118 protein-coding genes, 3 pseudogenes and 1 riboswitch (2 of these 122 only partly in view) are annotated in these 115,343 nt (G+C 36.8%); of the genes and pseudogenes, 35 read left to right on the top strand and 86 right to left on the bottom strand.

The annotated features are described in order from the left end of the window. The 3 genes from JEM45_RS10495 to JEM45_RS10485 form a co-directional block, all read left to right on the top strand. On the top strand, positions 1-874 hold the 3' portion of the coding sequence (locus JEM45_RS10495; protein WP_166627066.1) for an ABC transporter ATP-binding protein. The gene continues 26 nt to the left of window position 1, outside the view; only the last 874 of its 900 coding nucleotides appear in the window; its start codon lies off the left edge, out of view; its stop codon occupies positions 872-874. Then, entirely contained in the window at positions 867-2,063 is a 1,197-nt protein-coding gene (locus JEM45_RS10490; RefSeq protein WP_198687453.1) for an ABC transporter permease, read from the top strand. The genes JEM45_RS10495 and JEM45_RS10490 overlap by 8 nt, the downstream gene beginning before the upstream one ends. 164 nt (positions 2,064-2,227) lie before the next feature. Then, a complete protein-coding gene (locus JEM45_RS10485; protein ID WP_198687452.1) occupies positions 2,228-2,596 on the top strand; it encodes a DUF6176 family protein in 369 nt (122 codons plus the stop codon). Between the two features lie 67 nt (positions 2,597-2,663). Here JEM45_RS10485 and JEM45_RS10480 read toward each other — a convergent pair whose 3' ends face one another. The 4 genes from JEM45_RS10480 to JEM45_RS10465 form a co-directional block, all read right to left on the bottom strand. After that, positions 2,664-2,849 (bottom strand): hypothetical protein, encoded by a 186-nt coding sequence (locus JEM45_RS10480; RefSeq protein ID WP_026866811.1) that lies wholly within the window; start codon positions 2,847-2,849, stop codon positions 2,664-2,666. Positions 2,850-2,899: 50 nt separating this feature from the next. Next, positions 2,900-3,619: a glucosamine-6-phosphate deaminase gene (nagB, locus tag JEM45_RS10475; protein WP_198687451.1), complete on the bottom strand. Its 720-nt coding sequence runs from the start codon at positions 3,617-3,619 to the stop codon at positions 2,900-2,902. Between the two features lie 9 nt (positions 3,620-3,628). Continuing rightward, positions 3,629-4,234: a pyroglutamyl-peptidase I gene (locus JEM45_RS10470; RefSeq protein ID WP_026866809.1), complete on the bottom strand. Its 606-nt coding sequence runs from the start codon at positions 4,232-4,234 to the stop codon at positions 3,629-3,631. Between the two features lie 93 nt (positions 4,235-4,327). After that, positions 4,328-5,527 (bottom strand): DUF418 domain-containing protein, encoded by a 1,200-nt coding sequence (locus tag JEM45_RS10465; RefSeq protein WP_026866808.1) that lies wholly within the window; start codon positions 5,525-5,527, stop codon positions 4,328-4,330. A gap of 136 nt (positions 5,528-5,663) precedes the next feature. Between JEM45_RS10465 and JEM45_RS10460 the strand changes: the two genes are divergently transcribed. Both JEM45_RS10460 and JEM45_RS10455 read left to right on the top strand, forming a co-directional pair. Then, entirely contained in the window at positions 5,664-6,335 is a 672-nt protein-coding gene (locus tag JEM45_RS10460) for a response regulator transcription factor (RefSeq protein WP_026866807.1), read from the top strand. After that, positions 6,328-7,797: a sensor histidine kinase gene (locus JEM45_RS10455; RefSeq protein WP_026866806.1), complete on the top strand. Its 1,470-nt coding sequence runs from the start codon at positions 6,328-6,330 to the stop codon at positions 7,795-7,797. The genes JEM45_RS10460 and JEM45_RS10455 overlap by 8 nt, the downstream gene beginning before the upstream one ends. 407 nt (positions 7,798-8,204) lie before the next feature. Here the strand turns inward: JEM45_RS10455 and JEM45_RS10450 are convergent, their stop codons facing one another. From JEM45_RS10450 to JEM45_RS10345, 22 genes are all read right to left on the bottom strand, one after another. Further along, positions 8,205-8,696 (bottom strand): FAD-dependent oxidoreductase, encoded by a 492-nt coding sequence (locus tag JEM45_RS10450; protein ID WP_026866805.1) that lies wholly within the window; start codon positions 8,694-8,696, stop codon positions 8,205-8,207. 247 nt (positions 8,697-8,943) lie between these two features. Continuing rightward, a complete protein-coding gene (locus tag JEM45_RS10445; protein WP_026866804.1) occupies positions 8,944-9,444 on the bottom strand; it encodes a GNAT family N-acetyltransferase in 501 nt (166 codons plus the stop codon). A 130-nt stretch (positions 9,445-9,574) separates the two neighbouring features. After that, positions 9,575-11,152: a glutathione ABC transporter substrate-binding protein gene (locus tag JEM45_RS10440; protein ID WP_166627067.1), complete on the bottom strand. Its 1,578-nt coding sequence runs from the start codon at positions 11,150-11,152 to the stop codon at positions 9,575-9,577. Between the two features lie 110 nt (positions 11,153-11,262). Further along, a complete protein-coding gene (gene purD, locus JEM45_RS10435; protein WP_026866802.1) occupies positions 11,263-12,513 on the bottom strand; it encodes a phosphoribosylamine--glycine ligase in 1,251 nt (416 codons plus the stop codon). A gap of 11 nt (positions 12,514-12,524) precedes the next feature. Beyond that, positions 12,525-14,000 (bottom strand): bifunctional phosphoribosylaminoimidazolecarboxamide formyltransferase/IMP cyclohydrolase, encoded by a 1,476-nt coding sequence (purH, locus tag JEM45_RS10430; RefSeq protein ID WP_198687450.1) that lies wholly within the window; start codon positions 13,998-14,000, stop codon positions 12,525-12,527. A 2-nt stretch (positions 14,001-14,002) separates the two neighbouring features. After that, positions 14,003-14,572, bottom strand: a complete 570-nt coding sequence (purN, locus tag JEM45_RS10425; protein WP_026866800.1) for a phosphoribosylglycinamide formyltransferase — start codon at positions 14,570-14,572, stop codon at positions 14,003-14,005. Then, complete coding sequence (gene purM / locus JEM45_RS10420) at positions 14,565-15,584, bottom strand: phosphoribosylformylglycinamidine cyclo-ligase (protein ID WP_026866799.1); 1,020 nt, start codon at positions 15,582-15,584, stop codon at positions 14,565-14,567. The genes purN and purM overlap by 8 nt, the downstream gene beginning before the upstream one ends. 2 nt (positions 15,585-15,586) lie before the next feature. Further along, on the bottom strand, positions 15,587-17,005 hold the full coding sequence (purF, locus tag JEM45_RS10415) for an amidophosphoribosyltransferase (RefSeq protein WP_026866798.1): 1,419 nt from the start codon (positions 17,003-17,005) through the stop codon (positions 15,587-15,589). After that, the gene (gene purL, locus JEM45_RS10410) at positions 16,984-19,161 is read right to left on the bottom strand and encodes a phosphoribosylformylglycinamidine synthase subunit PurL (RefSeq protein ID WP_035856246.1); all 2,178 of its coding nucleotides are present in this window, start codon (positions 19,159-19,161) and stop codon (positions 16,984-16,986) included. The genes purF and purL overlap by 22 nt, the downstream gene beginning before the upstream one ends. Before the next feature lies 1 nt (position 19,162). Then, a complete protein-coding gene (gene purQ, locus JEM45_RS10405; RefSeq protein ID WP_198687449.1) occupies positions 19,163-19,825 on the bottom strand; it encodes a phosphoribosylformylglycinamidine synthase subunit PurQ in 663 nt (220 codons plus the stop codon). Then, positions 19,826-20,083 carry a phosphoribosylformylglycinamidine synthase subunit PurS gene (gene purS / locus JEM45_RS10400; RefSeq protein ID WP_026866795.1) on the bottom strand — a complete coding sequence of 86 codons (258 nt, stop codon included), beginning with the start codon at positions 20,081-20,083 and terminating at the stop codon, positions 19,826-19,828. Continuing rightward, positions 20,070-20,786 carry a phosphoribosylaminoimidazolesuccinocarboxamide synthase gene (purC, locus tag JEM45_RS10395; RefSeq protein WP_198687448.1) on the bottom strand — a complete coding sequence of 239 codons (717 nt, stop codon included), beginning with the start codon at positions 20,784-20,786 and terminating at the stop codon, positions 20,070-20,072. Before purC ends, purS begins: the two co-directional genes overlap by 14 nt. Positions 20,787-20,790: 4 nt before the next feature. Further along, positions 20,791-21,912, bottom strand: coding sequence for a 5-(carboxyamino)imidazole ribonucleotide synthase (purK, locus tag JEM45_RS10390; protein WP_026866793.1), 1,122 nt, complete (start codon positions 21,910-21,912; stop codon positions 20,791-20,793). Next, positions 21,899-22,381, bottom strand: coding sequence for a 5-(carboxyamino)imidazole ribonucleotide mutase (gene purE, locus JEM45_RS10385; protein WP_026866792.1), 483 nt, complete (start codon positions 22,379-22,381; stop codon positions 21,899-21,901). The genes purK and purE overlap by 14 nt, the downstream gene beginning before the upstream one ends. A 224-nt stretch (positions 22,382-22,605) precedes the next feature. After that, positions 22,606-23,373, bottom strand: coding sequence for a putative hydro-lyase (locus JEM45_RS10380; protein ID WP_198687447.1), 768 nt, complete (start codon positions 23,371-23,373; stop codon positions 22,606-22,608). Positions 23,374-23,381: 8 nt separating this feature from the next. Further along, on the bottom strand, positions 23,382-24,593 hold the full coding sequence (locus JEM45_RS10375) for an NRAMP family divalent metal transporter (RefSeq protein ID WP_198687446.1): 1,212 nt from the start codon (positions 24,591-24,593) through the stop codon (positions 23,382-23,384). Between the two features lie 14 nt (positions 24,594-24,607). Continuing rightward, positions 24,608-25,372 carry a LamB/YcsF family protein gene (locus JEM45_RS10370; protein ID WP_198687445.1) on the bottom strand — a complete coding sequence of 255 codons (765 nt, stop codon included), beginning with the start codon at positions 25,370-25,372 and terminating at the stop codon, positions 24,608-24,610. 11 nt (positions 25,373-25,383) lie between these two features. Next, positions 25,384-26,730: an acetyl-CoA carboxylase biotin carboxylase subunit gene (locus JEM45_RS10365; protein WP_198687444.1), complete on the bottom strand. Its 1,347-nt coding sequence runs from the start codon at positions 26,728-26,730 to the stop codon at positions 25,384-25,386. A gap of 3 nt (positions 26,731-26,733) precedes the next feature. Further along, on the bottom strand, positions 26,734-27,162 hold the full coding sequence (locus tag JEM45_RS10360) for an acetyl-CoA carboxylase biotin carboxyl carrier protein (RefSeq protein ID WP_198687443.1): 429 nt from the start codon (positions 27,160-27,162) through the stop codon (positions 26,734-26,736). 3 nt (positions 27,163-27,165) lie between these two features. After that, a complete protein-coding gene (locus tag JEM45_RS10355; RefSeq protein WP_198687442.1) occupies positions 27,166-28,197 on the bottom strand; it encodes a 5-oxoprolinase subunit C family protein in 1,032 nt (343 codons plus the stop codon). Beyond that, positions 28,151-28,882 carry a 5-oxoprolinase subunit PxpB gene (gene pxpB, locus JEM45_RS10350; protein ID WP_198687441.1) on the bottom strand — a complete coding sequence of 244 codons (732 nt, stop codon included), beginning with the start codon at positions 28,880-28,882 and terminating at the stop codon, positions 28,151-28,153. Before pxpB ends, JEM45_RS10355 begins: the two co-directional genes overlap by 47 nt. A 7-nt stretch (positions 28,883-28,889) precedes the next feature. Continuing rightward, entirely contained in the window at positions 28,890-29,324 is a 435-nt protein-coding gene (locus JEM45_RS10345; protein ID WP_198687440.1) for a hypothetical protein, read from the bottom strand. Between the two features lie 143 nt (positions 29,325-29,467). Here JEM45_RS10345 and JEM45_RS10340 point away from each other — a divergent pair, with 143 nt between their 5' ends. Further along, positions 29,468-29,896: a hypothetical protein gene (locus JEM45_RS10340; RefSeq protein WP_198687439.1), complete on the top strand. Its 429-nt coding sequence runs from the start codon at positions 29,468-29,470 to the stop codon at positions 29,894-29,896. A gap of 69 nt (positions 29,897-29,965) precedes the next feature. Here JEM45_RS10340 and JEM45_RS10335 read toward each other — a convergent pair whose 3' ends face one another. The 7 genes from JEM45_RS10335 to JEM45_RS10305 all read right to left on the bottom strand — a co-directional run bounded on the left by JEM45_RS10335 (position 29,966) and on the right by JEM45_RS10305 (position 36,602). Continuing rightward, on the bottom strand, positions 29,966-30,859 hold the full coding sequence (locus tag JEM45_RS10335) for a YitT family protein (RefSeq protein ID WP_198687438.1): 894 nt from the start codon (positions 30,857-30,859) through the stop codon (positions 29,966-29,968). A 100-nt stretch (positions 30,860-30,959) separates the two neighbouring features. Further along, positions 30,960-32,186 (bottom strand): metal-dependent hydrolase family protein, encoded by a 1,227-nt coding sequence (locus tag JEM45_RS10330; RefSeq protein WP_198687437.1) that lies wholly within the window; start codon positions 32,184-32,186, stop codon positions 30,960-30,962. A 16-nt stretch (positions 32,187-32,202) separates the two neighbouring features. Beyond that, the gene (locus JEM45_RS10325; protein WP_026866780.1) at positions 32,203-33,354 is read right to left on the bottom strand and encodes a hypothetical protein; all 1,152 of its coding nucleotides are present in this window, start codon (positions 33,352-33,354) and stop codon (positions 32,203-32,205) included. Between the two features lie 155 nt (positions 33,355-33,509). Continuing rightward, entirely contained in the window at positions 33,510-34,337 is an 828-nt protein-coding gene (locus JEM45_RS10320) for a MetQ/NlpA family ABC transporter substrate-binding protein (RefSeq protein WP_026866779.1), read from the bottom strand. Position 34,338: 1 nt separating this feature from the next. Further along, a complete protein-coding gene (locus JEM45_RS10315) occupies positions 34,339-35,172 on the bottom strand; it encodes a MetQ/NlpA family ABC transporter substrate-binding protein (protein ID WP_198687436.1) in 834 nt (277 codons plus the stop codon). Between the two features lie 13 nt (positions 35,173-35,185). Next, positions 35,186-35,872: a methionine ABC transporter permease gene (locus JEM45_RS10310; RefSeq protein ID WP_026866777.1), complete on the bottom strand. Its 687-nt coding sequence runs from the start codon at positions 35,870-35,872 to the stop codon at positions 35,186-35,188. Beyond that, entirely contained in the window at positions 35,865-36,602 is a 738-nt protein-coding gene (locus JEM45_RS10305; RefSeq protein WP_026866776.1) for a methionine ABC transporter ATP-binding protein, read from the bottom strand. The genes JEM45_RS10310 and JEM45_RS10305 overlap by 8 nt, the downstream gene beginning before the upstream one ends. 125 nt (positions 36,603-36,727) lie before the next feature. Here JEM45_RS10305 and JEM45_RS10300 point away from each other — a divergent pair, with 125 nt between their 5' ends. After that, on the top strand, positions 36,728-37,105 hold the full coding sequence (locus tag JEM45_RS10300; RefSeq protein WP_198687435.1) for a VOC family protein: 378 nt from the start codon (positions 36,728-36,730) through the stop codon (positions 37,103-37,105). Positions 37,106-37,159: 54 nt separating this feature from the next. On the opposite strand, the gene JEM45_RS10295 is transcribed toward JEM45_RS10300, so the two are convergent. Beyond that, entirely contained in the window at positions 37,160-37,309 is a 150-nt protein-coding gene (locus JEM45_RS10295; protein WP_156889151.1) for a hypothetical protein, read from the bottom strand. 319 nt (positions 37,310-37,628) lie between these two features. Beyond that, complete coding sequence (locus JEM45_RS10290; protein WP_198687434.1) at positions 37,629-38,420, bottom strand: class I SAM-dependent methyltransferase; 792 nt, start codon at positions 38,418-38,420, stop codon at positions 37,629-37,631. Between the two features lie 116 nt (positions 38,421-38,536). Here JEM45_RS10290 and JEM45_RS10285 point away from each other — a divergent pair, with 116 nt between their 5' ends. Then, positions 38,537-38,713 carry a hypothetical protein gene (locus JEM45_RS10285; protein WP_166627069.1) on the top strand — a complete coding sequence of 59 codons (177 nt, stop codon included), beginning with the start codon at positions 38,537-38,539 and terminating at the stop codon, positions 38,711-38,713. 70 nt (positions 38,714-38,783) lie between these two features. Next, positions 38,784-40,262, top strand: coding sequence for an MDR family MFS transporter (locus tag JEM45_RS10280; protein WP_198687433.1), 1,479 nt, complete (start codon positions 38,784-38,786; stop codon positions 40,260-40,262). Between the two features lie 51 nt (positions 40,263-40,313). On the opposite strand, the gene pepT is transcribed toward JEM45_RS10280, so the two are convergent. The 3 genes from pepT to JEM45_RS10265 are packed head-to-tail and all read right to left on the bottom strand — an operon-like array spanning position 40,314 to position 43,129. Continuing rightward, on the bottom strand, positions 40,314-41,534 hold the full coding sequence (pepT, locus tag JEM45_RS10275) for a peptidase T (RefSeq protein ID WP_198687432.1): 1,221 nt from the start codon (positions 41,532-41,534) through the stop codon (positions 40,314-40,316). An 18-nt stretch (positions 41,535-41,552) separates the two neighbouring features. After that, positions 41,553-42,059: a GNAT family N-acetyltransferase gene (locus tag JEM45_RS10270; RefSeq protein WP_026866771.1), complete on the bottom strand. Its 507-nt coding sequence runs from the start codon at positions 42,057-42,059 to the stop codon at positions 41,553-41,555. A gap of 11 nt (positions 42,060-42,070) precedes the next feature. Then, the gene (locus JEM45_RS10265; RefSeq protein ID WP_198687431.1) at positions 42,071-43,129 is read right to left on the bottom strand and encodes a D-alanine--D-alanine ligase family protein; all 1,059 of its coding nucleotides are present in this window, start codon (positions 43,127-43,129) and stop codon (positions 42,071-42,073) included. Positions 43,130-43,309: 180 nt separating this feature from the next. Between JEM45_RS10265 and JEM45_RS10260 the strand changes: the two are divergent. From JEM45_RS10260 to JEM45_RS11025, 3 genes and pseudogenes are all read left to right on the top strand, one after another. Further along, positions 43,310-45,026, top strand: a pseudogene (locus tag JEM45_RS10260) (ABC transporter ATP-binding protein). 302 nt (positions 45,027-45,328) lie between these two features. Next, a complete protein-coding gene (locus tag JEM45_RS10255; RefSeq protein ID WP_198687430.1) occupies positions 45,329-46,195 on the top strand; it encodes a prephenate dehydratase in 867 nt (288 codons plus the stop codon). After that, a pseudogene (locus tag JEM45_RS11025) lies at positions 46,173-47,364 on the top strand (dicarboxylate/amino acid:cation symporter). Before JEM45_RS10255 ends, JEM45_RS11025 begins: the two are co-directional and overlap by 23 nt. A 104-nt stretch (positions 47,365-47,468) precedes the next feature. Here JEM45_RS11025 and JEM45_RS10240 read toward each other — a convergent pair. From JEM45_RS10240 to JEM45_RS10140, 21 genes are all read right to left on the bottom strand, one after another. Then, positions 47,469-48,875: a purine-cytosine permease family protein gene (locus JEM45_RS10240; RefSeq protein ID WP_198687427.1), complete on the bottom strand. Its 1,407-nt coding sequence runs from the start codon at positions 48,873-48,875 to the stop codon at positions 47,469-47,471. A 266-nt stretch (positions 48,876-49,141) separates the two neighbouring features. Next, positions 49,142-50,458: a putative glycoside hydrolase gene (locus tag JEM45_RS10235; protein ID WP_051220499.1), complete on the bottom strand. Its 1,317-nt coding sequence runs from the start codon at positions 50,456-50,458 to the stop codon at positions 49,142-49,144. Then, entirely contained in the window at positions 50,455-51,750 is a 1,296-nt protein-coding gene (locus JEM45_RS10955) for a polysaccharide deacetylase family protein (RefSeq protein ID WP_235678863.1), read from the bottom strand. Before JEM45_RS10955 ends, JEM45_RS10235 begins: the two co-directional genes overlap by 4 nt. Before the next feature lie 85 nt (positions 51,751-51,835). After that, positions 51,836-52,000, bottom strand: a complete 165-nt coding sequence (locus JEM45_RS10225; protein WP_156889150.1) for a hypothetical protein — start codon at positions 51,998-52,000, stop codon at positions 51,836-51,838. Then, entirely contained in the window at positions 52,001-52,588 is a 588-nt protein-coding gene (locus JEM45_RS10220) for a nitroreductase family protein (RefSeq protein ID WP_166627073.1), read from the bottom strand. A gap of 20 nt (positions 52,589-52,608) precedes the next feature. After that, complete coding sequence (locus JEM45_RS10215) at positions 52,609-53,427, bottom strand: alpha/beta hydrolase (protein ID WP_166627074.1); 819 nt, start codon at positions 53,425-53,427, stop codon at positions 52,609-52,611. A 433-nt stretch (positions 53,428-53,860) separates the two neighbouring features. Beyond that, complete coding sequence (locus JEM45_RS10210; protein ID WP_026866763.1) at positions 53,861-54,130, bottom strand: Txe/YoeB family addiction module toxin; 270 nt, start codon at positions 54,128-54,130, stop codon at positions 53,861-53,863. Further along, positions 54,130-54,378, bottom strand: a complete 249-nt coding sequence (locus JEM45_RS10205; protein ID WP_026866762.1) for a type II toxin-antitoxin system Phd/YefM family antitoxin — start codon at positions 54,376-54,378, stop codon at positions 54,130-54,132. Before JEM45_RS10205 ends, JEM45_RS10210 begins: the two co-directional genes overlap by 1 nt. Positions 54,379-54,517: 139 nt before the next feature. After that, positions 54,518-55,339 carry a PhnE/PtxC family ABC transporter permease gene (locus tag JEM45_RS10200; RefSeq protein WP_026866761.1) on the bottom strand — a complete coding sequence of 274 codons (822 nt, stop codon included), beginning with the start codon at positions 55,337-55,339 and terminating at the stop codon, positions 54,518-54,520. Then, positions 55,339-56,151, bottom strand: coding sequence for a PhnE/PtxC family ABC transporter permease (locus tag JEM45_RS10195; RefSeq protein ID WP_084145743.1), 813 nt, complete (start codon positions 56,149-56,151; stop codon positions 55,339-55,341). The genes JEM45_RS10200 and JEM45_RS10195 overlap by 1 nt, the downstream gene beginning before the upstream one ends. A gap of 10 nt (positions 56,152-56,161) precedes the next feature. After that, the gene (phnC, locus tag JEM45_RS10190) at positions 56,162-56,929 is read right to left on the bottom strand and encodes a phosphonate ABC transporter ATP-binding protein (protein WP_026866759.1); all 768 of its coding nucleotides are present in this window, start codon (positions 56,927-56,929) and stop codon (positions 56,162-56,164) included. Positions 56,930-57,148: 219 nt separating this feature from the next. Next, entirely contained in the window at positions 57,149-58,216 is a 1,068-nt protein-coding gene (locus JEM45_RS10185) for a PhnD/SsuA/transferrin family substrate-binding protein (RefSeq protein ID WP_035856236.1), read from the bottom strand. A 97-nt stretch (positions 58,217-58,313) separates the two neighbouring features. Further along, on the bottom strand, positions 58,314-59,129 hold the full coding sequence (locus tag JEM45_RS10180; protein WP_035856234.1) for a PHP domain-containing protein: 816 nt from the start codon (positions 59,127-59,129) through the stop codon (positions 58,314-58,316). Further along, on the bottom strand, positions 59,129-59,827 hold the full coding sequence (locus JEM45_RS10175; protein ID WP_026866757.1) for a phosphonate C-P lyase system protein PhnL: 699 nt from the start codon (positions 59,825-59,827) through the stop codon (positions 59,129-59,131). The genes JEM45_RS10180 and JEM45_RS10175 overlap by 1 nt, the downstream gene beginning before the upstream one ends. Positions 59,828-59,837: 10 nt before the next feature. Further along, positions 59,838-61,013 (bottom strand): phosphonate metabolism protein PhnM, encoded by a 1,176-nt coding sequence (gene phnM, locus JEM45_RS10170; protein WP_198687426.1) that lies wholly within the window; start codon positions 61,011-61,013, stop codon positions 59,838-59,840. A gap of 12 nt (positions 61,014-61,025) precedes the next feature. Then, positions 61,026-61,868 carry an ATP-binding cassette domain-containing protein gene (locus tag JEM45_RS10165; RefSeq protein WP_026866755.1) on the bottom strand — a complete coding sequence of 281 codons (843 nt, stop codon included), beginning with the start codon at positions 61,866-61,868 and terminating at the stop codon, positions 61,026-61,028. Continuing rightward, positions 61,861-62,706 carry an alpha-D-ribose 1-methylphosphonate 5-phosphate C-P-lyase PhnJ gene (locus JEM45_RS10160; protein ID WP_026866754.1) on the bottom strand — a complete coding sequence of 282 codons (846 nt, stop codon included), beginning with the start codon at positions 62,704-62,706 and terminating at the stop codon, positions 61,861-61,863. Before JEM45_RS10160 ends, JEM45_RS10165 begins: the two co-directional genes overlap by 8 nt. After that, a complete protein-coding gene (locus JEM45_RS10155) occupies positions 62,703-63,779 on the bottom strand; it encodes a carbon-phosphorus lyase complex subunit PhnI (RefSeq protein WP_198687425.1) in 1,077 nt (358 codons plus the stop codon). Before JEM45_RS10155 ends, JEM45_RS10160 begins: the two co-directional genes overlap by 4 nt. After that, complete coding sequence (gene phnH, locus JEM45_RS10150) at positions 63,780-64,340, bottom strand: phosphonate C-P lyase system protein PhnH (RefSeq protein WP_026866752.1); 561 nt, start codon at positions 64,338-64,340, stop codon at positions 63,780-63,782. A gap of 10 nt (positions 64,341-64,350) precedes the next feature. Continuing rightward, the gene (locus JEM45_RS10145) at positions 64,351-64,770 is read right to left on the bottom strand and encodes a phosphonate C-P lyase system protein PhnG (RefSeq protein ID WP_026866751.1); all 420 of its coding nucleotides are present in this window, start codon (positions 64,768-64,770) and stop codon (positions 64,351-64,353) included. Between the two features lie 152 nt (positions 64,771-64,922). Beyond that, entirely contained in the window at positions 64,923-65,618 is a 696-nt protein-coding gene (locus tag JEM45_RS10140) for a GntR family transcriptional regulator (RefSeq protein WP_026866750.1), read from the bottom strand. Positions 65,619-65,819: 201 nt separating this feature from the next. Here JEM45_RS10140 and JEM45_RS10135 point away from each other — a divergent pair, with 201 nt between their 5' ends. Both JEM45_RS10135 and JEM45_RS10130 read left to right on the top strand, forming a co-directional pair. Next, on the top strand, positions 65,820-66,401 hold the full coding sequence (locus tag JEM45_RS10135) for a xanthine phosphoribosyltransferase (RefSeq protein WP_026866749.1): 582 nt from the start codon (positions 65,820-65,822) through the stop codon (positions 66,399-66,401). Beyond that, the gene (locus JEM45_RS10130) at positions 66,401-67,693 is read left to right on the top strand and encodes a nucleobase:cation symporter-2 family protein (protein WP_198687424.1); all 1,293 of its coding nucleotides are present in this window, start codon (positions 66,401-66,403) and stop codon (positions 67,691-67,693) included. The genes JEM45_RS10135 and JEM45_RS10130 overlap by 1 nt, the downstream gene beginning before the upstream one ends. Before the next feature lie 53 nt (positions 67,694-67,746). Here the strand turns inward: JEM45_RS10130 and JEM45_RS10125 are convergent, their stop codons facing one another. Continuing rightward, positions 67,747-68,745 carry an ABC transporter ATP-binding protein gene (locus JEM45_RS10125; RefSeq protein WP_051220498.1) on the bottom strand — a complete coding sequence of 333 codons (999 nt, stop codon included), beginning with the start codon at positions 68,743-68,745 and terminating at the stop codon, positions 67,747-67,749. Between the two features lie 112 nt (positions 68,746-68,857). Here JEM45_RS10125 and JEM45_RS10120 point away from each other — a divergent pair, with 112 nt between their 5' ends. Both JEM45_RS10120 and JEM45_RS10115 read left to right on the top strand, forming a co-directional pair. Next, complete coding sequence (locus JEM45_RS10120; protein ID WP_026866747.1) at positions 68,858-69,322, top strand: S-ribosylhomocysteine lyase; 465 nt, start codon at positions 68,858-68,860, stop codon at positions 69,320-69,322. A gap of 105 nt (positions 69,323-69,427) precedes the next feature. Next, positions 69,428-69,952, top strand: coding sequence for a hypothetical protein (locus JEM45_RS10115; protein ID WP_198687423.1), 525 nt, complete (start codon positions 69,428-69,430; stop codon positions 69,950-69,952). A gap of 100 nt (positions 69,953-70,052) precedes the next feature. Here the strand turns inward: JEM45_RS10115 and rbsK are convergent, their stop codons facing one another. Genes rbsK through JEM45_RS10090 form a run of 5 tightly spaced genes read right to left on the bottom strand, consistent with a single transcriptional unit; the run spans position 70,053 to position 74,521 of the window. After that, entirely contained in the window at positions 70,053-70,946 is an 894-nt protein-coding gene (gene rbsK, locus JEM45_RS10110; RefSeq protein ID WP_026866745.1) for a ribokinase, read from the bottom strand. Between the two features lie 21 nt (positions 70,947-70,967). After that, positions 70,968-71,903, bottom strand: coding sequence for a nucleoside hydrolase (locus JEM45_RS10105; RefSeq protein WP_166627080.1), 936 nt, complete (start codon positions 71,901-71,903; stop codon positions 70,968-70,970). A 2-nt stretch (positions 71,904-71,905) separates the two neighbouring features. Continuing rightward, positions 71,906-72,838, bottom strand: a complete 933-nt coding sequence (locus JEM45_RS10100; RefSeq protein ID WP_198687422.1) for a nucleoside hydrolase — start codon at positions 72,836-72,838, stop codon at positions 71,906-71,908. Positions 72,839-72,880: 42 nt separating this feature from the next. Beyond that, the gene (locus tag JEM45_RS10095; protein ID WP_026866742.1) at positions 72,881-73,480 is read right to left on the bottom strand and encodes a response regulator transcription factor; all 600 of its coding nucleotides are present in this window, start codon (positions 73,478-73,480) and stop codon (positions 72,881-72,883) included. Then, the gene (locus JEM45_RS10090) at positions 73,481-74,521 is read right to left on the bottom strand and encodes a sensor histidine kinase (RefSeq protein WP_166627081.1); all 1,041 of its coding nucleotides are present in this window, start codon (positions 74,519-74,521) and stop codon (positions 73,481-73,483) included. It abuts the gene before it with no gap. Positions 74,522-74,636: 115 nt separating this feature from the next. Between JEM45_RS10090 and JEM45_RS10085 the strand changes: the two genes are divergently transcribed. The 3 genes from JEM45_RS10085 to JEM45_RS10075 are packed head-to-tail and all read left to right on the top strand — an operon-like array spanning position 74,637 to position 77,735. Next, positions 74,637-75,566 carry an ABC transporter ATP-binding protein gene (locus JEM45_RS10085; protein ID WP_156889148.1) on the top strand — a complete coding sequence of 310 codons (930 nt, stop codon included), beginning with the start codon at positions 74,637-74,639 and terminating at the stop codon, positions 75,564-75,566. Further along, positions 75,566-76,618, top strand: a complete 1,053-nt coding sequence (locus JEM45_RS10080; protein ID WP_026866739.1) for an ABC transporter permease — start codon at positions 75,566-75,568, stop codon at positions 76,616-76,618. The genes JEM45_RS10085 and JEM45_RS10080 overlap by 1 nt, the downstream gene beginning before the upstream one ends. Then, positions 76,605-77,735: an ABC transporter permease gene (locus tag JEM45_RS10075; protein WP_026866738.1), complete on the top strand. Its 1,131-nt coding sequence runs from the start codon at positions 76,605-76,607 to the stop codon at positions 77,733-77,735. The genes JEM45_RS10080 and JEM45_RS10075 overlap by 14 nt, the downstream gene beginning before the upstream one ends. Positions 77,736-78,067: 332 nt before the next feature. Here JEM45_RS10075 and JEM45_RS10070 read toward each other — a convergent pair whose 3' ends face one another. Next, positions 78,068-79,003: an aldo/keto reductase gene (locus JEM45_RS10070; protein ID WP_026866737.1), complete on the bottom strand. Its 936-nt coding sequence runs from the start codon at positions 79,001-79,003 to the stop codon at positions 78,068-78,070. Positions 79,004-79,152: 149 nt separating this feature from the next. Here JEM45_RS10070 and JEM45_RS10065 point away from each other — a divergent pair, with 149 nt between their 5' ends. Both JEM45_RS10065 and JEM45_RS10060 read left to right on the top strand, forming a co-directional pair. Then, on the top strand, positions 79,153-80,043 hold the full coding sequence (locus JEM45_RS10065; protein ID WP_166627083.1) for a fructose bisphosphate aldolase: 891 nt from the start codon (positions 79,153-79,155) through the stop codon (positions 80,041-80,043). Positions 80,044-80,097: 54 nt separating this feature from the next. After that, the gene (locus tag JEM45_RS10060) at positions 80,098-80,646 is read left to right on the top strand and encodes a cysteine hydrolase family protein (RefSeq protein WP_026866735.1); all 549 of its coding nucleotides are present in this window, start codon (positions 80,098-80,100) and stop codon (positions 80,644-80,646) included. 192 nt (positions 80,647-80,838) lie between these two features. Here the strand turns inward: JEM45_RS10060 and JEM45_RS10055 are convergent, their stop codons facing one another. Beyond that, the gene (locus tag JEM45_RS10055) at positions 80,839-82,275 is read right to left on the bottom strand and encodes a phospholipase D family protein (RefSeq protein WP_198687421.1); all 1,437 of its coding nucleotides are present in this window, start codon (positions 82,273-82,275) and stop codon (positions 80,839-80,841) included. A gap of 85 nt (positions 82,276-82,360) precedes the next feature. On the opposite strand from JEM45_RS10055, the pseudogene JEM45_RS10050 reads away from it, so the two are divergent. From JEM45_RS10050 to JEM45_RS10040, 3 genes and pseudogenes are all read left to right on the top strand, one after another. Further along, positions 82,361-83,039 (top strand): annotated as a pseudogene (locus JEM45_RS10050) (RluA family pseudouridine synthase). Beyond that, on the top strand, positions 83,026-83,799 hold the full coding sequence (locus JEM45_RS10045; RefSeq protein ID WP_026866731.1) for an NRDE family protein: 774 nt from the start codon (positions 83,026-83,028) through the stop codon (positions 83,797-83,799). The pseudogene JEM45_RS10050 and the gene JEM45_RS10045 overlap by 14 nt, the downstream one beginning before the upstream one ends. Beyond that, positions 83,798-83,841: riboswitch (PreQ1 riboswitch) on the top strand. It overlaps the preceding gene by 2 nt. A gap of 8 nt (positions 83,842-83,849) precedes the next feature. Then, entirely contained in the window at positions 83,850-84,299 is a 450-nt protein-coding gene (locus tag JEM45_RS10040) for a QueT transporter family protein (protein WP_026866730.1), read from the top strand. Positions 84,300-84,503: 204 nt separating this feature from the next. On the opposite strand, the gene groL is transcribed toward JEM45_RS10040, so the two are convergent. After that, on the bottom strand, positions 84,504-86,129 hold the full coding sequence (gene groL / locus JEM45_RS10035; protein WP_026866729.1) for a chaperonin GroEL: 1,626 nt from the start codon (positions 86,127-86,129) through the stop codon (positions 84,504-84,506). Between the two features lie 39 nt (positions 86,130-86,168). Beyond that, on the bottom strand, positions 86,169-86,453 hold the full coding sequence (groES, locus tag JEM45_RS10030) for a co-chaperone GroES (RefSeq protein WP_026866728.1): 285 nt from the start codon (positions 86,451-86,453) through the stop codon (positions 86,169-86,171). Between the two features lie 187 nt (positions 86,454-86,640). Between groES and JEM45_RS10025 the strand changes: the two genes are divergently transcribed. Continuing rightward, a complete protein-coding gene (locus JEM45_RS10025; protein ID WP_198687420.1) occupies positions 86,641-87,408 on the top strand; it encodes a CPBP family intramembrane glutamic endopeptidase in 768 nt (255 codons plus the stop codon). Between the two features lie 53 nt (positions 87,409-87,461). On the opposite strand, the gene JEM45_RS10975 is transcribed toward JEM45_RS10025, so the two are convergent. Both JEM45_RS10975 and JEM45_RS10015 read right to left on the bottom strand, forming a co-directional pair. Next, the gene (locus tag JEM45_RS10975; protein ID WP_026866726.1) at positions 87,462-88,301 is read right to left on the bottom strand and encodes a TPM domain-containing protein; all 840 of its coding nucleotides are present in this window, start codon (positions 88,299-88,301) and stop codon (positions 87,462-87,464) included. Next, on the bottom strand, positions 88,301-88,900 hold the full coding sequence (locus JEM45_RS10015; protein ID WP_026866725.1) for a LemA family protein: 600 nt from the start codon (positions 88,898-88,900) through the stop codon (positions 88,301-88,303). Before JEM45_RS10015 ends, JEM45_RS10975 begins: the two co-directional genes overlap by 1 nt. A 163-nt stretch (positions 88,901-89,063) precedes the next feature. On the opposite strand from JEM45_RS10015, the gene JEM45_RS10010 reads away from it, so the two are divergent. Next, positions 89,064-90,764 (top strand): M3 family oligoendopeptidase, encoded by a 1,701-nt coding sequence (locus JEM45_RS10010; protein WP_198687419.1) that lies wholly within the window; start codon positions 89,064-89,066, stop codon positions 90,762-90,764. A 45-nt stretch (positions 90,765-90,809) separates the two neighbouring features. Here the strand turns inward: JEM45_RS10010 and JEM45_RS10005 are convergent, their stop codons facing one another. After that, on the bottom strand, positions 90,810-91,787 hold the full coding sequence (locus JEM45_RS10005) for a sensor histidine kinase (RefSeq protein ID WP_198687418.1): 978 nt from the start codon (positions 91,785-91,787) through the stop codon (positions 90,810-90,812). Then, a complete protein-coding gene (locus JEM45_RS10000; RefSeq protein ID WP_198687417.1) occupies positions 91,784-92,461 on the bottom strand; it encodes a response regulator transcription factor in 678 nt (225 codons plus the stop codon). Before JEM45_RS10000 ends, JEM45_RS10005 begins: the two co-directional genes overlap by 4 nt. A gap of 146 nt (positions 92,462-92,607) precedes the next feature. Between JEM45_RS10000 and JEM45_RS09995 the strand changes: the two genes are divergently transcribed. Genes JEM45_RS09995 through JEM45_RS09985 form a run of 3 tightly spaced genes read left to right on the top strand, consistent with a single transcriptional unit; the run spans position 92,608 to position 94,947 of the window. Further along, entirely contained in the window at positions 92,608-93,528 is a 921-nt protein-coding gene (locus tag JEM45_RS09995; protein WP_198687416.1) for an ABC transporter ATP-binding protein, read from the top strand. Then, a complete protein-coding gene (locus tag JEM45_RS09990; protein ID WP_026866721.1) occupies positions 93,518-94,222 on the top strand; it encodes an ABC transporter permease in 705 nt (234 codons plus the stop codon). Before JEM45_RS09995 ends, JEM45_RS09990 begins: the two co-directional genes overlap by 11 nt. A 2-nt stretch (positions 94,223-94,224) precedes the next feature. Further along, positions 94,225-94,947, top strand: coding sequence for an ABC transporter permease (locus JEM45_RS09985; protein ID WP_026866720.1), 723 nt, complete (start codon positions 94,225-94,227; stop codon positions 94,945-94,947). Positions 94,948-95,183: 236 nt separating this feature from the next. On the opposite strand, the gene JEM45_RS09980 is transcribed toward JEM45_RS09985, so the two are convergent. From JEM45_RS09980 to JEM45_RS09950, 7 genes are all read right to left on the bottom strand, one after another. Then, positions 95,184-96,239 carry a tartrate dehydrogenase gene (locus JEM45_RS09980; protein ID WP_198687415.1) on the bottom strand — a complete coding sequence of 352 codons (1,056 nt, stop codon included), beginning with the start codon at positions 96,237-96,239 and terminating at the stop codon, positions 95,184-95,186. Positions 96,240-96,325: 86 nt separating this feature from the next. Continuing rightward, on the bottom strand, positions 96,326-97,294 hold the full coding sequence (locus JEM45_RS09975; RefSeq protein WP_051220496.1) for an asparaginase: 969 nt from the start codon (positions 97,292-97,294) through the stop codon (positions 96,326-96,328). Between the two features lie 45 nt (positions 97,295-97,339). Further along, positions 97,340-97,807, bottom strand: a complete 468-nt coding sequence (locus JEM45_RS09970; protein WP_198687414.1) for a GNAT family N-acetyltransferase — start codon at positions 97,805-97,807, stop codon at positions 97,340-97,342. A 56-nt stretch (positions 97,808-97,863) separates the two neighbouring features. Continuing rightward, positions 97,864-99,288, bottom strand: coding sequence for a Na+/H+ antiporter NhaC (nhaC, locus tag JEM45_RS09965; protein WP_026866716.1), 1,425 nt, complete (start codon positions 99,286-99,288; stop codon positions 97,864-97,866). 15 nt (positions 99,289-99,303) lie between these two features. Further along, the gene (gene iadA / locus JEM45_RS09960) at positions 99,304-100,452 is read right to left on the bottom strand and encodes a beta-aspartyl-peptidase (protein WP_198687413.1); all 1,149 of its coding nucleotides are present in this window, start codon (positions 100,450-100,452) and stop codon (positions 99,304-99,306) included. A gap of 861 nt (positions 100,453-101,313) precedes the next feature. Continuing rightward, a complete protein-coding gene (locus tag JEM45_RS09955) occupies positions 101,314-102,570 on the bottom strand; it encodes a S41 family peptidase (protein WP_198687412.1) in 1,257 nt (418 codons plus the stop codon). A gap of 21 nt (positions 102,571-102,591) precedes the next feature. Beyond that, positions 102,592-102,912 (bottom strand): MFS transporter, encoded by a 321-nt coding sequence (locus tag JEM45_RS09950; protein ID WP_198687411.1) that lies wholly within the window; start codon positions 102,910-102,912, stop codon positions 102,592-102,594. Positions 102,913-103,169: 257 nt separating this feature from the next. Between JEM45_RS09950 and JEM45_RS09945 the strand changes: the two genes are divergently transcribed. The 5 genes from JEM45_RS09945 (at position 103,170) to JEM45_RS09925 (ending at position 107,966) form a co-directional block, all read left to right on the top strand. Further along, positions 103,170-103,847 carry a response regulator transcription factor gene (locus JEM45_RS09945; RefSeq protein WP_198687410.1) on the top strand — a complete coding sequence of 226 codons (678 nt, stop codon included), beginning with the start codon at positions 103,170-103,172 and terminating at the stop codon, positions 103,845-103,847. Positions 103,848-104,091: 244 nt separating this feature from the next. Continuing rightward, positions 104,092-105,135 (top strand): siderophore ABC transporter substrate-binding protein, encoded by a 1,044-nt coding sequence (locus JEM45_RS09940; protein WP_026866710.1) that lies wholly within the window; start codon positions 104,092-104,094, stop codon positions 105,133-105,135. Between the two features lie 33 nt (positions 105,136-105,168). After that, positions 105,169-106,170 carry an ABC transporter permease gene (locus tag JEM45_RS09935; RefSeq protein WP_166627101.1) on the top strand — a complete coding sequence of 334 codons (1,002 nt, stop codon included), beginning with the start codon at positions 105,169-105,171 and terminating at the stop codon, positions 106,168-106,170. Beyond that, positions 106,171-107,217 (top strand): iron chelate uptake ABC transporter family permease subunit, encoded by a 1,047-nt coding sequence (locus tag JEM45_RS09930; protein WP_198687409.1) that lies wholly within the window; start codon positions 106,171-106,173, stop codon positions 107,215-107,217. Beyond that, positions 107,214-107,966 carry an iron ABC transporter ATP-binding protein gene (locus JEM45_RS09925; RefSeq protein WP_198687408.1) on the top strand — a complete coding sequence of 251 codons (753 nt, stop codon included), beginning with the start codon at positions 107,214-107,216 and terminating at the stop codon, positions 107,964-107,966. Before JEM45_RS09930 ends, JEM45_RS09925 begins: the two co-directional genes overlap by 4 nt. Positions 107,967-108,144: 178 nt before the next feature. Here JEM45_RS09925 and JEM45_RS09920 read toward each other — a convergent pair whose 3' ends face one another. The 6 genes from JEM45_RS09920 to JEM45_RS09895 all read right to left on the bottom strand — a co-directional run bounded on the left by JEM45_RS09920 (position 108,145) and on the right by JEM45_RS09895 (position 113,655). Then, positions 108,145-109,344, bottom strand: a complete 1,200-nt coding sequence (locus JEM45_RS09920; protein WP_198687407.1) for an LPXTG cell wall anchor domain-containing protein — start codon at positions 109,342-109,344, stop codon at positions 108,145-108,147. 150 nt (positions 109,345-109,494) lie between these two features. Next, positions 109,495-110,331 carry a MurR/RpiR family transcriptional regulator gene (locus JEM45_RS09915; RefSeq protein ID WP_026867284.1) on the bottom strand — a complete coding sequence of 279 codons (837 nt, stop codon included), beginning with the start codon at positions 110,329-110,331 and terminating at the stop codon, positions 109,495-109,497. Positions 110,332-110,466: 135 nt separating this feature from the next. Next, the gene (locus JEM45_RS09910) at positions 110,467-111,930 is read right to left on the bottom strand and encodes a glycoside hydrolase family 32 protein (RefSeq protein WP_026867283.1); all 1,464 of its coding nucleotides are present in this window, start codon (positions 111,928-111,930) and stop codon (positions 110,467-110,469) included. Between the two features lie 22 nt (positions 111,931-111,952). Further along, complete coding sequence (gene tatC / locus JEM45_RS09905; RefSeq protein ID WP_198687406.1) at positions 111,953-112,705, bottom strand: twin-arginine translocase subunit TatC; 753 nt, start codon at positions 112,703-112,705, stop codon at positions 111,953-111,955. 47 nt (positions 112,706-112,752) lie between these two features. Further along, positions 112,753-112,980 carry a twin-arginine translocase TatA/TatE family subunit gene (locus JEM45_RS09900; protein WP_166627103.1) on the bottom strand — a complete coding sequence of 76 codons (228 nt, stop codon included), beginning with the start codon at positions 112,978-112,980 and terminating at the stop codon, positions 112,753-112,755. Between the two features lie 42 nt (positions 112,981-113,022). Continuing rightward, entirely contained in the window at positions 113,023-113,655 is a 633-nt protein-coding gene (locus tag JEM45_RS09895; protein ID WP_026867280.1) for a redox-sensing transcriptional repressor Rex, read from the bottom strand. Between the two features lie 124 nt (positions 113,656-113,779). On the opposite strand from JEM45_RS09895, the gene JEM45_RS09890 reads away from it, so the two are divergent. Next, a protein-coding gene (locus JEM45_RS09890) for an ABC-F family ATP-binding cassette domain-containing protein (protein WP_198687405.1) crosses the window boundary here: on the top strand, positions 113,780-115,343 show its 5' portion. 350 nt of this gene lie beyond the right edge of the window; the window shows 1,564 of its 1,914 coding nt (coding positions 1-1,564); the start codon lies at positions 113,780-113,782; its stop codon lies off the right edge, out of view.

Raw genomic sequence — 115,343 nt, 5'->3', positions numbered from 1 at the left:
GAAAACCTTCGGTGACCACAAAGCAGTAGATTCTATCAACATCAATGTGCCAAGTGGTAGCATGTATGGCTTTCTTGGCGGTAATGGTGCGGGAAAGACAACGACCTTTAGAATGATTTTGCAGTTGCTCACACCATCAGAAGGCACCATTTTATATGACGGAGATAAAATCGGCTATCACATGACGAACAAGATTGGCTATCTACCGGAAGAACGCGGCTTACATCCAAAACTAACGGTTAAAGAACAAGTCATCTACCTAGCAGAGCTTAAAGGCATGTCCAAAAAAGAAGCCAATGAGGCTTTAGATTATTGGTTAGACCGATTTAAAGTAACGGAGAACAAGGTTAAGAAAATCGAGAAACTCTCCAAAGGAAATCAACAAAAAATACAACTTATCGCTTCAATAATCCATAATCCAGAACTCATCATTCTAGATGAACCTTTCAGTGGGCTTGACCCGATTAATGTTGAACTTCTTAAAAATGCAGTTAAGGATTTAAATAGAAATGGTTCAACGATTATTTTTAGTTCTCACCGTATGGAACACGTCGAAGAACTGTGTGAGGAGCTATGTATATTAGACCGTGGTAAACAAGTAGTCAGCGGTAATATTGATCAAATTAAAAAAGACTTTGGACAAAAAGAAATTATTATTGAAGGCGATCATGATGTGTCCTTCTTAAAAGATTTTCCTGGTGTACTTGATATCAAACAAGTACGTAAGAAGACTACCTTAAAAATTGAAGAGGAAAAGTATGCTGAAGAAATCTATAACAAAGTGACTGAACTCGGTTTCTTTAAACGTTTCCAAGTTAACGAACCTTCACTAACCGATATCTTCATTTCGAAAGTAGGTCGAGACTATGAATAAATTTATGACGACTTTCAACCTAACATTTTTCTCAAAATTAAAAGCAAAATCATTTATTATCACAACCTTGATTATTATCGCAGGAATGTTTTTAGCATTTAACCTGGATAAAATTATCAGTCTATTTGATTCAGATGAGTCCTCTACGCTTCAGATTGAAGCAGATCAGTCCTTTATAGAAGTGTTTGAACCGATTATTCAAACCTATGACGAAGAGATAGAGATTGTAGAAGAAGATGGCGATACGGTTCTAGAGGTTACAAGTACAGATCCACTAGAAGCAGAAATTAGAAGTGATGAAGCCCTATCTTCTACAGAAGAACAAAACATTCAACTTGCTTTAAATGATACCAACCGCGCCTACGTACTGCAGACTTTAGATTTAAGTGAAGAAGAGCTAGCGTTAATGTACAAAGAAGTGCCTGTTAACTTCTTAGTCCAAGCTGAAGATTCAGGAGAATTTGAAGCAGCAAGTGAAGATGATACCAATACATTAAATATGGTTATATTCTACTTCTCAGTCATTTTGATGTTTATCATCATACTGAACTATGCATCACAGATTGCTATGGAGATTGCAAATGAGAAATCTTCAAGAGTGATTGAAATGATTGTTTCAAGTATACGACCCGTTCAACACTTGATGGCAAAAATTTTAGCAATGATGGCAGTGAGTATCATTCAAGTTGCGGCCATAACGATCGGTGGGCTTATTGCTTTTTACACATCAGATCACACAGCCTTACTTGAAAGATTTGGTTTAGAGCCAAACGACCAAACACCACTATTAATCGTTTATTGCGTCATCTTTGTTGTCCTTGGTTTAATACTTTACCTTTCGATTGCAGCTATGCTCGGTTCATTCATCAACCGTATGGAAGATATACAACAAGGCTTAATGCCAGTCACCTTTATTACGATGATTGGTTACTTTATTGCATTGGCAGGTATCAGTTTTGCAGATCATTTCTTAATCACAGTAGCGAGCTACATCCCGTTCTTCACACCATTCGTTATGCCACTCAGATTACTCACTAATGATACAGGTCACCTTGAGATGATTATAGGCGTTGTAATTCTCATCGCTCTGATTATCGTAACACTTATGGTTGCTGCTTATGTTTATAAAAGAAGTGTATTGTCGACTGAAAGTGGTATTATGAAAAACATTAGAAGGCTTAGAAAATAAGCAATTTGAGACTACTTTTAATGAATAATATACAGTAAAAATTTATTTCTATAACTTTCTCAAAATTCTTAAGATACTTTCTTAAAAAGATTCTTTGATAAGGTCATTGACATTGCCCAAAAAAGGTGTAATATGATGTTGACTAAAACAAAGGAGTCCTGAATATGCAAGTAGAATTAACAAGATTTAGGGTGAAAAAAGGTAAGGAAGAATTAGTCGATCAATGGATGGAATTCCTCAATGAGCATATGAATGATGCGCTCCTCACACTCGATGATGAAAAGATGTTTGTCGAGACGATTATGCGTGACCATATGGGCGAATTCGATTATCTTTACTGGTATTCTATTCAGGCAGATGATGGAGACTCCAGTACAGAATCTGAGAAATGTATTGATCAAAAACACTTAGAATACTTCGAGAAATGTATCGATAAGACTTATCGTCCTAAAAACCTAAAAACTGAAATTGTTATGATACCGAAAAGAATTAAGAACCAAATAGAAGCTGCTGCAGAAGAGCAGTTCTCGTAAAATTAAAAGGCATGCTTCCTGAAACAAAACATCAGGAAGCATGCCTTTTTATGTACCATCTCGATGGTTAATCTGGTTCGTTTTTATCTTTGTTTTTCTTGATCTCTCTATACGCCATATAAATATAATAAGCTGCAAACAGCACTGCTAATACTTGTAAGGCCCAGTTTACTTCTACCATAGTATTTGCGATAACTAAAAATATGAAAAGCATCGCTAATGTGTATATGATTTTTTGTTTGTTTTCATTCATAAAAATACTCCTAACACGATGTATTAGGAGTATTATCTCATATGTTAGCCTTATTCACCAATTGCTGCACTGTCTGCAATTATCGTTACATCAGGATGATTATTTAGAATAGAAGCCGGATTTTCTTCTGAAACTTCACCACTAAGTAGTGCTGATAAGGCTTCTTTCTTATTCTCACCATTGATTAAAATAAGAATTTTTCTCGCTTTCATAATTGACGCTAAGCCCATAGAAAATGCAGCCTTAGGTACATCATCAATATCATCAAAGAACCTCGAATTATCTTCAATCGTTTCTGGTGTTAATTCAACTTTATGTGTTAATGAATCAAATGAAGTGCCTGGTTCATTAAAAGCAATGTGACCATTACGTCCGATACCGAGTAGTTGAATGTCGATACCTTTCTCGCCAATCTTTCTCTCGTAACTTTCAACTTCTGCTGTTTCACTTTCTGCCATACCATTTAATAGATTAATATTTTCTTCCTTAATAGAAACATGATCAAAAAAGTTTTTATGCATATAATATGAATAACTTTGATCATGTGAGGCGTCTAGTCCAACATACTCATCTAAATTAAATGTTGTGATCTGATCTTGATCGACATCACTATCATTAAGTTTTTTAACAAGTGCTTGATACGTACCTTCTGGTGTTGAACCGGTTGCTAAACCGATAACTGGTGCTGACTTAGATTGGATTACATCCATCAAAATACCCGCAGCCTTATCGCTCATTTCTTCATATGAATTTACTTTTAAAACGTCCATAATGCCCTCCTAAGTATCTTGAAGATTTTCTATTAAGATATGAATTGCTTTTGTGATATCTTCTTGAGACCAACTTGCAGACCCAACTGCAATTCCAATTTCATGACTCGGTGGAACATGTACAAAACCTGCTGGAATGTCTAAGCCTTTCTGATTTAAATAATAAAGACTACTATACATTAAATTATTACAGAGATATGTCCCTGCTGAATTAGAAATTGTTGTTGGAATATTTGCATCTAAAAGTGCTTGTTCTAATCGCTTTAAAGGCAATTTAGAGAATAGCCCATCCGCACCATCTTTATAGATTCTTTCTCCGCTTGGTTTAAAACCTGAATTATCCTCACGACCATCTCTCGTATTGATTGCAATACGTTCAAGGTGGATGCTTTTAATACCATTAGCCAGTCCAAGTGAAACAATAGCATCAGGTTCTACATCTTCAATGTCTTTTTCGATTAAACTATTAATCTCACCAAAAACAACAGGATAAATTCTACCGACAATCTTATAACCACCAATTGTTTTACCTTCAAGGCTTTCAACAACAGACTGTGTTGGATTGGTTTTAAACTTTAAAAATGGTTCGTATCCTGTGAGAAGCAAAGTCTTCATAACATCATCCTTACCTAACTAGATTAAAGTCGTAATTAATTAAATTTTAGCATAAAAGCATTTAAACTGTCAGATTTTATTATAAAAACAGATCTATTTTGAAGTCTTATTCTGCCATTTCCTACTACGGATACGTAGGTAAGTGACCATTCTAAGTAGATATTCTAAAGGACCATATCTAAAGTGTTTCATATACCAAGTCGCAAGGATCAACTGAAGTACGTAGAAGAGTGTAAACAAGATAACCGTAAAGATTACAGTATTAGTACCAAACATGCCAATCCCATAGCCGTACATCACGAATGTGCCAAAGATACTTTGTAAGATATACATAGTTAGCGACAGTTTACCGATATTTTTCATACCGGTCATAATGATGTTATTCTCATATCTCTGGTATAAAAGTTTCATTAAGCTCATTAAACCAAACGCTAAAAATAGGCCAAAAACTAGGTTTAAGTTACTTGCTAATGTCTCATCATTTAGCCAGTAAATACTTGATTTCATTATGATACTTACTGGAATAAGCCAAATATATAGTGCACTATTCCAAAATTTTGCGCCATCCTTTTGGAACCAATCAGAACGGGACAGGTTGATACCAAACATAAAGCCAAGTGCTGGCATAAAAAGTCCTAAAATCATGAATAACCCTTTTGAATCCTTGAATTCACTCATCATTTCATTGTAAAAAGGATCTTCCATATTCTCTCTAGCATCGACAATTTCACCGTAAGTTCCAGTCTGATAGACCGTTAGTAATTCAGTCATATATTCATTTGTCTCCGCTTCACTAACCGTTGATGCTTCATCAATTTCACTAGATAGAAAACCACTCCCAAGCATTAACAATAGAATGACGATGATGATGCCGGATATAATTTTATAAAACCAAGAAGGTAAACCTATAAAAATAATGGATACTAACATGGCGAGTCCATATGCTAAAAGAATGTCCCCTTCCCAAATATATGTAGCATGAAGAAAACCAATTACTAAAATGCCAATTGCTCGACATAGAAGTTTAAACCTTTTCCATTTCATTTCCTTATTCTTCATGGATTCAAATAATTTATCCATGGAAAAACCAAACAGTATGGCAAAAATAGGCATGAAACTACCTTCAAATATCACCTTTACAGCCTTAAATAGAAACTCATTAATCGTGTTCAATTCATAAAATTCCATGTGGTCTTTTCCACTTAAACCAAATTGAAAAATAAGTAGATTAGCCATTAAGATTCCATACAAACTGAATCCTCTTATAACATCTGCACTTTCGATTCTTTTCACTTTATAATTCACCTCAAAACCATTGTATCCTTCAGACTTTAAGAGAAATTTAAACTTACCTTAAATGTGTCTTAATTTATTCTATAAAGGTGGTCAAGTAGAGCTTTTATTTTTACAATATAATTGAGGTGTCACTATGACTAATAAAATTTTAATCGTTGAAGACGATAATGATATTTTACAATTGATAACTTTAAGTTTATCGTCTCAAAATATAAATAATGTATACACTGCTAGCCACTTAGAAGAGGCAAAAGACTTAATCTTAAGACACAATTTTCAAGTCTTACTATTAGATTTAAATTTAAAATCAGAAAGTGGCTACCAGTTAATGAAATTCATCAATTTAAATATGACAAAAGTCATTATTGTCACTGCTAAAGATTCTGAAATTGATGTCTATAAAGGCTTTCAACAAGGTGCGATAGATTATGTCAAAAAACCATTTGACCCTATCGAACTTGCCTATAGAGTAAAAGTGCACTTAGAGCCAGTACATCATATGAAATATAAAGACCTAACAGTGGACACGTCGACAGCAGAGGTATTCAAGGCAGACATAAAAATTCATCTAACAACAAGAGAATACGATCTCTTAACCTGTTTTATGACAAACAATAATCAAATACTTACGAAAGAGCAACTCTACCTAAATGTTTGGGGTTATGACAAAGGTGTGGATGATAATACATTGATGGTGCACATTAGAACCTTGCGTAAAAAAATTGAAGATAGTCCAGAACAACCTGAATTAATTCAAACCGTTAGAGGGAAAGGATATATCTTCCGTGGTGATGTTAATGAATAGGCGTTTTGCTTTAATATTTTTAAAGTACATCATTACTTTTCTGATCTTGAGTTTACTTGTTGTGATCATAAGTCTTTTTCTTTTTGGTATAAACGTGAACTCATTGTTCTCTAATAACTCACCGGCTAAGATTGATAACTATGAATTAATTACTGAAATCAATGATGACGATGAAGATGGTTATATACTGTCTGATAATCTTAAATCATCTCTTAAAGAAGAAGGCTATACAGCTTTCATTATCGATGATGAAGCAAATACGATATATCCGAAGAGTAACCGTAATTTAAAATCGCTGATCATCGATAATATTACAACAACAATTGCCATCCCCTATAAAGAAAATGCACACTTTCTAATGATCAATGAGAATGATGACACAAATATCGATATCTCAAATGAAGATGAGGTCGATACTCTAATGCTGATTGATAGTCTGTATACGAAAAACTATAACGATTATAACTATCATATCATTGGTGATGAGCTACAGTTTTTTGAATCAGCAACGACTATGGACTATGCCTATGTTGATGAATTTACAGATACGGATATTACTGTCTTCAAATTAATAGGTATCCTGTTAATCGTTGTGCCTATTTTTATAATTCTCTTGGCAATTATCTTATCCATCATTATGACTCGAAGACTAAGTAAACCTTTGTTCTTCTATGTCGATTGGCTGACCCAACTATCTAATGGATTGTTATATAAACCGAGTGCTTCATATAACAGGAAAAAATCTAAGAAAATCTACAAGGAGCTTGATGAAGCTGTTGATTCTCTAAATGCTCAACTATTAGAAGATCGATTGTACCAAAATCAAATTGATTACTATAGAACGAAGTGGCTAAACCAAATTTCTCATGACTTAAAATCACCCTTAACTTCCATCTATGGCTATTCTAAAGTAATGCCTTATTTTCCAGATGACCAAAAGGAATATATCACTTTAATTTCTGATAAAGCCTTATATATGGAACAGCTGATTGATAGTTTAAATAGCACTTTTAAAGTCGAAACAAGTCAGATGGAACTAGACAAGGAATCCTTTTCACTAGCCCGTGCGCTTAAGGAAATCATTAAAACTGTCGGCTACAAAGATATCAATATAGATAACAATTTAGACGATGATGAATTCTATGGAAATAAGTTGTATGTAGAGCGTATGTTTATCAACCTGATTGAGAACAGCCTGGATCATAATGAAAAAAATCCGATCATTAACATTATTCTAGAAGATAATGAAGAAGGTATCGTCATCACTTATGAAGATAATGGTCAAGGTATAGACCAAAAAGATCTCAGTAAACTGATACAGAGTAAACAAACGACTAAGGAAGATAAAGACCAGCACGGTCTTGGCTTTTCAATTATTATGGATGCTGTAAATTTCCATAATGGCAGCTTTACAGCAGATCCAACTGAACATGGTGTAAAATTCATCATTAATTTCCGCTAAAAGTTTATACACGATAACACACAGTTAAATAGTCACTTTAATTGGCACAAAAATAACTTTTATATTATATACGAGAAACGGCATGTACATACTAAAAATATCTGTGCATGCCGTTTCAAATTTTATTTAGGTAAGAATCAGTCTACTTTTAGTATGGTCATCGTTCCAATATTATTTTCCTAAAAAGTAATAACATTTTAAGGTTTAGGCTGATTTTCTATTAGTTTCAATATTGATTTAAGACCTCTTTCAATTGTCATAAATCTCAATACCTCATCTCTGACAAAAGCAAAAATACTACTCTCATTAAACATCAACTTCGCAAGATTCCTAGAAGCAGATTGAGCTTTTTCAACCCGCGGTCGTTATATTTTTTCATAATTATTTAAGATGTTTTTAAATTATTATTAGATCAAAATCAAATAAATCTTCATATCCTTCAAAAGAAACAGATACTTTATTATTTTTTGATGTAAATCGCTCACTTTCGTATCGTACGTTAACATGCAACCATCATCAGTAAGTACCTCTATCAAGCGTCCACGAGAAATACCTCTGTAGGTACCGTATTTACTCATTAATTCATGTATGGAATTTTTGCGTAAAAGACTGCCTTGATGACTGTAAAAATTAAAGTTATTAATAGAAACACTTTTATTTAAATATGTTTCAGTTACTTTGAGTTCTGAAATTGCATTATCTACCATGGGCATCAAAGCTAACATATAACCAGAACTTTTATTACTTTTATTTCGTTCTATTAATACTGGGTTATTTCCTTGCTTTCTAAGCATTTGTGCCGCAGTTAATCCCGCTATACCTGCACCGACGATTAAGATTTTAAGTTCATCTTTTTTTGCTAACTGATATTGTTGATGGACAGATACATCATGTATCAAAAACTCTCCTCTTTTTATTTAAAATACTGTTACCTGACATATACAAATCTGTACCTACCTATCACTTAATTTCCTTTTTGTTAACATATGTAAACTTGAAAGTGCCACTTAAGTAGACGCTCTTGTACACTTGCCTGAATAATGCCTCAATTGAGAATTAAAAAAGTAAAACATCATATTAAAAAACCACTCACTTCAACCTTCTTTTGTTGAAGTGGGTGGTGTCTATCTATGGAAAAAGTTTTATCTATTCACTTCTCCAGTTTTTCTTTAAAAGTCCCATAATGTGAGAATTTTGGTATTCCCCTTTAGTATAAAAATGTTCTTGTAAGGTGCCTTCAATTTCAAAATTTTGATTTTTATATATGTGGATGGCTTTTTCATTTTCAACATCGACATATAAATATATTTTATGCAAATTTAAAATGTTAAATGCATAGTCTATTGCTTGTTTCATTGCCCTTTTGGCATATCCATTTCCAGCAAATTGTTCATCCACTATAATCTGAATTTCACAATTCCTATGAATAAAGTTTATTTCTACTAATTCTACAATGCCTACCTTCTCATTCTCATCTTCTATGATAAATCTCCTCTCGGATTCATCTAAGATATGCTTCTGGTAAAGCGATTTTAATTCGCCTAATGATTCATATGGTTCTTCAAACCAATATGCCATAGTAGAGTATCTGTTATTCAATGTATGAATAAAGTTTAAGTCAGTTTCTTCTAGTGCTCTTATTTTCATTTTTATTCTCCTTATATAGTCTTAATACTTATTCGTTCTTTGTTAATTAAAGTATAAAATTTGCTTAGTTACTTGTAAATACATGCAAAAAGCTTCTACTCAAAATGTAATTTTTGAGTAGAAGCTTTTTTTAATGCAAGTCTTTTAAATAAGGGAAACTACTTGGGTATTGATAATAGCCATCTAAATCAGAGTTAATTCCTGTTAACAATTTAGTATGGAAGATCGGAATTAATGGTTCTTCATCGATAATAATTTGTTGAGCGTCTTCATACATTTGTAGACGTGTTTCTTCATCTAGCTCAACACGGGCATTATCAAGCAGTTCATCAACTTCTGAGTTAGAGTAACGTGTTCTATTTCCTGCAGCTCCGATATTATCAGAGTGGAACATAGGATATAGACCATAGTCTGCATCTAAGGTTACTGTTCCCCAGCCACCCATGAACATTTCATGGTCACCGTTGGCAGTATATTCCTGATATGCTCCCGCTTCCATCAAGGAAATTTCTAGGTCTATATTTAATTCTTTTAGTACTTCTTGAATATACGTTGCAACATCTTGATGCGTTCTTGAGTTTAGTACAACTTCTGCTGAAAAACCATCTGGATAATCACTTTCTGCAAGATATTCTTTCGCCTGGTCAAGATCATATTCAATTGGGTCTAAGTTTTCACTATAGCCAAAAACAGTTGGGTTTAACGGTGTTTCTGCCACCTCGTGAATACCGACAAGAATATTTTCAATGATTGAGTTTTTATCAATAGCTGAAGCAATCGCAAGTCTCACATTTTCATCATTAAATGGTTCTTTTTCAGTATTAAATCCTAAGTAAGTCATATTCGCACTTGGACGTTGTTGCACTTCACTACCTTCATTAGAATCCACTTGTTCAACATCATTCGGGTCCATCGGATAGATGATGTCTGCTGTACCTGAAGTTAATTCAGCGATTCTTGACTGATCTTCTGGAACTGCTCTAAAAGTGATAGATTCAGGCTTAGCTAAATCTCCCCAATATTCTTCGTTACGAACTAAAGTAATTTCTTCGCCTTCTTTAATATCTTCAAATTTAAAGAAACCTGTGCCTACTGGTGTACGGTTTACTTCTGTTAAAGGATTACCGCCCTCTTCCATTTGAGCATAATCCGCATCAATAACTTCTTTACTAATCATGTGTCCACCTGGATGTGCTAAGTGAGCAGGTAAGGCAGCAAATGGTTGTTTCGTGTGAATTTGAACAGTGTAGTCATCTACAACTTCAACTTCATCAATTTCTGTAAACAAGAAAGATAATGGTGATGCAACTTCCTCATCACGTACACGGTCTAAGTTCGCTTTAACGACTTCTGCATTAAAATCACTACTATCATGGAATTTGATCCCTTCTCTGAGCTTAAATTCCCAAGTTGTATCTGAAATTTGCTCATAACTTTCAGCAAGTCCTGGTTCTAATTCCAAGTCTTGATTCAGTTTTACTAAAGTTTCATAAATGTTTGTCATAACATATAATGAATAGCCATCATTAGCAGCATGTGGGTCTAGAGAGTTTGGTAGCGACATGATACTGAAATCAATCGCTTCTCCAGTAGTCTCTTCACCTTCTCCCTCACCTTCTGTTAATTCCTCGTCAACCTCGCTATCAGATGTACAAGCAGCAAGTACGAGAACAAATAGAGCAATAATTGGTAATATGTACTTTTTCATTCTGACGCCTCCTAATATTAATCCCTATTATTATACTATGATTTTAAAATTTTTGCTATATCAATTTAACGATAAAAACCTTTCACATCTTTTTTGATGTGAAAGGTTTTTTATAATCCCCTAGTCCCAATATCCGTTCTATAGAATAGATCATCACCATGAAAGTCTACTTTTTTGAGATTATCGTAAGCTAAGTTTTTAGCTACTTCTAAATTCTCACCTCTAGCAGTGACCAACAAGACACGTCCACCGTTAGTTTCAAAAATATCATCATCGACTTGTTTTAGACCACTATTAAACACCTGATCATTAAGTTCAGTTGGTATCTTCACCTTTAATCCTTTAGTAGATGATTCAGGATAGCCTTTAGACGCTAAGATAACTCCAAGCATATAATCCTTAGAGAAGTTTAACTGATATTTCTCTTTCGCTTTAACCGCTTCTAGCACTTCAATTAAGTCTGAATCTAATAATGATAAAAGAATTTGAGCCTCTGGATCACCAAAACGTGCATTAAATTCAATGACCTTAATACCATCTTTAGTAATGATAGCGCCAAGGTACATAACACCAAAATACTTCAAACCTTCTTTAACCATCGCATCTGCCATAGGCTGAACAATAGTCTCTACCGCTTCTTCAATCACTGAATCACCCAAGTGATGGACTGGCGCATAGGCACCCATACCGCCTGTGTTAGGACCTTGATCATTATCATAGGCACGTTTATGATCTTGAGCAATAATATCAAAAGGTATAATATAATCTTCGTTGACTAGCACCATCAAACTAAATTCTTCACCTTCTAAAAATTCTTCAATTACGAGTCCTTCTTCTGAAGATTCATCAGAAATGTAGTCAAGCGCTTGAAGTGCCTCATCCATAGTCATAGCAACAAAGACACCTTTACCCGCAGCAAGGCCATCTTTTTTAAGTACTATAGGTGCTCCTTTATGTTCAATGTATGCCCTAGCTTCATCTTTATTATAGAAAACTTGGTAGTCTGCGGTTGGAATATCATATTTCTGCATAATCTTCTTAGCAAATTCCTTAGATGATTCAAGTTGAGCTTCTAATTTTCTTGGTCCAAAAACCTTAACTCCAGCTTCTTCTAAAACATCACTAAGACCAATATTAAGCGGAGCCTCTGGCCCGATAATTGCCCAAGTAATTTCAAGTGCTCTACATTTTTCTGAGATTTTTTCTGTATCAACGTCTGAGATTTCAGGGTAAATTTCAGCATACTGTTTCATACTATCATTCCCTGGGACGGCATGAATTTCATCAACATATTTTGACTCACTTAGCTTTTTTACAAGCGCATGTTCTCTACCGCCACTACCTACTACTAAGACCTTCATAAGACATCTCCTTAATGTTTGAAATGACGCATGCCTGTAAACACCATTGCCATACCATGCTCGTTGCAGAAATCTATGGACTCCTGGTCACGCTTAGAGCCACCTGGTTGTATAATTGCCTTAATCCCATGTTCATAGGCAAGTTCTACTGTATCTGGCATTGGCAAGAAGCCATCACTTGCGAGTACAACTTCTTCATCAGAATCAATTGAACGTTCTGCAGCAATCTTTAAGGCACCTACTCTATTCATCTGGCCTGCACCAATACCGGTTGTTTGTTTAGAATTCGCTAAGACAATTGCATTGGATTTCACATGTTTTGATACTTCCCAAGCAAGTGCCAGAGTTTTTAATTCAGCATTACTCGGTTGTTTTTCAGTCACAAACTCCAACTGACTCATGTCAAGTTTGCCTCGGTCTTTTGATTGCACTAAATATCCACCTGATACACTCACCATTTCTTCGCTTTGAACCTCATCTGTAAAATCCATTTTTAACAATCGAATATTCTTTTTGACTGTTAGTATTTCCATGGCTTCATGAGTATAGTTAGGTGCAATAATCACTTCTAAAAAGACCTTACTTAATTTTTCAGCAGTCTCTTGATCTACAGTTTTGTTCAAGGCAACTATGCCACCAAAGATAGACTGACTATCCGCATCAAAGGCATTTTGAAAGGCCTCCGCTAGATTTTTTCCAGTACCCACCCCACAAGGGTTCATATGCTTGACAGCAACTGCAGCAGGGTCATCAAATTTTCTTACCAAGCTAAGTGCACTATCAGCATCTCTTAAATTGTTATAGCTCAGAGCCTTACCATGTAAAATTTCAGCATTTAACAGTGTATTCTTATCATCACTTGTTTTAACTGAACGTGCAGTTTGATGTGGATTTTCACCATATCTTAAGATGTCTTCATTTTGAGAAAAATGGTTCACAATCGCTTGATCATAGTCATTGGTATGACGAAACACCTTAATCATAAGCGACTTTCTATAAGCTTCATCTAAATTATTATTTTGGATACGTTCAATGACTTCGTCATAATCAAACGGATCAACAACCGTCGTCACATGCTTAAAGTTTTTCGCTGCTGCTCTAAGCATAGTCGGTCCACCAATATCGATATTTTCAATTGCTTCGTCTTCAGTCACGTTAGCTTTCCTAACAGTTTCTTTAAACGGATATAAATTAACAACTACAAGGTCAATTGTCTCGATGTTATTTTCTTTTAGTTCTTCTAGATGCTTCGGATTATCTCGATCTGCCAAGATTCCACCATGAACTGCAGGATGTAAAGTTTTGACACGTCCATCCATGATTTCACTAAAATTAGTTAAGTCACTCACTGATTTAACTTCAATATTAGCATCCAATAAAGTCTGGTAAGTACCACCCGTGGAGTATAATTCATAGCCTTCTTTAACAAGTGATTTGGCAAAATCCTCTATACCTGTTTTATTTGAAACACTAAGTAAGGCTTTCATTCTTAAACGTCTCCTTTAAATAACTTTTTTAAAGTACTCGGATACAAGTCGTATTCAAGCAGATGTATTTTTTCTTCAAATATATCTAAACTGTCATTATCATCTATAATTATTGGCTCTTGAGCAATAATCTCACCAGTATCGACGCCACTATCTACATAATGAATCGTCACACCACTTACTTTCACTCCATAATTATAGGCATCATGAATTGCATTAGCACCCTTGAAAGCCGGCAGTAATGATGGATGAATATTGATTATTTTTCTATCATATTGTTCAACAAATGCTTCCGATAAAATTCTCATGAAACCGGCTAAAATTAAATAATCTGGTTCTTCAACAGTTATGGTTCCTTTTATTTTGTCCTCAAATTCTTCTTTTGATTGGTAGTCTTTTCTATTAATCACATGATATGGAACGTTTAGAAGTTTCGCTCTTTCAATCGCATAAGCATTAGCTTGATCAACAATTAGGCTTGAGACTTCCATGCCAATATCTTTTGATTTCAGGACAAGATTCTCAAAATTTGAACCGCCACCAGAGGCAAATATTACGACGCTTTTAGTCATTGATGACAAGTCCTTCTTGAGACGTAATTTCACCAATCATAGTAGCTTCATAATTTACTTCTTTTAATAAGCTAAGTGTCTCATCAACATCATCTTTATCCACAATCATAATAAAGCCAATGCCCATATTAAATACATTATATGCTTCCTTCTTATCTAAACCAGATATTTCAATTAACCAAGAGATAATTTTTGGTGTTTGAATATCTTTTGTATTAATATCAACACCTAGATGGTCTGGGATTGCTCTTGGGATATTTTCATAGAAGCCGCCACCAGTGATATGGCTCATTGCTTTAATGTTAATTTTATCCTTAACTTTTTTGACTGCTTTCGTGTAAATTCTTGTTGGCTCAATTAATAGGTCCAGCAGCTTATCTCCATCAAGTTCATCATTAACATCAATATTATGATCTACTAAAATCTTTCTGACTAAACTGTAGCCATTCGAATGAATACCGCTTGAAGTTAAACCAATAACCTTATCGCCACTTTTAACAGTCGAACCATCAATATACTGCTCTTTTTCAACAGCACCAACGGCAAAGCCAGCTAAATCATACTCTCCTTTTGCATACATTTCACCCATTTCAGCGGTTTCCCCACCAATCAAGGCGCAATCTGATTGTTTACAGCCTTCTGAAATCCCCTTTACAACTTCAGCAACATGTTCCGGAACCACCTTATTGACGGCAATATAGTCTAGAAAGTAAAGTGGTTCTGCACCAGTCGTAATAATATCGTTGACACACATGGCCACGGCATCTATTCCTATCGTGTCATGACGATTATGATCGATCGCAAGCTTTAATTTCGTGCCTACTCCATCTGTACCTGAAACCAAGACAGGCTGTTGTAAATTCAACGTCGACAAATCAAAGACAGCACCAAAGCCACCGATTCCACCAATGACTTCGGGTCTTAGTGTCTTTCTAACATGTCTTTTCATTTGTTCAACCGCTTCATAACCAGCTTCAATATCTACACCAGCATTTTTATATTGTTTCGACATGATTAAACCCCTTTCTTTTTAGCATCTTTTTCTTGAGGCATTAAACCATCTAAGTTTTCAATCGGGTATTGTCCTGTAAAACAAGCATCACATTGTCCTCTAGATCCGAATTTATAATAGACCTCGTGCATTTTATCGACAGATAAGTAGGTCAGTGAATCAGCACCAATTTCTTCACATACTTCAGTTGTTGACTTCGATGAAGCAATTATTTCCGCATGTGTAGAGACATCAATACCGTAAAAACAAGGATTCTTTAATGGTGGTGATGACACACCCATATGCACCTCTTTTGCACCAGCATCTTTTAAAGCCTTCACAATATACTTACTCGTTGTACCCCGGACAATGGAATCATCGATAACAATGACACGTTTCCCTTCCACAATATCCCTCACTGGTGAAAGCTTCATTCTGACCGCTCGTTCTCGAGCCTCTTGACCTGATGCAATAAAAGTACGACCAACATAACGATTCTTCAAGAGTCCCTGCTCACTCGGTATAGCACTGTAATCACTGAATCCTTTTGCAGCGGCCAAGCTTGAGTCCGGCACACCGATGACGATATCGGCATCCACTGTCATCTCTTTTGCTAAGGCTTCACCGAGTGCTTTACGAATTGTATAGGTTGACGTGCCTCTAAACTCAGAATCTGCACGGGCAAAATAAATATATTCCATGGAACATAAATTCGGATTTTCGTAATCTGAATAACGATCAAAGTCGATGCCCTTATCATTAATAGTAATCAGTTCACCAGGCTCGATATCTCTGATGTAAGTTGCCCCGATTGCACTAAAGGCACAGGTCTCACTCGCAACACAGTATGCCCCGTCGACCTCACCTAACATCAGCGGTCTCACCCCGTGATCATCTAAGGCAACTGTGAGTTCATCCTCATGTAAAATCACGTAGGCAAAGGCCCCTTTTAATTGCTGTAATGCTGTCTTAATTCTCGCCTTTCTAGAAGGACCTTTAGCACGTCTTAAGAGATGGGCGAAAACTTCAGAATCTGAAGATGTCTGAAAGATTGCCCCTTCGTCTTCTAATGCTTTTCTTAGTTGAATAGCATTCACTAGATTTCCGTTATGTGCAAGCCCGAGATCCCCGATATGACTTTTAAAAAGAAAGGGTTGGACGTTGGAAAGTTCACTACCCCCTGTTGTTGCGTAACGGACGTGACCAATAGCACAAGGAAAGTTTCTTAAAGATTCTAATTGGGTCTTAGACAAGGCTTCAGTTAAGAGGCCCATGCCACGAGCACCAAATAGATATTCTTTATTTGAAGCAACGATTCCTGCCCCTTCTTGCCCACGATGCTGAAGACTGTGTAAGGCAATATAAGTCAATTCCGTTGCTTCTTTATGGCCCCAAATTCCAAACACTCCACATTCTTCATTTAGTCCACGGAGTTCATACATGTCGGGATTGCCCCTTCCCATTCAGCTTTTATTTCTTTTACTTTTTTCTTTATTTCAAAATCTTGTGCGGTAACTTTAAATGTTTCACCCACTAGCCTACCGATTTCAACAGCATCTTCTATATCTAGACCACCTTTAGCAACAACCAGGTAGTTTGATCCACCTTCACTAAAAAGTAAGTCTGGAGGAATATCCATATTCACATCTACACCAAGTTGATAAAAACTTGAAAGTTGTGCGATTTTAGTAATCAAGCCGCCTCGGCCGAGTGGTGCAATTTTGTTTATTTCACCTTTTACAAGTTTTTCTTTTAGGTACATTCCTCTTTTATATTCCACACCTAAATCAATATATCTTGTAGTTTTACGAATTGTATTCTCTAATATTTTTTCTATTTGGCTTCCTGCAAAAGAAGGAGTGAGTTCTCCAACAAGATAAAGCACATCTCCTTCACTCACTTTTAAATCTTTCATGAAGTTTACATCTTCTATTAAGCCGACCATTCCAACCACTGGTGTTGGTAAAATCGATCCTTGGCTATTCTCGTTATAGAGGCTAACATTTCCTGATACAACAGGCGTTGATAATGCTTTACAAGCCTCTGCCATACCTTTGGTTGATTCACTTAATTGATTGTAGATTAATGGTTTGACAGGTGAACCGTAGTTCAGACAATCCGTCATCGCAAGTGGTGTTGCACCAGTAGCTATAATATTTCTAAAGGTTTGTGCGACGACTTCCTTACCACCGTTGTAAGGGTCGCTATAAACATAGCGGCTCTTTCCATCGATTGCCATAGAGATTGCTTTGTTGGTCCCTTCAACACGGACTACCCCAGGTCCGAAGCCAGATTGTTGTACCGTATTCGCACCTACTTGACTGTCGTACTGATCAAAGATAAACGACTTATCGCCGTGAGTTGGATGGCTAATCAACTTCATAAATACATCTTCTAGATCTTCATTTGAGTAGTCTTCACGCGCTTCATCCTGTTCACTTTCTTGACCTTCTAAAATATACTCTGGTGCTTCTTCTGAAAGTGGTAAGACTGGAATGTCCGCGTAGAGTTCATCAAGAAAGTAAAGTAGTAAACGTTTTGAATCCGTCACTTCCCCTATAACAGCTGAGTCTAGCTCATGTTCATCAAACAATTTAAGGAACTTATCTTCTGAACCATCTTCCACAACAAGAAGCATTCGTTCTTGAGTTTCTGAAAGCATCATTTCGTATGGTGAAATACCTGCTTCACGAACAGGGACCCTATCTAAATATAGCGTCATGCCTGATTGACCTTTAGCGGCCATTTCAGAGCTTGAAGAAGTTAATCCTGCTGCACCCATATCTTGAATACCGACGAGTTCTGGCATTTCAATTGCAGCTAATGTTGCTTCCATTAACTTCTTCCCTGTAAATGGATCACCAATTTGAACAGATGGTCGTTTTGCATCCGCTTCTTCATCTAGTTCTTCAGATGCAAATGTCGCACCGTGAATGCCATCGCGTCCTGTCTTTAGTCCAACATAGATGACTTTATTTCCCTTGCCTGTTGCAGTGCCTTTTTGGATTTTATCGTGTTCAATAATACCGACACACATAGCGTTCACAAGTGGATTGCCGTCATATGACGGATCGAATTCAACCTCCCCTGAAACTGTCGGAATCCCAATGCAGTTACCGTAACCTCCAATTCCTTTAACGACACCTCTTAATAGACGGCGATTATTGGCTTTAGTTAGTTCACCGAATCTAAGTGAATTCAATAGCCCAATCGGACGTGCACCGATGGATACGATGTCACGAATGATACCACCGACACCCGTAGCAGCCCCTTGATAAGGCTCAACAGCTGATGGGTGATTGTGTGATTCTACTTTAAATACGACAGCTTGGTTGTCACCGATATCGACAACTCCTGCACCCTCACCAGGCCCCATTAAAACGTGTTCGCCTGTTGTTGGGAACTGTTTTAAAAATGGTTTCGAATGCTTATAAGAGCAATGTTCACTCCACATGACAGAAAAAATTCCGATTTCAGTATAGTTAGGCTCTCTCGATAAAATTTCAACAACTTTCTTGTATTCATCATCAGTCAGACCCATTTCCTGATACAGTTTTTGTTCTCTGATATCCTTACTAGTCGGCTCAATAAATCTCATATTAATTGCCCTCCCAATTTGTTAGACTCTCAAAAACTCTAAAACCATCTTTACTACCGAGTAAAAGATCAATGGCACGTTCTGGGTGCGGCATCATACCACACACATTTCCATCTTCATTAACAAGGCCAGCAATGTCGTTTCTTGAGCCATTCGGGTTGTCATTGTAAGTTAAGATAATTTGCTTATTTTTAACGAGTTGATCGTATATGTCATCTGAGCAATAGTAGTGGCCTTCACCATGTGCGATTGGAAAGATAACATCTTCTCCATCGTTATAAAGTTCTGTATATTTCGTTTGATTGTTAACGATTTTTAAAGATTCATTTCTAGAGACAAAACTATGGTTGTCGTTATGTATAAGTGCACCGGGTAAAAGCCCAATCTCAGTTAAAATTTGGAAGCCATTACAGATGCCAAGAACAGGCTTACCTCTTGCAGCTAGTTTTTTAATCTCAACAGTCACTGGGGCCACACTTGCCATAGCTCCAGACCGTAAGTAATCCCCAAATGAAAATCCACCAGGTATTAAAACGCCATCATAGTTAGTTAAATCAGTTTCTCTATAATCCACGTAATCTGCTTTAGCACCACTTTTTACAATGGCATTGTATAAATCACGGTCACAGTTTGACCCTGGAAAACGAATAACTGCAAACTTCATTTATACTGTCTCCTCGTCTAAGATTTTATATTCGTAAGTTTCAATGACTGTATTGGTAAATAATTTTTCAGAGAGTTGACGGACGATCTCTTCAATCTTCTTATGATCAGTTTCATCAATATCAAAGTACAATACTTTACCTACTCTAATATTCTCAACCTGACCCGTACCGAGTTCCTTAACCGCTCTATCTAAAGCTTCGCCTTGAGTATCTAACACTTGGGGTTGTAAAGTTATAATAAGTTCAATTTTTTTCATTTTTAATTTCCTCCAACTTGTTATAAAAAATATTATATGTCTCAATTAATGATCCGGTATTATTTCTGTAAACATCCTTATCTAAGTTTTTATTAGTGGTTTTATCCCATAATCTACAGGTGTCTGGTGAAATCTCATCCGCTAATAGAATGTTACCTTGGTCGTCTCGACCGAACTCAATTTTAAAATCGACAAGCTTTAAATTCATTTCATCCATAAGATGTGTCAGTGCTGAATTAATTTTAAGTGCTTGATTCTTCAGTTCTGATAATTCATCTGATGTCGCAATTTTAAGATGATGAATATGATCTTCTGTAACGAGTGGATCTTTTAAATCGTCTTCTTTTAAGTAAAACTCAACTAGAGGTGTGTCAAAAACATGACCTTCTTTAAATCCCAGTCTTTTAACAATATTGCCAGCAACAATATTTCTAACAACGACTTCTAGTGGAATAATCGTGACCTTTTTTACAAGCTGACTAGTTTCTCCAGTCTCTTCTATAAAATGAGACTTAATATCGTGTGCTTTCAGATGTTTGAAAATACTGGCTGAAATTAAGTTATTTAAGCGCCCTTTACCTGGTACAAAATCATGTTTTTCGCCATTACCCGCTGTAACCTCATCTTTATACTCTATTAAAAGAACTTCCGACTCAGCTGTTGTGTATACTGATTTTGCCTTACCTTCATACAATAACGACATATTTTCACTCCTTTTCAAAGTCTGTTTTTAAAGTCTTAAGTGATGCTTCGATATCGTTTGTTAATAGAGTGACATGTCCCATTTTACGAGCTGGCAGACTTTTACTTTTTCCGTACAAATGAACATTCCAATGTGGATAATAAAATAAATCACCTTCTAAGCGATCTAAATCTTGACCAAGTAAGTTCATCATAATTGCATCTTGATGCTGATAAACTTCAGGCATCGGTGCACCAGTAATGGCTAAGATATGGGCATCAAATTGTGAGATATTACAAGATTCAATTGAATGATGTCCAGAATTATGTGGTCTTGGCGCAATTTCATTGACATAAAGTTCACCGTCTTTAGAAATGAAATACTCAATCGTAAAGACACCAACAAAATGGAGATGTGTCATTATTTTTTCCGCTTCGCTTTTAGCCTGTTCAAAGTAATCAAATCTAGACGGTGCAATGGTTCTGTACAAAATTTGATCTCTATGTAAATTCTCCTGCAGTGGGAAATAGATACATTTGGAGTCTGTATTTCTTGCGATGGTGAGCGAGACTTCCGCTTCTAGGTCAATGTATTTCTCTGCAATAAAATCAACTTGGTCAAAAGGAATCTCTTCACTTTCTAAGGCTGCTTGACTGTTTAAGTAATACTGACCTTTACCGTCGTAACCGCCCGTTTTTGTTTTAACGATTAAGGGATATCCATGTGTATTTGCAAAAGCTTCAATTTCCGATTTACTCTGAACATTTTCAAAAGGTACAACCTTAGCACCCGTTGCTTTAATAGCATCTTTTTCAGAACTTCTATTCTGAAGCGTGAGTACTGTTTCAGCACCTTGTGGAACATAAAAGTTATCTGTTAGTGAGTGAAGAATATGAGCATCAATATTTTCAAATTCATAAGTCACCACATCAGACAAACTCGCTAATTTTTCCATCGCTTCTTGATCACTAAAATCTGCCTGTATAAAGGTGTGGCATGTTGAGCTTGCAGGGGCATCTGGAGAGGGATCTAGAACAATTACCTTATAGCCCATTCTTAAAGCACTTTGTGCAAGCATCTTACCAAGTTGACCGCCACCTATAATACCGATGGAGCTGCCAGGATATAGACGTTTACTTAAGGTCATTTTGCATAGCCTCCACTTTTTCTTCCAAGGATTTTTGATAAGCTTCTAACTTTTCGTATATTTCTTTAGAATTTACAGCTAAAATTCGTGCAGCAAGAATCGCAGCATTTTTAGCCCCTGCATCACCAATCGCTTGTGTGGCAACAGGTATGCCCGCCGGCATCTGCACTATAGATAATAGAGAATCCATACCGCTTAGTGCCTTAGATTGAATAGGCACCCCGATTACAGGTACGTGAGTCGAAGATGCAACCATGCCAGGGAGATGTGCAGCACCCCCAGCACCCGCAATGATGATATCAATACCATTAGACTTTGCTTCCTTAGCATAATCCAACATCATTTCTGGAGTACGATGCGCGCTAACTACTTTCTTCTCATACTTAATTCCAAAGTAATCAAGCAAGTCAGCACTATGTTTCATCGTTTCCCAGTCTGATGAACTTCCCATAATTATTCCGACAGTCATTTCAATAACACTCCTAATTTAACGAACATTATTTATATTTATAATTATAATGTGCGTATTTTAAATGTCAACAGTTGATTATTTTATTTTAATGTACGTTTTTTTAAGTGATTTTTACTGAGATTGCTGCTATGATGAGCTTAGTTTATTTTTGAAACCCATCCATTCAAAACAAAAAAAGACTCAAAAACCTCGATTAAGAGATTCTTGAGTCTGTATGAAACTTAGTTTTTGTATTCTTCATTATTAATATCTGTAATGAACATGTGACCTGGTGCATGTGAAATCAAAATCTCAGGTTTTGCATTTAACACCACATTCTGAGGTGTCACACCACACGCCCAAAATACGGGCACTTCGTCTTCGGCAATATCAATCGGATCACCGTAGTCAGGCTGATTGATATCTTTAATACCAATCATTTCTGGATCTCCTGCATGTACGGGTCCGCCGTGCATGCTAGGGAATTCGTTCGTGATTCTGATGACATCATCTACGACTGACTGTTTAAATGGTCTCATAGATACCACTGTTTCCCCGTGGAAAATTCCAGCAGGTTCTGTATTTATATTTGTCTTATACATAGCAACGTTAACACCTTGGTCTATATGTTTAATCGGAATACCTTCATCTAAAATTGCCTGTTCGAAAGTAAAACTACAACCGATCAAAAATGTGACAAGATCGTCTGACCAGTAAGGTCTAATATCATCTACTGTATCTACAAGCTCACCGTCTCTATAAATATTATAGAGCGGGACATCTGTTCGAATGTCTGAGTTTTTAGCGTAGCGACTGACAAACTCACCTGCTTCTAACACTTCAATAATCGGTACAGGTTTATGGTTTCTCATAGCAAATAAGAGAAAATCAAAGGCATATTTTTTAGGTAAGATAGCCAAGTTTGCTTGGACTTTATCACCAGAAATTCCTGAAGTCGGCCCTGTATGTTCACCAGTTCTAATACGCTGTCTAATTTCTTCTGTATTCATTTAATCACCTATCTATTCCAAAGATCCGCGAGTCCTTGTAGCGACATAAATCCTGCAATCAAGGTTACAATGACTGCAATGATACCGAATATGATCATCCAAGTCGGGTGATGATAGTTACCGACAATGCTCTTCTTACGTGAAGCCAATAGAATCGCACCCAGTGTTATTGGTAAAATTAAACCGTTAAATGAACCTGCAAGAGTAAGTAATGTGACTGGTCTTCCGACGAATAGGAAAATAAGTGTCGATGTAAGGATGAAGACCACAATTACAATATTATTATACTTATCGAAAACCTTATTAAACGAGCGCATGAAGCTTGCACTTGTATAAGCCGCTCCAATAACTGAAGATAATGCTGCTGCTAGGAGCACAACACCAAAGATCTTCATACCGATATCACCTAAAGCAAATTGGAAAACGGATGCTGGAGGGTTTTCAGAATCTAATACTGCACCTTGAGCTAAGACACCAAGTACTGCTAAGAATAACAGCACGCGCATTAAACCTGTTGTTAAAATACCCCAGTTTGCTGCGTGACTCACAAAGCGTAGGTTTCTCTCACCAGTCATTCCCGCTTCGATTAAACGGTGGGCACCAGCGAAAGTGATATAACCACCAACTGTTCCCCCAACCAGCGTGATAATTGGTAAGAGCATCGCAATAGGCTCTTCTGGTAAAATTACGCGTTTCGCTGCTTCTGCAACAGGCGGTTCTGAAATAATCATGACGTAAGCAATGATACCTATCATGAGCACCCCGAGTATTTGTGTCACGATATCCATGACCGCACGTCCATTTTTTACTAAGAAAATAATAATTGCAAAAATACCTGTAATTGCTGATCCAATTCTAACATCCCATCCAAAAATGGCATTAAAACCGAGCCCTGCTCCTGCGACGTTACCAATATTAAATGCTAAGCCACCGATAACTATTAATACGGCAACAACCGAACCAAGTCCTGGTAATACCTCATTGGCGACATCTTGTCCACGTTTTCCACTAACTGATAAAACTCTCCAAATATTTAACTGTGCACCAATATCAATCACAATTGACGCAACAATTGCAAATGCGAAACTTGCCATAAATTGTTGGGTAAACACTGTTGTTTGCGTTAAAAATGCAGGCCCAATTGATGATGTTGCCATCAAGAACACTGCACCAAATAATAACCTGCGCTGAGCAGCAGTTATCTTAGGTTTATTCTCCATAATTTCACCTCTTCTTACATCGTATCGATAGTAACACCTTTCTCCTGTAATTGTTTTCTTATCTCTTTAACAAATTCTAATGCTTTGGCACCATCACCATGGACACAGATACTATCTGCTTTAATATCTATGTCTTTGCCATTGATGCTTTCAACCTTACCTTCAGTAATCATGCGTAGCACCCTAGAGACTGCGATTTCACTATCTGTAATCATTGCACCTTCTTTTGAACGTGACACTAATGTACCGTCATCCTCGTAGGCTCTGTCTGCAAATACCTCATGCACAACATTTAAACCAAGCTTTTCTCCACTTTTCACTAGGTTATTATTCGCTAAGCCCATTAATTTTAAATTAGGATTAAAGTCATTAACTGCACCAGCAATCACATCAGCGAGGTGTGCATCTGTAAACGTTGCATTGTAAAGCGCGCCGTGGGGTTTCACATGATTTAGTTCCATGCCATAAGTCTTCGCTAAACCATCCAGTGCAGATAATTGATAAAGTACCAAGGCATGCACTTCATCGTCAGATAATTTCATAAATCGACGACCAAAGCCCATCAAATCTAAATAACCAGGATGGGCTCCAATTCCAGTTGTCCCAGATTCTTTAATGCGTTTAATTGTCTCAATCATCACACTCGGATCTCCTGCATGAAAGCCACAAGCGACGTTAGCAGATGAAATCAAAGGAATAATTTCAGCGTCATTGCCGATCTTGTAATTACCATAACTTTCACCTAAATCAGCATTTAAATCTATTGTTAACTCAGACATGTGAATCCTCCTTAATCAATGATGTTCTCATTATGAATAAATTTAATATCGTAGTCGTTGGCATGCACTTTCGGATGTCCAGCCAAGAAATACTGTAAATTCAAATTTGTTTTAATTGGTTCAATTACTGTTTCACCTAAGACTAACTTCAACTTATCTAGAGCATCAGTACGATTATTTGCAGTTACAATTATTTTTGCAATCATCGAATCGTAAAAAGGTGGAATCACATAACCCGAATAGATGTGACTGTCCACTCTGACATTCCGACCCATGCCATAGTGAAGTTTTTCGATTTTACCAGGCGAAGGCAAGAAATTGTTAGCCGGGTCTTCTGCATTAATTCGTGCTTCAATAGCGTGACCAGACAACTGCACTTCATCTTGAGTAAAACCAATTTCTCCATCGAATGCCACGTTAATCTGTGACTTAATGATATCGATGCCTGTCACCGCTTCAGATACGGTATGTTCCACTTGAACTCTCGTATTCATCTCAATGAAGTAAAAACGCTTCTCTTCTGGTACATATAAGTATTCAATCGTTCCAGCTCCACGGTATTTCAGTTTTGCGATTGCTTGACGTGTGGTTTCCGTAATGTCAGCTCGCTCTTTTTCACTTAATATTGTCGCTGGCGCCTCTTCTAGAAGCTTCTGATTATTTCTTTGAATCGAGCAATCTCTTTCAAATAAATGCACCGCTTCACCTTTACCATCACCGATAACCTGAATTTCAATGTGTCTCGCTTTTGGAATATATTTTTCAACATATAGCCGGTCATCATTAAAAGAACTTTTAGCTTCCTTCTTCGCTTGACTGTACAATTTATCGACATCATCATCATTAAAAGCAAAACGCATGCCTTTACCGCCACCGCCGGATACGGCCTTGATTACAATTGGGTATGTCACTTCGTTAGCAATAGCTTTTACCGACTCAATCGAATCTGCGACACCCTCACTACCCGGTATGACAGGTACTCCAGCCTCATCCATTGTCTGACGAGCCATCGCCTTATCACCCATTTTTTCCATCGTCGACGCATCAGGCCCAATGAAAATGAACCCCGCTTCCTCAGCACGTTTTGCGAATTCAGGTGTTTCCGATAAAAACCCGTAACCAGGATGAATCGCATCTGATTCACTGACCGTCGCAGCTTGTAAAATACGGTCAATGTTCAAGTAGCTATCAGCACTCTTTGGTCCACCGATGCAATATGCTTCGTCTGCCAAGGCAACATGCAAGCTATCTCGGTCACCGTCTGAGTAAATCGCGACACTCTTAATATTCATTTCTTTTAAAGTTCTTATAATACGAACTGCAATTTCTCCGCGGTTAGAAATTAACACTTTTCTCATAACTTATGCTCCTTCTGGACGTAAGCGAATCAACACATCACCAAATTCAACAGTATCTCCATTGGATACTAAAATTTCTTCAACGGTACCAGCAACATCACTTTTCACGTCATTAAATACTTTCATTGCTTCTATAAAGCCAACTTGATCACCTTTTTGTACTGGATCACCAACAGCAACAAATGTTTCCTCGCTGTTCTCATCTTTGTTAATGAAAAATGTGCCAAGTTGCGACGCTTTGATTTCTAGTAAATCAGAACTTTCTTCATTTGCACTCGTGTCAGTTGAAGCAGATGTGCTAGTTGCACTAACCACACCATTACTCATAGTTCTTTCTAGATGAATAGATGTACTTTCATCTGAAAAACTTAAAACTGATAAATCTTCCTCTTTTAAGAGTTTCACTAATTTCTTTATATCTTTATAATTCATGACTTATCCTCCAATTAATTTCGACACGCTATTGGCATCTGCTCTTCTTACTGCTTCAAAATCTTTTGATGGTACTAAATCGACCTTGTTTTGTAACTGCTCTAAACTTTCCTTGTAGAGCGCACTTGCACTTTCGACGCTAATCTCTTTAAAACGAATTTTATCCCCAGGTTGCTTCTGAGCAATTTTGGGTAGGTCGACTTTAGCAACGGTGGCAATTTTAGTGTATCCACCTGCTGTTTGTCTGTCTGCTAGAAGAATGATCGGCTGTCCATTTTTAGGGATTTGAATGCTACCAAATTGGGTCGGTGCACTTAAAATATCATGTCCATTATCCGATTTGATTGCTGGACCTTCTAACCTCGCACCCATACGGTCCGTATCTTTAGAAACCGTATACTCAGATGACTTAAACAAATTTTGGTATTCGGTATTAAAGCGTTCACTTTCTTGGCCGAGTATGACACGTATTTCTTCAACTTCATGCGTCTCTATTGCTTCATCTACTTCTAACAAAGGAATGTCAGCATGACCGCCAATAGTTTTTAGGATATCACCTGATTGAAGGACTCGTCCCTTGTAACCACCAATTCCACTTCTCGTATGTGTCGCATAACTACCAAGTTCACTAGGTAAATCTAATCCACCTGTAAAAGCGACATAAGTTCTAACGCCACTTTCCACACTACCAAAAACGACTTGGTCTCCTTTATCCAAGTCGATAATCGTACCAATTCTGTACGGCTGATTATTTACTGTTAGGTTCATCGAGGCGCCGGCAGTTGCGATTGTTGTTTTCTTAAGTACAGTAAATTGTATACCTTGGAAGGTCATCTCTATAGTCGCTTTTGTAAAATCGTTACCAACTAAAGCATTTGCTAGACAGTAACTTCTATAATCCATAGCGCCTGCTGGAGAAAAACCATAAGACTCATAGCCTCTTCTACCTAAATCTTGCACTGTTGTAAACAGTCCTGGCTCAGTAATCTTAATCGTCATTTGCTTCACCTCTGTCGTCGATAACTTTAACTTCATACGCCCCATCATAATAGGCCTGTTCTAACCGATAATATTCGTCTTCATCAATCGCCTTATAGACAATACGATCCCCTGCTCCATACAATATAGCGTGATCTCGGTTTTTATCGTAGAGGGGAATTGGGGTACGTCCCAATAAGTTCCAGCCTCCTGGTGAAGTAAATGGATACATTCCTGTCTGTTGCCCACCAATACCAACAGAACCTGCTGGAATACGTGTTCTAGGTGAATCCAATCGATCTTTATAAAGCCTTTCGTCTAGGCCACCTAAATAAGGAAAGCCCGGCATAAAACCGAGCATATATACTAAATACTCTTTGTTGCTATGTAGTTCTATGACGTCAGTTTCAGACAATCCAGATTTTTCAAATTTTTTGATATCAGGACCAAATTCACCACCATAACACACAGGTATCTCAACGACCTTATAACTTGATGGTGTGGTCGATAATTCTTCTTGCTTCATTTCTTCTAAGGCTGATTTCATTGCCTTAACATCCGCTCGTAAAACATCAAAATAAATAATTAAACTGGTATAGGATATAACAATATCCAGAACCCCTTCAAAATCTAGCTCAACAAATTTTTCTTTTAGCTGCACAAGCTGAGTATTGATGGTCTCGTCAATATTTTGACCAAGCGTAACTGTTAAAGCATCCTCTGCATACTGCTGAACTCTCATAGTACAGTTATTCCCCCGCTTCTAAACGTCCTACAATGTCATTGAATTGTTTCTTAACTCTAGGAATCTTTAAGGCATAAAGTGCAAAACTTACTGGAGAATCCGTAATAAGTTTCGTCGAAATGGTTAACTCAGAGCGACCTTCAACCGGTACAATATTAACCATTGTCCATAATCTACCCGCTGGGACGTATGATTCAAACTCAAGTCGACGATTATCTGTGTAAAATATTACTTCTGTATTAATATTAGCCTCATTGTATACTAATATTCCCTCTGTTCCGACTGATCTTTGATTTGTAACGTCTGAATTATAAGTAATTGCTGTTAGTTTTTGTACTCTGTCAATGATTTTTTGATCGTCGTTTAGAACGTTAAACACATACTCTGGAGATTGCTCAATTTCTTTATGGTAAAAATACAACTGTAGCTGAAGTTCCAAATCGCTCACCTTTTTCTGAATAATTTAATTTTTCTTTTAAATGTAACCGTATACAGTTATGATTATAAACAACCAGCTGATATCTTTCAATATTAGAACATTCTCAAATCAGCTGTATTATTGATAATTTAGAGGTGAAAAATATGGATACAATATCAACTGACAAACTAATCACACTAGATGATGTGAGGGAACTGTATACTTCTGGTGGTGGTGATTTATATAGTGATTATAATAAACTCAGAGCAGACATTATCAACTCAGATTTTGTCATTACACTACGACAAAAAGGTAAACTTGTTGCCCTTATGAGGTCGAATGGCGATGGTACAAATAATCAATACATATCCGAAATCATTCTCCATGCCGCATTACCTAACCAAGGATTTGGTTCAAAGCTAATTGATAAATACTTAGAATGTACCCATGAAGTCAGTAAGATTTATATACTTTCCAACGTCTACTATCGCACAACATTTTCGAAAACTTGGTTACAGTATAAAGGCTTCAACATCATTGCTGAAAATGAGAACGTCATTGTCTATTTGTACGATCGTCATTTAAAGTACTAAATGACATAAAAATCGTCCGCAAACATTTGCGGACGATTTTTTATACATTTATTTTAAAATAATATGCGTCTAAATTAAGTAGTTACCTAATACACTGTTTACATCATGCACCACAACGAAGGCTTGATCATCATTCGCTTTAATTAGACGTTTTAGTCTATTGAGCTGTGATTTGTTGATGACTACAAACAGAATGTCTTTATCTTCTTTAGAATAGTATCCACGACCATCTAAAATCGTCACTCCACGGTTGATTTTTGTATTGATTAAGTTCGCCACAGCATCCGGTTTTTGAGAAATAATCGTAACTGCTTTTTTCGGATTCATACCTTCTATAATGAAGTCCATCACTTTTGTTGCTACATATAAAGCGATTACTGTTAACAAGACTTGCTCAATGCTCATCACAGTTAAACCAATCGTGATAACAATTAAATCAAAGAACAGTAAGGCATAAGATACGTTGACATCTAAAAACTTATTCGCCATCTTGGCTAAGATTGTCGTACCTGCCGTTGTAGACCCGACACGAATAATCAACCCAATTCCTGTCCCTATAAAGAGCCCACCAAAGACAGTATTGATCAGTATTTCATCAGTTTGAATTTGCCAGGTTTCTGTTATCCAAAGTGCGAGGGAGGTCATTGGTATGGTAAAAATCGTGTAATACATGGCACGTTTACCTAAAAACTTAAAACCAACAATCAAAATCACAAAGTTCATAATTAAGTTTGTTAAGGCTGTCGGTAGACCAAATGCGTAGTATAAAATAATAGAAATACCAATAAATCCACCTTCACCTAAATTACCGGCAATCATAAAACTATTTACACCTATGGAAAATAAAAACGAACCGACAATAATGGTTAAGACATTAATTAAAGTTTGCACGGTGAACTTTGAATTCAATGATAAACGAATTTTTTCAAACTGAATATTTTTCAAAGTGTTTCTAAGTTTCATACCTTCTCCCCCTTCTGCTACTATACTTTTACTATGTTATAGCAACTCACCCGACTTTTCAACGCAACAAAAAAGCCGCCAAGGGCGGATATTTGAATCTTTATACAATTTCTTTAAGGATTTTCCCATCCTTGGCAACAACTTTAATTCGGTCATTATCTTTAAGGAGTCCAATATCTTCAAGTGGATTACCGTCTGTCAGAATAAAGTCAGCAATGTATCCTTCTTGAACAAGTCCAAGATTTTCTATTTCCATACATTCTGCTGCATTTTTTGTCGAAATAACAATTGCGTCCATCGGAGTGGCTCCAGCTTCAACCATCAGCTCAAGCTCTCTTAAGTTCGTACCATGTTTGAACACACCTGCGTCTGTACCCATAGCAATATTCACCCCTGCATCATAAGCTTTTTTAAAGCTTGCTCTATGGGCATCCATTACTTCCTTAGACTTTTTAAGTCCAACTTCTGAAATACCTAACTCATCTGCGAACTCAATAACTGATACTGGTGCAAGTAATGTTGGTACGAGATACGTGCCTTTTTCTTTCATCTTTTCAATCACTTCATCATCTAAATAAATACCGTGTTCAATAGAATGAATACCTGCTTCAACACAGTTTTTAATTCCTTCTAAACCTTGAGCATGCGCCATAACTTTGACACCATTTCTAAACTTTGCTTCTTCAACTATGACCTTTAGTTCTTCTAGAGAATACTGAGTAAATTTAGGGTGATCTGTTGGACTTGATACGCCTCCAGTTGCCATGACTTTGATGACATCTGCTCCAGCTCTTAGCATTTCTCTTGTACGTTTTCTTACTTCTTCCACTCCATCTGCGATACCGTCCGGCATACCTTCATAAGGTCTTACCAAACTTAAATCAATACCAGAATAGTTTAATCCATCACCATGACCACCTGTAATAGATAAGGCATTAATAGACACTTGCATGCGTGGCCCACGAATCAGCCCATCATTGATTGCTTGTTTAAAACCAAGCGGACTGCCTAGGGCGTCTCTAACTGTTGTCACACCCGCATCAATTGTTCTTTCAGCATATTGTATCGCTTCATAGAAGCTATAAGAAAATGGTGTAGCGACACGTTCTGCTAATGGTTTAAATTCAGTAGATAAATGCACATGAGCATCGATCATTCCAGGCAACATATACTTTCCTTGACCGTCGATAACCGTCGCATCAGTTTCTGTGTATTCTTTTGTAATGTGTGTGAATTTCCCATCTTCTATCACAACGTTTACGTTTTTTTGTACATCTGAACCCGATCCATCAATTAGATTAATATTTTTTACGATAGTTTTTGACATTAATAAAATCTCCTTTTTATAGCATTCCCATTACAAATGTTGCAATAACAACAGATGCGATAGTGACCGTGACAAACCCACCGATTAACATTGGGGTTACAATTTCCGAAAACACGCGTTGTTGATCCACTGTGTTATCTGTAGTACTTCTAGACACTTCTTCACAAATGATATAGTCTCCAGGAAATCCAACAAGAGCTGTTAAAGCAACAGGCATACCCTTAAATGGGTGCCAACCAACAGCCTTAGATGCAATAAATCCACCAAGCGCAAGTCCACCGACACCGGTTACTAAGATTAATAATACGGGTGGTATATTATTTACGACATCTTGTGGGGTGATTCCACCCATTGTACCAATTACCACAAAAATCAGAGCAACCATCATGAAACTAAATGAATTTGATTTTTGTAGGACAGCTTGTGGAAATAACTTTGCATTCAACATCAATATACCAAAGATTAAACTGAACAAGGTGTAATGAATACCTGTGTATTCACTTAATATTGTTGCAATCGCAGCTAAGAGGAATATTGTGAATAAAAGAATGATATTGTTCTTAAAGATATTAAATCTTACAGGCTGATCTTCTTCTTCAAGACTATCTATTTCAGCTTTTGTTGCTGTTGTATTTTTAACAAAATTTCCAGCATAACGTTTTAAAAAGAACGAAATTAATGGCATACCAATTGGAGTTTGTATGGCTGCAATTAAGACAGGAATAACAATGATAGCCGTCATGCCAATTTCATTAAGTTTTTCTGTTGTAATTAGAAGTGCAACCACCCCACCTGAAATCGGCCCAATACCACTCGCCGCTGTTTCAAAGTCAAATACTAAAGGTACGATAGTCAAAACGAGTATGAGCGCACCCAGTACACCACTTATGGAGATTACAACCGCTCGCCATTGCTTTTTTAAAGTACTGATTGGCATTAAAGTTCCCATATGTATAATTAATGGCCCAATTAAAATGGCACCTAGTGCTGGTAATGTTGAAAGTTCTAAAATATTTTCAGGAAAAACACCTATCCATGTTAATACTAAATAACCGACCATGGCTGTCATTAACATCGGTATTCTTGCTCTAGTGTAAATTGAAATTAATTCACCGACTGCAAGTAGTGCAAACAACATAACAGTGGCAACTATAGGCTGTTCAATCATAAAATATCCTCCAAGCTTGAGTAGTAGCTTATTGTTCGAATTATACGACAATTCAAATAATATGCAATATGATTACGTTTTCATTGGAAAAATACTCTTAAAATGAAAAAAAAGCACCTTGGCAAGGGAGGTTGAGCCAAGGTGCTGCTATTAAATTATTCTGCAGGTTGTCCCGGTTCAAAGGCCGGATCTAGATGTGCTTTATCTTCTAGTTCTTTTAAAAATTCATAGACTTCTGGCGACGTAAACGCCTTGTTTAAAGCTTGAATTTTATCAGAATCTAACTGCCCTTCTCTGACAACGACTTGACTTGCATATGTGTTATCACTATCTTCTTCTAAGAAAACCGCATCATCAGGCGTTAGGCCAAGCGGCTCAATATAGGCGGGATAAGAAAATACAAGTGGTACGCCGTCTTCATAGGATTCTTTGAGGTTGAGTACTTCAACTTGTGTAAATTCCAGTTCATAAGGGTTCTCAACTACATCTTCAACTGTTGCCTCTAATCCTGCTTCTTCATCAAGTTTGATTAGGTCTTGATCTGCCAACATTAATAGTGCTCGTGTGGCATTGGTTGGGTCACTTGGGATCGCAACCTCGTCACCTTCCTGAACTTCTTCAACTGACTCATAGACAGGTGAATAGAAGCCAACAATTGCATTGTAAATTTCTTCAGTAGCGACTAAGTCTGCCCCATTCTCTCTATTGAACTGTTCCATATATAGTTCATGTTGAGCAAAACTCGCATCCGCTTCATCATTAAACACTGCCTCATTAAACTGAATATTATCCGCAACTTCCATTAACTCAATTGTGTAAGGTTCTTCTACAGCTTCGGCTGCAACTTCAACAATATCTGTCATAGGAGGTGTTTGGGAAGCAACTACAATATGCGTGTCTTCGGTGTCCGCCGTGTCCTCATCATTGCCACAGCCTGCTATTAAGAACATAGATGATAAGAACATTATAGAGAGTTTCTTCACTTTACTCGTCTCCTTCAAATGTCGGTTCTAGGTGAGCCTTATCTTTTAAATCATCTAAGAAATCATAGACTTCTTGTGAAGTGAATGCTTCATTTAAAGCTTTAATCTTTTCTGAATCCGCTTGACCTTCACGTGCAACGACTTGGATTGCAAATGTATTGTCACTGTCATCTTCTAATAACACTGCATCCTCAGGTGTAAGACCCAGTGGCTCTATGTATGTCGGATAGTTAAATACGAGTGGAATACCGTCTTCATATGACGCGGATAAGTTTAACAAATCAACATGAGTAAATTTTAAATTCTTCGGGTTTTCTGTAATATCATCAACTGTCGCTTCAAAATCCACCCCATCTTCTAAGGTGATTAACCCCTCACTGTCTAAGATTATCAAAGCTCTCGCTTCATTTGTTGGATCACTCGGAATCGCTACTTCATCGCCTGCTTTCACTTCATCAATGGAACTGTATACAGGTGAGTAAAATCCAACAATCGCGTTGTATATTTCCTCCATCGCAACTAAGTCTGCATCGTTTTCATTGTTAAACTGTTCCATAAAAGGTTTGTGCTGTGCAAAACTCGCATCCGCTTCATCATTAAACACTGCTTCGTTATACTGTATGTTATCTGATACTTCCATCAACTCAACTGTATACGGTTCTTCAATGACATCAGCAACAATCTCTACAACATCTGTCATCGGTGGTGTCTGTGATGCAACAACAATATGTGTATCTTCCGCTTCTGATGTTTCATTCGCTGTTTCTTCATCACTACATGCACTCAAGACCAGCAAGGTTGATGCGAAAACTGTAAACCACTTTAACTTCTTCATTTACAAAACCCCTTTATCTTTTATCTAATTTTTTAGCAAGTTTAAGACCTAACCACTGCGCAATTTGTACAAATATAATAATTATAACAATGGCTGTATACATAATATCTGTTTCATAACGCTGATATCCATAACGTATTGCAAAGTCTCCAATACCTCCACCACCGACAACACCCATGATTGTCGAATAAGAGATAAAACTCACAAATGCTGTGGTAAATCCTACAACGAGTGAACTTCTCGCTTCTACAAACAGAAATCTGTAGACTAGTTGAGGTATCGACGCACCCATAGCTTCTGCAGTTTCAAGCACACCTTTAGGGACGTCTAATAAGGACTGCTGAACAAACCTTGCGTATAAGGCAATTGCCACCACCATTAACGGAAATGACGCTGCAACAGGATCTCCAGTCGCCCTACCATAGACTTCTCTTATGAGTGGTTGCATGGCGATGACCAATAAGAGAAACGGAAATGAACGAATGATATTCACTAGTGCATTGGTAACCCAATAAATCACCTTATTTTCTAAGGGTTGTTTCTCATCTGTTAGAAACAACAAAGTACCCAAAGGTAAGCCGAGCAAAATTGCAGCGATCATTGCAAAAGCCATCATAATCCCTGTTTCATTTAAACTAGTAATCATATTAGGGAAATACTCAACAACACGCTCAAAATACAAGATGAATGCATCAACCATGGCTGAGCACCTCCAAAATTCTGTCGTAGTATGACAGTTTTGATACAGTATGTTTTGATGATTCAATGTCCAGTGTGTTTAGTACTTTTCCGTCTTCTAGGACAACTGTACGATCACAAAGCTGTTTAATGACATTTAATTCATGTGTAACTATAACTATTGTCATGCCATAGACCTTGTGCGCTTGTTTTAAAACCTCCACAATTTCATCTGTGGTCTTATCATCTAAGGCACTAGTCGGTTCATCGCATAGTAAAAGTTTTGGTTTGGTAATTAATGCTCTCGCTATACCAACTCTTTGTTTTTGTCCCCCTGATAACTGTCCAGGGTAGTTATCTTTCTTGTCTAGTAAGCCTGTAAACTTCAATACCTCTTCGACATCTAGAGCATCTTTATATGTATGTAACTTGAGTGGTAATGTGATGTTTTCTAGTACTGTCTTATTGTTTAATAGATTAAATTGCTGAAAGACCATACTGATGTCTTTTTTATACATACGAAGCTGCTCGCCCTTTAATTTTGATGGATTTTCCCCCTGAACTGTTACAGTCCCATCGTCAGGTGTCTCTAGCGCATTAATCATTCTAAGTAGCGTCGATTTACCTGAACCACTCGCGCCAATAATGCCAAACTTTTCTTGCTCATTTATGGAAATAGAAACATCCTCCAAGGCCTTGAACATACCATTTTGGCCATGAAATGACTTAGTAATATTGTGTAATTCAATCATCTTTACACTCCTTGATAAACTAGCGATACGAACTGTTATAATATAAGTGGAACAGAATCTATCTGTTCTAATCTGTTTAATTAGGATTGTAAACAATACTATATCAGTTGTAAAGGGGTATTTTAATGAAAGCTGCCATGCCGCTTATATCATTTAATGGAACAGCATTTTCAGCCATAGAATATTATAAGGAAATATTTAGAGATTTAGAGATTTTACAGTTTTTAAACTATGAAAATTCATCTAAAGTGCAACAGGCTGTCATAAGTATAGGAGATTTAAATATTGTAGTTAGAGATGCAGAGATGCCAACAGGTACAAGCTTTAATCCTGAAGTTTCTTTATATTTAGAGTGTGAAAGTTTGGAGGAGATCGAACTTTTATATAGAAAGTTAAAAAAGAATGGTGCCATACACGTACCACTTGATGATTATAATTTGAGTAAACGCTATGCAATAGTACAAGATCAGTTCGGCTTGTACTGGCAATTAAATTTAAGCTAAAAAAAGCCATTCCTCTCTCTACAGGAATGGCTAAAATTTATTTAATTAACTGAATTATAGTGATAAAGCACTGATTAATTTGTTTAAGAAAGGACGCTTAACTTCTTTATCTGATTTGTTGTCTTTTAAAATTGCATTATTATACGCCATCTCTTTAAATTCTTTCATACGAACTTCTGCAGTAATCTTATCTGAGATTATCATTTCTTTCCCTCCCTATTTATAAAAATTTCATTAGAGTATTTTTCTGTACCTCTTTATGTATCTTTATAATACTATATATACCAAGGGATTTCAAAGATTATGTGATGTTATATGCAAAGTAAATATATTGACAATTATTAGTTAATTCAGGAATGTAAGTATTAATTTAAAGTGAAATTTCACCATATTACACACATACAATAAAACATACAATAAAATGTATTTTTATACTAATTGTTTTCGCTTTCATACATTAAATAATTATTACACCGCTTACATAAAAAAATACAAAAATAAGAGGAAGCGAAATTTTCGCTTCCTATTTCCTCATATTTTTTAATATAGCTACGTTTAAAACATGGGGTGCTTTATGTTTTTTTGATTCATCTAAATGATCTAATAGACCGGCAATCTCTTCAAGTACTTTATCCTTTTGTTTTTTCTTAAATCTCACTAGCCAAGATGATGTACCTAAACGTGCAATCCATTCTTGATCTGTGAATTTCACCTTATACTCTTTTTTGAAAAATTCTTCAATTGAAAACTTACCGTGCTTCCAGTCGCTAAACCACTCTACTGGAAACCCATTAATCATCTGTAGAGAATCTTCTTTTGAACCCGCAGGGTGTAGTTCCTCATTTTTAGAATGTTTTTTTACAATCTTCATTGAGTCTTTCATCATTTTATTTGAAACTGTAAAGCCAATGTCACCGACAATTAATAGGCCACCTGGTTTCAGTATGCGGCTGATTTCTGCTGTTGCCTTATCACTATCAAACCAATGCCAGGCTCTCATGACAAATACCAAATCATAAGTATCTGACTTCAAATTTGTTTCTTCTGCTGTCCCTTGAGTAAAATTAATACGGTCATTATTACCAACGTATTCCTTACCTAGTTCAATAAAGGCGTCCGAAGGTTCTACTGCATCCACGATTGCACCGTAATCACTTAAAACCTTACTTACAAAACCAGGACCTGCACCAATATCAGCGACAATTGCACCGGATAATTCAATGCCACGACGTTCTAACTCTTCATAAAACATGTTCGGAATATCATTTCGATGCTGCAAGTATTCCTCAGCGTAATTATGAAAATTCGTCTTCATTATAAGGATTCTCCTCCCAATAAACTACTTTATTTATATTATCAAGCTATTTTACTCCCATGTCCACCTTGAGGTTTGTTAGAATTTAAGAATAACAGTTTTATAGGAGGAAATCTATGACACGTTTACTGTCTTCATTAGTCTTAATGGCAATAGCTGTCTTCGGCATAAATTGGATTATTGAAACATTCTTACCTTCGATACCAGACAATTATGCTTTACCAATAAGTGTTTTACTTGGTATAACGATTGGATTCTTTATCTATATTCAAATTGATAATAGAATTGGGTAGTTTTTAATGAAATTTTATTTAAAGTAGTGTATAATATATAAATTGATTTTTTATATAAAGGGGAGACAACATGTCAGAAACCGTACAATCTAAACCGGATTATAGACTTATTATTATCTTGTTATCCGGTGCATTTATTTCGTTTTTATCGAACACATTTCTTAACGTCGCCCTACCCGCTATCAAAAATGATTTCGGCGTATCCACTTCTGCAGTCCAATGGGTATCTACCGCTTACATGCTCGTTTCTGGAATCATTATTCCTACAACAGCTTACTTAATGCAAAAATTTAGTGCGAAATCCTTATTTTTAGCTGCTATGGGCTTATTCTTAATCGGAACGATTGTTTCTGGCTTCGCACCTGCTTTTATCGTCTTAATTATTGGTCGTATGATTCAAGCGTCAGGTTCAGCGATGCTGATGCCACTCTTGATGAACATTATGATCGTAAGCTTCCCGCCTAACCAACGCGGGACAGCTATGGGGCTTTTCAGTCTCGTTATGTTCTTTGCCCCAGCAATTGGGCCAACCGTATCAGGTATAGTCGTAGAACGTTACAGCTGGCATATGTTGTTCTTTATGATGATTCCAATTTTAGTGATTGTGTTAGGGGTTGGATTCTGGAAGTTACCGAAGATTAAACAGCATAAAGAAGCACATATTGATATACCTTCTATTGTTCTATCTACAATTGGTTTTGGCGGCGTGCTTTACGGACTAAGTTCTGCTGGTGAATATGGACTTGCAGATACAAGAGTCCTCATTCCATTGTTCATCGGGCTTGCTGGTGTAACAACCTACGTACTTCGTCAGATGAAACTCGAACACCCAATGTTAGACTTTAGAGTCTATAAATACCCGATGTACACGATTGCATCGATCATTATCGGAGCAGCAAACATGGCACTTTTTGCGGGTATGATTCTCATTCCAATTTTCATGCAAGATATACAAGGCTTAAGTCCTTTAGATACAGGATTATTGATGCTTCCTGGTGCTTTAATTATGGGCTTCATGAGCCCTGTTTCAGGTAAGCTATTTGATATGTATGGTCCAAAAAATATGGCGGTTGTTGGCTTAACCATTGCGGTAGTCACAACCTTCTTCTTAAGTCGACTAGAAATTGATACACCATTCTCTTATCTATTAACAATTTACATGGTTCGTGCACTCGGGATGACACTCGTAAACACTCCAGTTATGACGAATGGCATGAATTCACTACCGCCTCACTTAACACCACATGGGTCATCATTAAATAGTATGTTGAACCAGGTGAGTGGTTCGATTGGTATAGCCCTACTCATTACAGTCATGCAAACCTATACCAACTTACAGTTAAGAGGAATGGACAATCCAACTGAGACAATGATTAATCAAGCAACCTTAGATGGTATTAACTTAGCCTTCTTAGTCGGCACAGGCTTCTTATTCATTGGTTTAGTTTCAGCTTTCTTCTTAAAACGTATCGTCCCAGACGATGTCATTGGCCAATCCTTTAATAAGGCAAGACCAATCGATGATGAAGTTAAAAAATTGAATAAGTAATGTAAAAGGATTACTGTGAATTCACAGTAATCCTTTTTCTTATGTTCTTCCTTATTTTGCATTTAATTCTATAATCTTAATAATAGTCTGTGTCGCCTTTTCCATATCGTCTATGGATGCAAATTCGAATTTACCATGGAAGTTCTCTCCACCGGTGAAGAGGTTCGGTGTTGGCAGTCCTTTATATGATAATTGAGAACCGTCTGTACCGCCTCTAACAGGTTCTATAACCGCTTCAATACCTAAGTCTGCCATAGCTTGTTTAGCAAGTTCAACTGGTGTCATATCTTTTTCAATAATTTCTTTCATGTTGTAATACTGATCATTTAATTCTAATTGAATATCTGCTTCTGGGTATTTATCGATAAATGAATCGACTACTTTTTGAACATGTGATTTACGTTCTTTAAAGGCGCCTTGATCAAAGTCTCTAATAATCATATTGAATTCAGCATTTTCAACATCACCTACTAAGTTTGTCACATGGGAAAAACCTTCATAACCTGATGTATGTTCAGGTGTGTCATGCACATCAAATGATGCAACGATTTCTGACATAATACGTGCGGCATTCACCATTGTGTCCTTAGCCGTACCCGGATGGACGCTGTTACCCGTAACCTTAACTTTTGCGCCTGCTGCATTGAAGCTTTCATACTGCAGCTCACCTAAAGGACCACCGTCCACCGTATAGGCAAAATCAGCCTTAAATTTATCTACATCAAAGTCATGGGGTCCACGCCCAATTTCTTCGTCAGGTGTGAAGCCAATCCTCACATCACCGTGTTTAATTTCAGGGTGCTCAATTAGATACTCAATGGCAGTCATAATTTCCGTTACACCCGCTTTGTTATCTGCACCAAGTAAGGTCGTGCCATCTGTTGTCATCAATGTATGACCCTTATAGCCGTTTAAATTTGGAAACTGTTCTGGTGTTAAGACGACATTTAAATCTTTATTTAAGACAATATTTCCACCGTCATAGTCGATAACTTGTGGTTTTACATTTGTTCCTGTAAAATCCGTCGCAGTATCTACATGTGCTAAAAATCCAAGCGTTCTTAAGCCCTCTGTATTTTTCGGTAAGGTCGCAAACAAATAACCTTTGCCATCTAAGTCAACATCAGTAAGTCCAAGTTCTTTTAGCTCTTTTGCTAAGACTTTTAATAAGTCCCACTGTTTACTTGTCGATGGTACTGTCTCACTGTTGGCATCAGATTGAGTATCAATTTTTACATATCTAGTTAATCTTTCTATTAATGCATTTTTCACTATAAAACCCCCAAAATTTTATAATTTACTTATATCACTATAGCCATAGATCGATTCGTTAATGTCTACTCCGTCTATAGTAATGATTTCTTCACCGAGTATTTCTCCACCCATATGTTTATAAAAACCTACAGTCGGGTTTTCAGTCAATACTGCAACCGTCATCTTTTTAAATCCACGTTCAGATAGATTCCGAGCAGCAGTTTCAAAAAGTTCACGTCCAATACCTTGACCTTGGACATGTTGATAGGAGTAAATCGCGTAAAGTTCTCCGTCATAATCGGGATAGGTATCCTTATCACGGTTCTCTCCAGCGATTACAAAACCGACAACTTCACCGTCTAACTCAGCTACAAACATCGGCTGAGTATCTGCTGCCGATTGCCAAACCTTTTCTCTTTTTTTCACATCTAGACTGTTAAGGTATGAATCCGGCACAATACCTTTATAGGTAGTATGCCAACTTTCAACTTGAACTTTCGCAATGGCCATGGCATCCTCTACTTTGGCTAAACGTATTTCCACGGTGCGTCCTCCTATGAAAAATCTGTTTTTAAGGCTTTATTTCTTTGGCTTCTATCAATCGATAAGCGGACTAATTCATCAAGTAAGTTGCTATATGGAATACCTGAGACTTCCAACAATTTAGGATACATAGAAATACTCGTGAATCCTGGTAAGGTATTTACTTCGTTGACAATGATTTCACCATCGTTGGTTAAAAAGACATCCACTCTTGCCATACCTTCACAGTCAAGCGCTCTAAAAGTCTCTTTAGCGATTGTCTGAATTTGTTTACTCTGGCCTTCAGTGAGTTCACTCGGAATGTTCAACACTGCACCGTCATCATCTAAGTACTTTGATTCATAAGAATAAAATTCAGTCTGTGACACGATTTCACCAGGTACTGAGACGAATAAGTCTTCTGCACCAAGGACTGATACTTCGATTTCTCTACCATCAATGCCTTTTTCGATCATCACTTTAGTATCGAACAAGAATGCTAAATCCAAGGCAGTTGTAAATTCTTCTTTACTCGTGACCTTAGATACACCAACTGAAGACCCCTGATTCACAGGTTTGATAAACATCGGTAATCCAAGAATTTCATAAGTAGACTCGAAACTTACTTGGTCCTTATCGAAATAGTTTACCGTTATTCCTTTAGCAGTCTGGATATTTGCAAGATTTAAAAGACGCTTTGTCATATCCTTGTCCATGCATACCGCAGAACTTCTAATACCACATCCTGCATAAGGCACACCCGCTAACTCTAAGAGCCCTTGGATGCTTCCGTCTTCACCAGCTGTACCGTGTAAAATCGGTAAAACTGAATCAAATTCGATTAATTCACTCGCTGTTCTTAAACCGGTTGCAGGTGAGACAAATACTTCTTCTGCCTCTTTGTCACTTACCATTTTAATTTCCTGATTATCATTTAACAGGCGCCATTGTCCATCTTTACTTATATAGATTAAACTGATGTTATATTTATTTTTATCTAGCGCATCTAACACACTCTTAGCTGAGCGCATTGATACCTCGTGTTCTGTCGACTTACCACCGTAAATAATTCCTAAATTAATTTTTGACATGCTAATTCCTCAAATCTCTTAAGACTTTTAATTAAATTTTTTATACTACGATACTTAATTTTACACTAAGAATCTCCATAAGTTAATCATAAGCCAGTACCTTGTATATTTACTCTATTACAGAAATTTTTTAGTGGTATAATCAAGTTGCTTTAACTATTTTATAAGGATGGGAACAGGATGAAGAAATTCTTTTCATACTATGCACCTTACAAAGTCTTGTTCACTGTAGATTTTCTCTCCGCGGTTATTGTCGGCCTTTTGGAGCTATTATTTCCACTTATCGTTAGCACCTTTATTGACGAACTCCTACCGACCGGTAACTGGCAATGGATCCTACTCGCTGCAGCTGGACTTGTAGTGGTGTATTTATTTAATACATTTATGCAATTTATTGTTACATATTGGGGTCATATGCTCGGGACAAATATCGAAAGAGATATTCGTAATGACCTATACGTACATATACAACGCTTATCGTTTCGCTTTTTTGACAATACTAAGACTGGAAAATTACTAACCCGCCTCACTAATGACCTCATGAATATTGGTGAGATGGCTCACCATGGGCCTGAGGACTTATTTATTGCCGTAATGACGCTACTCGGTGCTTTTGGTATTATGTATTACATTCATCCAGAGCTTGCTATAATTTCATTTATCATTGTGCCACTCATACTTGTTATAGCTATTTACTTTAACAAGAAAATGACAGTCGCATTTAGAGAACTATTTGGACGTGTCTCAGATTTCAACCATATGATTGGTGATAAAATCGGTGGTATTCGACTTGTTCAAGCCTTCGCTAAAGAAGATGAAGCGTTAAAAGAATTCAAAAAGATTAATGACCGTTTTAGGGAGACTAAACTTAAGGCCTATAAAATTATGTCTTTTAATAACTCAAGCACCTATATGTTAATGCGTCTCGTTAATGTGTTTATCTTAATTGCTGGTGCTTATTATGTAACAATTGGGGAATTATCTTACGGTGATTTCGCAGCATTTATCTTAATATCCAATGTCCTCTTTAAACCGCTTGAAAAAATTAATGCAGTTATCGAGCTTTACCCGAACGGTATCGCAGGTTTTAAGCATTTCTTAGATACTATGAATGAGAAAAGTGATGTTACTGAGAGGGAAGATGCTATAACACTGACAGATGTTAAAGGAAATATTTCATATGAAAATGTCAGTTTTAAATACGAAGAGAAAAATGTCTTAACAGATATTACTTTTGATATAAAAGCAGGTGAAACCATCGCTTTTGTCGGACCATCTGGTGCGGGTAAAACAACTTTAAGTTCACTCTTACCCCCGCTTCTACGATGTGACTGCAGGAAAGATTACTATCGATGGTCACGATATTAGAGATCTAACCCTGTCTTCTTTAAGAGAAAATATCGGCACAGTGCAACAAGATGTGTTCTTATTCGCAGGTACTCTAAGAGAAAACGTGGCTTACGGTAAGGAAAACGCGACTGACGATGAAATCTATGATGCTCTAGCAAAGGCACAATTAAAAGAACTCATTGATTCCTACCCTCAAGGTTTGAATACGGTTGTCGGTGAACGTGGTGTGAAACTGTCGGGTGGACAAAAACAAAGAATTGCCATTGCACGCATGTTCTTAAAGAACCCACCTATTCTCGTCTTAGATGAAGCCACAAGTGCCTTAGATACTGCAACTGAGTTATACATCCAAGAAGCATTGAACCGTCTAGCCGTCGGCCGAACGACCTTAGTCATTGCCCATAGACTGGCAACAATTAAAAATGCTGACCGGATCATGGTCGTGACCAAAGATGGTATTTCTGAGACTGGTACTCATGAAGAGTTATTAAATTTAGAAGGTGGAATATATAAATCGCTGCACCAGGCACAATTTAGTACAATTTAAATTGACAATAATTTTTTAAATTGTTAGAATAATGAACATATAAATTGAGATGAGTGGTTTTATGTTAAATCAAGTAAATATCAGTCAATCAAATACGTACTTTTTCAGCCGTTTTAGATAGGCCTGTATCCACCCCATTACGGATATAGGCATACCTAATCTGTAATGGCTGATTTAATGTCGTGTTAAAAACCAGCCATTAGTACATCTAATCGGTTGGTCATATATGAAGTTACAATTTCAACCGGTTGGATTCTAGATGAATTCAGCCGGTTTTTTATTATTATTAAGGAGTGTTTCTCATGAAGATTGGTTATCAAGGTGTGCCCGGAAGTTATAGTACTTTAGCTTGTAAGAAATTTGCCGTTGATGCGGAGTATGAGGCAGTCGGATATATGACATTTAAAGTACTCGTTGAAGCTTTATTAAACGACGAAGTCGACTACATCGCCTTGCCTGTTGAAAATTCAACAAGTGGTCCCATTACCCGCACCATTGATTTAATGAAATATTTAGATGTAAAAGCTGTCGAGGAAATTTATATTAAAATTGACCATGCTTTAATATCTAAAAATCCAATTACTCTCGATGAAGTGACAGAAGTATATTCTCATCCAGAGGCTTTAGAACAATGTTATACCTACTTAAGTCAATATCCTAAAATAAAGGTTAAGGAATTTAGTGATACAGCAGGTGCTGTACATATGGTAAAAGAATCAGAGAAGGAAACTATTGCCAGCATCGCAGGTCGTCATGCTGCAGAACTCTATAATATGAATGTCATCCGTGAAAATATTAGTGATAACCCATTAAATACAACCCGGTTTTTAATCTTTACTAAAGCCCTACCTAAAAAAGTATTACATGGTAAAACATCGCTCTATGTAGAATCTGACCACAGTACAGGTTCTCTGAGTCATATTCTTGAAATTTTCACAGCACATGATATCAATCTGGTCTATTTGATGAGTCGACCCATTCAAAACAAACCATTCTCCTATGGGTTTTTTATCGATATAGAAAATGGTTTGAATCGAGAAAATTTTGATAGAGCTTTAGAAGCTTTAAAACTTAAAACATCATATGTAAATATATTGGGATCCTATAATAAAGGTGAGATTCCAGAATATAAAGGAGTGATTCAAAATGAAGAAGATACTAACGAGTAGTAAGCACCTATTTACAAGAATCGCCATTGGTTTCGTTATCGGAATCTTACTCGGCTTATTTTTACCACAGTTTTCATTAGATATTAAATTTATTGGTGATATTTACTTAAATATTATTAAAGTCATGATTATCCCGATTATTTTTGTTGCTGTTTCAACAGGGATTATTAATATCGGAAGTGGCAAAGACTTAGGAAGAATTGGTTTTAAAAGCATCATAGTCTTTGTCTGTATGTTTGTCTTCACAGCCGGTATCGGTCTTGTGATTTCATACCTTGTTCGACCAGGTCTAAGAATCGATATCGAAGCGACGGGTTATGACGGTGAGGTGACTTCACCTAGTGCTGAGGATTTCTTCATGAATATCATTCCTGAAAATTTATTTATGGCACTAAGTGAAGGTGACATTCTAGCAACAATTCTATTTACAGTTATTTTTTCAGTTGCCATTGTCGCTGTTGGTAAAGAAGCAGAACCTGTTAAAAACTTCATCAAAAGTAATATTTAAAGTCTTAAACTATATTATGGAACTGACACCCATTGGGGTTATTTCTCTGATGGCCTATGCTGTTGCAGAATACGGTCCCGGAATTTTCTCAGCTCTAGGATTATATATTGTGACTGCTTACGTTGCATGTATCATTGCATTTATTATTGTTATGTTAATTCCAGTTTGGTTATATACAGGACTCACTCCAATTGCCTTTCTTAAAGGTATTTACAAAGTATGGTTAGTTTCATTAGCAACAACAAGTTCAGCAGTGACCCTGCCAACGACAATTCGAGTGACCTCAAATGATTTTAAGGTGAGTGATTCGATTACAAACTTTGTTGTACCACTCGGTACGACGATTAATATGGCGGGCGGTGCCATATCCTTTAGTTTACTCGCTGTATTCGTTTCTGACTTTTACGATATCTCTTTAGGCGTCGGTCAAATTATTTACCTAATTTTCATCGCGACTTTAATTAATATGGCTGCTCCAGGTATCCCAGGTGGCGGTATCGTACTAGGCGCATCCTTCCTATCTCTACTTGGTCTGCCTATAGAATTAATGGGTCCAATCGCTGCAATCTATAGAATATTAGATATGGCTTATACTACTATGAATATTACAGGAGACTCTGCTGCAGCTGTTCTTATTGGGGAGTCTGAAAAACGTAGGTAATGAAAAAAGCGTGAACTCGAATCTAAATCGACTTCGCGATAAATGATGAAAAAAATCGACGTAAAACCTTAACCCCAAGGTCTTTACGTCGATTTTTTAAAGATTTACTTAGATTTTACGATGATATCTCTTTCATCGATATCATGAACTTCGCTTTTTAGGTAGTACTTACCTTTAGTCACATAGGCAATAATAATCGTTAGAACTGCTGCGAGCGCAGCTGCGAAAAATGCTGCTGTACTTTGTAAAAATCCACCCATATAGCCAAGTGCTGCGATTGTACCTAATAAACTAGAAATCAAGAGCGCACCTACACCAACAGGGTTCCATTTAAACAAGTATTCCTGACATTCTTCATAGTAATTCGGCCCGATCTTCATCAGCCATTTGACAGCAACAAAGTCCGTTACAAGGATCGCTGCCCAAGACATTAAGAATACACCTTGGAATGTTAAAGCTGTATCTAAGTGGTCTACAATAACTGCGAGCATAAGAAACATAGCAGTCAGACCCGCTACAACTACCCAGAATCTTCTACCTGGAGTAAATTTAACAACATTTTCAAAGAAGTTAGATAGTGATAACGAACTACTATAAATGTTCGTCACATTAATACGCACCTGAGTCAGAATTGTAAATAATGCACCACCGATACCGAGTAAGTGAACGATATAAACGCCTGGATTTGGTTCGCTTAAACGGACACCAAACCAGATACCGAGTCCACCCATCACACCGTAACAGAATATTTGCGGGATAAAACCAATTGCAATTGATCCACCTTTAATGTGCCCAGGTTTTAAGAATCTTGCGTAGTCTGAGGCAATTAAGGCTGTTAAGCCAATAATACCATGCTGCATACCAATACATAATAAGAGTGCTGTTCCACCAATTTGAACGCCTTCAGGCATATATGTCCAGAATGCACCGTCATATTGTGATGGTGTAAAGAATGACACAACAATGGCTGTAATTAAAAATATAAAGAATATAGGTAAAGACCATTTTTGGAGTTTATCCAGTTGTTTGATACCAAACCAGTTTAGAGGTATAACGAGTAATCCAAAAAATACAATGAGAATCCAAACAGGGATTACAGGAAAGAATTCATGTACTGCGTAAACAAGAATCATGCCTTCTAAGGCACAGTACATAATAAAGTTAGAAGCGTAAATTAAAGATGTCAGTGAAGCACCTATGTATCCAAATCCTCCACCACGTGACATTAAGTTGACGTTCATACCAGAACGTGCGGATAGGTATGCGATAACTGAACCCATAACACCTGCAACAATAATTGCATATAAGGCAGAAATCATCGCGTTGATTGCGCCGAACTGTAGTGCCATAACACTACCTATTTGAAAATAGAAGATTGCTGTTGCGATACCAAATGTAATATTGGTAATACTCAACCAGCCCATTTTTCTTTCATTGAAAGGTACCTTTGATAAGGAGTGATCGCTTTCTTCTGTTTGTACATTCTGATCTGTTGTATTCACAGACCCCATACTTACCATCTCCATTCATCTGAAATTTTAGTTTATCACTTTTCAGAAACTTATATAATGTACCTTAAAAATGCCAATAAATCAACTCCGGATGTGAAATAAGTAACTTCTCTGTGAAATTTCATTCATATTTACTATGAAATAATCCTTAAACTTTATAGAAATAATATTTCATTTATTTGTGAAAAGTTAATAAATAAAGGCGTTTTTGACATTAAAAAAACGTAAGACCCTTATATAAAAGGCTCTCACGTCTTATCACTTTCTTAATAATTCGTATCTGTTGAATAATCGTTTGAGGAATTCCAAATTAAGTATTCCTCCACTCCATTGTCGTTTAGAGCTTGAATTTGTGCTTCGACTTCTGCTGGTCCATATTCAAGATAATTTCCAAGTCCTAAATAAGATGCTGTAAAGTCTTGAATCCAAGGTCTTGATTTTGGTGGATCATCTAAGGCACCTAAGACCTCGTTTTCAACCTTCATATAATCATCAATGACGCCATAAGGTTCGGTATCAGGAGTATCATAGCCAAATGCACCTGCACCCCAGTGAGAAGGGTAAATCATCGATGAAATTACATCAACATTATTAGATATTTGCGAGAAGTTTTGACCGATACCAGGTGCTTCTCTTTGTGTCGCTGCATAACCAAACACATCTACTGATACTTCAACTCCATAGGGTTCTAAGCGTTCTTTTGCATAGGCAACAAAGTCTGTTACAGCACTGACACGTTGCTGGACTTCATCCTCTTCTGAGTCCGCATAATCACCAAAACTATACTGCAGTTCTGATGACATCGTTTCAAATGCTTCTGGGAATCTCACATAGTCAAATTGTATCTCTTTAAAGCCTAGCTTAGCAGCTTCAATGGCAATATCAACATTATAATCCCATACTTCTTTTAAGAATGGATTTACAAAGCTTTCTCCACTTCCGTTTTGCCAAACTGAGCCCTCGGAATTTACAAATGATAAGTCTGGTCTATCTTGAGCGAGACGTGAATCCTTAAATACAACAATTCGACCAATAGGATATATATCATTCTCTTCCATTTGTTGCATTAAGTTTTCACCATCTACATAGTTCTGCATAAAGCGTTTGCTTTCTTCACCCTCAGTGTCTAATTCCATCATGATATCTCCAATATCTTCTTTTACATCAAGTACCATAGAATTAAGTTCTGTATTGTTAATAAGATCAATAAGTGATTGCATACGATCTCCACCTGCAGAATATGCAGTAACATAGACGCCTTTAACCCCATCTTCTGGGTATGGAATATCAACGCCCGATTCAAAACCGAAAGCAGAAGTACTTCCCTCTTTTAGTGAGTATAAGGGCCCCTCATTTATATTCATAGTTGGTGATTCACTGTCTGTTTGCTCAGTTTCTTCACCTTCTGAATCTGCTTCTTCCTCTTGATCATTGCTTTCTTCTGTATTTTGATCTTCTGTATTTTCCTCATTCGTTGCAACATCTTCTTCAGAAGCATTTTCAGCATTAATCGCTATTCCTAAAAGTATAAATAAGACGACGAGTATACTACCAACTAAAATTAAGAAATTCCGAGTACTCATTGATCCACCCCACCTTCAACTTGAATTGTTTTCGGATCAACTAAAGTATAGCCTTTATCTCTTAGACCCGTAACGATGTCAGGCAGTGCTTCTTTAGTCCACTGTCTGTCATGCATAAGTAAATTGGCACCATCATTAAGCACTTCTGTGTTTGTCATAATCTCCGCTAATGCAGAAGGTTCTTGATATTCAGGTTCCCAGTCATAACCATAGGTCCAGTTCATTACCGTCATCCCTTCATCCTTAGCAACCTCTATTGAAGTGTCATTGTTTACTCCAAATGGTGCTCTGAAGAATTTTGGACGCTCACCAATTACCGCTTCAACTAAGTCATTTGTGTCCACAATCTCTAACTCAGTATTCTCTGGAGACATTTCACCTAAATTCGGGTGGTTATAAGTATGATTCCCAATGGCAAATCCTAAATCATAAATCTCTTTTAGAGCTGCCTTACCTTCTTCAGATTCTAAATACATTCCGTTTACAAAGAATATAGCCGGTGCATCTAGCTCTTTTAATGTATGTGCCATTTCTACAGCATGATGATTTGGTGCGTCATCAATCGTAATCAATGCTACATTGGCATCTGTCGCCTCTTCAATTGGGGTAATCTCTGATGTATCTGGGTTTACTTGGTAAAGTGGTTCTACTTCTTCCTCTGAATCTTCAGCCTGTTCTGTGCTATAGTTACTTTCATTATTGCCATTCACTGCGGAGATTTGTGTATTAACAGACTCATATTGTGATTTTACATCCTCATACGTACTGTTAATGGATGACATCCCTTCAGTCATCGTCGTATAGTCTGCATCATCTTGAATAAGCGCATCATAATACGATCTTTCTTCATCTAATAAATTGTTGTAAGCTTCTTGAAACCCTTGAACCTCATTTGTTAGGGCTGAAACTGCATCTTTTGTTTGATTTAATTCCGTCTCATCAATCTCTGAATCTTCTTCAACATTTATGCTTTCCAGGTCCTCATTTATACCTGTTAATTCATCAGCAATTTCAGTAAGATTATCGACCGCTTCTTGCCTCTGATTTAACTTTTCAAATAGATTAGATTCTTCATTTTTAAAAGCTTCTAAGGATTCGTCGGTTAAAGCCTCAGCTGTTAATTCAGTAGTTTCACTTTCATATTGACTCAGCTGGTTCAAAATCTCAACAAGTTGAACAGAAACATCCTCATTAAAAGACTGTTTACTTGCTTCATATTTATCTTCTGGGCTTGAACAAGCTGTTAATATCAATATTAGTGATAGTAAAACGCTAAATATGTATTTTTGCATTAAATCACCTCATATAAAATAAAAAAAGTAATCCCTTATAATAAGAGATTACCCTATTCTATGCATTTCAATACATATTTCTTCATCATTCTGAATCAGAATTTATACTGACACTACAATAGACGCCGCCGACAAAAAAGATCAATACAAAAAGATACACAATGAAGTTATATTCAATTGGTATGACCGTGCCAACGCTAAACATCAGCAAGGTTGCGATTAAAAATAATACAATTGCTAATTTTTTCATCTACTGATTGTCCTCTGTTATCCACACTGTTTTTTCAGTGAATGGTTGACGTTTTGCAACAGGTTCTTTTTTCAAATCCGCTTCACCTATAAATATTGCACCTAATATCTCTTCATGGTCGCCGAGGTTGAAATATGATTTTACTGGCTCACACTCATAGGCTGGCCCACTCTTCCATGTGGCCCCATACCCCATTCCATGTGCTTCTAACAAGATGTTTTGTATAGCTGCAGCAACGGCAGAATGATCTTCTGAATAAATACCTTTCCCTGTTTCATCATGGCTTAGAGCCACGAGAATAATAGTTGGTGCAATCAAGGGTTTGTTCATCATCTTATTGATGCGTTTTTGTCCACTCTCACTGTTTGGGTCATCGACAAGCGTCTTTGCCCATTCACCCATAACCCGTGATAATGGTAGGCGGCCATCACCTTGGAGCACAAAAAACTTCCATGGCTCAGTACGATGATGATTAGGCGCCATTATTGCTGCTTGAAGCAGCTGTTCAACATCAATTTTAGATATTGGTTCTATATCCTTAAATATTTTTATGCTTCGCCTGGATTGAATTGCTTCACTTACGTCCATTATTAAAACTCCTTTTCTAGTTATAACCGCGCGTCTATCCATGACATGATCGTATCAAATATTTCATTTTTCTTAGTGAACTCATTAAATATCTCATGCTCTAGTTCAGGGTAAATAATCAGTTCTTTATCAGAACTTGAGATTTCATCATGCAGTTGCTCTGAATCTTTAACAGACACAAGCCCGTCATTTTCACCGTGTAAGATTAAAATAGGGTCCTTGAAATCACTAGCCTCTAGCTTAAGATATTCAACACCTTTTTGGATTGTACGAATTAAACCAACAGAAATTCGCTTCTTGTTCAAGGCATCCTCTACATAGTGTTTACGGACAATCTCAGTTGAACAAATACCGTCACCGAGCTCATTTTTTACATAATCGTTCGTATCAAGTCCGACTGGTATTTCTTCAAAAATATCATTGTTAAAGCGTGTTAGGGCACCAGAAGTGACATAACCGTCAATCTTTTGTGGATATTTCGTACCGTATAAAGCTGCGGTGTAGCCACCCATGCTGTGGCCGATAATGAATAGCTTCTGATTCTCGAATTGTTTTCTAGCGTATAAAACAATAGCCCCTAGATCATCCGTAATTTCGTCGACTTCAGAGTAAAAAGTTTCCTCACCTGAAGAATGACCATGTCCCCTTTGATCGTAACGAATGACGTTAAAACCATTTCGAATTAGAGTTCCAGCAAAATCATCGTAACGTCCCAAATGTTCAGCTAAACCATGTACAATGACGATTGTCGCTTTAGCATTTTCCGGTTGCTCCTGAGTTTGAATTTTGGTATATAGGAGCGTACCATCCTTAGATTCAATGTATTTTACAAATGACATATAATCACTCCAATCTATCTTACATGAAATTATAACCTTATTTCGCTTAAATTGCATAAAGAAACACGTTTAGCTATCATAGAAATAAATACAATTTGAAAGGTAATATATGTCTACTCTAACAAAATACATACTGTCATTTATAAGCGGTCTATCGCTTTACCTCATCATGTTTGTCGCTTTGGTCTACTTCAATTTCATCTACTATACAACAGGTTTTTTCGCATTTATTATATTTGTGTTTATTGTATCTGTAGTATTTAGATCACTCGCATACAAATTCGCAACAAAAAATGAACGTCCAGATCTTTTCTATATGATATTCATTGGTAGTTTTGTTATTCCTACCCTCATACATGTATTGATTTTTCTATAATTTACACAAAAAAGAGACAATATCGAGGGTTAATCCTTAATATTGTCTTTATTATCATTATTTATAATGATATCTACAAGACGCAACTAATATCGCATATTCATTTACTGTGTACACTAATCTATGTTCATGATTAATTCGTCGACTGTAATAACCAGAATAATTACCAACTAATTTCTCAGGCTTCCCTATTCCTTCTAAAAAACCGTCTCTAGAAATGCTTTTTAATAATTGGTTAATTCTTTTAACCAACCGTCGATCTTTGACTTGAAAATATTCATAATCCTCAAAAGCTTGAGGTGAAAATGTAATATTGAGTTTCGTCATTAAATCGAGATATCCTTATTTCTAACATTCCCACGCTCTAGGTTTTCAATAGATTCCGATAAACGTTTTGCATTAGAAGGACTTTGTTGTAAATAAAGAGTTTCCATGATTTCGTTATAACTTTCCTCTGACATCATGACCGCATTACGGTCTTTAGTTGTAATGATAATCGCATCACTATCATCGTTCACTTTGTTTATCATGTCTTTAAAATTTTCGCGTACGTAAGAATAAGATTTAACTGTCATAGCATTCACTCCTCACAATTAAATTGTACAATAAGTTGTACAATACTACAATTATTCTATTTCTTAAAAAAATCGCCAATAACATATATTAGAAAACTCCCGTTAAGTCAGTTTAATCCAACTTAAGAGGAGTATATTTTTACGCTGATACTTTTAATCGATTCGCTATTAATTCTAAGATAATCGCTACGACTAGGATAATTAATGTAATGGCACCGACTTCTTGCATATCATAGTAGAATGAACTTGACATGAAGAGCTCGTATCCTATTCCACCAGCACCTGCTGCAGCACCCATGGCAACTGCAACACCGAAGTTAATTTCAAATCGTAGGAAGGTCCATGAAATCAAGTAACTTTTTGTCTGTGGAACAATTACCTGAAATAGGATGTGTCCATAGCTTGCACCAGATGCTCTAAGCGCCTCGATTTTACCTTCATCGACTTCTTCGAATGCTTCACTATATGCTTTTACTAGATAAGCAACTGAGTGGAAGATCATTCCGATTACCGCTGCAACTGATCCAAGCCCTGCTGCAATCGCAAAGATAAGCACCCATAATACTGTCGGTACAGCACGAATAACTGTAATGAAAGCTTTTATAGTATTGCTCAACCAAGGTTTTGACAGGTTAACTGCTGTTCCAAAGGCTAGGAACAGTGAAATGATTGCACCGAGTATCGTTGCTAAAAAGCCAAGTGATAAGGTAACAGCGACTTGCCATAGTGCATTTGACCAAGTTGTATTGTTTAAACTCGGGGACAGGAACATTTGACCTAAGTTATCTATGGTCATTGGTATTGCCTGTGTTAAATCAAGCCCTGTGTAGTCCATTAAGAAGAATCCAACTACTGTGAATATAGCAGACCCGATTATGAGCCATTTTAAAATAGTCTGTCCACGGTTTGGCTTGGAGACTTTTATAGAGCCGTTAGAATCATATTCTACTGTTGACTGCATTATAAAATCTCCCTTCTAATGATATTTGATATTGCTTCAATGATTAATACAGCAAGGACGATTGCCAGTGTGATCAATGTCACCATCTCGTAGTTTAGTTGTTTATAGTATAGGTCAAATAAGTAACCAATACCTGTACCCGTCAAGAGACCAACTAGTGTTGCACTGCGAATGTTCGTTTCAATCATAAAGAGAATCCAACTGAACATCTGTGGCATGCTCCCTGGTAACACTGCCTTGAATATTGTGTGCCAATAAGTTGCGCCAGTCGCATTTAAAGCTTCTACTGAATCGCGGCTACCTTCATCAATCGTTTCAATAAATGCTCTCACTAAGAAACCGAATGATCCAAAGAATAGAGCGAGAAAACCTGTCATTGAGTTTGTACCAAAACTAATAACTAAGATTAGGGCCCAGGCAACAACGGGAATATTACGTGAAATTGATGCAATAATTTTTGCTAAGTACATCAGTGGTTTGTTTAGGTAAGTTAAGCTTGAGCCCATCAAGGCAAATACTATAGCAAATACTGATGCTGTCGTAGTCGCAACAATTGATATCAACACTGTCTCCCAAAGTAATCGGAGTACACTACCTAAGTTCGCTAAAGTTGATTGTGAGAACATCAAGTTACTCGCCATCCAAGAGATCGCAGCCGGAATCGATAAAATTCCGTCAACATGGTTGTATTCAGTAATGTAGCTTGCGAGCATTATCAAACCGACAATAATCACAACAGTCAGTAGAAGCATTAGATTTTTCTTTTGAATGATATTGATATCCTTAGCGTTAATCGTTTGTGTTTGTCTCATCAATTATCACCTACTCCATAATTAAGTCATCGAAATCTGTTCCATAAATCTTCTGAATGACTTCCTTATTTATTTCGTTTGGATGACCGTTAAAGACCACTTCACCACTATTTAAGCCAATAATTCTGTCAGAGTAATTCTTAGCTACATCCACTTGGTGAAGGTTAACGATTACTGTGATACCTTTTTCATTACAGATTTTTCTTAAGTGTTCCATAATGATTCTAGAAGAGCTCGGATCTAGTGAAGCAATCGGCTCATCACAAAGAATAATTTTCGGCTTTTGAACAAGCGCACGAGCAATTCCCACTCTTTGCTTTTGTCCACCTGATAATTCGTCACAGCGCTTATATATATGATCTTGAATACCAAGCTCCGTAATAATATCTAGTGCTTCTTCTTTTTCCGACTCTGTATACATTGAAAAAATACCTTGAATGGAGTTTTTATAACCCAATGTACCGTGTAAGACATTTTCAAAAACTGACAGGCGATCCACTAGATTATAGTGTTGGAATATCATACCGATGTTCGTTCTCATCTTACGCAGTTCTTTACCTTTGATTTTAGTAATATTTTTATTATCAAAATCAATCTTTCCTGAAGTCGGTTCAATCATGCGGTTGATAGATCTAAGAAGTGTAGACTTACCAGCTCCTGATGGCCCTATAATCGATAACAATTCACCTTTTTTGATATCAAAGTTTACATCCTTTAGAACTGTTTTACCTTTAGAATATTCCTTATTTAAGTTTTCGATAGACATGATGACAGGCATTTGTTTGACTTCTTCTTTACTTGCTACCTCTACTGTCTCTCCTGTTACTTCTGGATCCTCGTCAAATGAAATGAGCACATCGTCAGTTGCCTTCTTATTGAAATCTGTTTTTGTCTTTTGTTCTTCTTTTAATTTATTATCCACCGCCATGGATGACGTCCTCCTATGTAAAAAGAGGGGGAATCCCCTCTTTAAATAAATATTATCTTTTCGATTAGATTATTCTGCGCTTAATTCTCTGATTGGGTCGAACCACTCATCTTCAACAACTACGAAACGCTCGTCAGCTGATTTTGTGAATAGACCGCCTTCTTCTGAATCTTCAGGAACGAAAATGTTTTCATTGTTTGCAACTTCATCAGATGCGAATACTTCACGTAATTCTTCAACTGTTTCAGAACCTAATGTACTTTCATTAGCAATAAATGGTGCATTAAGTACTGGTGTAGCTGAAATGATTCCGAACTGCTCTCCAACTAAGTTAGAGAATGGATCTGCAGCACCTTCAGATACTTCATAGATTGCACCAGGTGTATTTTCTTCACCTTCAGCAAGTTCTACATAGTTTTCAACACAAGTGTCACAGAACGCTGCAATTTCAGCTCTGTCGTTAATCAAGTTAACTGCTGAACCTTGGTGAGTATTACCGAACATTACTTGGTCAAAGAAACGACCGCTTTCTGCAAGGTCTTCCTCAGTTAAGTCTGCATACTCATCAGTTTCTGAGAAATGATTTAGAATTGTAGAAGTAGGTACTCTAAATCCTGATGTAGATGAAGTTGATACGAATGAGAAGTTTTTACCTGGGAACTCATCGATTGAGTATTCTCCTTCACCAGTTTCGAACTGTTCCATGTTGTCGACCTTAGTTGCAAACCAGCTGTAGTATAAAGCATCTTCTTCAGTACCAGATGGACCAGATGGTACAACTAATGGAGTAATATTGTCGTTACGTTCTTTTGCTTGTATGTATCCTTCTGCACCAGTAAATGCAAGGTCAGCATTGTCGTTTACAATACTTTCAATTGCAATTGCATAGTCAGTTGTAAGTTCATGTTCAACAGTTCTGCCTGTTGCTTCCTCAATAATGCTTCCAATCTCGTCACGAGCATCAGCAAGTTCGTTACCTGATTCATTTGGATACCAAACTAAGTTGATTGGCTCATCACTGTTTTCACTAGCATCTGCTGTATCCTCTTCTGTTGATTCTTCTTCGTTGCCACTACCACATGCTGCTAAAATTAATACCAAAGTTAAACCGAGAAATAGATTGAGAAACTTCTTCATTTTCAAACTCCTTTAGTGAATTTAATTACATAATTTATTAAATGATATTTCGCTTGGTAAGTAAATGTGATTTACAGCTATTTAACAGATGTTTATATTATCTAAATAATGCCTCTGTTTTACTTAATAATTCATCGTCTAAGCCAATGTCTACAGTGGCTCCAAAGTCACCATGGTAGTCAGATCCACCTGTAATAAAGAAGTCATATTGTTCAACCAGAGCATCAACTTTTTCATAATCCATCTGATCATGGTCAGGATGATATTTTTCAACACCATCGATTAGTTCTGCGTTCTCTTCAATCAAATCATAACTATTTAATTGTCCTGGGTGCGCAATGACTGCATAACCATCGTCCGCTCTAATCGCTTTTAAGGCTTCAATAGCATCGACATATTCAATGTCTCCACTAGCTGGTCCCTTGTTCTTAAACAAGGTACGGTACTTCGTTGTGTAGCGTGCATTGGTATAATGTTCATCACAAATTGCATGCATAATATGCTGTTTATAGATGACACCAACAGGTCCAACTGTTGCCATAACCTTGTCCATATCCACATCAATACCGTAATTTTTAATCTGTTCAATCTGCCAGAGTGAATGTTGATGACGTCTGTTAAGTAAAGGAACTGTTAATTTTTTAATATTTGGAGCATCTAAATTGTAGTTATAGCCTAAAATATGCACTTTTCTGTCTCTCTTAAAGTCATAGGCAGAGATTTCTATACCAGGAATTAAGTCGATACCTATGCTTTTTGCAAATGGTAGCGCTTCATAATATGTCATATTTGTGTCATGATCGACGAAGCTTAACATTGACACGTCCTCTGCTTTAGCAAGATCTAACACTTTATTTACATTGTCTTTACCATCGGAAAAGTTACTATGCACATGCAGATCTATTTTAGACACTATACAGCACGCTCCTCTATTGTTTTTGTATTCATGTCATACACCTTTGTACATAAACCGTCCATAAATTCAAGGTCATGGAAGATACCAATTAAGGTCGTTCCACCATCGATTAACTTAGAAATAGTCTCTCTCACCTTTAACTTCGATTTTTCATCCAGTGATGCCGTCGGCTCATCGAGTAATAATAGTCTTGGTTTTTTTACGATGGCACAAGCAATGTTCAATCTTAGTTTTTCTCCACCAGAAAACGTATTTGGATAGTTGTGCCACAAAGCTTCAGGAATATCAAAGTGTCTAAGGGCTTCTTTTGCCTCTGTTTCAGCCGCTTCCTTATCGACCCCCATCTCTAGCATTGAGTTAATAACAAGTTCTAGCGTTGTTGTTCTAGGCATAACTTTTAAAAACTGAGACACGTAACCTATTTCATTTGTGCGAAGACTGATTAAGGCGCGGTCAGTAATACCGTGTAAGTCGACTTCACCAAAGGCTTTTGAGTCGTAAGTGACCGTCCCGGAAGAGGGTTTATAGGTCCCGTAGATGCTTTTTAGAATCGTTGATTTCCCGCTACCACTCTCTCCGACGATACCTAGAAATTCACCTTTTTTTACATCGAATGACACACCCTCGATCGCTGTTCTCGTTTGATCTAAATGATGAATGGTGAAAGATTTACTGAAATCTTTAATGCAGATCATATTGTCCCTCCTAATCTATTCTGTAATGGTATTGGCTGACGATTTTACCATTGACGATACATTCTGTAATCGTCGGATAGTCATCGTGTAATCTAATGATGTTAATGTCTGCTTTTTTCCCTGTTTCTAATGAACCAATTTCTTCATCCATCTGGACTGCTTTTGCTGGATTAATAGTAATTAATTTAAAGGCATCAACAAGTGGATAATCCGCTTCGTTGTGAAGCTTAAATACTGAATGCAACATGGCTGCAGGATAATAATCACTACATAAGATTGAAATGCAGTTTTCTAAGATGGCATCTTTAGCATTTAAATTTCCTGAATGCGATCCACCTAGCATGATATTTGGTGCACCAGCAAGCGTGTACAGTCCCTTGTTATTTGCATACTTAGCCACTTCCATCTTTATAGGGAATTCACTGATTGTCGTATCTAGACATTCATTAAAATCAATCTTTTCAATCGTATCGTCATCATGAGACGCAACCGCAACATTTTTTGACTTTGCAAGTGCTGCAAGCTCCTTCATATCCTCTATAGAGAGGCGGTCCATCTGACGCTTTTCATCTATTTGGCGATCGATTTCTTCATCCGTTATGTTTTGATAACCCTTCATTGTATGACGGTAAGTCTCAATGTCTCTGTACTGACCTTGCCCTGGCGTATGATCCATGATACTCAACAAGTGAACACGCTCATTTTCAAGGTGGTCCATGATCGTGTCTTTCATTTCGACTGCATCAAGTTCAAAGCGAGCATGCATGCGATGCCTAATCAAACGCTCTTCATTGTGCGTTCTATGAATAGCATGAATGAGTTTATTCACATTTTCCGGCTGACGCACTGGCTTATGACCAAAGAGATCTTCCTTATAGATTGATAATGAATGAAACATCGTCGTAATCCCGTGTGAACTTAAAATACGTTCTGATTCTTTGATACCAATGTTAAAGTCCATGACTGTCGTCGGTCTTGGTGCGATAATGCCTTCAATATAATCTGAATGAATATCGATAAAGCCCGGGCTCACATAGCCCCCTTCAGCATCGATGACCTCTTCATCTGAAGTCAGCTCTAATTCTGACATTGGGATGATGTTTTGGATTTTATCCTGTTCAATAATGACTGCATGATTTTCTAAAACTTCGCTTTCAGTAATGACACTACCGTTTGTAATGATCAACTGTTTCACCTCTTATAAGATTGAGTAGACGAGCTGTTGTGTATATTCGTGTTGTGGATCCTCTAGAATTTGATCGGTAATACCGTGTTCAATCACTTGGCCATCGAGCATGACCATGGTGCGGTCACATAACATGCGAATGATTGCAAGATCATGGGAAACGACAATCATGCTCACACCCATATCTCTTTGAATTTCCTTAATTAACTCGAGTACATCTGCTTGGACAGATAAGTCTAGACCTGTTGTCACTTCATCTAGTAAAAGAATCGGTGGATAGTTAGATAAGGCTTTGGCGATTTGAACACGCTGCTGCATCCCACCTGAGAAATTTTTAGGTGCTTCGTATTTACGACGGAGCGGAATATTTACCTTGTTTAAAAAGTGATCCGCGCGGTCTGTCATTTGACCGACGTTACGGTTACCACTGGCAATTAATTTTTCTGCAATGTTCGTCACAGATGAGAAATCCATCTTTAGACCGAGCATAGGATTCTGGTAGACCATACCGAGCTGTTCATTTCTAATCTGTCTTTTTCTTTGACTACTTACTAAAAAAACATTGTCTTCAGCATTTGGATCTTCTGGTAAGACATAAGTCCCAGTTGAAGCTTCCTGGTCAAAATACAACATTTTCATCAAGGTACTTTTACCGCTTCCACTTTCACCAACAACACCGAGGATTTCTCCTTCGTACAAGTCAAAAGAAACATTTTTAACTGCATGTACAGTATTACAATGTGGGCACATATTCTTTTGTAGTTCAGCGCTGTCATCTTTACAGTAGTCGCAGCCGTTGCCAAACTGTTTTGATAAATCTTTTATGGATAAAACAACATCATCAGTTTTATGCATTGACGCTATCCTCCTCGTTCAATTTCTCAAGCATATAAGACGTATCATTCGTCACATAGTAAGTTTCACCAGTCTCTTCATCGACTAATTCATCCATGAATACACCAGTTAAACCTGACTCGCGACAAATTTTGTCAGAGAAGTCTTCGACTTCAAATGGATAGTCTTCAAAAGCTAATGATTCAACATCTGTATACGGTGGAACGGCGTGAATTTTCTTCTCACGACCTGCACCGAGTAGAATCAAACCATCGTTTTGATGCATCTTCGGATTATCGAAACGTGGAATCGGACTTGGTGCCATGACATATCTGCCGTTGACCATCACTGGATAGTCTGCATCATCTGTAATGTGGCCGTGTCTCATAATCTGCTCAAATAATTTAATGTAAGCACCGCTGTATTCCTTATCGCCGTGAAGTAATTTTGTCTTTCTTTCACTTGGCTCAACCGGTCTTAATGGTTCTGGCATCGGCACTTGTAGCACTAAAATTTGAAAAGGCTTTAAAGGTACTTCAGGAATACGGTGACGTGACTGAATTAAAGTAGCTTCTGCTGTATGAATCGTTTCTTTGACACTTGTTGTATTCTGCACAAGATTTCTAATATTGACTGCATTGACAGATTCATCTGAACCTTGGTCAATCACTTTAAGGACATCTTCCTGTCCAATAAGTGATAATGTGAGCTGAAGGCCGCCCGTTCCCCATCCTCTGGCAATCGGTAATTCACGAGAGGCAAATGGCACTTGGTAACCTGGAATGGCAATTGCTTTTAAAGTCTTTCTTCTAATTTCTTTTTTTGAATGTTCATCTAAGAATGCGAAATTTTGACTCATTTTTGGTCCTCCCTACCTTGACGCATGCGGTCTAGTTTCGATTGGAACGTCACATAGTGTGGTAGCTTCAAGTGAGAAATGAAACCGGTAGATTCAACAGAATCGATATGGAACATAATGAATTCATCATCTGACGTTGGTACACCGTCTATTGGGTGTTCTAGGCTATAATCAAGCACACTCATAGCAATTGCCTTTGTTTCATTTTGTCCAAATACTAGGCCGTATCCAATTTTAATTAGCATGTCTTCGTCAGCAGTTGTTTGATCATCAGCAACGTCTGGCATAAAGCCATCAATCTCTGTCATTTCAAAGTCTCCGATAAAGTACTCACCGTACTCATCATCAATATCGACAAATACTGGCTGCTGACCGACTCGACATTCTCCGATGTTAGGGTGAGATGTAAAACCATAGCCACGAATTTCAGCATAACCTAGAGAAGTCACAGCACCTGTCTGACCACGTGTGAGTGCCTGTAGTTTTTGACTTCTTGTACTTGGAAACTCGATAGATTTTTTAGTGATGTCATCTGGTTCATCATTGTTTTCTTCATCTCTTACAAATAAACCTTCTTTTTCTAAATAATCGATGACCTTAGGTAATTTATATAATTTATAGTTGTATCCCACTTCTTTATAGCTGATGTCTTCAAGTGGACCTTCTGATAATTCCTTTAAAGAATCGTCAAGTAGTCGATGCGTAAAGTCTGGTGATGCACCGAGTATCTGACCCCCTGGAATGTCTTTAAAGCTTGCCGAAATTCTACGTTCAACAAACATATCTCTCGTATCTGTAATGGTTGAATAGTATAACCTTGGTAGTGTTGAACGATGCGCTCTCATTAGGAAGACAGCTTCCTCCATATTGCCTTCAGCTTGCTTGATGGCAAGTGCAGCTGTATCTCTATCATAGAAACTTGCTTCACTCATGACTTGGTTGATGAGCTGACGCATGTTTGTTTTAATTTTTTCAACTTCTATATCAATGCCTTCTTCTAGGCGTCTGTTCTTATATAAAAGTACAGAATTGTTAATCGCATGTGCGCCACCCTTTACAGCAACGTAACCCATCTATGCCACCTCCACTTTCGTCGTTCTAGGAATCATCATTGCCCGATTTTCCTTATCGGTAAGAATGATATCCAATCCTAAAGGAAACTCTTTACACGCTTCGTTTCTTAATGATATCCATTCATGCTCTATAGCGATGTTAACTTTTGTCTCGTCTTTAATACCTGGACCACTAAAGATATATGATTCTCCTGAAGTAACGCTGTCTACTTCAATGATTAAAGTTACCGACTTTTCAGGTGAAATTAATACACCGTGAGCAGTTTCTGTGAAATATTCTTCCTTTAAATCTGCTGCTTGCAAGACAATAAAATCAGTCTCTTTTAATGAATCAATTGACTTCGCACCAGTTAGCACCTTAATTTCCTTATCCATTGCCTCATCTGGTGTTATAAAGGAAATTTCATTATCAAAAAGCGTCATCGTAGTCAGTAAAGTGGCATTGGAAAAATCTGAGTAATTCTTTACTTCTTCTTCAATAAGTTCAATATGTCCTGGTCGACTTGTAATATTCACAAGTTGACGGTAAACAGCTTGGGTCGTATGTACTATAGTCTTCACTGATATCCTCCTAATCGTTCATCATGTCGAAGCTGACTTTAGTTTGTAAAATACGTTCTGTACGTTCTTTTACATTCTCGTCTTCAATAGCGCTTAGTTTTTCGATCATCATGTTAAATTCTTCTGTAAATTCACTGCATTTATTTACTAAATCGATGAAACTTAAGGCAAGAGAAAATGTTTCATCTTCACCTTTGATCAAACCAACACCGACTGTTTGTCCACTTCTTATCTTTGTTTCAGTGATCAATACTTCACCTATGTAGAACAAAGAATTTTGAGCGTGCTCTCTCATCTTCACCATTGTGAGTCCAAGCTCGGGACCACTGATCACTTCAAAGTCTAAGTCGTTTTTATGAGTTTCAAAAAATTCAATTGCTTCATCTCTTCCGTATCTTGCTATAAGTGCTGACCATTCTTTTCTTTTCATGTCACACCCTCCTATGTCATTAACAATAACTTGTTGCCAAGTTACAAAAGTTTAGACTTAGTAAAGTAATGTAAAGCTTATGTTTAGGATTGTAGATATAAGATAAAAAAGCCGATATAAACTCATCAATAGAGTTTATATCGGCTTTAGGCTTAACCTTCATCAGATAACTTATGCTTGAATAAATCACTTCTATATAATATTTTCACTTTTTCTAAGCATTGGTTTGTTGAAGTATCATAGGTTGAAGTTTCAAATACAATAAGTGGTACAAGTTCACTGCATTTTAGCATTTCCATCACTTCAAGTGTCGCAAACTGAGCAGATACTGTGCGGTCGCGACTTGTCAGATTCGTATGCCCCTTACTTTCGAAAAAGGTATACACAGATTGCAACTGGTTTTTCTCTTCATATATATTAGGAAATATATCCGTTCTAATGTAAGAAATATGGATGGCACATGGCACATTATCAACAATTCTTAAACGTGAAACCTTAAACGCTTTTTTTCCTTCGAAGGTCATCTCATCCGTATAATCTGCATGTATAACTTTACTTTCATATGGAATGTTTTGAGCTTCCATCTTCTTTGAAAAACTACTTGCACCGGTCACTGTAAAATCAATGACAGGTAAGGGTCGATTCACAAACCTTCCTACGCCCTGTCGACTATGGACACTACCCATCTTCTCAAGTTGAACTAGCGCATTCCTTGCATCAATTCTCTTAGACTTAAACTGATCAGCAAGCTGATTTTCACTTGGTAGCTTATCTCCGGGTGCGAGCTGTCCATTTAAAATCATTTCTTGGACTGAAGTACGTATTAAAGTTTCTTTAGAAATATCCACGCTTTAAGACCGCTCCTTTTTTCATCTAGATTAATTATACATTGTTCAAATCTATCAATCTAACAATAACAATTCACGAATGTTTATAATTTTTATTTTAAAATAAACATAAATATAGGAACTATTTTAAATTTAACTATTGTAAAGTTCGTGATTTCTGTTAATATATATACATTCATAGAAATAAAGGAGACTTCACTAATGGATTTACTTAAACAACAGATTTTAGAGCAAGGTACTGCCTTATCGGATAATGTACTCAAGGTAGATAGATTTCTAAATCATCAAATCGATCCAAAACTTATGGTCGAAATCGGTAAGGAATTTTATCGTATATTTAAAGATGAAGGTATTACTAAGGTTTTAACACTTGAATCTTCAGGTATTGCGCCTTCTGTTATGACGGCTTTAAATTTTGATGTACCTGTTGTATTTGCTAGAAAGAGAAAGTCATTAACCCTATCTGATAATCTCTTAAGTGCTCAAGTATTCTCTTATACTAAGCAGGAAACAAACATGATTAGTGTGTCAGATCAGTTCATTACAGCTGATGATAAGGTATTAATCATTGATGACTTCTTAGCAAATGGTGAGGCTGCCAATGCTCTGATTAGTTTAGTCGACCAGGCAAATGCAAAAGTTGTCGGTATTGGAATCGTTATTGAAAAATCATTCCAAAGTGGTGCAACAATTTTAAAAGAAAAAAATTATAGAGTAGAATCATTAGCAAGAATTGAATCATTAACAGATGGCACAATCACTTTTAAAGAGGATAAAAACTAATGGCATCTAATATTAAATCTCATGCAAAAGATTTTTCACTTGGACTTCAGCATGTACTTGCCATGTATGCAGGTGCAGTCATTGTGCCCCTTATTGTTGGTAATGCGATTGGCTTAACGCCAGTACAATTGACGTATTTAATTGCCATAGACATTATGATGTGCGGGGTCGCAACGATTCTGCAAGTTTGGAAGAATAAGTTCTCAGGTATCGGATTACCTGTTGTACTTGGTTGTACCTTTACCGCTGTAGGACCAATTATCAACATTGCCAATACATATAGTGTACAATCTGTTTATGGGGCAATATTAGTTTCAGGTTTACTTGTTGTCATTATTGCACCGATTTTTAGTAAACTTATACGCTTCTTCCCACCTGTTGTTACGGGGACTGTTGTTACAATTATAGGAATTACATTGATGCCAGTTGCTTTTAATGACCTAGCTGGTGGTCAAGGCGCCGAAGACTTCGGCGCTCCAATCAACTTATTTTTAGGTTTCTCAACTTTAATTATTATTTTAATCATTTTAAAATTTGCTAAAGGATTCTTTGGTTCTATCGCAATCTTAAGTGGGATTATTGCGGGTACTGTACTAAGTACTTTCTTTGGTCTTGTTGATTTTAAACCTATACTTGATGCATCTTGGTTACATTTACCTCATGTCTTTTACTTTGGTACACCAGAATTTCATATACTACCGATATTAACGATGACCTTAGTTGCGATGGTCAGTTTAGTGGAATCGACTGGTGTTTATTTTGCCCTTGGAGAAATTACAAAGATAGAAATTAAAGGAGAAGACTTAAAACGTGGTTACCGTGCAGAAGGTATTGCGATTGTCTTAGGTGGTTTAGTGAATGCTTTTCCTTATACAACCTTCTCTCAAAATGTCGGCTTGATACAAATATCCGGTGTTCGTAGAAACAAAATCATCTACATTGCGGGTTTGATGCTCATCATTTTAGGTCTCGTTCCAAAAATTGCGGCACTTACACTGACCATTCCGGGTCCAGTTCTCGGTGGTGCTATGATCGCAATGTTCGGTATGGTTATCAGTGCAGGCATTAAGATGTTGTCACGTATTGACCTTAACCAACAATCTAATATGCTAATCGTTGCAGTTTCAGTCGGTATGGGGCTCGGTGTTACAGTTGTTCCTGATTTATTCTCTGCCCTACCTGAAAACCTGTCTGTCATTACTTCTAGTGGTATTGTCATGGGGAGCTCAACCGCTATTCTCCTAAACGCAGTATTTAACTTCAGGTCGATCGTTAATGCAAGAGATTTCTAGATATATAGTAAATGGAGAGGTTCCGATTACAGTCGGAACCTCTCCTTTTTGACTTAATATAGAGCAATACCATTTTCATCAAAATGATGAAAGTTTCCAACATCAAAACCGATAGTGATTTCTTGCCCCCTATTGATATCATGCTGACCTAGCCATTTAGCATAAAGAATTCGATCCTTAAATTTAAAGGTTAATAAGGTGTCCACCCCGAGCTGCTCAACACTGTCGACTCTAACCGTATAAGTACCACCTTGTCTTACATTCTCAGGTCGAATGCCAACTTCGTAACCAGTCGTCATCCCTAAATCTTCAGCTTTAATAATATTCATCTTAGGTATGCCGATAAACTCCGCAGTGAACCGGTTAGCGGGTTGATTATACAAATTAATCGGTGTATCAACTTGTTGAATCTGACCATCGTGTAGGACACATATTCTATCACCCATTGTCATGGCTTCTGTCTGATCATGCGTCACATAGATCATCGTTAGGTTCAGTTCTTGTTGTAGTAATTTAATCTCTCGACGCATATGTGTTCTGAGCTGCATGTCTAAGTTTGACAACGGTTCATCCATCAAGCACAAGGGCATACGACTGACCGCCATTCGAGCTAAGGCGACTCTTTGTTTCTGTCCGCCCGAAAGCTGTTTGGGTTTTCTTCTTAATAGACCATCTATACCTAATATGTTAACCGTGCGTTTTAATCTATCCTTTTGTTCATCTTTACTAATCTTTCTCGTCTTTAAGCCAAACAAAATATTTTCTTCAACTGTCATATGCGGATACAGGGCATAGTTTTGGAATACCATGGATATATTTCGGTCTTGCACAGCAATATCATTGATTTCTTTTCCATCCATTAGAATGCTGCCTGCTGTAATTTCTTCAAGGCCAGCAAGCATACGAAGGAGTGTTGTTTTACCTGAGCCAGAAGGCCCAACTAAAACGAAGAATTCTCCACTATTGATGGTTAAGTTTATATTCTTTAACACATGGTTTTCTTTTGTCCCATAACGTTTTGATATATTTTTAAACTCTATATTTACACTCATACCAACCGCTCCTCATCATTACTTTAATTATACAGAAGGTCATGGATTGTTGCGACTTGTCTTCATGCTATAATAAAATTATATTATGTAATTTTAAAGGAGCTGACTCATTATGAAAAAAATGAACGTTGAGAGTTTCAATTTAGATCATACAAAAGTTGCTGCACCTTATATTAGACTTGCAGGTACAAGTGAAGGTGAACACGGTGATGTAATCTACAAGTACGATATCCGCTTTTGCCAGCCAAATAAGGAACACATGGATATGCCTGCCCTACATTCCATCGAGCATTTAATGGCTGAAAATATTCGTAATCATCACGACCGTGTGGTTGATTTAAGCCCGATGGGCTGCCAGACTGGTTTTTATTTATCAGTCTTAAATGATGATGATAAGAATGGCATTGAAAATGTGATGGAGAAAACATTAAATGATGTTTTAGAAGCTAAAGAAGTACCCGCTTGTAATGAAGTACAGTGCGGTTGGGCAGCGAGTCATAGCTTAGAAGGTGCTAAGGAAATCGCTCAAAAAATGTTAGCTGACAGAAATGAATGGGGTACAGTTTTCGCTGAATAGACACACTTTTAGGCCGCTCTTTACCTAGAGTGGCTTTTTTTATTTACATCAGTTAAAGTGACGGTTAAGATAAGTTGAATAAGGATATTAGAAAGAGGTCTTACTATGATTACACCTATATGGTTAATGTGGATGATTACGCCTGTGGCATTTATCTTCATTCCATTCAAATTATTGATTGATTGGTTTTTAATCTACCTACCACTCGGTAAAGAATATAATCGTAAAGAAATTACAGTCAAAGCATCATGGAAAATTTGGTTAACCGACATAGGTGCTCACCTTTTAGCGACTGGTTTACTATATGCGACACTCTATATCGACCCACTGTTTAGATCAAATCCGTCATCTTTTGATGAAGTTAAAGAGATAAGTAATAATACACCTGACTGGATTGTCGGCTTATTTGAAGGATTGATTGCTAATCCATTCGACAGCATCTTCAGTGCTGCTGTAGTTTTAATTCTATTTTTAGTTCTTATCCTAGGGCAATACCAGCTTACAAAGAAAGTCTATGCTAAATATATCCAAGACGATAAGCAAATTATCAAATCGAGCATTATTTCTACGTTCGCTATGGCACCTTGGATTATTTTAATTCCAACTGCCTTGTTTACATCTATAGTATAGAAACATATTAAAGCCCCCTTTCTTCAATTTAATTTGGAGAAAAAGGGGGCTTGTTTTTATTATGCGAAATCATTTATTTTCTGAGTTCATGAGGGACGTCTTACTTCTTCGCACTTTCCATCTTCTCGAGTACCTTATCTAGCGTTGGCATGGCTGCTTGGGCTCCAAATGATTCAACACTGATTGATGCTGCAACATTGGCAAAGTTACAACTTTCCTCAAGTGATTTCCCTTGTGCAATATAAGACACGAAGGCACCGTTGAAGCAGTCACCAGCGCCTGTGGTATCGACTACTTTTGCTTTCATCGTGGGCACGGTAACCTTATATGCATCTACTGTGTAATAACATCCTTTACTTCCACTTGTAACCACAAATTTGTGAGCATAGTTATGAAGTAATCCTGGATGTGCCTCAGCAAGTTGAGTCAGTTCAATTTGATTTGGTGTAATGTATGTGCTGTGTTCTAAAATTTTGTCTGTCAACGCTTGTGCGGGTGCTGGATTCACCACTAGGTCAATTTTATTTTCACCACAAACTTCAGCAACATAGTCAACTGTTTCCATTGGAATCTCCAACTGAGTAACGACCATATCACTGTTTAGAATCGCTTCTTTGTGCTTATCAATCACTTCTTTTGTCATAGATGCATTGGCCCCTGGCACAATAATAATCGTGTTATCCATGGGATTTACTGTAATCATGGCGATGCCACTTTCCTTATCACCTATCATTTCAATATTCTCTACGTTAATGCCTTCATTTTTTAAATTGGCAATCATTTCTTGGCCGAAAACATCATTTCCTACTCTGCCGATAAAGGTCACATCACAGCCAAGACGGGCTGCAGCGACGGCTTGGTTGGCACCTTTACCACCACATAGGGTTGAAAATTTCTGACCAGTAAGTGTTTCTCCGATTTCTGGGTGTCGTTCTGAGGTAACGACTAAATCCATATTTAAACTGCCGATTATTGTAACTTTTGGCCCAGTCATGATTCATTTACCTCCAAGGTTTTAAAGATTCTCTAATTTATCTAATAAGATTTTCTGAAATTTATCAAGCTCAAGGTCTGTTAATAAGGTGACATTGCGACCTTCTTCTGGCGCTGTATGTCTGAGGTCGCATACGGTCATACCACGGTTAATGCCATCCGTACAGTCAACATCAACACTGACTTGTTGTCCTGTAAAGATCTCAGGGTTTGTTATATAGATGATTGCAACAACATCATGGATATGAACGAGATCACTATTAATGTAAGCCGGTGAGTCAAAGTAGAAATTCAACATATCACCAAAGGCGTGTTGAATTTTCTTATCACTATCGTATAATTCCTTCACTTGTTCACGGTTTAAACCACTTTTATGCGTCACATCTAAACCACACATTACTATAGGAAGATTAGAATCGAAGACCATTTTGGCAGCTTCAGGGTCTCCCCATATATTAAATTCAGCTGTCGGGGTTCTATTGCCGTAAGTACCTCCACCCATGATTACAATTTTTTCTATTTTGTTATTTACCTCTGGGAAGACTTTTAACAGTAAAGCAATGTTGGTTAAAGGACCAACTGGTACAAGGGTCATTTTTTCACCCTCTGGTAAGTTCATGATTGTATCTCTCATGAAGACTATTGGATTTCCTGGCTCTACAGTTTTAGATGTTTTTGGTAATACTGTATCACCTAAGCCTGTTGTTCCATGAACATGTCCAGCATCTACTTTTTCACGCGTTAAGGGACCGACTTGTCCACTGACTACAGGAACATCTAAATTTAAGAAATCCGTTAAAAGCAGTGCATTATTTGTGACTCTCTCAATTGTTTGATTGCCTGCAACAGTCGAAATTCCATGAACGTTAAGAACATCTTGACTTGCAGCACAGGCTGCGATTGCGATTGCATCATCGATTCCCGGATCACAGTCTATCCATAAGTTTGTTTTTGTCATAATTACACCTCACCATAAGATTCTAATACTGCCTCAAAGACATTCCAAAATTCATCTTGATCTACTGACCAAGCAAAATGTGTATTCGCTTGTAATCCAGTGACATTTAATTTATCGACAGCAGTCATACCATAAGAAAATTCACCTTTAATTTCAATGCTGACATTGAGATGCTGCATTTCAAAGAGTTCAGGTTTCATTAAATACATTGTTGTACATGCATCGTGAATAGGCCCACCATTAAAACCGAAGTGATCTTTATAGGCTTGGCCAAAGAAGATGAGTAATTCTTTGACGAATTGTGCGATTTCGTTATCGATCTTACCGACACGTTCAACAATATCTGGAGTAGCAATTACCTGATGTGTGACATCTAGGCCAAACATAGCAATCGGAATGCCACTTTCAAAAACCACCTTAGCCGCTTCTGCATCGACATAAATATTAAACTCTGCAGCTGGTGTCCAGTTGCCGAAGGTTCCGCCACCCATCAAAACAATTTCATCGATGTTTTCTTTGATTTCTAGTGCTTTTATTAGAGCCATTGCAATATTCGTTAATGGACCTGTTGGCACAAGCGTCACTTTCTCTTTTGAGCGTTTAACTTGGTCAATGATAAAGTCAACAGCGTGGCCTTCTTTCACCCTCATCGTTGGTTCTGGTAATTCAGGGCCATCCATACCTGTGTCCCCATGAATTTCCGGAGCAATTTCTGACTGTTTCACTAGTGGGCGCTCTGCACCTTGAACGACTGGTACTTCTAATTTCAAAAGTTCAGAGACTTTCAGTGCATTTTGTGTATTCTTTTCAACTTCTACATTACCTGCAACAGTCGTAATACCTAAAATATTTAAATCACTTTTCTTAGATGCTGCAATAATTATAGATACTGCATCATCATGTCCTGGGTCACAATCTAAAATTACATTCCTCATTATAATCTCTCCATTTTTTCTTTTTTATATAGTATGAGCCGATTAATTTTTATAATAATACACAGCAAGCTGTGTTCGGTCTCTTAAATCAAGTTTTGTTAACATCTGTGAGATATAATTTCTTACTGTACCCTCACTTAGATATAAGCGTTCTGATATTTCTTTATTATTTAAACCTTCTGCTACCAGTTCAATAATATCCTGTTCACGCGTGGATAATTCACCGAGAGACTTGGATGTCGACGTTGCCGACATATTTTTAACGATATTACTATCAAATACCATATTACCGGATAAGACAGCATCTATGGCTGGAATAATACCTGTTAAGTTATCCTTTAGTAAATAACCCTTACAGCCCATACCAAGTGATTGATGAATATATTCATCATCCTTAAATGTTGTTATCAAAAGTATCTTGGCATCACTGAATTCTTCTAAGATTTCTTGACTCGCTTCTAAACCGGACTTATTTCTCATTCTAATATCTGTCATTAACAAATCAGGTTGATAAGTTCGATACAATTCAATAGCTTCCTGACCATCTGAACCTGTCCCTATTACTTCATAGTTAGAATTATTGACGATTGTCGATAAGGCAGATACGACTAATGGATCATCATCAACGATTATTATCTTCATCTAGTTAGCCCCCTCCTTATAAAAAATCGCATGGACGGTAAAACCTTGGTCGTTGAATGTGTTTAGTACTCCTCCATATTTCATTACTACTTCTTTCATTGTTTGAATACCCATACCCTTATTCGGCACAGCCTCCGATGTCCCATTATCTTTGATTGTCATAGTTAAATACTTCGGATGTTCCTTGATAATCACACTAATTTCGTCACCATTTGAATGTTTAGTGATATTGGTAAGAGACTCCCGTACAATGGCCAAAATATCGATTTTTTCTTCTTGCTTAAATTCTCGATTAACATCAAAAACGAAATGTGTTTCGAAATTTTCCATGTCACTTAAATACTGTTCAATTCTTGCCTCGATATCAATCGAAGTATCATACAGATGATGAATACTATGGCGTATGTCGTTCATTCCCGTCTTTAAGCGGTCTTGTAGCATCTTTAATGATTGCTTTAATTCCGCTTCATCATTGACGAATTGTAGAGATTCAATTAATAGAATACTCGATGATAAAGAGTGTCCGAGCGCATCATGCATGTCTCTTGCAATCCGATTTCTTTCATTTAATCCCGCTAAGTATATGTCTTTTTCATGGTTTTTCATGAGTTCATTACGCTGAGCCCTTAGTCTAATATTATCCTCGGTGAGCTGGTCTCTCATATTTCTGTTCTCTTTTGTTCTTCTTTCTAATTTTAATGATAAAAAAGATAGGTACATCAGTAATACACTAAATATTAAAAGAACCCATTCCGAAAGTAAGAAGAGTGGGATGAATCCAACGATACTGTAAGGGCCGACAAGTTGTAAGAGCACATAAATCGCCCCTGGAATAAAGTAAACGAAATGTGTGTCCAAAATTAACAGCATAAACATGATGATAACAGAGAAATAGGCTATGTATGTTGTCTTAAATACATCTGATACAAAAAATAGTATAAATGACACAAGTACGATAATCACTGATGCTTCACTTTCAGCATACAGATAATAAATCAGTAAGATCAAAAAAGTCATCATCTTTTCATTTAAGTTTCCCACCGTTTCACCTCACAATATGACATTTGTCACTTGATATCATGACCAAAGACACTAACAGAAGATTCATTCCTATTATAAACTTAAATTAATCAATATTACACAGGGAGGAAATATTATGATTTCTGTCGACAAGGTCGTTAAACGCTATAAGGATGTTATTGCATTAGACCATTTTTCATTTCATGCAGGAAAAAATGAAATTGTAGGCTTACTCGGTCCGAACGGTTGTGGTAAAACAACTGCAATTAATTGCATGTTATCCCTCCTAAAATTCGATCAAGGTACGATTGAATTATTTGGACAGCCTGTAAATCCAAATAATAATAAAACAAAAGCGAGAATTGGGATCGTGCCACAAGAACTCGCTATTTTTGAAAAACTAAATGTCGTAGAAAACGTCGATTTCTTCTGTGGGCTGTATGTAAAAAATCCAGCGAAACGAAAAGAACTAGTCGATGAAGCCATTAACTTTGTAGGACTTGAAAAATATAGAAAGTTTACCCCAGGTCACCTATCAGGTGGTTTGAAGCGTCGCCTTAATATCGCCTGTGGTATCGCACATAAGCCGGATATCTTATTTTTAGATGAACCGACTGTCGCCGTCGATGCCCAGAGTCGTAATTTCATTTTAGATGGCGTAAAAAAGATGAAGGATCAGGGCACAACAGTGATATATACAACCCACTATTTAGAAGAGGCAGAAGACCTATGTGATTCGTTTGTCATCATGGATAATGGGCGAAATATTGCTGCTGGTTCTTTAGAAGACTTACAGAATTCTATATCCACTACAGAAAGTATCACCGTTAAGTTCATCTCAGAACCAGACAATCTAAAGGAATTGTTGGAGAATATTAAAAACGTCAATCAAGTCATTAAATCCAACAATACCTATAACATCCAATTCGATAAAAACAATAACAATCTAACGAATTTGATTCACTTTATCGAAGAAAATTCTCTGACTTATACAGAAATACGAAGTGAACAACCATCTCTAAGTAATATCTTCCTGGAGCTAACAGGTAAGGAGTTGAGGGACTAATGAATCTCTTACGTTTAACCAAGTATTTACTGTTAATTAACTTTAAGGATTTCGGCTTCCTTTTTTGGACGATTGCTTATCCTCTCGTCTTGGTAACAATATTCATGGCAACCACAGCTAACCTTGGTAGTAATGAGCTATCTGACATTGATGTCGGCGTCGACAGTCAATATGAATATACTGCTGTCTTAGAAGAAATTGAATTTATAAATGTTCAAGAGATGACCGAGTCAAATGCACGAACCGACTTATCTGACGAAGCAATCACTGGATATATTAGTTCAGATGGAAGCCTTCTTGTAGAAGGTAGTGGTTTTGAACAAACCGTCTTAGAATCTGTTTTAAATCAAGTTCACCAAACTGGTACACTCGGAGTTTCACCAGAAAACTTTAATTATGAAACTGACTTTATTCAAACAACGGATATGGATACTGAGCCTCAAGTGGTAATGTTCTACTCGACGATAGCAATGATTTCACTCTATACCATGTTCACGAGTATGGAGCTTATTTCATCGATGAGACCGAACCTGTCTACTATGGGTGCCAGATTTTCTGCCAGCCCATTTTCTAAGTCGCTCTATATTTTAGCAAGTTCACTAGCCTCTCTCGTGTTAGGACTGTTTTCATCAGGAATTGTCATCGGCTTCTTGATGATATTCTATCAAGATAATTTGTTTAATAATCTACCTGCAACACTTGGAATCGTGCTTGCCGCGAACTTTGCCGGTCTAGGATTAGGTTACATTATCGGTTTAACACCGAAAGTAAATATAAATGTGAAATCTATCTTCCCTGTCGTACTCATTGTTGGCCTAGCATTTCTAGCGGGTCTTATGGGTCCTGGCTTAAGAGGCATGATCAATCAACAAGCACCTTTGATTAACCAGCTTAATCCACTTGCACACATTACTGATTCGATTTACCGAGTCAATTTGATGGGGAATTTTGATGGCTATTGGATGACTATTTTGTACCTTGTTGGTATCACTCTTGTCTCAGCCTTGATTACACTTGTCGCTTTAAGGAGGAAACAATATGACAATATTTAGAGTAATTCTCCTACACTTTTGGAAGTATAAGTGGCTGATCTTGCCACTTGCTATCGTGTTCTTCTTAATTGCAGCGATGTTCAGTCAATTTTCTGATCAAGGAGAGTTCGAATCACAGTCACTTAGAATCACTGTCGTTGATTATTCAGAATCTGAAAGTTCAGAGGCTTTAATCGATTATTTAGAACATGGCAATCAAGTAGAAGTTGTCAATGACAAAGCACGTTCAACATTAGAAGAAGCGGTGTTCCTTTCAGAAATTCACGGGGCGATTATTATTGATCCTAACTTTGAGGACCTCGTTCAACAAGGTGATGCTGCAGTTGAAATCATTAGTGATGAACGAGCGACAGCAAGTACTCAATTAGAGACCGAGATATCAAAAGTACTCATGTTCATGAATGCGCAATATAACGAATTAGGTCAACTCGATACAGAACAACTCGATACAGCATTAAATGAAAGAGTTGAAGTGTCTTTAAATGATGATGGCTTAGCAAGCAGTGAAGAAAACTATAACAATGCTGCTGCTTATTCTAACTTTGCTGCTTACTGGCTTATGTTACTGTTGATGTTAACGATCGGTAACTTGATGTCTGAGTACAATAAACCAGAGTTACAAAAGCGTATTATTGCAGCACCAGTATCATCTACCTCTAGCGCCATTCAAATTTTATCCAGTCAGTCTCTTGTCGGTATATTTGCAACACTCATCATGTTCTTTGGACTCGTCGGTTTATATTATGACCGTTTAGATGGTATACCACTAGGTAAGATACTCGTCGCTCTACTATTGATTACGCTATTTACACTCGCCATGCAATTTGCCATTAATGCACTGACAACAAACCGCTTCATGGTCAATGGGCTCGCGAATCTAATCACCCTAGGATTAGCCTTTATGTCAGGTATATTCGTACCAATAGAATTGTTCGGAGATACTGCAAGACGAGTCGCAGAGTTCCTACCGCTTTACCACTATACACAGATTTACGGTGCCTCAGACATCACTTGGTCAGAGACCATACCGTCAATCGCAGTGTTGCTCCTATACACTGTAGCTTTCTTGATTATTGGAATTATTTTCAACAATCAACGGAAAAGTACACAGTTATGATGAAGTTATCAGGGTTAGGATAAAATTCCTAGCCCTTTTTTCTATAAGTCCACTGTATTCGGGTGAGTTGTGGAAATTTCTCCATGATTTTTCTATAAGTCGGTGGCTTCTACGGCACATGTAGAATTTTTGGTCACTTTTTTCTATAAGATGCTAGTTTTGATGATACTTATAGAACTTTAAACCCCTTTTTTCTATAAGACCCTAGTTTTGATGATACTTATAGAAAAAAGCGCACCGACTCCTTGGGAAGTATCGTCATCGTGAGTATTCAGGCTCACGTGACGCCCCAGGAAACGAAGTGCGCTTTTTATAATAGACTAGCAACCAAGCTATTTACTAAACAATTCATCTATAAATTCAACATCTTCTGGATCTAAGTCAATTTCTGCCGCTCTCATGTTTGCTTTAATTTGTTCACCTTTTTTAGCACCAGGAATAATCACATCTAATGATGGTCTAGTGAAGTAAAATGCAAGTACAATCTGTGCAACATCTTCACCGTATTTTTCTGCTAAGGATTTTAATTGATCAACTTTAGCCAAGTTCTCCTTAAACGTATCTTCCTGGTAGAACGGAAGGTTGGCTCTTAAGTCATCAAATTTTGTATTTTCATCATACTTCCCTGCTAACAAGCCTGCAGCTAAGGGGAAGAAAGGAATGAAGGTAATGTTGTTATCTGCAGTATATTGTAAAATTCTATCCTCTGCTTCTCTATTAAAGAGATTATATTCATTTTGAATGACGTCCACATAACCATCTTGGTTCGCTTCTTTAAGTTGTTCTAAAGAAAAATTTGAGACGCCAATCGCCTTAATTCTTCCTTGTTCTTTTAATTCTTGTAAGGCTGAGACTGCCTCATTTTTCGGTGTTTTATCGTCAGGATTGTGAATATAAAATAAATCTATATAATCAGTGTCTAATCTTTCTAGCGCTTCATCTACGGCTTGACGAAAAAATTCTGGTGAATTATCAACAAACATTTCTCCGTTGTCATCATAGTTCTGTGCTGCTTTAGTCGCAACAACAATATCTTCACGATTATATTCTTTTAATACTTCACCAATTAGTTCCTCAGAACGCTTAGGGCCATATATAAAAGCGGTGTCTAACATAGTTACGCCTGCATCAATTGCTTCTCTAACTGTATTTTTCCCCGCTTCTTCATCAACATCTTTGTATAGGTTATGTCCACCTACAAAGTTTGTCCCAAGTGCAATTGGGTGTACAGCAACTTCTGATTTACCTAATGAAACGAATTCTGCCATGAGTGTACCTCCTAAGTTTTGTGTGAATCATTAATGCTACTTTCATCCTAACTGAAATTTGCTTAAAGGTTAAAGATTTGAACTTGCAGTTAAGCGCTTTTTTTAGCATACTATAAAGGAGTGTAAAACTTTTAAAGGAGTGATATTTAATGAATCAAGAACAGCTTGATAAAGTAAAACAAGGAAACGGCTTTATAGCTGCCTTAGACCAAAGTGGCGGAAGTACACCTAAAGCATTAAAAGCTTATGGTGTCGATGAAAGCCAGTACTCTAATGAAAATGAAATGTTCGACCTTGTACATGAAATGCGTACACGTATTGTCACTTCACCTTCATTTACTTCTGATAAAGTTCTAGGTGCGATCCTTTTCGAACAGACAATAGACCGTGAAGTTGAAGGTGAATACACAGGAAATTATTTAGCAAACAAAGGTGTTGTACCTTTCTTAAAAGTCGACAAGGGCTTAGCTGACGAAAAGAATGGCGTACAGTTAATGAAACCTATGCCGGACCTTGAAGATTTACTAGCGCGTGCAAATGACCGTAACATCTTCGGTACAAAAATGCGCTCTAACATCCTTTCAGCAAATGAAGCAGGCATTAAGTCAATTGTTGACCAGCAGTTTGAAGTGGGTAAACAAATTATTGCTGCTGGCTTAGTGCCAATCATTGAGCCTGAAGTTAACATTCATGCTGAAGACAAAAAAGAGATCGAAGAAATCTTAAACAGAGAAATCTTACAACAATTAGACACACTTGCTGAAGATGAGTTAGTGATGTTGAAATTGACAATCCCAACAGTTGCGGATCAGTACAAAGCATTAGTTGATCACCCTAATGTGATTCGTGTTGTTGCCTTATCTGGTGGATATAGTCGTGACGAAGCAAACGAATTACTAAAAGAAAACCACGGTGTGATTGCCAGCTTCTCACGTGCACTTTCTAGTGATTTACGTGCGGACCAATCAGATGAAGAATTTGATGCGAAACTTGCTGAAGCAATCGATTCAATCTACGATGCATCAGTAAATAAAAAATAATATTAAAAAAAGACAATGGTAGCTACCATTGTCTTTTTTATAAAGGAGAATCCATTGATGAAAGGATTATTAAATATTGATTACACCTATGACTTTGTTGCAGATGACGGGAAGCTCACAGCCGGTAAACCCGCACAAGATGTACACGATGCGCTTGTAAAAATTACTAAGGATTTTATCGACAATGGTGACTATATAATCTTTGCAATTGATGCGCATGAAGCAGATGATACCTATCATCCAGAAACCAAGCTTTTCCCACCCCACAATATCATTGGTACAAGTGGTCGTGACTTATACGGGGAGCTAGAAGTACTGTATCAGGAAAACAAAGATAAGGATAACGTCTACTATACCGATAAAACCCGCTACTCCGCTTTTGTTGGTACAGATGTAGAGCTGCGTTTGAAAGCTCGGGGAATTACTGAACTGCATCTTGTTGGTGTGTGTACAGATATTTGTATTCTACACACAGCTATTGATGCCTATAACAAAGGCTTTGATATTGTCATTCATGAAGCTGCTGTTCAAAGTTTTAATGAAGATGGACATAAAGCTGCGTTGGATCACTTTAAGAATTCCTTAGGTGCAAAAATAATTTAAAACAGCTCGGTCTGGTGATATGTTACTGTTTTTGACAGCACTTATCACCATTTCTACTCTTTTCGGTAATAAGTCACCTTTATTTTTGACACTTATCACCATTTTTACTCTTTTCGGTGATAAGTCACCTTTATTTTTGGCACTTATCACCATTTTTACTCTTTTCGGTGATAAGTACTCATTAAATATAAATCAAAATGTCGATAGACCGAAAAATTCTTGTATTCTATATAAAATAGTCTTACCAAGTGAATCTTCAGCCTCTTCTTCATAATCTAAAGTGTATTCTGCCCCGTCATTATTCCAAAGTGTGTCGTAGTACGTCGTCACATGGGAAGAAAAGTCACTACCTTTTGGTGCAGTCACCATCATATTCGTCTCGAGGTTATAATCGTCTAAGTTTCGTCTCGTAAAATTAGCTGACCCACCATTAAATATGACTTCATCCTCTGCTTCTAACATTATAAATTTCGAATGATATTGCTCTCCACTCGATTTATACCAACGGATTTCTGGTGGATTTTCATAGGACATCAATTCATCTGCGACGGGTTTATTTGGCACCCCGTTCTTCTCATTACCGAAGGCATCTTTATTTATATCCAAAATCAACTTTACATTCACGTCACGGTCGAGTGCTGATTTCAACGCCTCAATAACATCACGGTCTGACAAATAAAACAGCCCAAGCTTCAGATGATCTTCAGAATCAGCCTCATCTATCATAGTCAAAATATTTTCTTTAATCTTACCTTCTGTCATGAATTTCACTTTGTATTCGCCAGTCTCATCTTCAGCTTCAAGCCCATCTTTAAAATCACTAAAGATTCGTGTATCTCCACCGCTAAAGTTCACGACAGCTCTTTCTGAATCTAGAAATTCTTCGATAATTGGTCCACTAGTCTTTAAAGCAATATTTGAATGATGTGCACTCGCATCGTGTGGGTTTAAGGAAGTTGCCAATACATCTTTCTCATTAATGACAACTTTTCTATGATTGGCTTTAAAGTTCAACATCTGTATATATGAACGAATATTAACTTCAGGGCCATCGGGCCTAAGCGCATTGGTCAGCCAAGCTTCTTTTGAGGTCCCAAAATGCTGTAAATACGAACGATAAACCCCTGAATAAATCGAGTTAGAGTCTCTGAGCTTAGATAAATCAGTATAGATAAGGTTGATACCCGCTTCTTCAAGAGCAGCCAGGTGATCAGGTGTATAGGTTCCATAAAATGTATTGATCGGATCTGTTATGAAAACAATTTCTAAGTCTGGATTTTTATTCTTTTTTTCAATTAGTTTGTTTGCTAAGTCTTGTGACAATGTAGGAAAATCTAAAGTTTCATGATTATAATCATCATTGAATAAAAACATATCTATAACTAAGAAGTCTTCTGCCTCATCAATCATCTGGTAAATCTCATCAATAATTTGTTGCTTGGACTGTGACTCACCTTCAGCATTCATCAAAGTAATGTCATACAAAAAATTCACATCATCAGTTTGATAGACTTCTGATTCATAGGAAACACCATTTGGAACCGGCATAAAATGGCGAGCTGTCATCACTACTAAGGGGATGAGCACGATAAATAACAAAACGATGTACAAGACGTAACGCTTTTTCATAAGTCACCTCATCTGAGTCATTCACTCATTAATGACGCCCCAACATGATATAATATAAACTACCAATTTTAAGGAGCTTAAATTCGTGAATATCAATGTATTATATGAAGATAATCATCTGTTGATTGTCGACAAGCCTGTTAATATACCTGTTCAAGCGGACTCTTCAGAAGATGAAGATCTCTTAACTCTATTAAAAGCATATATAAAAGAAAAATACAATAAGCCTGGAGATGTTTTTTTTAGGTCTAGTACACCGTCTAGACCGTCCCGTTGGTGGTGCGATTGTGTTTGCAAGAACATCTAAAGCTGCATCCAGACTATCAAATGAAGTACGTTTGCATAAGTTAGAACGTGAATACCATGCGGTAGTTGAAGGTACTTTGAATCAGAAAAAAGGGACCTTAACGAATTATCTCTTCAAAAACCAGGCAAAAAATATTTCAAAAGTTGTACACAAAAACCACAAAAATACCAAAGAGGCAAAACTGGACTATGAAGTCAAAGAGGCAGTAGATGGTTTATCTTTAGTTAAAGTAAAACTACACACAGGTCGATCACATCAAATTAGGGTCCAATTGTCCCATGCAGGCCACCCATTAATTGGCGATCAAAAATACAATAAAAATGCTGAAGCTGGAAGACAGATAGCCTTATATTCAACTTACTTAAAAGTGAAGCACCCAACAAAAGATGAATATATTGAGGTTAGCTGTCAGCCGCCTAGAACCTATCCATGGAGTGAGTTTAATGTGTTTAATTAATTTTAATATTGGCGCACACCCTAAATATAAGATGATTATTGCAGCCAATCGTGATGAGTCCTATGAACGACCAACGTCACAAATTGCTTGGTGGGATGATCATCCAAATATTTTTGGTGGTCGGGATTTAAAAGCAAATGGGACCTGGCTTGCGGTCACAAAATCAGGTAAAATAGGAGCATTGACTAATATTCGTAATGTCGAAGAAATGACCAAGATTGCTGACAAGTCTCGTGGTGAATTGATTGTTAATTATCTGTTATCAAACCAAAATGGTGAAGAATATTTAAATCAATTAAAGTATAAAAAAGAAGATTATGCTGGCTATAACCTACTCGTTGGAGACACTGACCGTCTCTACTATATGAACAACTATCAGTACGATATCAGTGAAGTGACACCTGGTACCCATGGGCTGTCCAATGAATTCCTTAATAGCCCATGGCCAAAAGTTTTAATCGGTAAAGTCGAACTGGACAAAGTACTTACCGATGATGACATTGATGTCGAAGCATTGTTTACATTACTCGGCAATACTAGAGAAGCATCAGATGATCAAGTCCAACAAACAGGTGTGGACTTTGAATTAGAGAAACAACTCTCACCATTATTCATCAATATTCCAGATTTTGAATATGGTACAAGATGTTCTTCAGTCATTCTTGTTGATCACGATGATAATATAACTTTTATCGAGCGGACTTTCTATAAAGGTCAGCAAACTGGTGAAAGAAAAGAAACGATTATAGTCAAAAAATAATACACAGGTTCGCAAACTCCCTGTCAAAAAAACTAAGGAGATTTACCATTATGAACGTAAGAGACATGGCAATAAACGCCGTCTTAGCTGCAATTTATGTTGCACTCACAGTCATCAACCCTATCGGTACTGGTGCTATTCAACTGAGAGTCAGTGAGATTCTCTGTGTCATTCCATTTTTTAACCGCAAATACATCCCAGGTATTTTATTAGGTTTAGCAATTGCTAATGCCTTTTCTAGCTTAGGTCTTATAGATGTTGCTGTCGGTTTAGTAATCGGAATCATCGCGTACACGATTTCATATTTCGTTAAAAATGTATGGCTCAACGCCGTACAATATTCTATACTTTCCGGACTAATTGTCGCTCTAGCACTTTACCTAGTGCTTGGCATTCCATATTGGTTCAGTGTCATGACTGTCGGTGCTTCTACACTGATTATGACGCTAATTGGAACCTTCATATTTAAGAAGTTTGGCGATAGAATCTTGCCAGAATAATAATGAGTAGCCCTTGATCACATGTGATCAAGGGTTTTTTTGTCTATTGGCTAGTATTTTCGGCATGCCCAATAGAATTTTCACCCTCTTTTGTCTATTCGACTCTCATTTCATGATGACTTATAGACTTTCCTCCACCAAAATCAAATATAAAAAAGGTATGCCCCTTATAAAGGGACATACCTCAATCAAAATTCATATCTATTACATCATACCTGGCATGCCGCCGCCCATGCCATTCATGTCACCGCCACCGTTTTCTTCTGGAATGTCAGCAACAACAGCTTCTGTTGTTAAGAACATTGCAGCGACTGATCCTGCATTTTGTAGGGCAGAACGCGTTACTTTAGTAGGATCCACAATGCCTGTTTCTACCATGTTAACCCATTCATTTGTTTTAGCATTATATCCAACACCAACTTCTTGATTTTTAAGTTGTTGTACAATCACTGAACCTTCTAGTCCAGCATTTTCAACAATTTGTCTTAATGGCGCTTCTAATGCTTTAAGGACAATATTGATACCTGTTTGTTCGTCACCTTCTGCCTCTAATTCAGCGACTTTACTGTGAACACCTGCAAGTGCTGTCCCACCACCTGCAACGATACCTTCTTCAACAGCTGCACGTGTTGAGTTCAGGGCATCTTCGATACGTAGTTTACGTTCTTTCATTTCAGTTTCTGTTGCCGCACCAACTTTGATCACTGCAACACCACCTGCTAATTTAGCAAGGCGTTCCTGAAGTTTTTCTTTATCGAAGCTTGAAGTTGTTTCTTCAATTTGTGCTTTGATTTGACCGACGCGTCCATCGATTACATTTTTGTCTCCTGAACCTTCAACGATTGTCGTATCATCTTTAGTAACGTGAACTTTACTTGCACTACCTAGTAAGTCTAAAGTTGCGTCTTTAAGTTCAAGTCCTAACTCATCAGTGATCACTTGACCACCTGTTAATACTGCAATGTCTTCTAGCATCGCTTTACGACGGTCACCAAATCCAGGTGCTTTAACTGCGATCACATTAAATGTACCGCGGATTTTGTTTAAAACTAAGTTTGTCATTGCATCGCCATCAACGTCGTCAGCAATAATTAGAATTGGACGTGAAGATTGAACGATTTGTTCCAGTAATGGCACTAAGTCTTGGATATTAGAAATCTTCTTATCAGTGATTAAAATATAAGGGTTATCCAGTTCAGCTAACATTTTCTCTGAATCCGTCACCATATAAGGAGATAAATAACCACGATCAAATTGCATACCTTCAACGACTTCCAATTCAGTTTTGAAGCCACGTGATTCTTCAATCGTGATGACACCGTCATTGCCGACTTTCTCCATAGCTTCAGAGATATACTCTCCAATTTCAGGATCATCTGCTGAGATTGAACCAACTTGAGAAATAGATTCTTTGTCTTGTACAGGTTTAGAAATTTCTTGAAGTGCTTCTACTGCACGGTCTACCGCTCTACCAATACCTGTACGTATACCAACTGGGTTTGCACCACTTGTTACGTTCTTAAGACCTTCTTGAATCATCGCATGCGCAAGTACTGTCGCAGTTGTTGTACCGTCACCAGCAATTTCATTTGTCTGGTTTGCAACTTCTGCTACAAGTTTTGCACCCATGTTTTCATATCGGTCTTCAAGTTCAATTTCTTTTGCAATCGTCACACCATCATTAGTGATTAATGGTGCAGCATATGGTTTATCTAAAACGACGTTACGTCCTTTAGGACCCATCGTCACTTTTACAGCATTCGCTAATTTGTCCACACCAGCAAGCATTGACTGACGTGCATCTTCTGAAAACTTAAGTTCTTTAGCCATGATTATACCTCCAAAATTTCATAATATGTTAATTATTAATTATTCTACAACTGCTAAGATTTCTGAATCTGATAAAATTAGGTAAGTATTGTCACCATATTCAACTTCTGAACCAGCAAATTTCTGATAAACGACTCTGTCGCCTTCTTTAACTTGCATATCTACAGTCGTTCCATTCTCTAATACACGGCCTGTACCAACAGCAACGACAACACCTTCTTGAGGTTTTTCTTTTGCCGAGTCAGTTAAAATAATACCGCTAGTTGTTTTTTCTTCTTTTTGAGTTAAATCTACTATTACACGATTTCCAATTGGTTTTAGCATGGAAATGGCCTCCTTATTATTCTTGCTTAATTATAAAAGAACAATGAGCTGGCACTCTTTATATCAGAGTGCTAACATAATTTATATTAATCAAAATTGGTCAATATTGCAAGCAAAAAGACTGAAATACTTTTGACTTACTTCATTTTAATGTAAGATAAAACTATTCGAAATTGGAGGTTTAATCTTGAGACGCTTATATAGCCTACTTATAATTTTAACATTCTTGGCAGTACAATTTGCACTCTTACCTATCGGTTTGGTTTTTGCTGCTTTAGATCCGACACTTGAACCAAATGAACTGGTCGAAAAAATGATTCCATATCAGATTATTACCTTTGCACTCGGTGCAATCATCGTTATCGTTATCGGTAACCTTCACAAGAACAAAAATCGTATTGAACTTGGCAAACAGTCTGATCCATTACTTACAACAGTATGGATTATCGGTGGGGTTGTACTCGCCTACCTTTCACAAATTGTCGCAAGTTTAATCAATATTTCTATACTCGGAAACCCTGTCGAAAGTGAAAATACGATGGAAATCGTCGATATGATTTTCTCTTCACCATTTATGGTGCTCGTCGTCGTATTATTTGGACCGATTATAGAAGAGTATGTATTTAGAAGAGCAATATTTGCTGAGATTTTTGAACTATTTAAAGCAAATTCAAGGACTCAAAAAGTCATTGCCTTCTTAATTGCAGGTCTCGTGAGTGGTTTAATATTTGCTGTTGCTCACGCTGACTTCACTCATATTCTTGTCTATCTTTCTATGTCATATGTATTTAGTTTCTTATATGTCATGAGTGGCCGATTACTCGTTCCAATCATCGTGCATATCTTGATGAACGGTATCGTTGTCTTGATTCAAACTGTCTTTAGGGATTATTTAGAACAGGCGGCTGAACTCCAAGACCAACTCAATACAATTCTAACGACATTCTTTATGTAAAATTAAAAACGCTCTGTAGTATTAGCTACAGAGCGTTTTTACATGCTTATCTTTTAGAATCCTCGGCCAGCGCCACCGCCGCCTCCGGACCCTCCACCGAAGCCACCGAAACCTCCGCCGCCAAAGCCGCCGGAGCCTCCTGATGAACCACCTCCGGGTGGGAAGAAAATGACCGGGCCGTTACGACCACGACGTCTACGGCCACCTGAGCCGCCAGTTCCTGAACCACCGGAACCGCCGTTAAATATAGAGTAGATTACATATAAAATCACCATAAAGATTGCGAGTCTAATTAGAATAGCAAAGAAGCTGTCAGGCTCTTCTTCACCTTCATCAGACGCTGGTTGTTCTCTTGTAAACTCCCCATCTTCATAGCCGTATGCTTCTAAGGACTCCTCGTAAATCGCAGTGTATAGGTTAGTCATTGCTGTCTCATAATCACCCGCAACAAGATCATCATATGCGACGTTATCTATAATTCGTCCGAGCTTGGCGTCGTTTAGATACCCCTCTACGCCATAACCAACTTGAATTTCCACACCTCTATTATTAAACTCATTGTCATTATCAAGATTAAGGAAGATAACAATCCCATTATCTTCTTCACTTTTACCTACACCATATTCTCTGAGTGCACGTAATGCGAAGTCTTGACGGTGTTCTTGACCTGTTGAATCCATGGTAAGTAATAATAGCTCAGCACCGGTACCTTCTTCTAAATGCGTACCCATGTCATTGATTTCAGATATGGCAGATTGACTGAGTACATCAGCATTATCCTGCACAAAATAATGATTTTCATTAAGCGCCGGTAAATCGACTCTTGCTTCTGCTGGCGTCGTAATAAGTAAAAAGCTCAAAACGACACCAATAAAAGCAATAAGCTTTTGCATTACTCGCCACCGTCTTCGTCATCTTGGTTCGTATTAAAATCAACCTCTGGTGCATCCTGTGCAGAATCATCCGCTTCGAAGTAAGGTTTTTCATCGAAGTTAAAAATACCAGCAATAATATTCCCTGGGAAGGTTCTTGTATTTCTATTGTACTCTTGAACTGCTGTGTTGTAATCTTGGCGTGCGACAGCAATTCTGTTTTCCGCACCTGCTAACTCATCTCTTAGACCTGTAAATTGCTCACTTGCCTGTAGTTCTGGATAGTTCTCAGAAATTGCTAATAAACGAGACAAAGCACTCGTCATCTCATTATTTGCCTCAGCCATTTCTTCGACATTACCTTCAGAACTTGCAATTCTAGAACGAGCATCTGCAATATCAGTAAATACTTCTTCTTCATGTGAAGCATAACCTTGAACTGTGCTCACTAGGTTTGGAATTAAATCCCCACGTCTTTGGAGCTGTGTTTCGATCTGAGATTGTTTTCCATTAACCTCTTCATCTAAGTTAACTAAGCTGTTGTACCTTGGTACAATCATAATTAAAACAATAATAATAACTGCTGCAAATACACCAATCGGTATCAGATACTTTTTCATATGTGCGCCTCTTTTCATTATACTTTTTAATTAACGATAAAAACCGTTATTTTATAATACCCATATTCACCCTATTTATTGCAAGATTTGATCGCTTATTTATAGTAGATTTTTTAAAGCTTGTGCTAAAATGGCATCAAGACACTTAAGGGGGAATATAAGGATGGTAATAAAGTTCAAAGATTTTAAATATGAACGACCTGATTTAGAAAAATTTGAAGCGACAGTAGACGAACTATTAGGGGAGTTCGACGCGAGTGAAACTGTAGATGATCAAGTTGCTGTAATCGATAAGTTAAACGTCGAATTTGATCATTTAGATACGATGGCTACACTTGCATCTATCCGTTCTTCTATCGATACTAGGGATAAGTTCTACGATGAGGAACGTACCTTCTTTGATGAAAATGAGCCGTCATTTACTGAGATTCAAAATCGATATCGTAAAGCGATTACTGAAAGTAAATTTAGAAGTGAACTTGAAGAAAGATTTGGAGCACAATTGTTCGCACTATCTGACAATGCTTTAAAATCTTTTGATCCATCAGTTAAGTCACTACTTCAAAAAGAAAATAAATTATCCACACAATATGATAAGTTACTCGCATCAGCTGAAATCGACTTCGATGGTAAGAAGCTCAATCTTTCTGAATTTGCACCCTACACTCAAAATCCTGACCGCCAGGTCAGAAAAGATGCTGCCTTAGCAGTGAATGGCTTTATGGGTGAGCACTTAGAAGAGATTGATGATATTTATGACCAACTTGTAAAAACACGTCATGAAATCGCGACGACTTTAGGTTATAAAGACTTTATCGAACTTGGATATATTCGTATGAATCGTATCGACTATGACCGTACAATGGTTGAGAAATTTAGAAAGCAAGTTGAAGAATATGTCGTTCCAATTGTTACAGAGCTTAAAGAACGTCAGCGTCAACGCATCGGTCTTGATTCATTGAAGAGCTATGATAGTAACTTTGAATTCTTAACAGGAAATGCAACACCTAAAGGGAAAACTAAAGATATTATGAACAATGGTGCTGAGATGTATAAAGCACTCTCACCTGAAACAGATGAGTTCTATACCTTTATGACAGACCGCGACCTCTTTGATGTAGAAGCTAAGAAAGGTAAAGAAGGCGGCGGTTATTGTACGATGATCGCTGACTATAAGGCGCCTTTTATCTTCTCTAACTTTAATGGTACACAAGGTGATGTTGAAGTTCTAACACACGAAGCAGGGCATGCCTTCCAGACTTATATGTCACGTAATATTACAGTCCCTGAGTATTCATTCCCGACATTAGAATCTGCAGAGATTCACTCTATGTCTATGGAATTCTTCACTTATCCATGGATGGAACTGTTCTTTAAAGAAGATACAGATAAGTTTAAGTTCTCTCATATGGCAGACTCTATTTCGTTCTTACCATACGGTGTAGCAGTGGATGAATTCCAGCATGTCGTCTATGAAAATCCAGAATTAACACCAGCAGAAAGACGTCAAGAATGGAAGAAAATTGAGGCTAAATATTTACCATCAACAGATTATGATAGTATTGAACCACTAGAATCCGGTGCCTTTTGGCATAAGCAAGGTCACATCTTTGGTGCACCGTTCTACTATATTGACTACACACTTGCTCAAGTATGTGCCCTACAGTTCTGGAAACGTGCCAAAGAAGACTTTGAAGATGCTTGGAAAGACTACCTTGCACTATGTAAAGTCGGCGGTTCCTTACCGTTCAATTCACTTGTAGAACTCGCTAACTTGAAATCACCATTTGAAGAAGGTTCACTAGAGTCAGTTATTGATGAAGTGCATAGCTACCTAAATTCTATTGATGATAAGAAATTATAAGATGAATGACAAAGACCATCCTCTTGGATGGTCTTTTTGTATCAATTATTCGTCGAAGTTTATGGTTACAACTAAGCCACTGTCTTCCTTAAAATTCAGGTTGAAGCCTAGTTTTTCAGCAAGTAAGTCCATAATTTTTAAGCCAATACCTGCACCACTTCCTTTACTATCTTCACTCAATCCTCGGCCTTTATCGGAGATAATAATCGCCTGATTGTTCAGTTCAAATTTTATATATTTTCCGTCATGTGCATGCCTTAGAACATTTTGTACGATGTTATTTAAAAGACGGTTTATCATATTAATATCAGTAGATATTTTAATATCTTCATTTTGGATATCTACGTCTACCGTAAAACCTTCTTCTTCAAATACTAGATACCAGTTGGCGATATAAGACCTTAGATGTCTACTTAAGTTAATGTTTTCTTCTTCATAAGGGTGTTTGTTGGCACTGAGTAATGAAAAAGCTAATAGACTATCAATTAAATGACTTATATCATCTATATTATTGTTCATCGTCCTAACTTCTTTGGCATATTCATTTTGATCAAACGAAGACATCTGTGCTCTCATAGCCGTCAATGGTGTCTTTAAGTCATGTGACAGATTCGCTATTAATGTCCTTCTCAGTTTCTCTTCATCTAGCTCTTTTTGGTAACTCTCATTTAACTTCTGTACCATCTCATTGAAACTTTCTTCTAATTCACCAATTTCGTCATCTTGGCTAATTTCTATAGGTTCCAATTCTGTACGATCATTCTCTAACTGCATTGATCTTTGCAGGTGAACAATCCGTCGTCTTATTCTCATAAAGAAATAAAAAGATATGATTAAGTAGATTAAACAAATGCCAAAGAACAATAAAAATGTAATCACATAACGGCTCTTAAGTTCTGTGAAATTCGGAAATATTGTAGGTATAATCACAACTGATATATATAGTGAGAATGGTAAAATCACTATTCCAATTAAGGTTAGGACAATAAACTGATATAAGAGTCTTCTTTTAATTTTTTTCATAATCTCACCCGATATCCAATTCCGCGTATCGTTTCGATAATTTTTGGCTGACTCGAATCATCTTCTATCTTTTCTCTTAGGTGCCTAATATGGACATTGATGGACTTATCTCCAGGTATATATGATTCATTCCACACAGCTTCATAAATTTGTTCTTTGGTGAGAATTTGATTTTTATTTTCTAATAGAAAAAAGAAGATTTTTAGTTCTTTAGCTGTCAGTCTAATTTCATCATCATTTTTCCCCTCAAATACTTGATGTTCATTTAGATAAACTTTTAAATGCTCAATTTCAATCATTTCATTTTGCCTCTGACCCTGCCCCTGTCGTCTCATCAACATGTTGATTCTTGCAATCAATTCTTCCATGCTAAAAGGCTTTGTTAAATAATCATCAGCAAAACCGAGCCCTTGTACTTTATCTTCTACTGCACCTAGTGCTGTTAACATTATGAGTGGTTTATCGGCATATTTATTTTTTATACGTTGACCAACTGTGAAGCCATCAATACCCGGTAGCATGACATCTAATATCACTAACTCATGGTTTTCAGCAAGACTCACTGCCTCATCTCCTGACTTTAACCAAGTCACTGTCATGCCCGACTCTACTAACTCTCGTTCCACCCACTCACCAATTTCTACATTATCCTCAACATATAAAACTGAAATCATCGACTCACCTCTTTAGTTCATTATAAAGTGAATTCACTTTATATAGATAGCTCGAATCAATTCTTAAACTAAACTTAAACTTGAACAAAACTTCAATTAACCTCGGAATTTTAAGATGAATGTATCAAATAAATGAGGTGATTGAAATGGAAACAATCGTAAAGACAACTGACTTAAGTAAGTATTTTGGAAAACACCAGGTGATTAAAAGCGTTAATCTCAATGTGCCTAAAGGTCAAGTATATGGCTTTTTAGGTCCGAATGGCGCAGGTAAAACAACAGTCATTAAAATGTTACTGAGCTTAACTAAAGCAAGTTCTGGTCAAATTTCTATTTTCGATAAGAACCTAAAATCAAATAGAATAAATATTCTTAGAGAAGTTGGATCACTTGTTGAAAATCCATCTTATTATGGCCATTTGACAGCTTACGAAAATCTAGAAGTCTTTAGAAGGATTTTGGGAGTGAATAAAGCGAGAAGTACAGAAGTTTTAGAAACAGTAGGTCTAAGTCACACAGACAAGAAGCGAGTTAAAAATTTTTCACTAGGAATGAAACAGCGTTTAGGAATTGGCATTGCCTTGTTAGGTGACCCTGAACTTTTAATACTGGATGAACCGACAAACGGCTTAGATCCTTCTGGTATTCAAGAAATTAGAAGCTTGATTCAAAATTTAGCTAAAAAAGAAAACAAGACGATAATAATTTCCAGTCACTTGCTCAGTGAAATCGACCAAGTAGCAGACTATGTTGGCATTATTTCTAAAGGAAGATTAATCTATCAAGATCGTATTCATGCCTTACGTACTTTAGCAGATTCCACAACGGAGTTTAAAGTTAGTAATAGAAAGACAACCGAGACACTGATCAAAAATAATTATGAAATTGACTTAAATCAAGAACATTTACGTGTGAAAACAACGGATGAAGATGCAGTTAGTGACATCATCAGCACACTGGTCAAACATGATGTAAAAGTATATGGTGCAAAACCTATTATCGCATCTTTAGAAGATATTTTCTTAAAAATTATTGAGGAGTCAGAAGGTGATCGCTATGTTAAGTAAGCTTGTCTTTCTAGAGTTCACAAAGTTGAAACGACAGTCTGTATGGATGCTTGTCTTGTTAGGGTCTTTAGGGATATTGGCAGTACCATTAGCAAATTTCCTAATTCGCTATGACTATATCTATGACAATTACGATGGCGATTTGTATGCAGCTATGTTCACCTACATCATGAGTCTAATGCCTGCAGTCTTGATGCTTGCCATATCGATAATTACTTCAGTAATAGCAAATACAGAACATGCTGAAAACACGTTAAAACAATTACTATCCCTACCCATTAGTAAATGGCGTTTATACCTTGCCAAATTAATGGTAACGATGACACTCTTGTTCATTTCATCCGTACTGGTTTTTGTGGGCATGTTTGTCATGAGTCAGCTTTTAAACTTTGAAGGTAACTTCCCTTTACTTTATGCTTTGACCCTAGCATTTGCACCACTTTTAGCTGCCTTACCAATCACTATTTTACAGTTGTGGTTGGCACTGAATTTTAAGAACCAAGGCATTGTGCTTTCCGTTGGTGTATTTTTCGCAGTACTGGTTATGTTTAGCGACCGACTACCCAACTGGTTACCACTGACTTGGCCAACTATGCAGGTTCCTAATCCACTAGTAAATATCAGTCTCGGATTAATTTTAGGTTTAATTTCTTACGTCATAACGAGTATCCACTTCAATAAGAAGGATGTGTAATCATGTTAATTAGAGTATTTAAAAGTGAAGCTTATAAATTATTGAAATCAAAAGTCTGGTATCTGATTTTTATCGGCCCATTATTTTGTTTCTTAATTGGAAATTACTATGCTAACTTAGGTGACTATAGTTGGATGGATATTTTTTCAAGAATGATTGGACTATATGGTATCTATCTTCTACCTTTACTCACGGGAATCATCACAGCTTTTACATGCCGTTATGAGCATGACCAGAAAAATTGGAAACTGTATTTAACTATGCCAATTAGAAAATCTGTTATTTATTTGGTGAAGTTTACTCTCTCATTTAGCTTAACCGCCGTCACTCAAGGATTCATTTTCTTTAGTCTATTCCTTATTAAAGTAATTCATGAAATCAGTGAACCACTACCCTATTCAGAAATACTGACCAGCCTTGGATACGGATGGCTTGCCAGTGCACCATTAATTGCATTGATGTTATTAATTTCAGCACATTGGAAAAACTACACAGCACCGATACTCATTAACGCAGTATTAACCATTCCTAATCTTTTAATCGCACCCATTCCATCAATTGCACCATTATACCCCTGGGCTTACCCATTACTAAGTATGACCATAAGCGATAAAAGCCTCATTGATACTGTGAATCCTCATATGTATTTAGTATTAGGGTTGATCATTGGAATGATACTGGTGATTATCGGTACGCTGACATTTTCACGTAAGCAAGTAAACTAGATTATCTATACGAGGTTGATGTTGTGGTGAATTGTTGTGTTGGGATTGTATAAGTATTCTAAAAAGTTGGTGCTTATAGACAAAATGGCTTCAAAAGTCTATAAGTCCTCTAAATTGCAGCCACTTGTAGACAAAATGGCTTCAAAAATCTATAAGTCACTCAATTCACAACTACTTATAGACAAATCAAACAAAAAATCTGGTGTGGGAACTCAAATCCCACACCTGATTTCATTTTATTTACCTAATCTCTTAATAATCTCATCTGTCACTTCTGTCATCTTGTATTTTCCGCCGAGGTCTCCTGTTTGATAACCATCAGCAGTGACATCTTCAATGACTTTCAATAAATGATCTGCAATTTCTTCTTCACCGTTAAATTCCAATAGCATTTTTGCAGTCCAAATTTGTCCAATTGGATTAGCTATACCTTTTCCAGCAATGTCTGGTGCAGATCCATGTACTGGTTCGAACATGGATGGGAATTTGGCGTTTAAATTTAGGTTAGCTGAAGGTGCGATTCCTATACTTCCCATAATTGCTGCGCCAACATCCGATAATATATCTCCAAATAAGTTACTTGCCACCACGACATCTAATTCATAGGGATGAGTAATGAAATATGCGGCTAAGGCATCAATATGTTTTGAGTCTGATTTTATAGTTGGATACTGACTGGAAACTTGGTTAAAAATCTCATCCCAAAATGGCATGGCATGAAAAATTCCATTGGACTTCGTTGCACTTGTGACTAAACCTTTTCTCTTACCTGCTAATTCATAAGCGACATTCATTGCTTGTTTAGTCGCACGTTTTGAGAACACATTGTTTTGTATGGCAATCTCATTATCATCGTGGAAAATACGTCCACCAATTGAACTGTATTCCCCTTCACTGTTTTCACGGACGACAACTATATCAAAAGGATTTGGATTCGCTAGTTTGGGTTCAATACCTTTCAACAACTTAGCCGGTCTGATATTTATCTCTTGCTGAAATTCTTTACGAATATTTAAAAGTAAACCCCACAATGAAATATGATCGGGTACTTTAGACACATCACCAACAGCGCCTAAAAATACACTGTCAAATTGACTGAGACGGTCCAAACCATCATCTGGCATCATCTTGCCGTGTTCTAAATAATAATCACAGCTATATGGAAACTCTGTAAAATCAAAATTCAAACCACCGTGTACATCTGCAATTTTTTCAAAAACACGAACCGCTTCCGGCATAATTTCCTTACCAACCCCATCACCTGGAATTGTTGCAATCTTTAATGACTTCATTCCTTCACCCCGATGTTTGTATTACAATTGAAAACTGAATATTCAGTTGTATTTAACTTATTATATCATTAAAGATATTAATTATTTTAATACCAAAAATCTTCCTTAGTAACTGTCTCTCCAGCACCCAACATAACTGCTAATTTAATTCTCGCTTTTTTACTATCGTAAGAGCCACCATTAATTGCACCGTCTTTTTTAAATTGTGATATGCCTCCAGAGAAATCATAGGCCACTTTCACATCGCCATCTTCTGAGGCTGTGGTAATAACAACAGTAATACCTTGTTCAATTGCTCGTCTAACGCCGGCAGCGACTCTATCGTTTGCATGACCGCGTCCCATGGTTTCTATCACTAGACCGTCTACCTTATGCTCAATTGCACAATCTATAAATTTCTCATCAGTATCTAGAGCACATTTAATTATATCCACATTCGCTAGTTTCTCTTTCACTTTATATGTATCGTGCTTTTTTGGATATTGATATATTTTTACATCATTACCGTCGACGGTCCCAAGGTATCCTGTACCGCCACCACCGAAGCCGTCAACATTCATTGAATTAATCTTCTTAACGAATCTCGGCATAAAAACTTTTTGATTAAAGAATACACTTACACCGATTTGTTTAGCATCTGGTGCAGCGGCCAAAGTAATAGCATCTTGTAGATTTGCATAGGCATCACTACCAATAAGTTCTGGTCCCCTTTGTGAGCCTGTAACAACGACTGCTTTTGTCGTATCAATCACCTGACTTAAAAAAAACGATGTTTCTTCCAAAGTATCTGTACCATGTGTCAAAACAATTCCATCAACTTCATTATCTAATATGTGTTCTGTCACTTTATCTTTTAAGTGGATTAAATCTTCAAATGTAAGGGCACCACTCGATTTACTAAAAATCTCTTCAACACTGATTTCAATATTGTCGTCAATCTCTAACTGCGACATCAATACTTTACCACTAATTACACCAGTTTTCTGTAAGCCTGTCTGTGGATCTCTCTTACTTGCGATTGTCCCACCTGTAGTGAGTAATTTAATATGTACCATTTGCATCCCCTTTGCCCTGTATTTCTCCTACATTATAACAATAATCTACAGATAATATTTCATCACTTTCATCTCGCCTTTCGGTCCCATCACTCTATTCCCTTCATCGATAAATCCACATTTCTCATATAGTTTTTGGGCTGGGATATTCACCTTATTTACACCTAAGACAATACCATTTATATGAGGTAGATTCTCTCGTATATAATCCGGTGTTAATTCTAAAGCTCTTCTAGCATAACCTTTCCCTTGATCTTTGTAGTTAGTTGAAAACGACCGTAAGAGAATATCTCTGTCATTTTTAGAAAATGTTTTTACAGCTTCACCTTCTTCTAAAATAGAGAAAGTCACTAAATGATTTTCATCAATACCCATCATTGAATGCCTTTTACTGTTGGTCTCTGAAATCTCTACAGCTATTCTTGGCATAGCTGAGTACTGTTTTTGTTCTTCTGGTAAATAATAGTCTTCCAATAAGTAATCAAGGTCTTTTTGATAGGTCTTAAGGTTCATAATTATTCACTCCTATGAATAAGACATCTTCAGTTTTGAAGATGTCTTAGAACATATTATTCTTTTATATTATTTTCTGCTTTTAAATCTTTAGCGATACCAATACCAGTATACCCTAAAATAATTGCGAATATAAAGCCTACATAACATACAACTGCCCATGGGGCATATGAAAGCGTCGGTACACCAAGTGTTCCAGCCATAAACACACCTGCAGATGACCAAGGAATCAATGGAACCACTACAGTACCTGAGTCTTCTAGAGTTCTTGATAAGTTTTTAGCTGCTAGATTTTTCATTTTATAAGTGTCTTTAAACATTTCACCAGGTACGATAATTGAAAGATAAGAGTTACCTGTAACAAGTGCCATGGTTAAACAAGATAGCACTGTAGACAAAACTAAATCACCTGTGCGTTTAACAAACTTAAGCAATTGTTCAATGATAACATCCAAGGCACCTGATTTCGTCATAATTCCTGCAAAGGCAAATGCAGAGAAAGCAATAAGGATGACACTTGTCATTGACTGCATACCACCTTGATGTATTAAATCTAGTACTTCCGGCATGACGGATGTGCTATCGAAACCATCTTTATTTACCATACTGACGTCGAAACCTGTAACTGTTGAAGCAAACACATCTTGTATGGTAAAACCTTGTATAAAGATTCCTAGTAAAGCGGCCACTATTGAAGAAAAGATAATCACTGGTAAGGTTGGATACTTTCTTAAAGCACCGTATAGAATGATAATAGGTGGAATTAATAAGAGTATATTCCAATTAAACATTTCATTAAGCGTTGTCAGCATACCTGTCATTGTTTCAGATTCAGCTCCACTAGCTGATGTATTGAAACCTGCAATTAAGTAAACAATCATTGCAACGATGGAGGCAGGTATGGTTGTCCATAACATGTGTTTAATATGTTCATATAGTTCACTACCTGCTGCAATGGGTGCAAGGTTTGTAGTATCTGAAAGTGGTGATAATTTATCTCCAAAGTAAGCCCCAGCGACAATGGCACCTGCTGTAGCAGGAAGATTAGCATCAAGACCAGTTGCAATGCCCATCAATGCAACACCAACTGTTCCTACAGATCCCCATGATGTCCCTGTCACAACTGAAATAATCGCGGATACTACGAAGGCGATGAGTACAATAAATGTGGGATTGATCAGTTCAAGCCCATAATAGATTAGCATTGGAATGGTACCTGAAATCATCCATGTACCAATTAAAATACCAATAGAAATTAATATTAAAATCGCAGGCATTGCTTGACTTACTTTTTCTTGAATGCCATCCATCATATCTGACCAAGATAAGCCAATTTTTAAAGCTATAAAGCCAGCATAGACAGAAGATAGTATTAATAGTGGTTCTGGATTTAAATCAAATACGCCAAAACCAATCGCTAACAGTAGTAACATGACTACAATAGGAGAAAATGCTTCAAATAAATTTGGTTTTCTCTTCATATCTTGTCCCCCCTTTTATTCAAACGTACCTTTAACTAAAACTTCTCCATTCAGAAACATATGTTGTCCCTTGGCGAATACGTGTTGAAGTTGATAGGATTCCCCATCTAATACGAGTAAATCTGCATCTTTTCCTTCTACAATTTTCCCTTTCTTGTCTAATTTCAATGCTTCAGCAGTGTTTGTCGTAACTAATCTCAATGTTTCCTCAAGGCTAAGTTTTCCATCTTTTAAAGTAGCAACAACTTGATCAAATAAAGTTATAGTACTTGCAACACCTAAGCCGAGTAAGTTCCCTTCCTCATCGAACTTAGGTAAACTGCCATTTCCATCAGAAGAAATAGTCAGTTTCGATAAATCCCCACCATGATCTTTGTAGTAAGAGACCCATTGATATGTCTCATCATCAGCTGTAATATCGACATAAGATCCTCGATTAGCTAGTCGAATTGCATCATCAAATAATCCCTTACTTCTTGTAATATGTGTCACATGTAGATTTCCTGCCGGTAATTCATACTCATCTAACAACTGGTGTAAAATCGAAAGATAAGCTTTCCCCGGACCGGTATGGAAGTGCGTGATACCTGCCTTACCACTCAACATGCCACCCACACGTGTTTGTCCGACGATTTTTGCGAGTTCATGAACATTAGGTTGACCTGATCTAGAATCAGCAATGGCAATTTCAGCTGTACCGATGACTTTATCGATTAAAATTGCGTCATCTTTAACATTTGATGTAATGGTTGGTGTTGGCACATCGTAATTTCCTGTGTAGATATAAGTCGATACCCCTTCAATTTCAAGTCCACGTGCCTTAGCAAGTAAGGAAGTTAGGTGACGTGTTGTTCCGTCCGTTCCAATTAAACCTGCAACAGATGTTATACCCGATTGAATCAAATCACTGAGCTGTAGTTCAGGCGTACGCGTAGCAAATCCACCTTCCCCACCACCACCAAGTAAATGGACATGAGGATCAATGAACCCTGGTGTGACAATATTGCCTTTCACATCGATAATTTTGTATTCTACCCCTAGTGATTTCACAGCCGCTTCATCCACATCACCGATTTTCCCTATCCTGTTGTTAATGAGTAGAATTGATTGTTGCCCCAAATATTCCGGTGCATAGACCTCAGCATTTTTCAAAAGTGTTAGCATAATATCCCCCTTTAAATTTTCGAAAATTAAGAATATGTTTTTATACTATATATCTTAGTCTGGTAAATCAACTTAAATAGTATATTTCTTGTGCTAATAAAAAATAAAAGGCATTCCCTATCAAAATAGGAAATACCTCAAACAGTTATAGTAAAATCAAGCAAATTGATAAAAAAGTTTATTTCTCATTCTCTATAATAAACTTATAGTTTTGGAAGAAAAGTGATATTACAAAAATAACAGTTAGTGAAATACTTAGCGTAATCAGAGTATATCTTATAAATGGATGATCTAGATAAACGCCTGTTGCGAAGCTATAAAAGTTAAACACTAAAAATCCTAATATAGTAGTCAAAAAAAGGATATTAATCATTTTACTCAGAATTGTTTCTTTAATCACTATAGTATCTCCGTCTTTTATATTTATTTTACGAGATCGATCAAATAGTGAAAGATATGATAAGATGTCGTTACTCTCAGGAATAGAATAATTATGTGTGGTTTTCCCCTGTATTGACCTTATTCTTTCGCCATTAAACTTAAGTTCTAATGAGCCTAGCCATCCTAAATACAAAGTTCTACGTTTAACATAAATCTCCATTGAAGACCAACCCCTTAACTGTTGTTCTCAACTTGCTTTATTGAATTAATAGACTGTAAAAAATACATTACAGACAAAGAAAATACAGGAGCTAATGGTAACAAATTAAAATCAAATGTAAGCCAGAAAATTGGCGTAAATACAATCAGTACTCCAAAGAATACTTGAACATCACTCGCCTTGAAAATTCCATATGCAAATATAAGTAGACCGACTATTACAAGGACAATCATTAATAAATTAAGCCATAACATTTAAAACTAGTCCTTTCTCATATCTTTTTCTTTAATTAAACGTTGAACATACAATAGATCCTTATCTTTCCTTAAATGCTCAGGTGACCAAGGTATATAATAATCTGGCTGTATTCCCATCCCGTAAGTAAAGCTATTTTCATGCATTTTTGAAATGCTATAGTCAAATTCAAAATCACCATAATCTACTGTAACTAGATTAAAGTAATACATAATTCCCATTGTAGGACGTCCAACTGTAATGACTTTCATGTACTTTTTAGCATTAGATACGAAAGTCTCACCGGAACTACCACAATAGTAATCTGTCAAAATATATATGTTATTAGGTTTAGCTTGACCACAAATTAAATACTCTGTTTCTTCAGGTACTTCTACAAAACCTTTACCATAATGTTCTTTAATGTCCTCAATATCCTTTTGTAGTGACTTTATAGTATCCTCTTCAAGCTCTTGCTCCAAGTACTCTTCTAATACACTCAACCACAAATCACAATTTCTCTTTGTATAATTTGTATACATAGCTTCATCTTCTGTAAATAAATCTTTAAACGCTATATTCTCTTCAAATATATAGTCTAATAACGGAAAGTAAAACTCATCATTTCCTCCATTGTTTATACGCACATCTATAATTAGATTTTCACTCTTTTCAATTAAGTCTTTATTGTTTCTCACCAAATCAACAATGGGTTTTTCTTCAGCAAAATCTGTTACTTTCAATAACATTGTTTTGTCATCCAATTGCTTAGCTGAATGAGTACTTACGAAATCTTCATTTTCATAGCTTGACAACAGCAACTTAAAAGTTTTATTATCTCTAACTACTTCCACTTCTGAAAACTTACGAAGAAGTAAATTCCATTGTTGTCTTTCAAAGATACTTTCTTCTAATTGTTTGGAGTGTATCTCTCCTACTTTTGATATTTCAACATTATCTATTTTTGTTATTTCGTCCCCAATTTGCAATCTATTTTCTTGTTTAGCTTCTGTCACATACAAACTATTTTCAAATCGTCGTACTTTGAAGCCTATATTAGGAAATGAATAATTTTTTCCAATAAACCACATATGTCCATCATTAAAGTCTAAAATATAATCTCGAATTATCTCAACGAATTCTCGATCAGACATGTTATTATCTACATGGTATTTTTCAGGATGATTAATATTTCTCTTATCCACATATCCAGCATAATCTGTTTTTATTACACTTTGTATATCTTCAAAAATATTATTAAATGTAGAAATCGTTGCTGGCATAATCATTGCCGCTGAGAATCCTTATACGATACGTCCTACTATTAAAAATGAACTATGGAATGGTAGGAGAATAATCACAGATCCAATGATGCTTAAAATAACACCGATATAGGTAATTTTAGTATAACCAACCTTATCGGCAATATTCCCTGCAGCAACCATAAAAATCCCTGTAATGAGTGAAGTTAAACTTACCGAAAGATTAATAATTGTACTACTAGTATCTGAATATGTTGCTTGTACAGAGGGCCCAATATTAAGGAATGCTTGTGCAAACAACCAGTAAGTTAAAATAGAAAGGATAATCCCCACTATAATATTGTTAGGTGCTTCTTTCTTCATAAATTGTCTGTGACAATTTTCTCACCTCTTTTTTTGTAATTACATTCCCCATTATAATGTAATTTACTTAAAAATATGTATCAGAACATTGAGTTTAATCACTTAAAAATAATTCCTGCAAAATTTATCTTTCTTCCTTGCACTATATTTTTCCAATCGTTAATATATATATTAAGTAGATAAATGAGAATGATTATCACAATATATTTCAATACATCTGATTATTACAAGTAATTTTAATAGAAGGTGGTGGACGCATGAAAAAATTACTCGTAATTAAAAATAAACGTTCAAAGTCTAAGAAAATTAAGGCTGGTTTTAGTAAAGAAAATCATTTCGATGTCACTTTACATAATGAGGATGACGGTTTAGATATCGTTTTTACAAAAAAATGGGATATTATCATACTGGACTGGGATGATCTCAATCTTCCTGGACCTGATATTTGTAAAAAAATTCGTGAACGTCAGTCCACACCTATCATAATTATCACAGATAACATCTCTACAGAAAGTTGTATAGCAGGCCTACATGCTGGGGCTGATGATTATATCAGAAAACCTTTTGACATCGAAGAACTGATTGCAAGAATTAATGTTATTTTTCGCATTCGAGAAACTGCAAACTCATATTCAAAATCCCAGTATACTTTTAAAAATTTATCTATAGATGATGACAAAAAGACAGTCACGAAAGATGGTTACACTATCAAACTCACCAAAAGAGAATATGATTTACTCATTTTCTTAGTGAATAATAAAAACAAAGTATTGAGTCGTGAACTGCTGTTGAACGAGCTATGGGGCTATAACAATGAAGTGCATACTAATGTCGTGGACTTATATATTGGTTATTTACGTAAAAAGATCAATGATGAAGAAAATGGTAATTACATAAGTACTATATATGGTAGAGGTTACTCTATGATGGAATAAAATATTGTCTAAAATTTGACAGACGACAAATTTAATTAAAAAGTTTTAAATATATGCTTTATTCACAAGATTTTCACAGAAGTCTACTCTATAATGACTTATATAAGTCTAATTGAAATTGATTCTCAATACCATTTGTAATATTTATAATCCACTGTTATACTACACAGTGAATATTAAAGAAGCATACATAGTGTATTGGTTAATTTCATTGGACAAAATATATCATAAGGAGAGTTTTCCAATGAATAAATTTAAGTTCATCTTATTTATGGCTGTGTTTGTTCTAGTACTAGCTGCTTGTTCGAACACTGATTCAGAGGAAAGTGCGACTGAAGAAGACGCGGCTACCGATGAAAATACAACTGAAGAGGAAGCTTCTGAAGACGCATCTTCTTCTACTGTAGAAATTGAAGATGCCCACGGTACTGTTGAAGTACCTGTTAACCCAGAAACTGTTGTTGCACTGGACAACAGAACTTTCGAAACACTTGAAGACTGGGGCGTTGAACTTGCCGCTGCACCTCAAGACTTAATTCCAGCTGATATCTCTTACTCCTCTGATGAGTCTATCGAGAACATTGGTAACCATCGTGAACCAAATCTTGAAGCAATCGCAGCTGTTAACCCTGATCTTGTTATCGTTGGTCAAAGATTCGCAGGCTACTACGAAGATATTAAAGAAATCGTTCCTGAAGCTGCTGTAATTGACCTTAACATAGACGTTTCTGAAGAAGCAGAAACACCAGGTGAAAATTTCGAAAATGGTTTCAAAAATATCACAACTCAACTTGGGCAAATCTTTGATAAGAGCGACGAAGCTGAAGCACTAATCACTGAATTTGAAGATTCAATCACTGCTGCACAAGAAGCATACGACGGTGAAAGCACTGTAATGTCAGTCATCGTTTCTGGTGGTAGCATCAACTTCTCTGCACCAGGTAACGGACGTGTTTGGGGTCCAATGTATGAAATCTTTGATTGGCAACCAGCATTAGAAGTTGAGGAGTCATCGACTGACCACCAAGGTGACGAAGTGTCTGTTGAAGCAATCGCTGAGACGAATCCTGATTGGCTATTTGTTCTAGACCGTGATGCTGCTGTATCTAGTAGTGGTGAAGAATCAATTCCAGCACAGGATGTAATCGCAGATTCTCCTGCACTACAAAACACGACTGCTGTTTCAGAAGATAACATCGTCTATGCACCTGAGGATACTTACACAAACGAATCAATCCAAACTTATATAGAATTGTTTAACAACCTTGCTGAAGCACTAGCTGAGTAATCAAAGGAGCAATTTATAGTGTCACATAAAGACATGGGTGGGATTGGGAGAGACTCCCAATCCCTTCTTTATAATCATAATAAAATATGGACTAAGCCTTTCATCTTGGCAGTTATAGCTGTATTCATTCTCGGTACTATTTCCTTATTTACTGGTGTATACGACATCCGTGGACAAGAAGATGGAATGGAGATGTTTTTCACTACACGTATACCAAGAACAGTTGCCTTGATATTAACTGGTGCTGCTATGGCAATGTCAGGACTGGTGATGCAATTAATTACTCAGAACCGATTCGTTGAACCTACGACAACAGGAACAATGGAATGGGCAGGTCTGGGTTTACTTTGTGTTTACCTGCTTGTACCATCGCCTTCTCTAATGTTAAGAATGGCTGGAGCAATCGTATTCTCATTTATTGGGACTATGATTTTCTTTATGTTTTTACGTCGTGTTGAGTTAAAATCTTCACTTATCGTTCCAATCATTGGATTGATGCTTGGAGCTGTCATTTCTGCTGTTGCTACGTTCGTAGGTTTACTTTTCCAAATGACTCAAAATATTGAGTCTTGGTTTATTGGCTCATTTGCTTCCGTTCAAGCAGGCAGATATGAATACTTATGGATCATTGTCATTATTTGTATACTTATATTCTTACTAGCTAATCGACTGACCTTAGCTGGTCTTGGTGAAGATATAGCAACGAGCTTAGGTGTGAATTACAACCTACTCGTCTTAATTGCAACTGGTTTAATCTCACTCGCAGTCGGGATTGTTGCTGCTGTAATTGGTTACTTACCGTTTCTAGGTCTCATTGTGCCTAATATTGTCTCCTTATTTAGAGGTGATGATCTACGGAGTAACTTACCTTGGGTATGTGTAATCGGTATGTGTACCATTACCATTTGTGACATTATCTCACGTACAATCATCATGCCATTTGAAATTTCTGTTTCAGTTATTCTAGGTACTGTGGGTGCAATTGTGTTTATTTCCCTACTACTTAGACAAAGAAGACCAAGGAGGATTCGATAAATGGAAACAACGAACAATCAATTCTCCACAGCGCTTCACAATAAAAGAAGATCAGCAAAAGCATTTCGTAACAAAAAAGAAAGAACACGTTATTGGGTATTGCTCATTGTATTATTATCCGTTGGTCTACTGTCTTCATTAGGTTTACTACTTTACAATAACCCAGTTCCTGTCGATTCTCCTTCTTTTATTCCTGTTACAAAGAGAAGAATTGCTGCAGTCATTGCGATGGCAATTGCTGTGATATGTCATAGCTTGTCTACAGTCGCTTTTCAGTCTGTGACGAATAACAAGATTATCACGCCGTCCCTACTCGGTTTTGAATCATTATATGGTGCCATTCAAACGAGTACAATTTACTTCTTTGGTGCGACAGCCTTAGTTAACTTCAGTGGCCCTGAAGCATTTGGTATACAAGTTACCTTAATGGTCATAATGAGTTTAATATTATATGGCTGGTTACTATCTGGAAAATACGGCAATCTACAGCTAATGCTTTTAGTGGGAATTATTATTGGAAGTGGTTTAGGCTCTGTCTCAACATTCATGAGAAGAGTGCTTGCACCTTCTGAGTTTGATATCTTACAAGCTAGATTATTTGGTTCTGTTAACAATGCAGATCCAGAATACTTCCCGATTGTTATTCCCCTAGTGATTATCGTTGCAGTTCTACTTTTCTTGTTCTCAAGAAAACTTAACGTACTTAGCCTAGGAAGAGATGTTGCCTCGACATTAGGTACAAGTCATAGAGCGAGCATTCTCTATACTTTAATTTTAGTCGCAATTCTAATGTCTATTTCAACTGCTTTGATTGGACCATTGACGTTTTTCGGATTCTTAGTTGCAACTCTAACTTACCAAGCTGCACCAACATATGATCACAGATTTTTATTCCCAATGTCTTTAGCCATTGGTTTTGCAGTGTTAACAACTGCCTACTTCGTAATGACGCATGTTGTTAGTGCCCAAGGTGTTGTATCTGTTATCATTGAACTTGTTGGTGGAATAATATTCTTGTTAGTGATATTAAGGAAGAGGAAATTATGATAAAAATTAATGATATTAAAAAACGATATACTGATTCAGTAGAAATTGGTCCTTTAAATATAGAAATTCCTAGAGCTGGACTCACCTCTTTAATTGGCCCTAACGGCGCAGGAAAATCTACAACCTTGTTGATGATCGGCCGGCTTCTAGATATCGATGAAGGTAACATTACAGTCGCTGATTTAGATGTCTCGAGTACGAAATCTAAGGATCTTGCTAAAATTATTACGATTCTAAGGCAGGAGAATCACTTCGTTACACGCCTGACAGTTAGACAACTCGTTGGGTTTGGTCGATTCCCTTACTCAAAAGGTAACCTCAACAAAAAAGACGAAGAAATTATATCTAAATACATCGACTTTCTAAAATTAACAGAACTAGAGAACAGATATTTAGACGAATTGTCAGGGGGACAGAGACAACGCGCCTATGTTGCTATGGTCCTTTGCCAGGAAACCGAATACGTTCTCTTAGATGAGCCATTAAATAACCTAGATGTTGCACGCTCAGTCCAGATGATGAATCATTTAAGACAAGCAGCAAATGAATTCGGTAGAACAATCGTTACCGTAATGCATGACATTAACTTTGCCGCGAAGTATTCAGATAGAATCTGTGCAATGAAAGATGGCAAAATTGCCGCTTACGGTACAGTAGATGAAATCATGGATCCCGAGATCTTAACAGATATCTTCGAAACAGAAATCCAAACAATCGACGGACCTTATGGTAAAGTCGCAATATATTGATTAGTTATGATTAATTGCTTCTCCCCATTACTGAGCATTTCGCTCTGTAATGGGGGTTTTTGTAATTGGTGCGCTTCGTTTTTATTTCGAAGCACACCTACATCACTTAAGTTATTTTCTACTTAACAAAATAAAAAAACATGCCTTCTAATATACAGAAGGCATGTTTCAACAATATTTAACTATTTGTTTTAAATAAGTTTGATGAGAGCACTAAACCTGCGCCTAAAAGTGATAGGATTCCTACGATAACAAAGTTAGAGTTGTTTGATTCTCCTGTGTTAGGTAGCTCTTCTCTTTCACTTTCAGCTGTAACTTCTTCGGCTTTAATCTTCTCTTCAATTTCTAATTTGTCTGCTTCAGTTAAATCTTTTTCTTCAATGATTTTTGATGACATCACTCTGGATACACGTTGATCTAACGTTGAAATATCTTTCTCAATCGTTTCACTTTCTAATGTTATCCCTCGTAAGATATCACCATAATCATAACGATACAGTTTTTTCGGTTTTGATACTGCTGACTGTTCTGATGAACTTTCTTCTACTTCAGCCGCTTCATTTGGTCTTTCCACTTCTGATTCATTGTCACTGTTATCAGTACCTACCGCTTCTTCAGAATCATTACCAGCCTTTTCTTCTTCTGGGTAAGTTGATGAATTACTCTCTTGATTATTGTTCTGATTTGGTTCCTGACCTTCACCTAAATCATTGTTTTCTGTGTACTCTGGTAAATCAGTTTCTGTACCTTCATCTGTCTGGTTACTGGGTGAGCTAACATCCGCTTCACCTTGATTCTCTTCTGAACCTTGTTGTTCTTGATTTGAATCTTCTTCAAAATTTCCATTCGATCCTTCATCAATGTTAGTGTCTTCTTCAGATGGGGTCTCAGTTGGTACTTCTGTACCGTCTTCACTATCATCAACTGGTGGTGTGGTATCATTTCCTTCACCATCATCGTTAGGATCAGCTGGTTCTAGTATTGGTGCATCATTTTCTGTTTCTTCTACGCCAGAATCATTAGTTGTGTCATTTTCCGTTTCGCCTGAACCTGAATCATCAGTCATTTCTTCTTCTGTTTGTTCTGGCTGACCATTTGTTTCTACATCTTCTGATCCTTCATTATCAGTCTCACTAGCATTACTTTCTACTTCTTCATTATTGAATGTTTGAATCTGTGGTGTTTCGACTTCCTCTTGTTCCTCTGTCTCTTCAACTGGTTCCTCAGTTTCTTGTTCTACTGATTCATCCAAACCACTTTCAATAGCATTCGAATTTTCTTCTATTTCCTCATCAGCAAAAGCAATGTTAGGGATTAGTATTGTCGTCAGCACTAATGCAGAGGCCAATTTCATTTTTTTAATTTTACGAGTTCTCATTTCTCATCCCTCCATATACTCTGACTAAGCTTTATAACTTTTTCAACTTAAATATGTCACATAAAATTATAAGGGAATGAATGAAGAAATACTATAAAATATAGAATATGTTACAGAACCTTAATATATGCGTATTATAATGTAATTTTCTTAATGTGTGACATCATATGTGTTGATTATAGTCTGATATGCCGAGGTTCCTAGCGCTTTACAGACATAGAAGAATAGCACATCACATATCACCAATTGAGCAATTCTACTCGTCATATTCATGTATTGAATATTCGTTTCTTCTTCAGTAATTTCGATTGCTAGATCTGAATTTCTCTTAGCAACTGATGAATGATTTTGCGTTAGTATAATTGTAAAGACACCTAGCTTTTTAGCTAATTTCACAATTTCAATTACTTCCTGTGTCTTACCCGATAAAGTAATCACAAAAAGAACATCATCTTTTTTAGCATTTGTTAGGCGTGTCATACAAAGGTATTTGTCTGCAGTAAAAAAGGCATTGATATTCACTCTATGTAATTTTTGTTCAATATCGTGGCCAACGTTTGCTGAATCACCTACACCAAAAATGAATGAATTTGTCGCTTTTGAAATATGTTCAGCAGTTTCAATCATCTTTTTACGACTGACAATTTTTTCTGTATTGTATAGGGCTTGAATGGTATTTTTAAATACCTTATCAAAAATTTCAGCATGATTATCCTCTTCTAGTTCAATCACTCGTGAAATTTTTTCCTTATCTAAGGTATGCAATTCTTTAGCAAGTTCAACTTTTAATTCTTTGATACCCCGAAGACCAATTCTTTTAGCAAACCTAACTATGGCGGCATCACTTGTGTCCGAACTTTTCGCAATTTCTTTTACAGGCATATTGATAACCTTGTTAGGGTTGGTCAGCATAAAATCCGCAATTCTTTGTTCTACTGGCGTCATATATTCTAAGCGTTTGTTAATTTGGCTAAGTACAGAAAACATTTGTATACACCTCATTTAGCAGACTTTTTCTTTTAATTTTTCAATATTATGGTGTAATTATAGCACTCTAACGAAATAAATGTTACATAAATATATGCTATTATCTGTAATTATCTTATTTTTCTTTCTATTTCCTTATGTTCGGCTAGTCAATGAATACTGCATGAGCTGGACATGACAGTCTCCGTACTCTGTAACAAATTCCACACCTTTAGCATCATGACTTGGAAATATTCTAGATGTCATCGTGTATTTTCCATCGTTCACGAATACTTCGATTGAAGAGTGATCCATAAAGATTCTTAAACTATCTAAAGGTTCTTCTAGTTCAACACTTCTCGTGGTTCCATCAACATTCTCAATCGTTTCTCCAGAAAATGTACGATCTAGGGTCAGAACGCCTTCTGTACTATCGTAGGTTAATTTTGTTTCATGACGTGAATTTTTTCGTAAATAGATATGTAATATCGAAGCGTTATTTTCTAAAATATCGACGATTAACTCATAGACCTCCCCGTAGAAATCCGTCAATTTTGCTGGATATTCTCTGAAGTAGCCTTCAGCAGTAATAGCTTCACCCCGTAACTTTTCAAGTGCTGGGTGTGGTATTTGTATCAATCGATCATTCTCAACTTCTAATATTCTTGGAATCGTCAACGCACCTGTTGTTTCATCTTCTCTAGACGGATAGCTACTCTCTTCTGCACCCATCCAAGCTATTAACACTCTATTTCCATCCTCATCAAGCGTTGTTACAGGCCGGTAAAAATCGAAACCTCTATCGAATTCATAGAACTCATCATGTATAAAATAATTGCCTTCTCTTTGAAAATCTCCAATCATATAGCCTGACTGATAGATATTCCAAAAATGATGTCCAAATTTATCTAAGCCTCTAGCATTAAAGATAAAGACTGAATCCATGTCTAGATCAAAGAATTCCGGACTTTCCCACAAATAACCGAAGGCCTTGTAGCCAGTATCTAATATACCATCGAACTTTAAGTCCTCAACTGAAGGTCCTCTGTATACTGCTACTCGCCCGAATTCTTCATCATTCATGGTGCCTATAAACATAACGACTTCCCGGTCGATGACCGTTACATAAGGATTTCTAAAGAATTCTTTTGTCATTGCTGGAGAATTTCTTAATAAGGGCGCTGGATACTTCTGAATCTTGCCATCCGTATTCATATAGCCACCAAGCTGAGTGACAAGTGTCGTATCATTTTTCACGCGTTCCCCAGTGTAAAAGTACGATACTTCATTAAATATTTTCGATAAACTACCACCGTGAATACTATGTTCATCATATAAACTACCTGGTCTAACTTTGACACCTTCATTGTGAAAATGAACTAAGTCCTTAGAAGTCACATGATATATGTATTTGTAGTCTGGTGTTTCTACAAGACGACTATCAGGTGACCACTCATAAAATAAATGGTAGATACCGTTTATATAATTAAAACCAGTCGGGGCACCTAAAAAACCAAACGGTGGCTGAACATGATATACGGACTGCCACTTCGATTCACTCGCCGTTTTAATCAGCTGATCCGTTTCTGTACGTGTCAATTCTTCTAGCTTTTTTGGCATATCTGTTCACTCGCCTCCCGTTTTATTTTAATTCATCTTCTAAGAGTTGTTGTTCTGCTTTTAAATATCTTCGGTAACCGACTTTAGATACATATATGCTAATTTCGTAGAGGATAATCATCGGTACTGTTAATAATAAATGCGTCATAAAGTCTGGCGGTGCAATTAAAGCAGCCAGTACAAACATAATGAAGTATGCATACTTCCTATTTTGTTTTAAGAACATTGGTGTAATGATACCAAGTTGGGTTAAGAATAGTACTACGACTGGCAGTTGGAAAATAACGCCAAATGGTAGTACGGTTCTAAATAGAAAACCAAAATATTCATTAATTCCTATAGTCGTTTCTATACGCATTTCAAGGGATAGTTCAAATGTAAATTGAATAATATATGGTACAACTATAAAGTATGAAAAAGCCATACCGATTAACATCAACACCATGGCTATTGGAATGTATAGCAAGGTCACTTTTCGTTCTTTCTCATACAATCCCGGTGCAATAAATGCCCAGAGTTGGTACAAGATTACTGGTAAGATAATTATGAATGCAATAATAATGATAACAACTAAGTATATTTTTAATGGATCCGTAACCTGAAATGCATGCATTTGAATATTTTCTGTCCAGGGTGCATTTTGCATTTGATTTATTAAAGGTTTAGATAAGAAAAAACCTATAAATAGAGCGGCAACAAAGAAGTACATTGCAATCAATATACGTTTTCTCAATTCATCAAAATGCTCTGTAAAATCTCTTTCTTCATCTACCAATTTAGCTTTCACCTCTTTAAAAAGAGGCGGCTTTCGCCACCCCTAGTTTAAGCTTCTGATTCAATTTTCTTTGGTTCTTCTTTTTTGCTTACTGCGCTATCGTCTTTTTTGACTTTGTCATCTTCTTCGTCATCTTCAGCAAGCCCTTTAGTTGCATCTTTAAACTCTTTTAAAGTAGACCCTACTGCACGTCCAAATTGTGGTAACTTTTTCGGTCCAAAAATAATTAATGCAACCACTGCGATAACAATCAAGCTAACTGGAGTTACAGCCATTAATGTATTTGGTAAAAGAACATCTATCATATTATACCCCTCCTATTTAATCTTCATTTGGAAAAATAATGCCTGGAGTTCAACACCAAGATCAATACTATGTACTGTGACGTCAGGACTAACGTTCAATCGAATCGGTGTAAAGTTTAAAATTCCTTTTATACCAGCCGCTTCAAGTCGTTCCGCTGTTTCTTGTCCCGCTTCCATAGGTACAGTCATAATTGCGACTTCAACATTTTCTTGGTTGATTATTTGCTCCATTTCATTGACATGAAAAATCTCAATATCATTTATAGTTTTACCTACAAGTGATTCATTACTGTCAAAAGCACCAACTACGTTCATTTTATCATGAATGTTGGCAAATTTGTAGTTCAACAGTGCACTACCAAGATTCCCTGCCCCAGCTAAAATTACATTTTTTACATCGTTGCCTTGAATATGTTCCATGAAGAATTTTAAAAGACTTCCGATATTATAGCCGTATCCTTTTCTACCCAATTCTCCAAAGTAGGAAAAATCACGGCGGATGGTTGCCGAATCAATATCTAGGGCTTCACTAATTTCTCTCGATGATACTCTGTCATTACCATTATGTTCTTCTTGCTTAAAATAACGGTAATAGAGAGGTAGTCTTTTCATAGTTGCATTAGGAATTTTCTTCTTGTTCGCCATTCCTTTCACCTCTGTATGTCTATTCTCCACATTATAACATAATCTATATCTGCTGACACCGCTATATCTAGTCGAATTTTGTCCATTTATCATGTAAAATTAAATAGGAAACGAGGTATTTAATATGATTCTTTTACAATTAGGAAATGTCTCTAAGGCATATGGTACAAATACTATTTTTGAACATATAGATTTAGAAATAAAATCTGGTGAAACTTTGGGTATCGTTGGTAAAAATGGTGCAGGTAAAAGTACCTTGATGAAAGTTATGGCCGGCGAATTAACCTATGATACAGGCAGATTGAGTATGCCAAAACATGTAAACATGGGTTATTTATCTCAACAGATGACTTTGGAGTCAGATGAAAGTGTTTATAATGAAATGCAAAAGCCATTTGCTCACATATTAAAAATGCAAAAAGATATGGAGCATATTGCAACATGGTTGAGTGAACATGATAATTCAGAAGCTGACTATAATGAGCAATTGAAGCGCTATGAAAGTATTCAGCTAGAATTCGAGCGACTGGACGGCTATACAATTGATGCTCAAATTAAAGCTGTTTTAATAGGTTTAAATTTTACAGAGGCTGATTTAAACAGGAAAGTCGCTGAGTTTTCAGGTGGTCAAAAAACACGTTTAGCTCTAGGTAAGATGCTTTTGAATCAACCTGACCTCCTACTGTTAGACGAACCAACTAACCACTTAGACATGTCTACAGTCGAATGGCTAGAACAATATATTAAAACTTATACTGGGGCTATCGTCATTATTTCTCACGACCGCTACTTCTTAGACAAAACAGTGGATAAGATTTTTGAAGTCGAATTACAGCGTGGCACGCTTTACCATACAAATTACACTAACTATGTTAAAGAAAAAGAGAAGAACTACAGGTTACAAATGAAACAGTACGAAAGAGAACAGGGTGAAATTAAGCGTTTAGAAACCTTTGTCGATAGAAATATTGCCCGCGCCTCTACTTCAGGTATGGCAAAAGATAGAAGAAAGAAACTTGAGATGATGGACAAGATGGATAGACCATACATCGACCGTTCGAGTGCGGACTTCCAGTTTACGATTAAAAAGGAAAGCGGTAATGATGTACTCCGTCTAAAAGATGTTGCGATTGGCTACAAGGACCACGTCTTAAGAGATCAACTCAGTTTTAATGTTGATAAAGGCGAAAGACTGGGTATTCTTGGCCCCAATGGTATTGGTAAATCTACACTGGCTAAGACGATTGCAAAATTAATCCCTAAATTAAAAGGTGAAATTCAATATGGGACAAATGTTTCAATTGGATACTATGATCAAAAACAGGCTGAATTTACATCTGTAAACACCGTCTTAGAAGAACTGTGGAGTGCATATCCGCATATGAAGGAAAGCGATGTTAGAAAGATACTCGGCCGCTTCCTCTTTACTCAAGATGAGGTAAAAAAACAAGTCAATGACCTAAGTGGTGGAGAAAAAGCGAGAATACAGCTCGCTAAACTGATGCTTGAAGAAAACAATTTACTGATTCTAGATGAACCAACGAACCACCTAGACATAGACAGTAAAGAAGTGTTGGAAAGTGCCTTAGCGAATTTTGAAGGTACGATTATATTCGTTTCACATGACCGTTACTTTATCGATAAGATTGCCAGTAAAGTATTAGAAATAGAAGTGGATAAAGTACTGT

This window comes from Jeotgalicoccus sp. ATCC 8456, assembly GCF_016313225.1.
In the GTDB taxonomy this organism is placed as follows: Bacteria; Bacillota; Bacilli; order Staphylococcales; family Salinicoccaceae; genus Jeotgalicoccus; species Jeotgalicoccus marinus.
The sequence above is the reverse complement of the archived record's forward strand: the minus strand, read 5'-3'. Positions and strand labels throughout refer to the sequence as shown.

Excerpts from the sequence above, each read along its gene's own strand:
- JEM45_RS10490 (WP_198687453.1), top strand. The coding sequence starts at position 867 with ATGAATAAATTTATGACGACTTTCAACCTAACATTTTTCTCAAAATTA.
- JEM45_RS10485 (WP_198687452.1), top strand. The coding sequence starts at position 2,228 with ATGCAAGTAGAATTAACAAGATTTAGGGTGAAAAAAGGTAAGGAAGAA.
- JEM45_RS10480 (WP_026866811.1), bottom strand. The coding sequence starts at position 2,849 with ATGAATGAAAACAAACAAAAAATCATATACACATTAGCGATGCTTTTC.
- nagB (WP_198687451.1), bottom strand. The coding sequence starts at position 3,619 with ATGGACGTTTTAAAAGTAAATTCATATGAAGAAATGAGCGATAAGGCT.
- JEM45_RS10470 (WP_026866809.1), bottom strand. The coding sequence starts at position 4,234 with ATGAAGACTTTGCTTCTCACAGGATACGAACCATTTTTAAAGTTTAAA.
- JEM45_RS10460 (WP_026866807.1), top strand. The coding sequence starts at position 5,664 with ATGACTAATAAAATTTTAATCGTTGAAGACGATAATGATATTTTACAA.
- JEM45_RS10455 (WP_026866806.1), top strand. The coding sequence starts at position 6,328 with ATGAATAGGCGTTTTGCTTTAATATTTTTAAAGTACATCATTACTTTT.
- JEM45_RS10445 (WP_026866804.1), bottom strand. The coding sequence starts at position 9,444 with ATGAAAATAAGAGCACTAGAAGAAACTGACTTAAACTTTATTCATACA.
- JEM45_RS10440 (WP_166627067.1), bottom strand. The coding sequence starts at position 11,152 with ATGAAAAAGTACATATTACCAATTATTGCTCTATTTGTTCTCGTACTT.
- purD (WP_026866802.1), bottom strand. The coding sequence starts at position 12,513 with ATGAAGGTCTTAGTAGTAGGTAGTGGCGGTAGAGAACATGCGCTTGTA.
- purH (WP_198687450.1), bottom strand. The coding sequence starts at position 14,000 with ATGAAAGCCTTACTTAGTGTTTCAAATAAAACAGGTATAGAGGATTTT.
- purN (WP_026866800.1), bottom strand. The coding sequence starts at position 14,572 with ATGACTAAAAGCGTCGTAATATTTGCCTCTGGTGGCGGTTCAAATTTT.
- purM (WP_026866799.1), bottom strand. The coding sequence starts at position 15,584 with ATGTCGAAACAATATAAAAATGCTGGTGTAGATATTGAAGCTGGTTAT.
- purF (WP_026866798.1), bottom strand. The coding sequence starts at position 17,005 with ATGTATGAACTCCGTGGACTAAATGAAGAATGTGGAGTGTTTGGAATT.
- purL (WP_035856246.1), bottom strand. The coding sequence starts at position 19,161 with ATGAGATTTATTGAGCCGACTAGTAAGGATATCAGAGAACAAAAACTG.
- purQ (WP_198687449.1), bottom strand. The coding sequence starts at position 19,825 with ATGAAGTTTGCAGTTATTCGTTTTCCAGGGTCAAACTGTGACCGTGAT.
- purS (WP_026866795.1), bottom strand. The coding sequence starts at position 20,083 with ATGAAAAAAATTGAACTTATTATAACTTTACAACCCCAAGTGTTAGAT.
- purC (WP_198687448.1), bottom strand. The coding sequence starts at position 20,786 with ATGTCGTTATTGTATGAAGGTAAGGCAAAATCAGTATACACAACAGCT.
- purK (WP_026866793.1), bottom strand. The coding sequence starts at position 21,912 with ATGACCTTAAGTAAACGTCTATATCCTGGCAGCTCCATCGGTATTATA.
- purE (WP_026866792.1), bottom strand. The coding sequence starts at position 22,381 with ATGACTGTCGGAATAATTATGGGAAGTTCATCAGACTGGGAAACGATG.
- JEM45_RS10380 (WP_198687447.1), bottom strand. The coding sequence starts at position 23,373 with ATGAATACAGAAGAAATTAGACAGCGTATTAGAACTGGTGAACATACA.
- JEM45_RS10375 (WP_198687446.1), bottom strand. The coding sequence starts at position 24,593 with ATGGAGAATAAACCTAAGATAACTGCTGCTCAGCGCAGGTTATTATTT.
- JEM45_RS10370 (WP_198687445.1), bottom strand. The coding sequence starts at position 25,372 with ATGTCTGAGTTAACAATAGATTTAAATGCTGATTTAGGTGAAAGTTAT.
- JEM45_RS10365 (WP_198687444.1), bottom strand. The coding sequence starts at position 26,730 with ATGAGAAAAGTGTTAATTTCTAACCGCGGAGAAATTGCAGTTCGTATT.
- JEM45_RS10360 (WP_198687443.1), bottom strand. The coding sequence starts at position 27,162 with ATGAATTATAAAGATATAAAGAAATTAGTGAAACTCTTAAAAGAGGAA.
- JEM45_RS10355 (WP_198687442.1), bottom strand. The coding sequence starts at position 28,197 with ATGAAGTTAAAGTTATCGACGACAGAGGTGAAGCAAATGACGATTAAG.
- pxpB (WP_198687441.1), bottom strand. The coding sequence starts at position 28,882 with ATGAGAGTTCAGCAGTATGCAGAGGATGCTTTAACAGTTACGCTTGGT.
- JEM45_RS10340 (WP_198687439.1), top strand. The coding sequence starts at position 29,468 with ATGGATACAATATCAACTGACAAACTAATCACACTAGATGATGTGAGG.
- JEM45_RS10335 (WP_198687438.1), bottom strand. The coding sequence starts at position 30,859 with ATGAAACTTAGAAACACTTTGAAAAATATTCAGTTTGAAAAAATTCGT.
- JEM45_RS10330 (WP_198687437.1), bottom strand. The coding sequence starts at position 32,186 with ATGTCAAAAACTATCGTAAAAAATATTAATCTAATTGATGGATCGGGT.
- JEM45_RS10325 (WP_026866780.1), bottom strand. The coding sequence starts at position 33,354 with ATGATTGAACAGCCTATAGTTGCCACTGTTATGTTGTTTGCACTACTT.
- JEM45_RS10315 (WP_198687436.1), bottom strand. The coding sequence starts at position 35,172 with ATGAAGAAGTTAAAGTGGTTTACAGTTTTCGCATCAACCTTGCTGGTC.
- JEM45_RS10310 (WP_026866777.1), bottom strand. The coding sequence starts at position 35,872 with ATGGTTGATGCATTCATCTTGTATTTTGAGCGTGTTGTTGAGTATTTC.
- JEM45_RS10305 (WP_026866776.1), bottom strand. The coding sequence starts at position 36,602 with ATGATTGAATTACACAATATTACTAAGTCATTTCATGGCCAAAATGGT.
- JEM45_RS10300 (WP_198687435.1), top strand. The coding sequence starts at position 36,728 with ATGAAAGCTGCCATGCCGCTTATATCATTTAATGGAACAGCATTTTCA.
- JEM45_RS10295 (WP_156889151.1), bottom strand. The coding sequence starts at position 37,309 with ATGATAATCTCAGATAAGATTACTGCAGAAGTTCGTATGAAAGAATTT.
- JEM45_RS10290 (WP_198687434.1), bottom strand. The coding sequence starts at position 38,420 with ATGAAGACGAATTTTCATAATTACGCTGAGGAATACTTGCAGCATCGA.
- JEM45_RS10285 (WP_166627069.1), top strand. The coding sequence starts at position 38,537 with ATGACACGTTTACTGTCTTCATTAGTCTTAATGGCAATAGCTGTCTTC.
- JEM45_RS10280 (WP_198687433.1), top strand. The coding sequence starts at position 38,784 with ATGTCAGAAACCGTACAATCTAAACCGGATTATAGACTTATTATTATC.
- JEM45_RS10265 (WP_198687431.1), bottom strand. The coding sequence starts at position 43,129 with ATGTCAAAAATTAATTTAGGAATTATTTACGGTGGTAAGTCGACAGAA.
- JEM45_RS10255 (WP_198687430.1), top strand. The coding sequence starts at position 45,329 with ATGAAGATTGGTTATCAAGGTGTGCCCGGAAGTTATAGTACTTTAGCT.
- JEM45_RS10240 (WP_198687427.1), bottom strand. The coding sequence starts at position 48,875 with ATGGGGTCTGTGAATACAACAGATCAGAATGTACAAACAGAAGAAAGC.
- JEM45_RS10235 (WP_051220499.1), bottom strand. The coding sequence starts at position 50,458 with ATGAGTACTCGGAATTTCTTAATTTTAGTTGGTAGTATACTCGTCGTC.
- JEM45_RS10955 (WP_235678863.1), bottom strand. The coding sequence starts at position 51,750 with ATGCAAAAATACATATTTAGCGTTTTACTATCACTAATATTGATATTA.
- JEM45_RS10225 (WP_156889150.1), bottom strand. The coding sequence starts at position 52,000 with ATGAAAAAATTAGCAATTGTATTATTTTTAATCGCAACCTTGCTGATG.
- JEM45_RS10220 (WP_166627073.1), bottom strand. The coding sequence starts at position 52,588 with ATGGACGTAAGTGAAGCAATTCAATCCAGGCGAAGCATAAAAATATTT.
- JEM45_RS10215 (WP_166627074.1), bottom strand. The coding sequence starts at position 53,427 with ATGTCATTTGTAAAATACATTGAATCTAAGGATGGTACGCTCCTATAT.
- JEM45_RS10210 (WP_026866763.1), bottom strand. The coding sequence starts at position 54,130 with ATGACGAAACTCAATATTACATTTTCACCTCAAGCTTTTGAGGATTAT.
- JEM45_RS10205 (WP_026866762.1), bottom strand. The coding sequence starts at position 54,378 with ATGACAGTTAAATCTTATTCTTACGTACGCGAAAATTTTAAAGACATG.
- JEM45_RS10200 (WP_026866761.1), bottom strand. The coding sequence starts at position 55,339 with ATGCAGTCAACAGTAGAATATGATTCTAACGGCTCTATAAAAGTCTCC.
- JEM45_RS10195 (WP_084145743.1), bottom strand. The coding sequence starts at position 56,151 with ATGAGACAAACACAAACGATTAACGCTAAGGATATCAATATCATTCAA.
- phnC (WP_026866759.1), bottom strand. The coding sequence starts at position 56,929 with ATGCCTGTCATCATGTCTATCGAAAACTTAAATAAGGAATATTCTAAA.
- JEM45_RS10185 (WP_035856236.1), bottom strand. The coding sequence starts at position 58,216 with ATGAAGAAGTTTCTCAATCTATTTCTCGGTTTAACTTTGGTATTAATT.
- JEM45_RS10175 (WP_026866757.1), bottom strand. The coding sequence starts at position 59,827 with ATGATCTGCATTAAAGATTTCAGTAAATCTTTCACCATTCATCATTTA.
- JEM45_RS10165 (WP_026866755.1), bottom strand. The coding sequence starts at position 61,868 with ATGCATAAAACTGATGATGTTGTTTTATCCATAAAAGATTTATCAAAA.
- JEM45_RS10160 (WP_026866754.1), bottom strand. The coding sequence starts at position 62,706 with ATGAGTCAAAATTTCGCATTCTTAGATGAACATTCAAAAAAAGAAATT.
- JEM45_RS10155 (WP_198687425.1), bottom strand. The coding sequence starts at position 63,779 with ATGGGTTACGTTGCTGTAAAGGGTGGCGCACATGCGATTAACAATTCT.
- JEM45_RS10145 (WP_026866751.1), bottom strand. The coding sequence starts at position 64,770 with ATGAAAAGAAAAGAATGGTCAGCACTTATAGCAAGATACGGAAGAGAT.
- JEM45_RS10135 (WP_026866749.1), top strand. The coding sequence starts at position 65,820 with ATGGATTTACTTAAACAACAGATTTTAGAGCAAGGTACTGCCTTATCG.
- JEM45_RS10130 (WP_198687424.1), top strand. The coding sequence starts at position 66,401 with ATGGCATCTAATATTAAATCTCATGCAAAAGATTTTTCACTTGGACTT.
- JEM45_RS10125 (WP_051220498.1), bottom strand. The coding sequence starts at position 68,745 with ATGAGTGTAAATATAGAGTTTAAAAATATATCAAAACGTTATGGGACA.
- JEM45_RS10120 (WP_026866747.1), top strand. The coding sequence starts at position 68,858 with ATGAAAAAAATGAACGTTGAGAGTTTCAATTTAGATCATACAAAAGTT.
- JEM45_RS10115 (WP_198687423.1), top strand. The coding sequence starts at position 69,428 with ATGATTACACCTATATGGTTAATGTGGATGATTACGCCTGTGGCATTT.
- rbsK (WP_026866745.1), bottom strand. The coding sequence starts at position 70,946 with ATGACTGGGCCAAAAGTTACAATAATCGGCAGTTTAAATATGGATTTA.
- JEM45_RS10105 (WP_166627080.1), bottom strand. The coding sequence starts at position 71,903 with ATGACAAAAACAAACTTATGGATAGACTGTGATCCGGGAATCGATGAT.
- JEM45_RS10100 (WP_198687422.1), bottom strand. The coding sequence starts at position 72,838 with ATGAGGAATGTAATTTTAGATTGTGACCCAGGACATGATGATGCAGTA.
- JEM45_RS10095 (WP_026866742.1), bottom strand. The coding sequence starts at position 73,480 with ATGAAGATAATAATCGTTGATGATGATCCATTAGTCGTATCTGCCTTA.
- JEM45_RS10085 (WP_156889148.1), top strand. The coding sequence starts at position 74,637 with ATGATTTCTGTCGACAAGGTCGTTAAACGCTATAAGGATGTTATTGCA.
- JEM45_RS10080 (WP_026866739.1), top strand. The coding sequence starts at position 75,566 with ATGAATCTCTTACGTTTAACCAAGTATTTACTGTTAATTAACTTTAAG.
- JEM45_RS10075 (WP_026866738.1), top strand. The coding sequence starts at position 76,605 with ATGACAATATTTAGAGTAATTCTCCTACACTTTTGGAAGTATAAGTGG.
- JEM45_RS10070 (WP_026866737.1), bottom strand. The coding sequence starts at position 79,003 with ATGGCAGAATTCGTTTCATTAGGTAAATCAGAAGTTGCTGTACACCCA.
- JEM45_RS10065 (WP_166627083.1), top strand. The coding sequence starts at position 79,153 with ATGAATCAAGAACAGCTTGATAAAGTAAAACAAGGAAACGGCTTTATA.
- JEM45_RS10055 (WP_198687421.1), bottom strand. The coding sequence starts at position 82,275 with ATGAAAAAGCGTTACGTCTTGTACATCGTTTTGTTATTTATCGTGCTC.
- JEM45_RS10045 (WP_026866731.1), top strand. The coding sequence starts at position 83,026 with ATGTGTTTAATTAATTTTAATATTGGCGCACACCCTAAATATAAGATG.
- JEM45_RS10040 (WP_026866730.1), top strand. The coding sequence starts at position 83,850 with ATGAACGTAAGAGACATGGCAATAAACGCCGTCTTAGCTGCAATTTAT.
- groL (WP_026866729.1), bottom strand. The coding sequence starts at position 86,129 with ATGGCTAAAGAACTTAAGTTTTCAGAAGATGCACGTCAGTCAATGCTT.
- groES (WP_026866728.1), bottom strand. The coding sequence starts at position 86,453 with ATGCTAAAACCAATTGGAAATCGTGTAATAGTAGATTTAACTCAAAAA.
- JEM45_RS10975 (WP_026866726.1), bottom strand. The coding sequence starts at position 88,301 with ATGCAAAAGCTTATTGCTTTTATTGGTGTCGTTTTGAGCTTTTTACTT.
- JEM45_RS10015 (WP_026866725.1), bottom strand. The coding sequence starts at position 88,900 with ATGAAAAAGTATCTGATACCGATTGGTGTATTTGCAGCAGTTATTATT.
- JEM45_RS10010 (WP_198687419.1), top strand. The coding sequence starts at position 89,064 with ATGGTAATAAAGTTCAAAGATTTTAAATATGAACGACCTGATTTAGAA.
- JEM45_RS10005 (WP_198687418.1), bottom strand. The coding sequence starts at position 91,787 with ATGAAAAAAATTAAAAGAAGACTCTTATATCAGTTTATTGTCCTAACC.
- JEM45_RS10000 (WP_198687417.1), bottom strand. The coding sequence starts at position 92,461 with ATGATTTCAGTTTTATATGTTGAGGATAATGTAGAAATTGGTGAGTGG.
- JEM45_RS09995 (WP_198687416.1), top strand. The coding sequence starts at position 92,608 with ATGGAAACAATCGTAAAGACAACTGACTTAAGTAAGTATTTTGGAAAA.
- JEM45_RS09990 (WP_026866721.1), top strand. The coding sequence starts at position 93,518 with ATGTTAAGTAAGCTTGTCTTTCTAGAGTTCACAAAGTTGAAACGACAG.
- JEM45_RS09985 (WP_026866720.1), top strand. The coding sequence starts at position 94,225 with ATGTTAATTAGAGTATTTAAAAGTGAAGCTTATAAATTATTGAAATCA.
- JEM45_RS09980 (WP_198687415.1), bottom strand. The coding sequence starts at position 96,239 with ATGAAGTCATTAAAGATTGCAACAATTCCAGGTGATGGGGTTGGTAAG.
- JEM45_RS09975 (WP_051220496.1), bottom strand. The coding sequence starts at position 97,294 with ATGGTACATATTAAATTACTCACTACAGGTGGGACAATCGCAAGTAAG.
- JEM45_RS09970 (WP_198687414.1), bottom strand. The coding sequence starts at position 97,807 with ATGAACCTTAAGACCTATCAAAAAGACCTTGATTACTTATTGGAAGAC.
- nhaC (WP_026866716.1), bottom strand. The coding sequence starts at position 99,288 with ATGAAGAGAAAACCAAATTTATTTGAAGCATTTTCTCCTATTGTAGTC.
- iadA (WP_198687413.1), bottom strand. The coding sequence starts at position 100,452 with ATGCTAACACTTTTGAAAAATGCTGAGGTCTATGCACCGGAATATTTG.
- JEM45_RS09955 (WP_198687412.1), bottom strand. The coding sequence starts at position 102,570 with ATGCCAGCAACGATTTCTACATTTAATAATATTTTTGAAGATATACAA.
- JEM45_RS09950 (WP_198687411.1), bottom strand. The coding sequence starts at position 102,912 with ATGAAGAAAGAAGCACCTAACAATATTATAGTGGGGATTATCCTTTCT.
- JEM45_RS09945 (WP_198687410.1), top strand. The coding sequence starts at position 103,170 with ATGAAAAAATTACTCGTAATTAAAAATAAACGTTCAAAGTCTAAGAAA.
- JEM45_RS09940 (WP_026866710.1), top strand. The coding sequence starts at position 104,092 with ATGAATAAATTTAAGTTCATCTTATTTATGGCTGTGTTTGTTCTAGTA.
- JEM45_RS09935 (WP_166627101.1), top strand. The coding sequence starts at position 105,169 with ATGGGTGGGATTGGGAGAGACTCCCAATCCCTTCTTTATAATCATAAT.
- JEM45_RS09930 (WP_198687409.1), top strand. The coding sequence starts at position 106,171 with ATGGAAACAACGAACAATCAATTCTCCACAGCGCTTCACAATAAAAGA.
- JEM45_RS09925 (WP_198687408.1), top strand. The coding sequence starts at position 107,214 with ATGATAAAAATTAATGATATTAAAAAACGATATACTGATTCAGTAGAA.
- JEM45_RS09920 (WP_198687407.1), bottom strand. The coding sequence starts at position 109,344 with ATGAGAACTCGTAAAATTAAAAAAATGAAATTGGCCTCTGCATTAGTG.
- JEM45_RS09915 (WP_026867284.1), bottom strand. The coding sequence starts at position 110,331 with ATGTTTTCTGTACTTAGCCAAATTAACAAACGCTTAGAATATATGACG.
- JEM45_RS09910 (WP_026867283.1), bottom strand. The coding sequence starts at position 111,930 with ATGCCAAAAAAGCTAGAAGAATTGACACGTACAGAAACGGATCAGCTG.
- JEM45_RS09900 (WP_166627103.1), bottom strand. The coding sequence starts at position 112,980 with ATGGCTGTAACTCCAGTTAGCTTGATTGTTATCGCAGTGGTTGCATTA.
- JEM45_RS09895 (WP_026867280.1), bottom strand. The coding sequence starts at position 113,655 with ATGGCGAACAAGAAGAAAATTCCTAATGCAACTATGAAAAGACTACCT.